The following is a 115,343-nucleotide window of genomic DNA, read 5'->3' as shown; positions in this document are numbered from 1 at the left end:
GATCGCTGGATATGACTAAAGTTTCAGTAGGGGTATTGGAAAATTTTGCACCTAAAATGAAAGTGTTGGGGCTGCCTTTTGTGTTCCGAGACCGCGAACATTCTTTCCAAGTCTTGGACGGGCCAATCGGGCAGGAACTACTGGATGAAGGGGAAAAGTATTGGTTAAAAGGTCTGGGGTATTACGATGCAGGCTCCAGGAGTTTTTATACCAAAGAAAGACCAGTGGAGCGCCCTGAAGACCTTAAGGGATTAAAAATCAGGGTCATGGAAAGTATTACTGCGATGGAAATGGTTCGAGGTCTTGGCGGGTCCCCTACTCCAATTTCATGGGGTGAACTGTATACTTCCCTGCAACAAGGTGTCGTTGATGGGGCAGAAAACAATCCTCCCAGCTTTTATCTTTCTAAACATTACGAAGTCTGCAAGTATTATTCCCTTGATGAACATACCGTATTACCGGATGTGATTTTGGTGGGTACGAACACATGGAACAAATTGAATGAACAGGAGCAAAAATGGTTGAAACATGCCGTGGACCTATCTGTCATTTATCAGCGTAAGTTATGGGCAATTTCTGAAAAAGAAGCTTTAGATGCCGTTACCGAGGCCGGGGTAGAAATCATAAGGCCGGATAAAAAGCTATTTGCTGAAAAATTGGCGGCAAACTTGGAGCAATACAAAAATGACCCGGAGTTTTATCGCTTAATCAAAGAAATACAAGAAACCAAGTAAGGATGAATTTTCGAACAAAAGTAGATAAGGGATTAAGCTACCTGCTTATTGCAATCATGGGGATTATGGTAATCAATGTGCTTTGGCAAGTTATCAGCAGATATGTCCTGGCAGTGCCAAGTTCTTTTACAGATGAACTAGCAAGGTATTTGATGATTTGGTTAGGCGTCTTTGGTGCCGCCTATGTGGCTGGCAAAAATGGGCATGTGGCCATAGATGTACTCCGTTCAAAGTTCAACAAAAAAGTAGAACGCAAACTAAAGCAATTGGTTAGCCTATTGGTATTACTTTTTAGTTTAGGCGCATTGGTGATAGGTGGCTCTAGACTCGTTTATATTACGTACGTGTTGGGGCAATCATCACCAGCATTGCAATTACCTTTAGCCTTGGTTTATTTGGCCCTACCGCTAAGTGGCGTATTGATCATTTACTATAAAATCCAAGATTTAAGGACGCTATAACTATGGATTATATACCGATTTTAACCCTAGTATTGAGTTTTATTGTGCTCTTATCCATAGGCACACCTGTTGCTTGGAGCATAGCAATCTCCTCCTTATTGACGCTCTTGGTCAGTATCCCTACCATGCCTGCCCTAACAACCGTAGCACAACGCATAGGTTCAGGGTTGGATAGTTTTGCTTTGCTTGCCATTCCCTTTTTTATTCTTTCGGGTGAGCTAATGAACAAAGGCGGGATAGCGCATCGACTTATCGCCTTTGCAAAAACATTGGTGGGTTCACTCCCAGGTGGCCTTGCCTTAATCAATATTATATCTGCAATGTTGATGGGTGCGATAGCCGGTTCAGCCTTGGCATCGGCATCGGCCATGGGTGGTATTTTAGGTCCAGAAATGGAAAAAGAAGGCTATTCCAGAGAATTTGGTGCTGCCGTGAATATCACTTCTGCTACCACTGGATTATTGATTCCCCCCAGTAATATTCTGATTGTATATTCCTTGGCAAGTGGTGGTGCATCCATTGCAGCTTTATTTCTCGCCGGTTACATTCCAGGAATTTTAACTGGTATCTTTTTAATGATAATCGCCTCGATTTGGGCTAAAAAGAAAGGTTATCAATTAGGTGAGCGCAGTTCTTTGAAATCTGTATTCAAAACATTCTTGATAGCAGTACCAAGTTTATTCATGCTTGTTGTTGTTATTGGTGGAATTGTAAGTGGAATTTTCACTGCAACAGAGGCATCGGCCATTGCCGTATTTTATAGTCTTATTCTTGGTTTTGTGTACAAGGAAATCTCTTTAAAAAAGCTTCCGCAGATACTTTTGGATTCGTCGGCAACAACAGCAGTGGTTATGTTGCTTATTGGTGCATCCATGTGCATGTCGTGGGCTTTGTCTTATGAGAGCATTCCACAGGACATTAGCACCGCACTTTTGGCTTTAAGCGACAATAAGATTGTGGTATTGATCATCATTAATCTATTGCTCTTGTTTGTGGGGATTTTTATGGATATTACTCCGTCCGTGCTGATTTTTACACCAATTTTCTTACCTGTTGTGACCAAAATGGGCATAGACCCTGTACATTTTGGCATCATGATGATTCTTAATCTTTGTATCGGCCTATGTACGCCGCCGGTGGGTTCAGTACTATTTGTTGGGGTCGGAGTCGCCAAAACCAGTATTGAGAAAGTAGTCAAACCATTGCTCCCTTTGTTCATTGCAATGATTATCGCCTTGTTCTTGATCACCTACTTTCCCAATATCAGTCTTTGGCTTCCCAAACTGTTTCAAGTACTATAGATTCAGTTTGCCTGTAGTTCTTCTAGAATTGCAAATAAAGGTTCACCGGTAAGTTCGTCCAATACATGCCCACCTTTGGGAATAACTTTTAAACGATTCCAAATGTTTTGATCATCGAGGACGTTTTTGGCACTTTCAGCCCTTCGTTTCCAATATGAATCCCGTTCCCCAACTATCATCATGATTTTCATTTTCGATAGCCGTTTTAACTTCTCTAAATCCTGCACATTAGGGTTTCCAGGCATTCCTATAACACCATCGATCCTATTATGGTAGTCTGATGCAATATTAAAAGCATCTATGCTGTTTGCTGAAAATCCCAATATATACACGTCGCCTATTTTATAGTTGTCCTGTAAATAATTCAGAACTACGCCAACAGCCTTCCTTGGTTTCATATGTACAAGACTTTCTACCAAAATCCAACCGTGCTCCTCCTTATTGTTGCCAAAAAATCGACTGCCGTTTTTTAGATTGTCACCATCCAAACCGGGACCTAAAAGAACGGGGAAGCTTTTCACACCATCATATGCTTTAGGTATTGTTACTCGCACCAACAGTTCATCATTGCCAATATCGAGTCTCTCAATTTTCTGCTGTGAATAAACTGAGGTGGTAAAAATCCCAGTCAATAAAGCCAATACTTGTAGTTTACTAAATTTCAGATACGCCATCACTTTTGCTTGACAGATTAAGATTTAGTCTCAGATTCAGCGACCAATTTTGTAATGGTGTTCGTTTCCAAATTCAACAAGTGGACCTCTGGCCCTTCCTCAAAACTTGTATTATAGATTATATTTTTCAAATCTTTATCCAATTTTGGAAACATAATTCCTTTATGTGGTACCGACCCTACTTCCCGCAAATCGTTCCCATCCAAATCTTCTAGTACGAAAACAGTTGAATCGCCAACGTCCTTGGTTTTCAAGGCATACTTATCGGTAAAAAAGTCCCCTTCCAGGTCATCCATTTTCTGAGTACTAATTTTGTCGTTTTTTACAGAGCCAATCACCTTATAGGTATCATAAATCCGCTTTTCTTCATCTACAATCTTGCTAAAGAACAAGGTACCATCTCCTCCCAAATGCGGTCTGCAACTAATTCCATCATTTGTAATTCGATTTACAGTCCCATTTTCATAATAATAGACATCTGGAGTGAAACCACCTTCAGGCCAATGAAAAAAGTAGAAGTTTTTACTGTCTGGCTCCCAATCCCCGAACATATGAAATCCCTTGTCCGAAACACTAACAGGATTCTGCCAATTGTTTCCATCTTTATCCATAACTAAAACTTTAGCTCCAGAATCTGGTGTAAAATTGGTAAATGCAATTTTAGTACCATCTGGTGACCAAACAGGTTCCGTATGAAAACCGGTAGGAATTTGTTTGGAAATCATTTTTTTTCCTGACCCATCAATATTCATACTGAAAATATAGCCTTTGTTCTCATCGACATATGAATAGAACACCACTTTTTTACCATCTGGAGATATGTTTGGCCCCATACCTGTTGTAGGATTTTGCACATCATCTTCTTGCTCTTGTTGTCCTTTAATTTCAATCGTGTCAGATTCTGTGTCATTTGTAGATTCAGTATTCTTTTCTTTGCACGAAAGGAATAGTACTATCATGATAATGCAAAGCATGGGGGTTGAAAAAATAAGTTTTCTCATCTTGATTTGTTTATGTGTTTGGTCACAAAACTATCTGCACATTTGGTCCTTTACTATTTAAATGGGATAGGAAGTTTGTTTAGTGATAAATAGTGGCAATAGGTTCTTGTGGCGCTATTTGAACACCATATATCCCTCAAATTCACTTCCATCACAAATCATTGGATATGCACATAAGCGCTACCTAGTTTTGATCAATTCAAAAATTCTATTGTATGATACAAAACACAGTAAAAGGGCTGTTACTACTATTGTTTTATTTGACGGTGAGTAACATTAACGCACAGGTGAAAAAGGAAAACATCCTAGTCGCCTGGGACAACATGACAAAAATGGTGGTGGAAACGGCAAAGGCCATGCCTGAAGAGAACTACAGCTTTAAACCTACTGAAGAGCTAAGGGATTTTGCCCAACAATTGGCACATACTAGTGGCGCAAACTATCTGTTTGCATCAGTGGTAAAATTGGAAACTCCAGACCCAAACCCAATCACAGAGACCAAGGCCAAAAACAAAGTAATAGCAGAGTTAGAAGGCTCATTTGCATTCATTCGTTCTGGCATTGCCGGACTAAATCAAGAAGATTTAAATGAAGAGATTGAATTCTTCGGAAGCAAGATGTCAAGATTGCAATCGATATTGATCATGACCGATCATTTGCAACGTGAACATGGAAAAAGTACGATTTACACAAGACTTAAAGGTATTGCCCCAGGTCCTTCAGGTGGTTGGTGATTAATTTTTGTTTAGTCTTTGAAGCCGGCTGAAGCTACTTCGCGTTGGATTGTATATTCTGAACCATCATAGCAAAGTTTGGAATGGCCAACGGGAACGGTTTCTCCCGGTTTCACTGTATATAAACGGTGAAACTCCTTAATCTCATTTCCTGGAAAACTAAAGGATATTTTAACCGCAGCTTCCACTACTGCAATGCTATCCGAATTAACCAAACCAATCGCATCGCCACAATCGGAATGGTCAATTTTGACCAAGTTGGCTTTTGAAGAGGCGTCTTGACCAAATACTTCTCCATGATAATCAACACCATATTCATCTTCATCATGCAATAAATAAAAAATTTCCTGATAGCTAAGCTCACTGATGTTTTTGACCTTCTGCTCGTTTTGCGTTTCTTCTTGTGAAACTTGCTTCTTTTCCTTCTTACAGGAAACCAAAACAGCAATGGGGAAAAATGCCAGAATTAAAACATAACGTATCATGATGGAAATAGTATGCTACAAGATTGATGAATTCATTTTTATACCTTAGAAAGGAAAATATTTCGCATGCCAAGACAACTCTTCCAAAGTTATAAAAATTTGCCTATCTCCTTTAACAGGTTGATTATCGCAGTCTTGCTTGTAAGTTGCTTTTTTATTGCAAAAGCATATACCAACCATATTTTGAATGGCTACAATTTTCCTTTTAGCTGGTTGTTTATCAGTATTCAGATTGTCATCAACTACGTATTATGGCTGGTATTTATGCCTTGGATTACAAAGGTCTCCAAGAGTCTAAATACAAGACAAAAAGCGATACATGGCATTGGGGAATTACTTCTACATGCGATCCTCATATCTCTCCTTCATCGCATATTGGCAACAAGACTTTATGATGTGGCTTTTTATCTTGACTCAGGTTATTTAAGGGAATTCCTTGGCAACAACGGTTTAGTGGCACTCGCTGTTGGCAGTTTTTCAAGTTTTATTGAGTTCTTGATCATATTCGCAGTTTTTGTTGGCGCCAATTACCAAAAACAATATTTGTTCAATCAAAAGGAACTCATCGCGGCGCAAATAAATTCGTTACAAATGCAGTTGCATCCGCATTTCCTTTTCAACACATTACATTCCATATCCTCCATGATCGACATTGATACCAGAAAAGCCCAAAAAATGTTGACGAAAATTGGGACAATGCTCAGAACGATGCTAGAGAGTGATATGGAGCAGATGACGACTTTGAAGAAGGAACTGGAATTCATACGGCATTATCTGGATTTGGAACAAATCAGATATATGGATAAAATGCGCATGAATTTCACTATTGATGATACCGTTATGGAGGCTCAAATTCCTAACATGATTTTACAACCCCTTATAGAAAATGCCATCAAATACGGGGTTGTCCCAGCTGTTGAGAAAGGAGCCATCAAGATTACTATTTCAAAAAAGAACAATGCAAACAAGAACCCTAAACTCTACATCCATATTTCCAATACTATTGAACCTAACTCAAGTTCTACATTGTCCCATGGCACAGGCTTAGGATTAAAAAATGTCCAACAACGATTGGAGGGAATCTATGATGACAATTTCCATTTTAGTTATGGTCAAGAACACCCCAATCTGTACAATGTCAAATTAGGTTTACCCTTAAAAATTGAAAAATGAAACTGAGGTGTGTTGTGATTGACGATGAATACTTGGCCCGACAACGATTGCTAAAGTTGTTGGCGTTTCACGATAATATTTCTGTTGTTGCTGAATGTAGAAATGGGAAAGAAGCTATTAATGCCATAAAACTAAAGGAACCAGATTTTGTATTTCTTGACATTCAAATGCCCGATTTGGATGGCTTTTCGGTCTTGAATAAACTTAATCGAATGCCATACGTCATATTTACAACAGCCTACGATTCGTTTGCGCTCAAGGCTTTTGAAATCAATGCCGTGGATTATTTGTTAAAGCCATTTGACCAGGACAGATTAAACGATTCACTCACAAGACTGATAGGGTTGAAAAAAGCCAACAAAGCCTATGAGCTGGGACAAAAACTCGGTAATCTATTTCAAGATTTGGGGCAAAATGAAGATAGTTTTTATAGGCATGAGTTCAATATCAAAAAAAATGGCCGCTTGGTTCGAATACGAACAGATGAGATTTCCCATATTCAATCCGATGGGAATTACCTCGAATTGCATACGGATAACGGTAAGTATCTTTTTAGAGCCACGATGAACGCAATTGAATTCGAATTGGACTCCAAAGTTTTTCTTCGGGTACATCGCTCATTAATTCTGAATAAACGTTATATCAAAAGCTGTTTTTATTTAGGAAACTCCCATTATAAAATCAGCCTTAAAACGGGCTTGGAATTTACTTCAGGCAGGTCTTACAAAACCAATGTTGTAGCATTTTTGGAAGAATTGGAGGCATAATGTGTAGAAAATGCAAACCATTGCTCCCAATTATCTGCGTAGGTCACAATTATCAATAGCTTCTTTAAGGCATTTTGTTCTTTTGTTTGAAAGCTAAAACATGAAAAACACTGTTATATCCCAACGCCTGCACGCATTTCAACTTTTTTTGATGCTATTCGCGATGGCATCTTGCACTGCACAATCAAAAAAACAAGAGCGAATCTATTTTGATTCAGAAGCCAAAAACAAACGCTATCCCACTTTTGAGATTTTCTCCATGAACCCAGATGGTTCCAATTGGAAGCAACATACATTTGATGCGGTACTTCGTAGGGCCAATACTTCCCCAAAGTTTTCACCTGATGGAAAAAAAGTGATTTTTGGAACCTATAAGTATGGTGGTTATAAAATCGCGATGGCCAATAGTGACTTTACAAATCAAGAAAAATTTTCAAAAGGACCTCATTATTCGTACGTGGGTTCTTGGTCTCCGGACGGAACCAAAGTGCTATACAATAAAGTAGACACTGAGAAAGGGCCTTATTTCCAAGGGGATTTTGAAATATTTATGATGGATCTGAATACGGGCAGTGATACCAACGTTTCCAGAACCAAAGGAGCTGATTCCGGTCCAACCTGGTCACCTGATGGTTCAAAGATTCTATTTGGATCAGACCGCAGTGGCAATTCCGATATCTACACCATGAATGAAAAAGGTCAAGCTGTTTTTAATCTTACCAATACCCCTAATCAGGATGAATTTGGTTTCTCATGGTCGCCAGATGGTAGCAAAATTGCTTTTTATGTGCTCGAAAGAAAATCCAATAAAAAGTATATTGATCTATACATCATGAATTCGGATGGTACTGAACGAAAAAATCTAACGAATAATCAATCTGCCAAACGTAACCTTTTCGTACCCTATTATGAAGGAGCTCCCCCTATATTCTATGGTACATCTTGGTCTCCAGATGGGGAGCGCATTGCATTTTCCTCAAAACGAAATTCAAAAAAATTTCAAATTTTCACTATTCACCAAAATGGTGGGAATCTCAAGCAGCTTACCAACAATGAAGCAAACAATGTTTTTCCAAATTGGCACTTAGAACAATAATACTGGAGTTTAAGCATAATCAAATCTTAGCTAACCTTGATACTTCTCAAGTATGCTAATAGGAAGGTCTCCATACTGTAAAATCTTCTTGTGAAACTCCATAAAGCTGAAACCTGGTTCCTGTTTTGCCTTCTCAAGCATTTCCAGGATGCGACTCGACCCATATTTATATGAGATTACCTGTGCTGGCCAACGTTTCATCCTATTGATTTCACGTATGCCTATTGCATCCTGATTGGAGATATGTTCTTTCCAAAAGTCAAGTGCCTTTTCATCGGTCCAGCCATAATAATTGAGCCCTATATCAATGCACACACGTACTGAGCGAATCAAATCCCATTCCCATTTTCCATATTCGTCATATATGGTTTCCAAAAAGCCTAATTCATCTCCCAAATACTCCACATAGGCACCCCATCCTTCAAAAAAACCAGGATACGAAAACCAATTTTGTACAGGTGATCGCTCAACTATTTCATTAACCATAAATTGATAATGGTGTCCAGGAATTGCCTCATGGGCATAAAACCAACCCAGTTGCCTATTGTTGAACGGCTCACTGAAAATATTATAGAAAAAGGTGCTGTTGTCATAAAAACCGGGAACCTGCGCCAGATTTTCATTTGTTCCTCTTGCAATGTTAACTTCTGGAATTTGATTGATATAGGGAAACAAGCTGTTGGCTGTGACCTTCATTTTTTCTCGAATTGCCTCAAAAGCATCTTGCACATCGGAGGGGTCTACAAAATAAAACCGCTCATCTTCAAGATATTTCTGAAATTCGTCTTCTTCCATTCCTGAGGTTTGTTGCAACCGCTGCATATTTGCCTTTACTGATGCTATTTCTGAAAGACCAAATTGAAACAACGCCTCAGGTTTGACTTGGGCATCCACCCATCGTTTCAGTAAGTAGGTGTACCATTCTGTTCCATTGGGAACATTATAGATACTCACGGATTCATCCAACGGAACCGCACGCCATTTTTTTTCCAATGAAACACGTTCTAAATTCAATTTGGACTCATATCGTAAAATCTCAAAACTGATTCGTTCAGCGTTTGAAAGCTCATTGATCGTTATGGCATCCAATTTATTGAGCAACCCAGAAAAAAACACTTCTTGCTCCCTGAGTTTTTCGCTAGTGGAAATATTGCTTAGTCTAGCTACATAATTAATTTGCAAATTGGGTACTTCTAAACCTTCAATTTGTTCTAAAAATTCGTTTTCAATCTGCGAAAATTCCGCGTGCTGGGAACAACTAATCCCAGAAAGCAGTAAAAAAATAGCACTTAGTATTGACTTAAGCTTCATTATCTTTTTTTAAGGTTGGACGGCACATCCTAGTGTACAGGATTCCATTGGGGCGTTGTGATTTCTCCTGCTGCATTTTTTGTTTCCACTGCTAAAAGCTCGCCTTTTTCATTGTAGCTATACTTGAAAGACGCCACGGCCCACGTATTATGATCGGCCAGCGAATTTGTTGTATCGAAGAATTGTCTTGCAATTAATCTATTTTGATTATCAAAAGTCAAACTATCCTTTGCATACCCTCTACTTGGATCTATGACAAGATTATCTTCTAGATCATAACTTGATGTGCAAACCGGATTGCCCTTTGCATCGAAAAATGTCTTGATCTTATGGATTCCATTCTGACCAATTCCAGCTGCTTCATTAGAAATATTAAAGTAGGTACGCTCTTTTCGGTACATACCGTCTTCCGTCCATGTACTTTTTGCCAAACCAAGATTGCCGCTTACATTTAGAGGTTGATTCAGGGTATCACGGAACCTTCGTGTTAATTCGTTACCAAAGACATCAAACTCATACATGACCCTGTGAGCTCCCCAGCGCGTATTTTGGGGGTCTCCGTTTTCATCAATAAAGACAGCATCCTCTTCCCCACTGTATTCTGAAGGTATATATCTGATTTCGGCGATAACACTCATTCCTTTGATGGGTTGGTCTTGACCATCTAAATTCAACCATTGTGTAAACCTGCCATGTTCATCATAACCAATTTTTGTACTGACAACACCAGCCTCATCTGGTGTTGGCTGGTTCCCACTTTCACCCAAGTTGACCATTTTAGAAAGTAAACCATTGGAACCATATTGGAATTCCGTGACCATATACCCAAATCCAGGTCGATTTCTTTTAATATTTCCATCACGGTCATAGCGATGTTCCAGAATGATGTTTTCAGCTGTTTTTTGCCATTTATAGGATGCAATTCCAAAGTCATTTTCAATAGGTTGCCCTTCAAGGCCATAGAACATTAAGTGCTCCCGCTTGCCATTTTCATCCAACTTAATCTTAGTTTGGTACACACTTCCGGATACTAAACATCTTGTACCATACTCATTATAAAAAGTTCTGATTTCTGAACTGTCGGTGTAAGCAATTTTAATATGTGGTGCTCGCACAAATCGATCGTAGTAAGCCTTTAATCTCCCATTTAATAGATATTTCAATTCAACAAGACGGCCCTGGTCATCGTAATCCAATTGAAAGTGATTGATATTCTTGGACTCCTCTTTGGTAATCTTCTTTGCGGGACGGATATCAGCGAATGGGGTTTCTCGAAACACCATGCTAGTGGCATATTCCGTTTTTGTTGCTTTGTCTTGGGTTTCTGTTTTTTCTTTTTCTCCGCAGGACAGGAATAAAACTCCCACCAATAGGATTAAGGTACAGTTTTTCATTTTGATTGTTTTTTGATTGAATTGTAAGTTAATGCTTTTAATTAATCCCTATAATGCTATAGTTCAACACATTATTTCCATTCCGAAACATTGAATCGTACGGCATAAATATCCAAATGTCCGTCAAATGCTTCAGGGTTTTCTGAATCTCTTGTTGAGGTAAAGAACAAGTATTTTCCATTTGACGTTACAAATGGACTCCCATCTACACCTGAACTATTTAAAGAGCGCATGTTCTTTGGTCTGGACCAAATACCATTTTCATTAAACGTGATGTAGAGGTCAGACACACCTAAATCACCTTCCGCATACATACGGACAAATATCATAAAGGATTCGTCCGGGGCAACATAGGCATCGGATTCCAGCAAATTAGTATTGATGTAATCTGGTAAACGTACTGCCTCTTTGTATGTACCATTCTCAAACTTGGATACATACAGGTCATAACTGGTATCCTGATGTTCTCTACTGAAGTAAAGATTGCCGCTGGATGTAATAACTGGATAATATTCGCTTAAGGTAGAATTTATAGCTGTCGGAAGCATTTCTGCTTTACCCCAGGATCCATTTTCCTTTATACTTTTCCAAATGTTTCCATCTTTCCGTTCCGGATCGCCTGCCACGTTCCCACGCATTTTGAAATATAAGGATTCACCGTCTGGACTTATTTGAACATCACTAGCATCCTTGAAGCTAGTGTTTCCAAAACTTACCTTAATGGGTGCTTGAAACATACCATTTTCAAAATTACTAACAGTTATCTGTCGTTCTGAAAAATCAATAGCTGCCTTGGTATAGTAGAGTGCTTGGTTTCTTAGGGATAGGCTCCCACCATATTCAATACTGTCAGTTGTGATCTTATCTAGTTCAAAGGGTTGGGGAGTATTCCCAATATTTGAAAGGTAATTGTCCAAAGTTGTAGAAGCTTCGCTGTAGATACTAGGATCAAAAGGAACGATATAATGGTTAAAAAAGGTGTTTTCATCAGTACTTCCTCTACTACTAGTGAAAATGAGATAGTTCCCATCCTCCGTTACAAATGGACTTCCATCATAGCCTTCAGAGTTGATATCTGCACCCAACCAGACTGGGGTAGACCACTGTCCATACGTGTTGTAGCTGATGAACAAATCAGACTTTCCTAGGTTTTGACCACGTTCAAATCCTGCAAAAATCAAATAGGACTCATCCGGTGCCACATAGGCGTCACCTTCTAACTTTTCCGAATTAATATGAAACGGTAGTGGTTTGGGTTCTATATAGCTTCCATTAGAAAATTCGGAAAAATAAAGATCACTATTACCTGATCCATGAGGAGTTATAGCAAAATACAAGTTTCCGCTATCCGTCAACCAAGGATAAAATTGATTCCCCGCAATATTGGTATCAAAAAACGGGACAGCCTCTTGCCATTTTCCATCTCTGCGTTGTGATTTCCAAATATTCCAGTCAGAAACGGTATCCAACGTATTCTCCTGCATGAGCGAGGAGAACAACATTAAATCACCATCTGAATTTATGAAGATGTCCGAATGTGGGTCTGTATCAGGGAATTCAATGGCCTCTAAATTTGAAAAAGTGTCATCAACCATCTCCATTTTATGGATTATCGATGCACTTTCACCCATTTTAGTAAGATAAAGCTCCTTGGTTTTTGAAACATATACGTTGTTCCATTGAACTCCATCAACTGATAGTGTACCTTCCCCAAGTTTTACTGGTTTGATTGCGGTTGCATACTGCTGAAATTCATCAGACTTATGTATGCAACCCACCATCAAAATAAAAAATCCCAGAAAGCTTATCCTTTTCAAGGGAAGCAATTTTTTATTGACAATCATGGACGTTATCAATTCTTAACGTAAAGGGTAAGATTGACATAATCGATTATAGCTTCATAATCTGTGAGTACATCTGCGCCGATGACACCATCTACCGGTTCAATACCAAGCCTCTCAAATGCCATATTGACATGATCCAAATTAATCATCATCAAATCCATGTCCTGCATGTTCAAATCGCCCAAACGCAATTCGTTGTCATTGGAAACCTGCATTTGTATGGTACTTCCTCCTGCACCCGCAGCCTGTCTGTCCGTTGTCCTAGATTCCATTTGGAATTTTTCCTTCCGTTTGGCATCTATCACAGTCCCACTTGCACCTGTATCCAATATGAAATTGGCATCATTACCGTTTAGGACACCTGCAATATGCAGGTGCCCGGATGGTAATTTTTGCATCTTTAATTCGATATATCCCTCATTGGATAAAAAACCATTCAAACCAATTTCTTTAGTAGTTAATTGCGCTTGCAGGCAATAAATCGTGCCTAAACCTAGCAACAGGAATACGATTAAAAATCGATTCTTTCGCAATGTCATGTCCATTGTCAATTTGTTGTACACCGATTATGAAGGGAACTGGTATGTTCCTGCATTGATTTCAGAAATGATTTCGTTGATTCGTGCCTTTCTAGGCTCAGGAGCCAAAGTCAATGCTTTGTTTGCGCTGCTAATAGCCTTCTTCTTATTCCCTAAGAAATAGTGACCTAGCGATTTGTTCAAATGTAAAAACCATGCATCTGGATAAGTCTTTAGGTTTTGCTCTGCCGATTTTAAGCCTTGTTCATGGAAACCATCACGTAGTAAGGTTTGCGTTAGGTAATTGGCTTGCCAATCGTAGTTTACCAAACCTTGTGCTGCTTCAATTGTAGATTGCAGATCTTCAGTCTTACCTAATTTGGCAATCAAGTTAATTTTGGTTACAAGATTGATCACATCGCTATGTGCTGAAAATCCATTGTATCCACCGTTGATTGAACGATTGACCCATTCGTAAGCTTCTTCCAAATTGGTATCATGATCCAAGCACCATCTAGCCGCATCGTTCCATGCTTGCCAGTGATACGTATTGATTCCACGTAGTTCACTTCGTAAGCTTTCCACTACGGTTTTGTTCAAATCTACTTCCACTTTGAAAGGAATTCTTTTTTCTCCCCATTCCAAACCGATTACAACTGAATTTGGGGTTCGATTCAAAAACTCATAATCCAATCGTTCTGACATTGAACAAGTTTCTGGATCAACTTTTACACGTAAAGTCACATCCTTATCAGTATCAAGATAATAGCTTCCCCATTGGTCAAAGTTGTGTGCAAATAGTAAGGTATAGGTGTCATTTTCAGGAATAATATGGAATCCATACTTCCCAGCTTTCAATGCTTGTCCTTCAATCATTACATCTGTGGAAAATTCAATGGTCGTGGCCATATTAGCACCTGCACGCCATGCAATGGGATCGCCACCTTGAGGTATCACGTTTGAATCATTCCAAGCATCTCTATTTCGTAAGGCAGGACTACCATAATCCAAAGTAATCTCTGTAACACCCACCTTTTGGGTTTCTTGTACTCTTGGACTTCCCTGAGGCATGTTCAACGTGTGGAACTGGGCAGCCATTTGCTGCGTAAATGCGGTTGCAATAAGTGCAATAAATAGTTTTTTCATTTTGTTTTATTTTTTGGTGTTTCTATTATTATGTTCGTTTTTAATGATTGATTGAAAGTGATGAATTGCGGATGGCTCAAATACCATTTTAGCTTCTTTTTGATTGTAATATCCCATAGATACCAAACCAACCAACTTGCCTTGCGCATCCAATACAGGACCTCCACTGCATCCGTTGTAGGTTCCTTTAGGCACGTCCAAACTCAGGTTACCATCTTCGGTAAAACCAGCGAATTTACCTTGTACCTGTATGGGCTTTTCATTGTTATAGGGATAGCCAAGAAACGACACTGCTTCACCTTCGGTTAATGGTGAGCTTCTTAATTCGTATCTAGCAATATTTTCCGGAATAGCACCACTTGTTTCAAATACCAGCCAATCTGCTTTTGGTGGCATAGTCAATGGTTCCTCAGGATTTTCATTGATTAATTTACCCGCTTTTACGGCAATTGATGGGTGGGTTTTGGACACAAACGACCAGGATTTCAAATCGCCCCCAAAACTGATGGTCTTCATGCTATCTGTTTTCGCAAAAAACAAAACGTGTTTAGCAGTACAGGCATAGGTTTTGCCTTCATATTCCATCAAAAAAGCGCTACCGGCATGTGGATTATCAAATTTTGAATCTTTGAATTTCACATCACAGACCAGTACAGAATCCAATTGAGCTTGTCCAAATGTTATTCCAACTATAAAAAGAAATAGATACTTGATCATTGGATTACGAATTGTTGTTGATTCCACATCAATTGTGTGGGTTTCATATTTCCATTGCCATCGGTTGATACGCTTAATTCAACACCTTCAATATCCGTCCTAAGTATATTTTCCGAATCGAAATAAACCTCTGTATGGATTTCAAAAAAGCTTTTCATCTTCCTTCCCATGGTCAAAAACAATCTTCCGTTTTTGTTCTCCAGATTAACTTTTCTTCCATTGATTTTATAGGCCCCACTCAAGCTGGCTATTTGGTTTTCGGTAAGGCTTTTTGGTGTTTCTTCCTTAGAGAACTGTAACGCCGCATACAACCATGGATCAACATTTGCCTGCTCATCCATATGGGTATAGGAAATATCCATTGCTGGTGTTAGTGTCGTAGCTGCATCTTGTTTCCAACTCGTGGGCCATAACGTATGAGTCAAGGAAATCGCCAATCCCGAGTTTGGCAGGGTGATGTATTTGGTATCGCCAACAGTGTTTGGACCTTCTGCTGAAGGTTGTCCCACCAAAATCGCTTTTGTGTTTAAGGCTAAAATGGAGGTCAATTCTGCCAAGGTTCCTCGGGTAGCGTTGCTTATCAACACAAATAAATTCCCTCTTTTGTTTATGCGTTCAGAATCGCGCAGTAAGTCTGTAAAGGATTTAAGTTTAAATCCGTTTCCACCACCTCCGTAGCGCAAATCAAGGACCAACTTATCGACCTTACCATCAGTTAATAAGCTTTCTATTCCAGAAACAAATTTCCCAAAAGAATCTCCTGTTTCATTATTTACCACCTTTTGTATCTGAACAAACAAGGTTTTAGTGTCCGGGAAAAATTCGGTCCAATAATTATCATCACTATGATCAATTGCCAAAGGTTCGAATACACCATCATTAGGTAATTCCCTATTCAACTTGGCATAGACTTCAAGGGGTACGCTTTCTATTCTTATGTTTTTACCTGAAGTGAATTCCAATACCATACCATTGGCATCATTCCCAAATCCAGCAGCTTTCAACAAATTGGGCATTAGACCGTATGCTTGAAACAAGTATTTTTTATAATGATCATTATCGGCATTCAAGTAGGGTTTAAGTCCTTCAAATACCTCATCGACACTAGTATCATTCATCTTTACAATTTGCGCTCCAATGAGTGAACTGTTGGCAGCATTTGCATCCACAATAAACAAACCGTCACTGAACCAATTTACTTTTAGCGGCAGTAGTTTTGTACCCAGGGCAGATTGAAAATAGGGAAGGTTACACCCTTCATCTTTTAGACTGTTGAGCAATCGCTGCAGTTCAAAGACAAGGGCATCACCATCTTTAGGATTTGTGGCACTCAGTGTTTCGTACACTCGTAAAAATTCATTCGTGGTTTCGTTTTCTTCGATCCATGGAACCGTACTTTCTACGCGTTTTTTCAAAAAGTCCAAATCCTCTTGCCATTCTACCTGTGTAAGCTCAAGATTAACTTCCTGGGAAGTTCCTTTGCAGGCCATGCATAAAAGAGAGGTTAGAACTAGATATTTGATTTTCATTTTACTAAGACTTTTGGATTTTACTCATCCACGAAATGGTCTTCTTCACTATTTCAGTGTTGTAGTTATCCCTTACATACGAGCTCATCATACCATTGCTGAGGGTTTCCACATTTTCTTGCATGGAGTTAAAATTTACGAATCCATGGTCTGCTTTATCAATGTGTAAGAAGGTTCCGGACCCGCCATTGGAGTTTACGATTTCGACAATCTTTTTGGCTCCGGTATCATTTATAGCCTGGATATCAAATTCGCCATGCATGGCCAAAACATTGGTTTTCACTTTTGTCCATGACCCTGGAACATCAACATCTACTAACCCCTGCCAAAAATCAAAACCTCTGCCGATGTATTGTTCCCGCCTTAACTCCTCAACATTAAAGAGATTCGCATAGCTTTCATTCTTTGCTAACTCAGCACCGGTCAACTTACGTACCAAGAAATCATCGTTGAATTTTAGATTGACTTTGTTATCCTCCTTTATCTGTTCTTCCGAAACTCCAAAATGCTTGGGTTGAACTGTGTACAGGTCAATCATATAGTCATACCAATTCTTGGCTCCAATGCCATAGGTAATTATCCCCTTGGGCATTTTGATATCTACCAATTGCGGTGCGATTATCCCGCCCATGGAATGGCCGAACATGAATATCTCATCCAGATTGACCCTATCGAGCTGCAAAAGACATTTATAGCCTTCACGAAATCCTCTTAACTCTTGTTCAAAACTTATACGTGAACAATCAATTTCGCTTTCACTATCGCCAACTCCTGGTTTCTCCACTCTAAATACAGCATATCCAGCATCTACCCAATCGTGTACCAATCGTCGGTACGGTTGTTCAGGAGAAAAGGGCAAGTCTATAGAGCCACAGGTATAACCCTGCATAAAATAGACGATAGGTGGATTGGAAATATTCTTTGGTGTATATAGAATTGACCTCAATTGATTGCCTTCATAACTTACTGCTCCGTAGGTGATATCGGCATTATCATAGGTCTCCCATGGTCGGGCAATACCTTTTACTTTTTTGTTGAATTCTTGACCGTTCTGCTGATACTCCAATTGTATTTCGTCACCTGCCCTAAAATCTGTTATCGTAGTAAATACGTCTATTGGTGCGTTAACTGGATTTCCATTGATTCGTTTTAGGATTGCACCTTCTTGCATTCCTATTGCATGGACGGTACTTCCAGGAGCTACCGTCATTATATAAAGACCTTCTGAAGAATCTAATTCGTATGCAGCAACCAAACTGTCGTTCAATGCTTGCATCATAATTCCTAAGGATGCTTTTCTATGTAATTGTTGTGCATTGCTTAGGTGTATCAACCCAAAGACTGCTAGCATAAAAAGTAAACCTCTAGTTGGAATTTGTTTCATCATACGTTTGTGCATTATATAAGATTAGAACAATTTTGATTTGAATTGTTCATTTTGAGGCAAACGTACTTTTTTGCATGATGCTGGTCGTCCGAATAGAGGTAAATGCAGAAATTAGGACTTACTTTTAAGAGAATTTAACAGTCCGTGTTCATTGTAAAATCAAGCCTGAACGACTCTTAACCGTAAAGTGTGGTAATATGATTTTTACGAAATGCGGAAGGTGTTACCCCCACCATTTTCTTAAATACTGCGTTAAAAACAGACTTGTTATTGAATCCGGATTCATAAAGAATCGTAAGAATGGTCATGTCACCTTCGGTATTTTTCAATAGGGATTTTGCTTCTTCAATGCGATAATAATTCACGAAGTCATAAAAATTACCTTCATAAAATTTATTAATTAAAGCTGACACATTTCTAGGTGACTGATCTATAGCACTGGAAAGGTTCCCTATTTTCAAATCGGCATTTTTATACAGTTTTTGACTTACTACCAATTCACATAATTTGTCGTAATTCTGCTTATTGACAATATCGGTATTTGGAACCTTCTTGAGTTTTACGGAGAGGTTATTGTAAAAAACTTCGGGGCTACCTAAAACCAGAAGCAAGGTCACATTGGACAAAACCAATAGCAAAACTATTCCCAAAGCAGATAAGCTATCAGCCATAAACTGGTTTTCATTGAACAAGGAGCTTACAAAAAACACAATCCATATGGCTATGAAAATCCATAGCACCTGTTTTAGCCATTTGACAATTTTATCAAAAATCAATCCCTTACTCTCTGATTTGTATAGCAACCACAGCGAAACACCCGTGTATCCCAAGACCTGGGCATAATACAGCGCCTCGATAGAATTCCTAAACACAAGTAAGTGGTTGAAAAAAGTGCCTTTGTACTCCAACACAGCCATGGTTATCAAGGCTATGTTCGTTAGCAAGAAAAACAAAAAAGGGAGCAAATGGATGCTAAATTTACGAATTGGCACCACAGATTTAAGAACGCTCAGCGTAAACCAATACAGAAAAGGAGCATAAAAAAATAGGAATGAATTCATTATCACCCCTGCCCGTAGCGCAACCCTTTCACCAGGAAAAATAACTTGCCCAAGCAACAAATTACTTAGCATGGTAAGTCCTTTTCCCAACAAGAAAAACGAAAAAATGAAAATTGCATGATCTAGTTTTTTACGATAATACCAGATTAGACCGGTAAACAGTAAAAAATTAAAAGCTGCAATTTGTTGCAATAAGTCAAGCATCCAATAATCTTGATTTGACCAATTAAGTTTAGCTCCAATTTATATTTTTCGTTTAAATAAAAAAAACGAGCCAGATTTTAATTCCATGCAAATCTAAACGTACAGTAACAAAAAACAATAGTATTTCAACCGATATCGGAATAAAACTACTATAGATCAAAGAACTGTTGGCAATGAGGTTTTCGATTTTATCGTAACATTCATACCAACACTTTATCTTTATGGCATGTCCGAACCAATTGATTTTGTATTAAAGCTCGGCGCAATTCAAGGCTTCTTCTTTTTCTTTGTATTGTTTTTCAACAAGAAGCATAATGTTGCAAGTAAGGTGCTTTCCATATTAGTGTTACTAATTGGTATCACCTGTTTCTTCTACTCGTTTAACTCTTTGGAATTTTATACAGATTACCCACATTTATTACGATTAAATTGGGGTATTCCCCTCCTATTTGGTCCGCTATTGTTTCTGTACACCAAGTATTTATTATTCCCAGCCAATAAATTCAATAAAACGGATTTAAAACTTGCTATACCATACATTCTTAACTTGCTGATTTTGGCTCCATTTTTTATTAAAGGGGGTGAAGATAAGCTAGCATCCTTGGATTATTTTACGGCGGCAGTTTCCATTGGTGTGGACAATTATGCCATATACTTTCATGTATTGCAATTAAGTATAATAGGTTTAGGTCTTCATTTTAGCCTAAAATCCTTGAACATGGTTAAAGCTTATCATATTGGACTTAAACAGGACTACGCATCTTTGGAAAGCGTTAAACTACAGTGGCTTCATGAATTGATTTGGGCTTTTATCGTATTGTTTATTTTACTCATAATCCTGATATTAAGAGGAGCATATGACAAATATTTGATTTACGACTATCAAGTCATTTTCTATATCGGATTTGCGGTCTTGGTATACATGGTCAGTTTTAAAACATTCCGATTGAAAGAACTAACTATGATACAAACAACCCATAGACCAATAAAAACCGTAAAAGATGAGGTAATCATAAATCTTGGTGAGGATGGGAAGCGTCTGAAAACGTATTTGAATGAACACAAACCCTATTTAGACAACAAACTGACCGCGGTACAACTAGCGACGCAGTTGGAATGGAGTCGTCATAAACTCTCTGAAATACTCAATACACAAATAGGTCAAAACTTCTACGATTTTATTAATGCGCATAGGATTGAGGAATTCGTTCAAAGAATGTCAGATGGGGAACATCAACAACTTACTTTTCTTGCCTTAGCCTATGATTGTGGTTTTAGTTCTAAATCTTCATTTAATTCTGCATTTAAAAAACATACAGGATTTACCCCCTCTCAATACCTTAAGAAAATGTCCGAGTTGACCTAATCGGTCGATGTACTTTTCTTTTATCCAGAATATTGCGCCTAAGTTTAATACATCACCAATGAATTTAGGAAAACAACTTATTATCGCAGTCGTATTTGTAATCAACGGTATTTGCAATGCTCAAAACACCCTAGAAATAACACCTTGGACTTTTAAAAATCGAGAAGGTCATAAAGTAGATTCGGAAAAGGGAAGCTTTGTAGTAAAGGAAAATAGAACTAATCAAAATTCTAGGGAGATAGAACTAAAATTCGTTCGTTTTAAATCAACAAATCCAAATCCCGGATATCCTATCATCTATCTCGCAGGAGGACCTGGTGGTAGTGGCATACGAACTGCACAAGGGGAGCGATTTGACTTATTTATGGCGTTGCGCGGAGTAGCCGATGTCATTGCCTTTGACCAACGGGGAACAGGTGAATCCAATAGCATTCCAAATTGTGAGGTATCTGTTTCATTCCCCTTGGAACAGGTGGGCGATGAACATTCTTATCTTAAAAAACTAAAGGCAAATGCCAATACTTGTCTAGACTATTGGGTTTCTCATAACGTTGATGTTTCTGCTTATAATACTATTGAAAATGCAAACGACTTGGAGCAACTTCGATTGGAATTGGGAGTGGAAAAGTTAAACCTTTGGGGAATAAGTTATGGATCACATTTGGCGCTCGCCTATATAAAACAATATCCCAACAACGTTGAACATGTTGTTTTAGCAAGTTTAGAAGGGTTGAACCAGACAATTAAAAGACCCAAATACAACCAGCAATTTTTAGCGTACTTGGCCAATAAAGTAAAAGCAGACCCTAGTGCTGCTAAGTACTATCCTAATGTTTTAGGTATGATGAATGAGGTTTTTGATGCATTGGAAAAAGAACCCGTAGTCGCAGAATTCAAAAATAGGCGAACAGCAAAAACGCATAAGGTGACCATAAGTAAGTTTGACTTACAATTGGTTACGTCCTTTTTCTACCTTAAAAATCCTGAGCAGTCCAAAAACCTGCCCTATATTTTTTATCAGATGAAACATGGGGATTACTCTGAAGTGGCTCCAAAGGTTACTCAATTAAAGCAATTCATGGGAAGAAGTCTAAGTCGATTAATGCCTTTGGCGATGGAAGTTGCTTCAGGCATATCTTCGAAAAGAGCCAAACGCATTCAAAAAGAAAAAAAGAATGCACTTCTTGGTGCGACCACCAACTTTCCCTTTCCTCAAATTGGCGAAGAATTGGCCATTGATGACTTAGGGAATGTCTTTAGAAAAAATCCTAAATCAGACGTTTCAGCCCTATTTTTCAGTGGTACATTAGATGGTAGAACCTATCTGCCTGCTGCGGCCGAAATTATCCATAAATTTAAAAATGGGAGACATGTAATCATAGATGGAGCCGGACATGATTTATTTTTATCCACTCCAAAAGTTAAAGCATTGATGTTGCGCTTTTTAAATGGTGATGAAATTGAATCCCAGACAATTAATATACCAATGCCAAAATGGAAACTACCAAATCAAGAAGTTTCAAATTGAACACCTACACATTGTCCTTAAGCGTGTTTGGGTTGATTGCCCTGGGTATCTATGCTTGGAATTCCCTTTGGGTATCAGAAATTAATCTCCAATTGGAACCCTACAATAAGTTGCGCGTTTCTGGTATTGCGAATGTTCATCTTGTGCGAGGTGACAGTGAAAGTGCGCGACTTGTAGCTGATGAAAACATTGTAGATAAAATTGAAATGCAGGTTATTGATAACACACTTTTTATCAATTCCGATGATTCCATTTCTGGTGAAAGGAAAAAGGATATTTATCTGACTTACACGCAACTGACTGAAATTCGAATTGAGAATGCAGCAACGGTGATGAGCAAAGAAATAGTTCAGTCTGATAATATCTTAATCCAGGCAACTGGTAGCTCAGAAGTGGTGCTCAGAATTGAGGCAGATAGTTTAAAGCTTCTAATGGAGCATGCCGCAAATGTAAAACTGGCCGGAAGTACTAAATTATTTGATTTGACGCTTGCTGATCATGCAGATATTATGGCCTACCATTTGAATGCAAATAAAGGTATTGTGAAAACCAAAAGCTCAGCTAACGGCAGTGGAATTGCACGAATAGCAGTAAAAAATTCACTATTTGTGCGACTTGAAGGGACAAGAGTGATATACTGCAAAGGGAATCCCGATATCGATAAAAAATCGGTTCATTCTAATAAAAATTTGGTGCTTCGATAAACTCAAAATTTGATTTCAAAGTAAAAGAAATGCCATTATCCCTGAACCATATAAGGTTAAAATAATTTTATATGTTTGTTAAAGGTGGTACTTCAACTATTCATGCACTAGCCGATAAAGCCACCTCATGGGAGGTATGGATCAAGAAAGAGTTTGGTCAGAGTTTAAAAATGGTAGCAAGCAAGCATTTGAGTCGGTATACAACTATTGTATTGACGACATGTATGCTTACGGTCTTAAATTAAATTCAAACAAAGAGCTCGTCAAAGACTGCATCCAACAGGTTTTTGTAGATATATATGAGCGCCGCCAAGTGCTTTCCAATCCCCAAAATATCAAATACTATGTCCTTAAGGCGCTTAAACATCAAATTTATAAGCGTCAGAAAAAAGAGAAAAAGAAATCCAATATTGATGAGTTCTCAGAATTAAAATTCAAAACCCCTTATAATTTTGAGGATAAAAAAATCATCTCTGAAATTGATGAGAAAAAGCAACGCCTCATCAAAAAAGCATTAGGTTCTTTGTCATCAAAACAACGGGAAATCATGTATTTGCGTTTCACTACCGGAATGGAGTACACCGAAATTGCCGAAATGGTAGGGATTGACCATAATTCAGTTCGAAAACAGGTCTACCGTTCTATCAAAAAATTGCGAAACAGTGAAATTTTTGATGATTACAAAAGCATCATCTTGTTTTATTCCGCCCTTTCCATTCCCTGAATCTACTCCAGAATTTCAAATTCAAACCAAATAAAACAAAGTTACAACTAGCTGTTTTGTAGTGTTTTAACTATTTTTTTGTGAAAAAAGTGAAAAAATGTGTCCACAAATGAGCACCTGTTGTCCTTTTATACTAAACGGTCAATATGCTAAAAGGATTTGCAAAATACTTGGATGATGCAAAATTCGTGGATTGGATAGCTAATCCTACCGAAGAAAAAACTAAGTACTGGGAAAAGTTCATTAAGCAAAATCCATCAGAAAAAGCCAAAATCCTTTTATTGAAAGAGTATCTGTCTTTGTTTAAAACCAAAGACAAAGTACTGACGGCGAACGAAAAGCAAGAAATTTTAGGATTGATATACTCCAAAATTCAACCTAATAAAGTCAGCAGAGGACCAATCTATCTCAACATATTTAAATATGCCGCCGTAGCCATTATAGTTTTTGGCATTGGTTTTTATCTGACCAAGGAAACAGTAAACGAACCCAATGCAGAAATAGAAAGCTTATTGCAAGTTTCTGTTGATTCAGCTTCCGATACAAAGTTGGTCCTATCAGACGATAAAGAAATCATTATAGAGGATAAAAAATCAGATGTAAACTATAATGAAGGGTCAACATTGGTAATCAACAGGAAGGATACAATTGCGATTTCCAAAGCAAGTAAGAATGATGATGTTGCAATGAACCAATTGATCGTTCCATTTGGCAAGCACAGCAAACTAACATTGAGTGACGGTTCCATCGTTCATTTAAATTCAGGTTCAAGATTGGTATTCCCATCAAAATTCACCAAATCAACTAGAGAAGTGTATTTAGGAGGTGAAGCTTTTTTTGAAGTGGAATCCAACAAGAACAGTCCGTTTATAGTCCGGTTGTTAAAGGATGAGGATTTATTGGTTCAGGCCGTGGGGACCAAATTCAATGTAAACTCGTATGACAGGCATAATTCCGTAACTACCGTGCTCACCGAAGGTGAAGTTCATTTAAGAGATCAAAGTAAAAAATCCCTTTTCAAAAAAGATGAACATACGGTGATGAAACCAGGTCAACTTGCTGAATGGAATGTTTCTTCAAAAACCGTAGTGGATCAAAGAAAAGTCAATACAGACTATTACACCGCGTGGATAGATGGATTATTGCTGTTCAACAGCGAGACACTCAATGAAATTACAAGCAGGATTTCGGCCTATTACAATGTTGAAATCCGATTAGCTGATAATGTAGATGGAACCTTTAAACTTACAGGAAAGCTGGATCTAAATGAATCTCTTGAAACAATAATGGAAAATTTAGCAATCACAGCTTCAATATCATATGAAAAAACTGAAAACAATGAACTATTGATTTTCAAATAAAAAACCAAGGCATGTTCGCAGCATGCCTTGGCGGTAAGCCTGTATAAATACAGGGATTGTTTAACAAACAACTAACTAAAATTATGGAAAAAAACCTATTTCCATATCATCACTTGCGTGATTTTATGGATAAAACCAAACAGGTGATGAAGTACCTTACGCTCTTTTTACTTCTCTTCACGCTTTATTCCTTTACGGATGCTTATGCTCAGAAGACCAAGCTAAGGTTGGACCTCAAAGATGCCACCTTACTGGAAATGATCGAAGGCATTGAAAATCAGAGTGAGTTTGTCTTTATGTATGGAGATGATCTCTTACCCACGCTAAACAATGGTAAGTCTGATTATAAAATTAAAAATCTGACCCTGGAGAATACGCTTGACCGTTATTTTAAAGGTAAACGCATAACCTACTACATTAAGGGTCGACAAGTAGTACTGAAAAAACAAAACCCTTCCATTGTTATAGATGACAAACCTGTAGCACAAAGTTCAGTTTCTGGAACCGTTTCAGATGACACAGGGCCCTTACCCGGAGCAAGTATAGTAGTGAAAGGCACAACAACAGGAACTACTACAGATTTTGATGGAAACTATACTATTGAAGTTTCAGATGCCAATGCAATATTGGTAGTTAGCTATATAGGATATACCACCATGGAAGTACCTGTAAACGGTCAATCCACAATTAATGTTGTTTTAAAGGAAGATGCTCAGGCTTTGGAAGAAGTAGTAGTAACGGCATTAGGTTTTGAAGTACGTACCGATAAACTTGGCACAGCTGTTTCAACGGTAAAACCCGAAGCATTGGTTCGATCAGGGGAGACTACGATTGCTAATGCCATCCAAGGAAAAATGGCAGGTGTGAACATAACGCGTTCCAACGGTGACCCAGGGGCTGGTTCCAATATCAGGATTCGTGGAGCTAATACCATATTTGGTAGTACACAACCGCTTATTATTGTAGATGGGATTCCAATTAGCAATAGTAGTACACAAGGTGGAGCAAGTAGTGCCACAGGAAATGGTACCTCGCAGCAGTCACGTCTAAACGACATCAATCCTAATGATATAGAATCGCTACAAGTACTTAAGGGTGCTTCTGCTGCTGCCCTCTGGGGATCTCGTGCATCCAATGGTGTTGTAATTATAACCACCAAATCCGGACGTAGAGGTTTTCGTGTAAGTCTTAAAACCACACTTTCTTTGGATGAAGTCAATGCCATTGCACCATTGCAGAATAATTACGGTCAAGGACTTGATGGAAGGTTCCGGTTTGGATACATTCATGGTTGGGGTGATGAAATATCGACTAGAAGCGGCGGTGAGGATGACTTTGATACCTCAGGTGGCTTTTTTATAGGTGATCAAACTGGGCGCACCTATTACCCGATTGCTGATGGGACCACAGATAACTTACATGGTGGTAAGAATTCTAGGGAAACCTTCTTGGATGAAAACTTTGATCAGGTTTTTAGAACTGGTGTTTTATTGGAGCAATCAGTAAGCGTTAGTGGAGGCGATGAGAAAAGTAACATTTTCTTCAGTTTAGGCAATACGGATCAAGAAGGTATCATACGAAATAACGATTACCGCAGACATACTGTAAATCTTAGTGCTTCTCATCGTTTCAATGAATACATCAATTTAAAATTGAAAGGAAAGTACTCAAGAATTAGTGCTAACAGAATCCAACAAAACTCAAATACCGCAGGTTTATTATTAGGGTTCTATCGCAACATTTCTGACTTTAATATAGAAGACTTTACGGGAACCTACGTAAGCGACACAGGAGCCGAGTTTAGTGGTAGGCATAGATCTTATAGAAATCCAATTGGTGCGTCTGAAAGACCATTTTACAACAACCCAAGATGGACTACGGATAAGCAAAAAGCACCAAACATTGTAAACCGCCACATCTATTCGGCAGAGCTTGATGTTTTCCCTGTTGACGGTTTGAATATTAAGTTACGTGGTGGTGTTGATACCTATAGTGACGACAGGACTTACTTATATCCTAGGGGTTCTGCAAGAACAGGTTTGATTCCCAGGCTTGAAGGTAACTTGACATTTGAAAGTTTAGGCGCTACTGAATTGAATTTTGATGCCATTGCAAAGTACGATACCAACTTAGCAGATGATATTACATCATCATTTATTCTAGGATGGAACATTAACGACAGAAAATTCAATAGGGAAACTATTGTTGGTAGCGATTTCATTGTTAATGAGGAAATCTATTCATTGACGAATTCCAGGATTATCCAAGGTGATAATTTTATAAGTCATAGAAGATCCAATAGAGGATTTGCCACGGCAAACTTTGGAATCTACGATCAATTGTATGTAGACTTGTCAGGAACAGTAGAGGCAGCATCCACTATCAAGGACCCATTTTTTTATCCTTCAGCAAGCGTAGCATGGCAGTTCTCAAATGCGGATTTCTTTCCGGAAGATAGCTTCATAAGTTTCGCCAAAGCCCGATTAAGCTGGGGTAAGGTGGGTATTCAACCTGATATCTACAGAAGCGCTACCAACTATGAGGGTGATTTTACCTATAGCAATGGAATTTTCGGAAACCTCTCTTCCATCAATCATGGTGGTGGATTTAGATTGGATAATAGACTAGGTAATAGCAACCTAAAACCAGAAATAAAGACTGAAATCGAAGGTGGATTGGAATTTAGGTTTTTCAACAATATGCTGAATACCAGCTTTACCTATTACACCAACGAAATAGAAGATATCTTACTGACTTTGGATAGAGCACCTTCAAGTGGTTTTTCAAGCATCTATACCAATGGTGCCAGCATGGAAAATCGCGGATTTGAATTTGAATTCAGTGCAAACCTTTTGGGCAGCAATGAACACTGGACGTTTACGCCCTATGGAAACTTTGCTACCAACAAAAATGAAGTTACAAGCTTGGCAGGCGCCGATGTACAACGATTGACCGGTTTTGGTACTGGAGATTCAGTAGCAGCGGTAGGTTATCAAATGGGAGCTATTTTCGGCGGTAAACTTCCAAGAAATGCAGATGGAAGTATTCAATTGGATGAAAATGGATTTCCGGTAGGTACACCAGAATACGATGTTATTGGTGACCCAAATCCTGATTGGACCGGAGGTCTTGGTTTTAACCTCGGCTTCAAGAATGTTTCACTAAATGTGCTTTTTGAACACTCGCAAGGTGGAGATTTTTATGATATGACCCGTCAAATCAACAGCCAAAGAGGTTTTAGTAGGGAATCCGGAAACAAAGTTACCATTCCTTCAGACGGAATTGTAGATGTTACCGGCGCAACTTACACCTCCGGCGATGTTGTTCGTGGAAATTTGTTTGATTTTGGAGCTGGTCCCGTACTCTTGGAACAAAACTGGTACCGTGGTAATGGGGCTGGGAACAGAGGCTTTAGCGAGCTTTGGCTTCAAGATGCTACATGGACCAGATTAAGGGAACTGACCTTAACCTATTCGTTGGGCCCTAAAATTCTTGACAAGCTAAAACTTTCTGATTTAAGCTTAAGCTTTACTGGTAGAAACCTTGTGCTTTGGACGGATGTTATCGGTAACGACCCAGATAAGAATTTCGCAGGTGTAGGAAACTCAAGAGGATTGGATTATTATACAAATCCATCCACGAAATCCTATTTGTTCAACTTGAGTTTAACATTTTAAAAAAGGAGTCATGAGAATATTAAAGATAAGTACAGTAACAATAGTTCTTTTCAGCTTTTTCGCATGTCAGGAAATAGTTGATGATATAAATGATAATGATCCAAATACCATCAGCAATGTTGACGGACAGACCCTTTTAACAGGTATTCAATTAGCTGACATTACAGCACAGTTGGGGTATTTAAACTGGGCCGCTGGTGTTTGGACAGGAAACTTCGTTGGCAGTGGTCGTTTTGCGCCCATACAGGAGTATCAATATGGAAATACCAATTCCAACACGCCCTGGTTCAATATATACGTGGGCGTAGTGCAACAAGCAAGGGAATTGAGAAGTGGCATCCCGGTGACAAACCAGGATTTTTTCTTCGGAGCTTCAAAAGTTTTGGAGGCACATGCCCTAGGAACTGCCGCAAGTATGTTTGGGGACGTACCCTTTACAGAAGCGGCAAACCCGGAAATTCCAACGCCTACCTATGATGGCCAATTAGCGGTGTACTCTGGGGTTCAATCCTTACTAGATGAGGCCATTTCCGATTTACAGTCTGCGGGTACTGAAGGTGGTATCTCAGAAGATCTGTTTTTTGGTGGAAATTCCAGCAATTGGATTAAGGCCGCTTACACCTTGAAGGCTAGACTTTACCTGGAAGCTGGTGATTATGCCAATGCAATTTCGGCTGCACAAAATGGTGTGAACCAAGCATCAGAATCCATGCAGTACACCCCACCTGCTGTGGTTCTTACAGGGGACACCAACTTATTGAATCAATTTTTCACCGGTAGTTTTCCAGATGATTTAACAACTGAGGGAGGTTATTTAATTGAACTGATGACGGGTGCTAGTAATAGGAACAATACCAAAACAGATGAAATTGATCGCTCAACATACTATTTTGATGGTACGCAAATCAACTTGGCGGGCATTGCGGCCGTAGACGAGCCTATGAATCTATTGTCGGTACAGGAAAATGTACTCAATTGGGCCGAAGCCGCAATACGATCTAATGACTTTGCAACTGCCCTATCCAAATTGAACGAACATCGCGCCAATTTGAGAAATGGTGAATTCTTTGCTATCACTACTGGAATATATGATGATTATGTTGAAGCGGATTTCCAAGCTGGCGGTATCGAAAATTTAGATGGTTCTTTGTCTCAGAATGATGCCCTTTTGAGGGAAATTATTCAAGAACGTTATGTTACATTTTTTGCTGAATTATCAAGTTTCAATGACTTGCGAAGAACAAAGAATGATCCGATAAGCATTCAAGTTGGTGTACCATTCAATACAGGCACACAACATCCTGAACGTTTCTTGTACCCTTTCTCTGAAGAGAATACCAACGGGGCCAATGTTCCTGATATTACGGATTTGTTCGCGAAAACGCCAGTTAACCAATAACCTTCCGAACCATGGGACGCAATTTAGTTTCGGTAGCTTTTTTATGTTGCTTTGCATTGGGCTTAAATGCCATGCAAGATGGCAAGAACCTGGTAGCTTCAGCAACACCTGAAGCTACCGAGGCAGGCGTCTTGATTTTTGAAAAAGGAGGAAACGCAATTGATGCTTCAATTGCCGTTGCGTTCACCTTGGGTGTTACGGAACCGGCCATGTCTGGATTGGGCGGCCGCACCATGATGCTGATATCCATTCCAAATGAAACCCCTATTGCAATAGGCGGACATTCACGCACACCATTCTTTGTAGAGCCTGATATTACAAGAGACAATCTAAAATTCCATAAACAAGTTTCCATTCCTTCCCAAGTAAAGGTCTTGTACACAGCCTGGAAAAAATATGGAAGCGGAAAACTTCGTTGGGATGAATTATTGGAGCCTGCAATTGGTTTTGCGGAAAACGGTTTTAGCGTTGGAAAACATAGACATCATGTTTACAAAAGGTGGGAAACGCGCATAAAAGAAAGTCCATATCACAATGGTGAAGTATTGATTAATGGCGATATACCTGCCATTGGTGATGTCATAAAGCAACCTACTTTGGCCAAAACCCTTAGACGATTGGTCAAACATGGAGGGGATGATTTTTACAAAGGCGATATTGCAAAACAAATTGCACAGGATTTTCAATCACATGGAGGTTGGATTACATATGAGGATCTAGCCAATTTTCCAGAACCAGAAATTTTTGAACCCTTGCATATCACTTATCGTGGTTATGATGTTTATTCCTTTGTTCCACCGAGCGGTGGTTGGCAAGTGTTGCAAGTTCTGAATCTTCTGGAGCAAAGTTCTCCCGATGCAGTAGATGAGAATGATCAACAAAGAAAGAACCTAGTAATAAATGCACTTAATTTAAGCCACAATAATCGGTTAGAACAAGCCATTACCGATTACACCAACTACGAAGCTCAGGTAAATGATAAGATATCGAAATCCTTTGCCAAAGCTTTATTGGAAGCCAACAACCAACCTAATAGTCCAATTCAGGAAAATGACAATCAAGAAGGCGAAACCACACATTTTTCTGTAGTCGATGAAAAGGGTATTGCGGTAAGTGTTACATCCAGCGTAGGCGCCTATTTTGGTTCCTTGACTTCAACGAAAAATCTAGGGTTCTTTTACAATAGTTATGTAAAATCTTTATTGGGTTTTGGTTTGGGAAAAAAACTAGAACCTAATACCATAATCCCTTCGTCAATGAGTCCAAGTTTGGTAAGAAAGGACGGAAAAAATGTTTTGGTGATAGGTACCCCAGGAAGTAAGCGCATTGTATCTACCATTGCCCAATTGATACAATTATGGGTAGATGGAAACAACAGTATAACAGAAATCATTAGCTATCCCAGAATCCATGCCATTCAAAACAAGGTGTATTTGGAAGATGAAAACCTGGATTCGGAATGGTTACAGCAGCTACGGAAACAAGGTTATCAGATCACCTTTCCTGATTATGATTTGACCATTGATGGCAAAAATGCCTATTTCGGCGGGGTTCATGCCATAGAGTTCAGAAATGGACAATGGTCTGCAGCTGCTGACCCAAGAAGAGATGGAAATACCAATTGATATTAAGAAATTGTTTGAGTTAGTTTATGTTCAAGTGAAAGGCTGTTCCTGCAAATAATAGAGCAGCCTTTTTTATTCTAAAACCAATAGCTCTATAAATCAAAAGCACCCAACGAATAAAATAATAAGATGTTTACCAAACACATAGCTATTTGCTGCTGTTTTTTACTTGCCATAGCCTGCTCGGATAAAAAAGTAGAGGAGGCAGTACAATTTGATACCAATTTCAAAGGTGCACGCTTGGATAGCATCAAGAAAATTGGTGACAACGAATATATGGCTTTGGTTTTGCCTGAAAATGAACCGATCAACCAAAGTCCATGGTTTGCATTCGCCGTTTCGTCCAAAACACCAAAAAACATAAGACTTACATTGGATTATGGAACTTATCAACATCGTTACGTGCCCAAGGTCAGTTATGATAAAATCAATTGGAAATCCTTAAATCCATCGAGCATTATTGTAGATACCATCACGCATACGGCCGTGTTATCCCTAGACATTTCAGCGCAAATCCAATACATAGCAGCTCAAGAAGTCATAAGCAGTGATGACACTTATGCATGGGTTGCACAGCAAATTGAAAAGAATCCAACTACGCTTCTTGAGGTAGCAGGAAAATCAAGTTTAGGTAATGACAATTTGGTTATGGTTCATGAATCCGAAGACATTAAAAACTCCATTGTTTTGATTGCAAGACAACATCCACCTGAAATTCCGGGAGGTACCATCGGATTTCAGACCTTTTATGAAACCCTCTTTTCCAATACCGAGTGGGCTATTGATTTTCGAGGGAATTTCAACATCTACACCTTCCCTTTGTTAAATCCTGATGGAGCCGATGCCGGAAATTGGAGACATAATGCCAATGGTGTTGATTTGAATCGGGATTGGGTTGAATTTTCACAACCTGAGACAAAAATGGTTCGTGACTTTCTTGATACCAAAATCGATGGAGGCAAAAAAATTCGATTTGCTTTGGATTTTCACACCTCCCACAGCGGTCCTTACCTATTGGTCTTGGATTCTATCAATGAGGTTCAAACCAAGAAAATCATCCCAGATTGGATATCTAAAATTGAAACCAATTCAAACTTTAAAGTAGAGGCAAGACGCAGAAGTCAAGACCTCCCCTATTGCTATAACTATTTCTTCAATCGATTTGGTTCAGAAGCAGTAACTTATGAGGATGGGGACGAAATGGACCGTGAATTGATTAAAAAGAGAGCGCAAGTTCACGCCAATGAACTCATGAAAACACTATTGGAAAAACTTAACAAACGAGATTTTGATGAATAAGAGTCCATTTATAGTAACCTGTGTCTTGTTTGCCCTGGTTTCCTGTCAAAAAAAGACAATTGATGCAGATATCCTTATTCAAAATGGTACGGTGTACAATGGGATAAATAAACAACCCTTCAAGCATACAATAGCGGTTAAAAACGATAAAATTGTATATATAGGAGATGCATTAGATGTCGACATCAATACAAGTAAAACGATTGATGCCTCAGGTTTGATCGTTTCACCAGGGTTTATTGATCCCCATACTCATGCTGACAGGGAATTCAATAAACCTGAAACGGCTCATAACCTACCTTTTCTTATGCAAGGAATAACAACTGTGGTGGCCGGAAATGACGGCGATAGTTTCTTTCCAGCACAAACGCATGTGGATATGTATGAAGAACATGGTATTGGGACCAATGCCATTCTTTTGATTGGTCATGAAACCATCAGAAAGGAAGTCATTGGGTTAAGTGATAGAGTCGCTACTTCTGAGGAAATAGTTCAGATGCAGGCACTTCTAGATAAGGAAATGGAGGCTGCTGGAAATTTTGGCATGTCCACTGGTTTGTTCTATGCTCCCGGTAGCTATGCTACAACTTCTGAAGTAATAGAATTGGCAAAGACTTGTGCTGAAAATGGGGGTATTTATGATTCGCATTTACGAGATGAAAGCTCCTACACTGTTGGTCTTGTTGCCGCCGTAGAAGAAGCCATACAAATTGGGCGGGAAGCCAAATTACCCATCCATATCTCACATATCAAGTGCTTGGGTGTTGATGTCTGGAAAAAAAGTGACACTATCATTTCAATGGTTGAAGCAGCACAAAAAGAAGGGATAGCAGTAAGCGCTAATCAATATCCTTATGAAGCATCCGCTACTGGCTTAAAAGCTGCCACCGCACCAAAATGGGCACAAAGCGGCGGTACAGATTCACTCCTGTATCGATATGATTCCCCGCAACACAGACAACGTATTTTAGCGGAAACCAAAAACAATATTAGACGTAGAGGAGGTCCAGAATCCTTGTTGATCGTAGTAATACAAAACCCCGAGTATCGGAACAAAACACTACTGCAAATTTCTAAGGATTTGGGCATCCCGCCGGAGGAAGCGGTGTATAAAATATTGCGTACAAAAGGAATTATACGCATTGCCTCCTTCAATATGGCAGATTACGACATACATAACTTTATGAAACAAAAATGGGTCACCACGGGTTCCGATGGTAATACGGGACATCCAAGAAAGTATGGATCTTTTCCTCGGAAGTATCGCAAATATGTGGTGGATGAAGGTGTTTTGGATTTACCTACTTTTATCAACCAAAGCTCGTCCAAAACTGCTGAGATCCTAGGTATATCGAACCGCGGAATACTAAAAGAAGGCTATTTTGCAGATATTATTCTTTTTGACCCTACCACGTTCCGGGATAAAGCAGATTTCAAGAACGCCTATGCTTATGCTGAAGGCTTGCAATATGCGATCATAAATGGCCAAATTGCTGTGGAGAAAGGAGAGCCATCAGACAAGCGACATGGAAGGGTATTGCGAAAAAACAACTAGAATCATTAATAGAAGATCAGTCAACAAGAAACAAAATACCATGAATCGAATACATATACTCGCATTGTGCTTATTGCTTCTGACGGCGTGCAAAAAAGCGCAAAAAGAAACATCCGAAGCTGCCATCACAACATCCAAAACGGATATTGTGCGGACCATAATCAACGATCAAGAGAGTTTTTATCATATTGATTTTGATAGTTACCCGTCTCAGGACAAATCCTTACCCATTGGTGTTTTTGATTCTGGAACTGGGGGACTTACAGTCCTGAAGGCGATCGTAAACTATGACAAAAATCAGAACGAGTCACATCAAAACGGCAGTGACGGACAGCTAGACTTCAACAAGGAAACCTTTATCTATTTAGGCGATCAGGCCAATATGCCTTATGGGAACTATTCCAGTGTCAATAAAGTCGATTTACTAAATGAGCATATTATCAAGGATGCTCAATTTCTACTAGGTACTAAATATTATTCCGATGCAGGTGATGCCAGTTTAAATAATGATAAGCAACCTGTAAAAGCGCTTGTAATTGCATGCAATACTGCTACTGCTTATGGCAAGGAGTATATTGAGGATTTCTTAGCGAAAGCAAACACCAACATCAAGGTAATTGGTGTTATTGATGCTGGTGTGCGTGGTACTCTTGAAAGTTTAGCAAAAGATGAAGATGCGATTGTTGGTGTACTCGCAACCGCAGGAACTGTCGCTTCCAAAGGTTATCGGAATACCTTGTTGAAAATGAAGGATGAATTAGGCTATACAGGAAAAATAGAGGTGTTCTCACAAGGTGGTGTTGGAATAGCTGAAGCTGTAGACGAAGACCCGGATTATTATGACAAAAACTTAAAAAAACCACGAGATTCTTATAAAGGTCCCAGCTTGGATGGTGGCATAAAAATAGATAGGACATTATTTGACATCTATAATTTTGACTTTGATGACTCCAAAATGTTATGTGATAGTGAGAAAACGGACGATTGTTCCATTCTTCAAATCAATGATGCAAAAAACTATGTGCGTTATCACTTAGTTACACTTATGGAGCAGATTCGCCAGTCTGGAACACAAAATCAACTTAAATCCATCATTTTAGGATGTACACATTATCCGTACATGACCCAGGAAATAAGGGACATTTTAGTAGAACTCTATGATTACAAAGGCAAGGATGGCGGCTATTTGTATCGCGATTACATGGTATCCGATATCCAACTTATAGATCCAGCCGTTGATACAGCAAAAGAATTACACGAGCACCTTAAACAAGAAGCACTGTTCAACCCGAACGGTAATATGGATGAAAGTGAATTTTACATAAGCGTTCCAAATAAGGATAATCAAAATACCATAATTGATGAACAAGGGCGGTTTCCATACGATTATAAGTACGGCAGAAATGCGCACGAAATCCAAGAATATGTCAAGGTGGTACCTTTTAGTAGAAACAATATTTCAGAAGACATCCTACTTCGATTTGAAAAGCAAATACCAAAGGTCTACGAGTTAATGGAAAAGTTCAATCAAAACAGTTCCAAAACGGGTCATTTAAGTTCCAAGGATAGAATCCAATAGTCATTCCTAAATTCAAAATAATGGTGAAATCAACACTCAAACAGTCTTTGGGTTGTGCCTGTATTATCTTATTTCTCGTTCAGTGCAACGCACCGAAAAAGGTAAAATTCGAAGACCCTGTTAATACCAAGGACAAAGCAATTACAAGGCAACAGAAGAAAACATACAGTTTTGATCAACCAAAGGTTTGGATCAGTAACGAGTTTAATGGAGCTCGCTTGAATAATGCTGTACAAATCAATGATTCAGTAATTGAGGTACAAATCAATCCTGAAAACACACCCATAAACAAAAGCCCATATTTTGCTTTTAAGGTTTGGTCTGATCATCCGTATTCCCTGTATATTAAATTCCGTTACCCTGAAGGATTCGCGCATCGTTATGTTCCTAAGATAAAATCACAAGGCAATTGGCAAAGGGTGGATAGCATCCAATTTCAATCGACCGAAGAGAGCGCTTTGCTTCAATTGAATATAGATAATGAACCTAAGATTATTGCTGCTCAGGAAATCAACTCCACTGCAGATGTAAAAGAATGGTACTCCCAAAATATTATCAACGGCAATGAAAATATTGTTCACGAATTCTCTGCCGGCACATCCGTTTTAGGCAAAAACCTACCTGTTTTGGACATTTATTCGGGTAATCCTGAGGATAAACCTTTGGTTATTCTAATGACCCGGCAACATCCGCCAGAAGTTACAGGTTACTTTGCCTATCAACATTTTTTGGAGACCATAGTTTCCGGTACGCCTTTGTCAAAGGAATTTCTTGAAAATCATAGGGTGTTGGCATTTCCCATCTTAAATCCAGATGGGGTTGATATGGGTCATTGGCGTCATAACGCCAACGGCATAGATTTAAATAGGGATTGGGCCAAATATCGACAAGCGGAAATTAAGCAGGTTGTTTCCTATATCACTAAAATCAGTAAACAGGATAACAACAAAATCGTTTTGGGTATGGATTTCCATTCTACCTACGAGGACGTGTTTTACACCAATCAATTGCGTAATACCACTACCCTACCGAATTTTGAAAATGATTGGTTTGCCCTTTTGGAAAAGGAAATATCAGGTTATAAAGTAAACGAAGCTGCGGGAAATAGTACCAAACCTGTTTCCAAAGGATGGTTTCTATATGGGCAAAATGCCACAGGTATCACCTATGAAATTGGAGATGTTACGCCGCGCAAACGGATAGCTGAAATTGGTGAAAAGTCAGCAAATGCAATGATGCGTATTCTTCTTGGTGGTAGTCATTAACCGTATCTGCTGTTTCCAAAAAAGTAGGTTTGACCTATCTGTTTTCTACATTGAAGTTTGCGATTCACTACGTTTCACCGCAAAATACATATCGTTTCACATAGTTTTAATGTTGTTTCAACAGTTCCGGTTCGGAATTGTTCGTTGTTTTGGGAAAAACATCAATCATGAAACGAACAGTCAAAACAAATCAAATCAGAACTTCAGAAAAAAACAAAACAGTATCTCTAAAATTCCTATTGTGTAACGTAGTACTTGTACTCTTGCTTTATGCTACAGGATGGTCCCAAGAAAGCCACTCAAAAGGTGGTACTTATCAAAAATCACTTGCCGATTTTGTTACCAAGAAAATGAAAAAGCACCATATTGTTGGGGCCAACGTCACTTATGTAAGGAACAATGAAGTCATACTGAATCAGGGTTTTGGTTATGCTGATTTGGAAAATCAGGTGCCAACAAACGTAAATACCACCTATCCTATTGGTTCCGTATCCAAAGTGGTAACATCTACTGCAGTCCTCAAATTATATTCTGATGGTGTAATCGATATTGACAGAAAGTACACGGATTATGTTCCAGATTTTGCAATGAAAAAGCACTTCGATGGTCCTATCGATTTTACGGTCAGACATTTGCTAGCACATTATGCAGGTCTGCCCCGAGTTCGTGGTAAAGGGTTTTTAAAGCATTCGGACCGGCCATTGGACAGTCTATTGGCTGACTCACGCGACGAATACCTTATCGCACCTGCTGGCAAAGTGTATCAATATTCAGATTGGGGAGTGGACTTGCTGTCGTTATTAGTTCAAAGAGTTTCCCAAAAACCATTTGAAACTTATGTGGAAGAGGAAATCTTCAAACCATTGCAAATGAAAAATTCCAGTTATCGGGCTTTAACTACAAAAGGTTATATGCGGGGTGTGGAAACAAAAACCTACGAATTCAGTTATCCAGGTTCGGATGGGGTATATTCTACTTCAGCGGATCTAGCGAAGTTATGTTCAGTTTATTATTCCCAAAACCAAAAAAGTGGCCCTGAATTTATTAAACCTGAAATCATAAAAGAAGCATTGACCCATCAATTTGTGGATGCACCAATGGCCTATGACACCCAAATTGGACTGATGTGGGAAATTAGACCATTAAATGGCTTTAGTCGCGTAAAAAAAGCAGGGATTCATGAACCCTTTTACACTTACATCTTCTTCGTGCCAGAGCAAAATTCTGCGGTAATTGTATGTAGTAATTCCAATGCTTCCAGTAGCTTTCACTGGGATGTTTGGTCCAAAGCATTTTCAAACATGTCTTCTACTTTGGGTTTAAAAGGCGGGCAAAGTCCAAGTAAAAAAGAGCGACTAACCGGAAAGACAACCCTTAGTCCATCCCAAATGAAAGAACTTGAAGGTAATTATAGTACAGATTTGGGTATATTGAACTTAAAGGCAAATGGGAAAAAATTTGATGCAACGCTTGGGTTGGATAAACAAAAAGGGGTTGCCACTCCCATGGCAGGAAACCTTTTGAAATTAGCTGTCAAGATGATGGGGATAAAAATTCATGCAATGGATATATTCTGGGACAAAATTGACAATGAAATTGTTGTAGGAGAGCAATATAAAAGCGGAAATCGTAATATAGGAGGTGCTAAAATCATGGCTGATAAAATTCCAGATTCTTGGTTGAAGGCAGCTGGCAATTATTCTGTAATCAATTATGAAACGAAGGATTACAAAACCATTGATAAGGCGGAGTTATTTGTCAATGATTTTGGAGTTTTGGAAATGCGTGTATCCTTGACCTATCCTAGCAAAACGACATTTCAATTAGGTCTGTCCCCCATTTCAGAGAATTTGGCCATTGTTCCCGGTTACAATTTTGAATTTTTTGGCGGTGAAACCATACAGTTGTTCAATACCAATGGAACCATGGAAATTAAACTGTCGGGGTATACACTGCGCAAATCAAATAAATCGTAAGAATGGCTTTTAATATGTTGTTCAATGGAAATAAAACGGATGCTTCGCAGCCTCAGGAATTGCTATTCAGGAATCCGTACATCTGGTTGATCACGATTTCCATTACAACCCTTAATTTTTTGATTACTTATAACTTAAGAAATGCTAATGTCAACTATATATACTTCTATCTAGTAGATATATTGACCACTTATCTTATTATAGATTTTTATGCTATTGGGATTGCAATACTGAACAGAAAAGCGCCTTTAAATGGAGATTTTACCAAAAGAATAACCTACCAATTTACGGTTCACACCTTGGCGGTGGTCTTGTTCAGTGTGCTGATCAACGAATTACTGGACAATATATTCTTTAGTGGTAAACGATTGTCTCTTTCTTTCGAATTCTATACGCAGGACACTGTTCTATCCTTAATTTTCGCATTGTTATTCCATTGCCTTTATATTGGATTGTATCTGCTGGCGGGAAACAAGGCTCCTAACCGTGAAGACAAGCGGAATATCAAGGTGTTTCACGGTATGGCCAATAAGATGGTTCCTTTAAACGAAATCGTATGCTTTTACACATCATTAGGGAATACCTACGTGATAACCAATGATAATGATAGATTCCATACGGATCTAACGTTAACTGATTTGGAGCAAATAGTCAGTCAAGAATTCTTTAGAGTAAATAGGCAATTCCTTATTCGTGAGAGAATCATTGATTCCTATCGAAGTATTGAAAACGGTAAAATAGAAGTGCAGTTAAAATCAAGAGGTAATGCAGAATTCGATAAGAGCATTATTGTAAGTCGAGGGAAAGCATCCACTTTTCGAGCTTGGGTTACAGCTAATTAAAAGCAAACTATCTTTGGTTGCTCAAAAATTTGGGTATTTAGGCAATAATCCATTTAAACTATGATGAATTCATCACTTTACGACGTCTCGATAAATGCGCTAACAGGTAATCCAATACAGCTGTCCAGCTTTGAAGGAAAGTACATTTTATTTGTCAATGTTGCCTCGGAATGTGGTTTTACACCCCAATATAAGGACTTACAGCACCTAAGCGATACGTATCCAAATTTGGTAGTTATTGGTGTTCCATGCAATCAATTTGGAAAACAAGAACCAGGTAATGCGAATGAAATTCAGCGTTTTTGCGAACGCAATTATGGGGTGGATTTCTTGATAACGGAGAAAATTGAAGTTAAGGGAAGTAATCAGCATCCATTGTATCAATGGTTGACCAAAAAATCCAAAAACGGAAAAAAGAGTTCCAGTGTTAAATGGAACTTCCAAAAATACCTTGTGGATACAGAAGGAAAGCTCATTGATTATTATTATTCGATAACAAAACCAATGAGCTCAAAAATCACAAAGCACTTAAAAGGTTAAAATTTAAAGGGCTTTTGCATTTATTCAGAAAGCAACTGCTTAACCAAGGTGTCTAATCGGTTATCCGTTTCTTCTCCATGGTATCCGATAAACATATCCCTAACAACACCCTTTTTGTCCACTACCAAAGTTGTTGGCCAATTCAATATACCAAACTCCTTCCCTATTCGTTCCGCATCAACGGTGGGGTAAGTAGCATTCAGCCGTTTCATAGTTTTGGCTGGATTCCTTTTTTCAAAATAATTCATGCCCAGAATTTGCAAACCAGAATCACCAAATTTCTGATCTAGTTTCACCAATCCAGGTATAGCTCTAATACAGGGGGGGCACCAAGTTGCCCAAAAATCCAAGACAACTACGTTTCCTTTGAATTGGTTGGAATCTACTTTACCACCAGAATGATATTCTGACGACCAATTAGGTACTAAATACCCTTTGGTTGGAATAACAACACGCTTATAATCGGCCAAATCAGGAGCATTAAAATCAATTCCTGCACTTGCTATCGTAGCGTTTATATTGGCCTTTATTTCCGCGTTTTTCCATCCCTCTCGCTTCCAAGACACGTTTATAACTGAAAAATTATCCCCATTTACAACGATTGTAAACGATTCGCCATTTGCAGCACATTTAAGATTTAGGTTGCCATTGATATGTTCAACAACCAAGTTGGACTTGTGCTCAAGTGTAAACCTCAGCGCATTATAGGTAAAGATGGGTGATTTGATAAATGCTGTTTCCAGGGCGTTGTGAATATTTGGACTGTACAAATATTGTCTTGTTTGATTATTGATGTCTAAGTATCCACCCTCATTTAAAAAAATATTGACCGGTCTATCCCTTTTTCCTAAGATGTCCTTGATTTTGTGTATTCCTACTATTCGAATGGTCTGGTACTGAAAATCTTCCCCTGGAGACCATTGGATTTTTACTGTGCCATCGAATTTACCTTCGTTTTTAGCGCTTCCTGTTCCAAAATAGGAAGTTTGAAAACCCGAGGCAGCATTGGTTTTATAAGTTGAAACAACTTTACCCAATACTTCCACATTATTGTTGCCGTATAGGCTGATACCCGAAATACATACAATTACGTATGTCAAGATTAATTTTAAATTTCTCATGTTTTTTGATTTGATGATCAATACTATTGAGAAATTTCCATTCAAAAGTCCAATTATACTTTCTTGGACGATATTATTTAATGGTATGATTTCGCCGAAAACGCGAAGGGGAAACACCTATGCTCTTTGTAAAGACCAAATTAAAGGTTGATTTTGCCTGGAATCCTGAGCTATACATAATTTCCTTAATGATTAAACTTGGTTCGTTGATAAGCAATTCTTTAGCTTTTTGGATTCTGTAGGTGTTTAAATAATCTTTAAAGTTTTTATTGTAATGTTCATTTATAGCCTGGGATAAATGCAATGGATCTGCGTCAAGTTTGGCAGCTGTTTCGTTCAATGTTAAGTTAGGCGATAGATAAGGCTGCTCATCAATCATCAAGTTTTGTAATTTTTGGATCAATTGAGTTTTCCTTCTATAATCTAAAGTTGAATATGCATATTTGGTTTTGCTATTAAAAATAAGAGGTTTCGAAAGTCCAAAATATACCATGCCGGATACATAGATCAATTGAAGAAGTAAGCCAGCATATCTAATAGTGAACATTAGTTCAAATTGATTAAGCAAAGCACAAACCAATTCCATAGCAAACGTAGCGAGTAAGAGTGCATATCCCCAACTTAAAAAACGCATCCAGCTTTTCAATTCTCGCATATAGTTTTTGGAGCGAGCATCCTGAATGGTTTTAATACTCAAAGCCAAATAGAACATGTTATGGGCAACCACTAGAATGGCCAAAAATTTCCATAACGGTATATTCGCGAAAATAGGGGTAGCAGAATTGACCAGCTCAATGCTCAGCACCAATACTGCCGGCAAGAAATGGAATGGTGCTAATCGTGTTTTACCATCAATCCTTCCACAAATTACCTGAACATACCAAAACAATAATGGACCATACAAATAGCTTATAAATTGACTGAAATTTGTTCTATCCGTAAGGATGTCAGACAACATCAATATTTCAAACACACTGGAACAAAACAACGCTCCTATAAACAACGTAAATACATTATTGTGAGGAAGTTTTTCCTTGCGGTTGATTAAAAAAATCAACAAAATAAGGATAAAGGAAGCAAAAATGGTTTGTATTTGAAGCTGCATCTTTTGTGAAATATCTATGAGAATTTACATCCAAAAAAATAATCGCTACATCAGTTCCTTTAAAACATGCCGACGTACTTATTCAAATTTTCCAGTAAACTCTTTATATCATAGATACGTGCACAAAACTTTTGTTACAGTATTAAAGTTAAAATCAAATAAAAGAGTAACCCATTAATTATTAAGATAGATCTGGGGTATTTCGGAGAATGAGCCATTATCACTAAATATGGTTGTATGGATCAACCAACCTTTTTCGGGGTCTTTTACCAATTGAATGGAGTTTATTCCGCGAATTTTCAATTCTTTTTCACCTGCTTTGATAACAAATTCATAGGTACTGAAACGATTTGCTATTCCTCCGTAAACATTGGTGGTGCTACTTAGTTCTTTTTCTACGAAGGAAGTAACCTTGTTTTTCTTGAACATTTCAGCATTTTGTGCCCTAAATTCTTTCTCGTTGAACATCTGAATCCCCCTTTTATCCACTATTCCTATGATTGCGTCCGAATAATGAATAGCGTCCAAAACCGTATCATTTACACTACCCCCGTCAATAAATGATATTGACTTATACATTTTGTCTATTAGATTATCTATTGCCTTTCGATCTTGCTCTTGGTTTTGAGCAAAAAGGTTAATACTTAACAATAGACATGACAAGAAGCATGCAGGATTCTTTGATATTTTCATCTTAAATTATGTTTTATATTTTAAAAAAGAACACCTCGACCAGTATTGGATAAGGCGCTCTTTGATTATGATTTAATAGCACTCAAACTTACTTTTCAGTTCTTATGGGCCGATCGTTATACATATCCATTATCAGCACATATTTCCCATTTTCTTTGCGCCAAACATTCATGTATTTGAAGGTTAATTCCATATCACTTCCCTGATATTTGAATTTAGAAACACCGTTACCTGTCTCATAAATCATATTATTGTTCTTTTCAATAGTTACAGGCGTCATTTCAAACCCAACTACATCTAAATAGTTTAAAGTTTTTTCCCAGTACATTCTAATCGCTTCCTTACCCACAAGGATTTGGTCAAAATTATCAGGCAGGTACCTAGCACCTTCACTATACATAGACATGATACCGTCTAAATCACCTTTCGGAATCATTTCCTCCATCCGATTTCCAAGTTCATGAACTAGTTTATTCAATTTTTCATCGGATGATTGTCCATAAAAGGTAATCCCCATAAGCATAAATAAAAGTAAAGACAGTTTTTTCATAATGTTAATTTTAATCGTTCTGTTTTTGAAAATATTCTTAGCAAATATTGGCCTTTGCAATTTTTCAAAAGCTAACAAAAGACTAAAACCTATTCGGATTTGATGAAACCGTACAACCCTTATTCATTCAGTAAAAAAAATTAACATCCGAATTTAACAGTTCAATACTAAGAATGGTCCGTAATGATAAACCATTGCTTTCCGTGCTTTTTCATTATAACGGAGAACCATCCATCAAAAGGCTCATTTCTGTCTTTGAGTTTTAACCGGAATCTTCCGGTAACAAAACACAAACGTTTACTTAATAGGTTAAAATCAAAATCATGAAAACTTAATTCACCCATTTTTCCTTTAGGAAAATGTTTTATATACCTGGCCAAAATGTCATCATAACCAGTAGTAACCCCATTACTGGTCACGGCTTTTAGATTGTCCCACTTTGAATATGCGTTCATGTAGCAATCCAGATCTTCTGCATTCCAACAGTTTTTTTGCCTTTCAAAATTTTCAAGAATCCTTTGCTGGTATTTAGGTTGTCCTTCATTGCTTTGAGAAGTACGTTGTGCAAAGGAGACTGTTGTGCTAACGGATAAGACAAAAACTAAGAATAACCGTCCTTTCATTTTTTTCATTGATGTATCATTTAATTAAAAGTTACAATTGGGATTAAAGTTTAACTGCAAAAAAACCCCAGCGTATTGAAATGGTAATTTCCACAAACATTCATTAACAATACGTGGAGCATCAATAGTACTGGGGATTCATCAAAATCTGAAAATCAAAAATTAAGGCATACTCTTCTTTAAAATACGCCGCAAATTTTAAGCAAAGAAGTATATATTTTTTATGGGTATGTACTGATTTCGAGAATCCGGAGATGATAATTGAAGAAAAAACAATAGTACAAAGCCCTTATGTCCAAAGTAAAGCTAAATTACTTGTCCAGATTCATTGAATCTGAATATTGTTTTTACTAGCAAAAAAAGATCATTTGTAAATTAGTAACTGCCTTTATCATTTTGAACAATGGAAGAGTATGTAATAGTTTTGATAGCCACCTTCTGTTTTATGGCCATAATCAATTGTATCTTTCTGATTAGGGTGATTATTCTAAAACAGCCGCTTAGTAGACTGGGTAATCTTTTTTTGATTCTCATTGTATCTGTTTTGACCTTAAAGGTGAGTAATACAGTCCCTTACTATTTTTCCGATCAAATAGCACCTTTAGCTTTTACATTTGGCATAGTAGGCAAGTTAGTTTTAGGACCATTATTGTTTTTTCTTATTCAAAGTAGTCAAACTTCAAAATTTCCATGGTTTAATAGTCTTCACTTTTTACCAGCGCTGATTGTTTTGTCCATTGGCTGGAATTTCGAATTTATTCCATTGCTTTTGGTTTCCAATGTTTCCACCCTCGTTGTAGGTGTCTATATAGTGCTTTCTTGGTATACTTATTATGCCAATTCTTCCAGTACTGCGCCCGACAAATTGCAGATAGAAAAACCAGTGTTAATCGGTACTTCCATTATTTGGATTTCGTTCGTAATTCATTTTTTATACTATGATCTAACAAATTACATTATTGGCACATTTGTGTCAGTTCTGGTTTTGTATTGGATAAATTATTGTATGATCATCATTACATTGAAAAAGAACAATACCAAGAAAACCAAAACGGTATCACCCAAAAAAACCAAGTTAATCCTATCCCTTATTGATCAAAGTTTTGTTGAAGAAAAGATTTATCGAGACCCGAAATTAACATTGAACAAGCTTGCGGAACACATCAACCAACCAGTTTATGTAATCTCCATGGTGATCAACAAAAGCTATAATAAAACATTTCCAGAATTTGTAAATCATTATAGAGTGGAAGCTTTGAAAAAGGAATTGATGAAATTCAGCACCACAGGGTATACAATTGAAGGGATGGCCTATAGCGTAGGCTTTAACACTCCTTCTGCTTTTTATGCTGCTTTTAAAAAAGAGATAGGGGTCACCCCTCAACAATACATTTCACAACATCTCAATAAAATTGAGAATTGTAATTAGTCATTATTACTGCATCATAATTACGCTAAGAAATTCGCAGCAAATAAAGACGACTCCAGATAATTAATCGTCTTAATAAACTCCTGGATATGTGCCGAAGTAAATCATTATCAACGCCATTGTATTTGATACACCATGGGCAACTATTGGTATCGTAAGTCTTTTATCAAAAAGCACAAAAACAATGCCTAATAACATTGCATTGATACCTTCCATAACCCAACCCGATAATCCTTGTTCTGTATGTCCCCAACCAAATAATACACTGGATAAGATAATTGCGACTACCCAAGCTATTTTGGTGTTACCGAAAATTGTAGCAATTCTATTCATTAAAAAACCCCTAAAACAAATTTCTTCTCCAAAAGCGCCTAAAAGCCAAGAAATCAATAGGAAAATCACAAGCATTGTGGCGTTCCCTTTGATATCCGATAGCTGACTCAAGTCAGGTGAAGTTTCAAAAAATTGATTTATTGCAGGCGATAACGTAAAGATGGCCAGGGATTCCATGAATATTCCAATAATCGCACCCAACGCTATCTGGTTCCATAAGGTGGATTTTTCTACGCGCAGCCCTATTGATGCAATGGACTCTTTTTTTAATCTTAAGATTAAAAATATAATTGGAACTAAATAGATGGTTTGTGAAATGGGAAGTATTTCCGTGGCATCCAAAATCACGATGAGAACAAAGAGAATTATTTCCGATACGAGAATAAGTTTATTATTTTTAATAGTTTCCATTGGAGTGTATATATTAAATATTTGATAGTAGTTCTCCGAGAGCTATCTACAAATTATTTTCGTACAACCTCAATAATGGTGTAATCCTCAATCCAAGTTTCCCCATTGTCCATGGAAATATCGGATTTCCATTTAAAGCTATCCATTGCAATGTCGAAGAATGAAATGCGAAGTTTTTGATTTTCATTCATTCCTGGAAACCTTCCAAAGAAAGTGATACGTCCATCATCTTGAAAAACAGGGTCACCTAGAGGATACCAAGCAGGATTTAGGGCGTCAAAATATCCCATTACCCATTTGTTCTCTTTTTGATTAAAAGCTCTTGTGGTCATTCCAAAAAATACGGGTTGACCTTGCGGTCCATGTATCTTGAATTCTTCAACTATAGCAGTACCATCCAAGGCATATTTCCCTGACCAAACACCTGTATATTCTGAATAGGTATCTGGGCTGCTGAGCGTCTTGCCTTTAAACACAAAATCTCCTATCAAAAAAGAAAATTTTTCGATTGGATTGGTTTGGGCAGTCAATGGAGTACTACATATTGTAAGTAGTAATGTGACTAAACAAATAGTCTTGAATTTTGATTGAATCATGTTTTTTGCTTTGTGATAATGAATCGTCAATCTTATAATATTTCCGATGCATCTAGGTTCTGATTCAATAAATCAAGAGAAATAATGAAGTCGAACCCATCAATCATTGCTTAATAACATAATCAATGGGTCCGAAAATCACCAAACACCTCAAATAAATTCGTTATAGATTTCGAAGTTCCTCCTCTGTTTTGGATTTTTCTTCATGTTTACCAAGCTTTTCCAGAAGTCTAATTTTGGTTCTTAGGTTCCATTTGTTTTTGTTGGCAGCGTAACCTTTTAATCCTCCATTTATGGAACGATTCACCCATACTAAAGCTTCTTCAAGGTTCGTATTGTTATTAAGACACCAACTTGCAGCATCGTTCCAAGCTTCCCAACGGTAAGTATTCAATCCTCTAAGTTCACTTCTAAAACTCTCTACGACGGTCTTGTTCAAATCTACCTCAACTTTAAATGGAATCCGTTTTTCGTCCCATTCCAAACCAATGACCAAACAATTTTTTGTTCGCTCAAGAAATTCGAAGTCCAGCTGTTCAGATTTGGTACAGCTTTCGGCTTTTACCTTTATTTTCAGGGAAACATCCTTTGCTTCATCCACGTAATAACTTCCCCATTGGTGATGATTATGGGCAAACATAACAGTGTAAACATCGTCGTCAGGTATAATGTGAATCCCATAAGTTCCGGCCTTAAGTTTATGGTTTTCAATTTTTACATCTGTACTGAAAGAGATGGTGGTATTCATATTCGCTCCAGCGCGCCATGGAAATGGGTTTCCCTTCTGCGGTACTATACTCGGGTCGTTCCAAACATCTCTGCCCTTAACCAGCGGGGCACTATAATCCACTTCAATTTCTGTTATTCCTAGCAGTTGTTTTTCAATAACCCTAGGACTGGCATGAGGTCTTTTTAAGGTATGGAATTGGGCAATCAAATAGTTGCCGATTAATAGGAATGCTACAATGATGGATAGTTTTGTTTTCATGTCTTTGCTTTGTTTTGACATCAAAAATCCATCTGTACATCTTAGCTCGCTTCCTGTTTGATTTAAACAGGAAGTGGTTTATAGCTATTTTAACATTTATGCAAGTTAATATATAACCCATGGCCCGAAATCGAAATGCTCAGTATTAGGGAACGAAGACATGGAACAATGAAACAAAAAACCTCAGCATTGCTGAGGTTTTTTAAGTTGTGATCTCGGAAGGATTCGAACCTTCGACCGTCTGCTTAGAAGGCAGAATTACTTATTTATTAAATCATTGATAATCTGTATTATAGATATATAAATTGAATATGAAGTCCGAAATAAGTCCGGAATTTATGTCGCTATCCCCCCAAAACAGAACTCAATCTAAACATTGGTAAGTACATGGAAACTAATATTACACCAACGAAAAATCCAATTACAACAATGATTATAGGTTCCATTACAGTTGAAAGCATCTTGGACTTTTGCTGAACTTCTTGTTGATATTGAAGGCTTAGTTTATCAAAGATATATTCCGTTTGGTTGGTTTCCTCTGCAACTTTAATCAGGGAAATCATCCGGTTGTCAAATAACTTTGTACCCTTTATACTCTCATGAAGGCTTGAACCGGAAACTATTTTTTGTTCCATGCTATTTAACGCCTTCTGAAGTGGTTCAAATGCAATCATACGTTTTACCATTTGGATACTATTCAGCATAGGCACTTTGGAAGCAGTCAATAATGCGACCGTTTGTGTAAACTGTGCCAGGTAAATGGTTCTTATAAACTCACCTATAAAAGGAAGTCTTAATAAATATGCATCCTTTTTACCTTTAATACCAGGTTTGTTGAAAATCGGTTTGCGGAGTACAATTAGTGTTATTAGTCCTAAAAGTAAGATCCATCCAAAGTCCTTGATAAAATTGGATGCAGAAATAATCCAAACCGTGATAGATGGCAATTCCACACCATTCTGTTTAAAAATGTCCTCAAACATTGGCACTACCATCCGTAACATAAAAACTACTACTAGGATGGCTGTTCCCAAGATAATCATCGGATAGGTCAAGGCGTTCATCAAGTTTCTTCTTTGCTCATTTTTTTGGGCAAAATAACGTCCCAGTTCTTCCGTGATCTTTATTAAATTCCCGCTCTCCTCTCCTATTTGGACCGAATACTGCTCATATTCCGTAAATTCATTTCGTTTGGATAGGATTTCAGCAAAACTGTATCCAGAATCCAACTGCTCCAACATGCTTGAATAAAATTGGCGAAGCTTGTCTTTCTTTTGGTTCTCCCTGATCAGGTCAAGCGCCTCACGTAAATGGATTCCAGCTTTTAACAATACTGCCAACTCACTGTAGAACGATTCCTTTTTTTTGGAACCATAGAAGTTTCCAAAAAGGGAGATTTCCTTTTTTAGAATGTTATCCAGCACATCCTGTTTTGGGCTTTCAGAAGAAGATGCTATGACGGATTGTTCCAGTTTAAATCCCATACCTATTGATTTAAGTAACTACTTGCCGCATTGGTTTTGTAAACCATGATACGTTGATTTCCATCATTTTCTGTAAAGGACAAATCCAAACCATCCAATTCCCCATATTCTTTTTGTAAACCATTGTAATAAAAATGTTTGGTTCCAGTTTTTAAATGAAATGTATCAGAGTCCTTAACAATGTAACTTTCAAACCACTGGTATCTACTGGTTTGAAGCTGATTTCCAAAGATCAATTCATCATTGTCGGCATCATACCATACGCCATCATAACTATTAAAATCTATCCACAGGCTTTGACGCAACAAATTGATTTCGGTTTGCGTTTCATAAACCCCGCTGATACCATGCATTTGGCGCTGTACCAATTGCAGAACGGAAAAACCCATGCCTATCACAATACTTGTGATCAAAAGGACCACCAATAGTTCGTTTAAAGTAAACGCCTGTATTTTCCTTATCCCGTTACTCATACTTACGCTCAATTTGAATACCCGATTCTTGTTCAGGGTGCACCGCTGAAAAGGTCACTTTATTCCCTTTGCTATAAACCTCAATCTCCCACGAATCCAATTCATCGTAATAGGGCAATTGTAGGGTTCCATGGTCCACTTTATACTGTAACAACATCAGTTCTTGTTTTACCAGTTTATCATTTTTGCCTTTTGTATTGGCAAACATGGAGTTCATCAACATACTGGACATTAAAAAGATCACCACAATCAAAATGGTAGCGACCAAGGTTTCCATTAATGTGGATCCTTTTATTTTCTTTAGTACAACCATTTCATGATTTGGTTTGGTTTTTCTCCTGAATAACTAAATCCTGCATATGCAAGTGGCAAAGCTGTACCATCCAGTCTACCATTAAAAAGATAGTTTTGATAGGCGTTTCCATTTTCCATGGCAACAAAGGCGTCCGTCGAAGCCGAACCATGTATTTTTCCTTTTACTTCCAAATTACCACTGCACATCACCTCCCCCAATACCACTGCATCTTCACCGATGTAAATATTTGCCTTGGTTCGAATAGGTTCCAGATTGGACTGATATATCACCGAACCACGTACCTCTGAACGTCTAGCTATAATTAGGTTAGGGTTCCTGCTTTCATTTGCAGCCACAGTTTCACTGATGACCAATACACTTGGATATTCCAAAAGACATCCTTTCCCAACACGAATTTCTTGCGAAGCAATGGCTTGAAAATTCCCTGTTACATTATCCTTTATTTCAATTTTAGGGGCCATCAAAACGACATCATGCAATTGACTTGTAGTCGAAACCACTATTTTATGACTAGCTCTGACTAAAATGTGTCCACTCAACTTTACGTCCTCAAGATTCACCTCACTACCGTTAATAATTTTTATCGGATCTTCAAAACTTTGCGCTAAAATCAGTCCCCGTTTTAATCGAATGGATTTACCCTGGGCTTCAAGCCGGTTTTGAGCATATAAATCAAGCTGTTTTTGAATGGCATTGTCAAGAAGCGGCAGGCTTTCCGTGCTTCGTGTCTGTTTCCCATACACCAGCTGTGACCCAGAATATCCTTGACCCCGAATATTGCCTCGTTTGATTCCCCTTTTTGGAAGTTGCACGTCGCCTCGGATTCTTGCATCACCAGCAATAACCATTGGACGCTGATTTTCTTTTAAGTACAAGACAGGTCGTTCCAAAATGGTTTTACCAACAAACCCCAGTTTATTGAATTCCAATGCTCCTTTTTTGGCCGCTGCATTCCGAATTTCAAGCAAACCCCAATAGGATTTGGTGACTGAAACAGTAATGTCGGTGGATTTTGAAATATTGTGTTCAACGGATTCCCCTTCAGTAAATTCAGCAGTAAATGAAGCATCCAATCCCTCTTGGGCAGCTTGTACAAGTTCAACGGTGACATCCGCTTTCTTCTTAAATAGAACTTGGGTATAGGAAATCAAAACAAAGGCCATTAGCAATACCGCGACAATCGCACCTACAAAGAGCACAAACTGAAGTGCGCCAGCCTTTATTTTTCGCATCGATTTCATTGCACCAATTGAACGGTTTCCGAGATACCATCATAACGTACACGGATGCTCGTGTTATTCCCAGAAAGTAGTTTAACACCATTTTCTTCTTGTCGCTTGGACATTACGAATTGTTGTCCATCAATAGTCACAAAAAACAGGGCACCTGAATTATCAGTTGCCGAAACACTTCCGGAATAAACAATGTTCTTTTTGACTTTTGGTGGTTGTTTGCTAACTGTTTTTTTCTTCTTTGTCTGGGATTTGGGAAATGTTCCTAAAAAGGGATCTCGATAATTAGCAATCAGTTGGAAGGTATCTTTTTTTATGTTTTGCTTAGGTAATTCTACCGTTGGTTGTTCAAGTTTTTCAGCTTCCATATCAGGAGATAGGGCACCTACAACCTTAACACCGATAAGGCCCCAGATAACTAGGACCACAGCTAAAAGCACATATGTTTTTGCTTGTTTGCTCAATTGCCAATGGTGAAGTTAAATGTTGTGCTTATTGGACTTTCGTTCCCAGCAGCATCGTAGGCTCTGACTTGCCAATAGAATGTCCCATCCGCTAGGTTTGCCGTATATGATTTATTGGCCCCTAGACCTTTGGTCTGTAGGGTCTGTAGTGATTCGTCTGAATAAATAAAAATGCTGTCGCGCTCTGCCGTTCCTGAAACATCCGTACGGGTCCATGAAAAATTGACCTCACTTTCTGCTTGGGTGGTTCCGTTGGCGGGTAATACAGGTTGTGGTGTGTTGGGCGCAATCACATCCAAATCTTCATCCCCATTGACCTGAAAACCATTCACGGTATAGGTGGTTTCAAAACCGCTATTCAACGCTTTTACACGCCATTCATAATTCCCATTCAACAGGTTTTGGTCAATCCGTGTTCGTACCTGATCCAATGAATCCACTTCTACCAAACTATCCAATACCAACTGGGTGGCATTTTCAAAATCCGGAGTCGCAATTTGAATTTCATAGGCTGTAGCGTCTTCCACTTCCTCCCAATTCAATCCAATTGCATTTACGGTCAGTACGCTGCCGTTAACGGGTGCCAATACCTGTACAGTTTGGTTGGATATATCCGGAACTTCCAAGATGTCCTCACAAGCCAGAATACCCAGCACTAAGCCTAAGACCGAAATTTTCAAGCCTATACTTTTCATAGTTTTAAATACGATTTAGTAGTATCCAATTTATCAGGGTTCTTTTCCGTTGCTCCAGGGCATTTTTTTCCTTCTAAAATAATTGCCGCAACTTCCAATTTCGATTGCCGGTTTTGTTTCCAACAGATTTGGGAGGTTTCAAAATCAAAGACTTCCAAGGAATCCATCGGAATCTCCAAATACTTTTGCCCTTTATGGGCTTCCAATAGCAAGGAACCATGTTCTTCTCGTAAGAAGAAATGTCTAGATGTACGCAATAGCAATGTGGTTTGTTCATCCGCCCGAAACGAAATCCCCGTCAATAATGCCAGCTCGGAATCATCTTGCAAGTATTCTTTGAGGGATGCATTGTGCACCGCATTTAATTGGGATTTAAGTCCAACCAAATCACTTATCCTTAATTGAAAATATTTGCCTGGAATTACTTTTATAGAATCATTTTGTGCTGATACCCCTTTCCCTTGGGTCTCTTGATACTTCGTATACTTGGCAAGCATTGCATTGGAGAAATCAAATTCGTTCAAGGCAACTTCCAATTCGTTTTTTAAATTGGGTTCACCAGCTTTAACAAAGTCTTTTCGGAGCAAGGTGGTAGCTGTTTTTCCCACCGATCCCAGACAAGGAATCCGTGTTTCCACCTTTTGTAAGTTTCGCATTGGGCTGCATGCTACCAGTAGGAGCATCCCTAGCAATAGGGTAATTGTAGGTTTCATGAGTAAGATTCTGTAGATAGTAAACGCTTTTTTCCTAAAAGTGTTGTACGAAAAAAGCTAAGTAAATGGAAATTTATCGCTTCAAACTGAAATGCCCCGTCAATACCTCACCTTCTCCGTATTCAAAACGGAACCAATAATCCGATGAAGGCATCATATTTCCAAGATAGGTACCATCCCATCCAATACCCCTTGGTGCTATTTCCCGGAGTAATTTACCCATTCGATCATAAATAAAAAGTCTGGAATTGGGAAACTCATCGGCTCCAATTACATTCCAGGTCTCGTGGATTCCATCTCCGTTGGGGGTAAAAAATCGCTCGTAACCCATGGCAACGACTTCTTGACTCAGAGTTCTACAGCCGAATGGATCACGTACATAAACCGTGTGTCTACCAGGAAACACGACAAATTCATTACTGGATTGATAATTTTGGCCATCCAAGGAATACTCAAAAGTACCTATGCCAATAGCATCGATAGCCAAACGTATATGATCAGAAATTCCTTGGGTCTCCACCGTAAAACTATCCGGGGCTCCTGAGGAAACTACCTCAAATTGATGGGCGTTGGTACAACTGACACCATTCTGCGTAGTTGAAACGGTTAAACTATAGGCTCCCAATGCTGAAAATGATTGCGACGGGTTGGTCCCTATAACAGTTCCTATGCTATCGCGCCATTCATAAGATTCAAAGAAGCCCGCATCAATGGTAAGGTCCGGACTATCTGGGCAAATCACATAGGTATCCTCCAAATCCATTTGAGGTAAGGCATTGATCAAAATGGAAAAGGATGTTGTAGCAAAGCAATCCGGAAATTGCGGATTGTGCACACGAGCGTAAATTTCGTCCTGAAATGAAACATTCCAATAGGCAGTTTTTGAAACTGGATTCGTATTGTTCAAAGCATTCTGTTCCGAATCAAAATAGAGCACCTCGTAGGTGTTTTGATCTTGACCATTTAAAACCGTAGCGTCTTGCTGCGACAAATCAAAGGAATAGCTACCTGTTTCATCCACATCACAACTGATAATATTCGCGGGTTGGGCTGCTGTTGGTGTATCAAAAACACGGAGTTCAAATTGTCCAACATCGTAACAATTGGGGTTGTTGCCACTTTGCAAACGGAAAAATACAATTTGCGGATTGGTTGTATTACTAAACGAATTACCCAAAGGGTTTTGTGCTAATTCTGCATCGGTTTGGGAGCTATGATACGTTACTGAAGCACCTACTAACCCAGATTGAATCTCGTTGGTCTTCTCACTCAAATCAAAGGTTTGTACCCCATCATTATCCATATCACATATCCACCAATCGGTAACCTGGGGTGCCACAGGGGTATCAAAAATATGAAGTTGGAAAGTGGTGGTATCGTAGCACAATGGATTTGAAGCATTGGCCAAACGTACAACTATGATTTGCTGGTAATTGTTGCTTTGGTAGTTAGTGGGTAGCGGATTTGTTCCAGTGTCAGCGTCTGCTTGGGAGGTATGATAGGACAAATCCAAACTTGCTGGGTTCTGCGTACCCAATACCTCAGCTGCCACTTGGGTCAAATCAAAAATGGCGCTCCCATCATTATCTGGATCACAAATTTCCAAATCAACAGGGGTGTGTGCCACTACCTGATCAATGACCTCAATAGTAAAACTTCCAGTTTCATAACAGTCAGTATTCGTTGTATTTTCCAAACGAAAGTAAATCGTTTCAACCGGTAAGGTGTTTGTATATGTTGTTCCCAACGGATTCGTCCGGGTGTCCGCATCTGCCTGCGATGCATGGTAACTAATCGAAAATGTGGCCGGGTTCTGCCCATTTAGCACTTCCGTAGCCTTGGTGGTCAAGTCAAAGGCATAGAAGCCATCGGCATCATCATCACAAACCGTCCAATCCGTTACAGGATTTAGTTGCGGTTGCAAACTCAAATTCACCATAAAATCCGTGGTGGCATAACAACTGCTGTGATTTCTATTGGAGATCCTGGCAAATAGCTGATGACTCGCCAGGCCAATGGTATGCATTGTGCTTACCGCATTTGTATTGTTATCTGCATCCAATTGGGATGTAAAATAGTCTACCTCAAAGGTTGCGGCCGATTGTGTTCCCAATACCTGGCTATCAAAGCTTGTTACATCCAAGGCATAGGCATTAGTGGGGATGCAGAGATCCAAATCCGTAACTGTATTGGCCACTGGGACTTCATAAATGGTAATTGTCTCCGTTTCCGTTCTTGTATCTGAAGCTGTATTTACGGTCACATTTACGGTATAGTCCCCAGGGGCGGCATAGGTATGCGATGGATCCTCCACTGTAGCCGTATTTCCATCACCAAAATCCCATAAAATGGAAACAATGGGTTCATTTACGGTAATATCAAATTGAGTAGCATCTCCCAAACAGAAATTTCTACTTTCAAAATTGACCAGAAAAAAACTTTGTATAAAGGGCGGTAGTCCAATATTACTAATCCTACCTCCAAGATTTATTGCACGATTCTGATAATCACACCCAACACCAACTACATTCGGATTGTTGATAACGCTTAAGGTCGTACCAGCCCATTCCGCAATATAAATTTTCCCATCTATTCCCAGTTGCATGCCAAATTCCCTAAAACGCGTTGGGTTGAGCAACAATTGACTGGCTCTAATATCCGGAGCGTTTAGATCGTATTGGAATATTGAACTCGCTTCCATGGATAGATATAATATTTGACTGGAAGGGGAAAATTCGATACCATAGGGTGATCCCCCATCAATTAGACGAGTTGGATTGCTAACTATTCCTGTTGCTGGATCAAAATCGAATAGTTCAGCACCAATTTCTTTGTGACAAGCAGCCAATTTGGTGCCATCAGGCGAAACTTTTATGTAACCAATCGCGCTGAACACATTGCCGCCAGACAAATCAAATCCAGCATTGCTGGTAACTGGTGTTGTGTTTACACCTGCCGGGGTAATCAAGTAGGCCAAGAACGCATCGGAGTGCCATGCGTGGGTTATGACCCAAATATCCCGTCCATTGGCATGTTCTACAGCTGTGAGTTTTTCAGTAGCTGGAGTTACAAGCGGTGTGTTTTTAACCGTGACATTCCCAAGTCCACCGTCTAAGGTCATGTCTACTTCTGAGTAATTGATCCCTTGTGCCCCTGCTTGAAAATCTGCGGTGAAAACATAGAAAATATCTGGGTCATTGGGTTTGGGCACTATAATACCGGATTGGGATGAAGTACTATTTCCAAAAAGTCCCGTACCATTGGGCATGGGTGTATGGTTTCTGTTCCAAACCGTTGAGCCGTCAGTATAAAACATCAGGTTTCCCGCAAAATCTGAAATGGTCGCACAACCTTCCTGTGTATTCAGGGCACCATCTAATAAAGGTACCGGGGTTCCACTTCTAAAATCGAGGCCCGCATTTTCTCCAAAATACCAGATGGAAGCTTCTAATTGTGCATGAATTTGGGCAAAACTAAGGCACAAAACAAGTGCGCAGAATATTCGTAGGTTCAAGTAGGTAAAGTTGACAAGTTATTTCAGAATTGAATGTACGAATTTAACGCTGATGTCAAAAACTTATTCTGTGTAATGCATTATTACTTGGTGAACGGATTTTTACTTTTTAAAAATGAAATACTCCCATCAGTTTTGTTTACATGTAAAGATTGATTGAGTTTAAAAGTAGGGTTGTCATTCCTAGAAAACCCATCCTATCCAATTAAAGGAAATCCATGTTAATAAAACTTTAATAAGTCTCATAATTCGTACACGGTATACGCACTTTAGATTGATAATTTTAACAATCAGCTTAAACCTAATCAACCGCACACCAAACTAAATGAGGCTATTAGCACCGATCATTACCCTTCTTAGCTCCATCTTAGGAATCATAAGTTTTGCCAATAGTACCTTCGGTGAGTTGGATGCTCCACAAAGAAACATCGTATTTTTTGTAGTACTTGTTCTGTTCATTACCGGGATGTATGGGGTGTTCCAAATTTGGCGGGATAAAAAGATACACCAAAAACATGTGCAGGCCACTTCGAGCATCAACCAAGCCATATCCCGGCTTATTTATGATTATTCGGAAAAAGAACTGGAAGACAATTTTGAGGAATTGCTCAATCATTTTTCAAAAATCTATTTCAATCTCAAGAAAGTAGAATGTGTGTTGACCATTAAAATGGTGGTTGAGAACGACTTGGTCACCATAGCGCACAGCAACAACAAACCCACCCTAAAACGCGAATGGTATTACAAAGGAAATTCACTTCCGTTGAATTTGGCCATTGGTACCTGTACGGATGTTGGCACCATTTTTGGGAATTTTGATACCAAACCGCCTCGAGAAGTCTATTATTACGCCAAAAACCTGTTGAAAGAAATAGGCTTCCATCATCCAGCCATAAACGATATTAAGTTTGGGTACAAGGAAAAGGTTGACGCCGAACCTTGGTATATGCCCAATTATTTTAAACGGGAACGCAATTGGCCCTTGAAGTACAAGAGCACCATTGTGGTTCCTGTAACCCCTATGGTCCCTAAAGACCAACAACGTGAGAGTAATGATAATGGGATCATTGGCCTATTATGCATTAATGCCAATGCCGTAGGCGTTTTTAATGAAGGATTTGACCTGCATATTATGCAGATGTTGGCGGAGGTGGTACGCACTTTCTTTATTGCCAACACCAAAGGGGAAGAACGACGTAAACGTTTAAAAGAATTGTTACAGGCAAACAAAGATTATGCAGTAGAATTAGGTAAGGCCCAACTGGAAATTACCGCCTTAAAGAAACACATAACCCAACTGGAAAAGCAGTTGAAAGAGAAGTTAAATGCAGAGCAGCAATGGAAGTATGAAGATTCTAAGGAAAAGCATACCCCAAAGGAGAAAAAGGAGTAACTAAATTGTTGTTAAACCAGGCTTGGGCCAATTTAGTTTTGGATATAATTGTATACTAATAAGAATATGGGAGAATTAAAGATTGAAATTGATTTGCCCGAGGATGTATCTGAATCCCGTATGTACGAGGTGGAAAGACGCATTAATGGCAAGCCGGACCGTATCAATATGTTTGTGTGGTCCAAAGATGACATGCGCCCGGACCAATTGACCAATATCAGGGATTTGGAAGTGGTTGCAGAGGAAGTAGTGGTGAAAAACAAAATCACTTTCCGTTCTTTTCTTGACTTTTTAGGATTGTCCTTTTATCCGTAAGGTTAATGGGTGAAAGGTATGGGTTTAAGGTGAAGGGTGAACGTTTGATGGGTGTAAGGTAAAAGAGTGCTAGGTAAAGGGTGGACGAGTAAAACGCCTTTACTTGGGTTCTTCTTCGTTAAATTGAAAGAGTGCCGACAAGGGAACTTCCAAAGCTGTAGCAATCCTGTTTAGGGTGACTAGACTAGTATTGTTTTCACCACGTTCAACACGACCTACTTGGGTTTTAGGAATATCCGCATCAATAGCCAACTCAAGTTGAGACATACCTTTTGCTTCCCTAATGGCTCTTATTTTCTTGCCTACTTTGCTAACTATGGCTAAATCTTCTGGTTTGTACTTTCTATACACGACCCCAAAATGACACCTTTTCGAGTTCTTTAAGGTCACATCGTTGTGCTTTTTAGGTAGAATGCTTATTTTTACCGCCATCCCGGCATAACCCCAGAAACTTAAAACCAATGGTTATGCCCCTTCCTATTTTACCTACCCTATGTGATTTTTTAAGACCCAATTGCACGGATGTGCTCCAACTTACATTTGCTTGCTTGGATGTTGAATTGGTGGACCGTCCTGAACCGCGATCCAAAGTGACCCGGCGCAATTGCCATTTGTACTTTTACGCTACCAAAAACCAGGATCGGGTAAAGTTGCGCATCGTGGACAATCTGGCCTTTCCATTTACCCTACAATTTGAAAAGCCTCAACACTATGGACACTACACTTCCACTACCCTCATATTGCCCAAACCGTTACAGGATGGAACTTTGGAGATAAATGCGGACTCGCTTGTATTGCATTTTACCATTACTGCCCCAAACAGTAAAAGTCTACGGGTACGGCATACCTATACTCAGCTTAAGTTTGCGAGATAAAAAAACAGCAACCCATAAAGGGTTGCTGTTGTTGGTTTTCTACACAACTGGTTGAAAACTAGCGGTAGCTCAATATTAATTATTAATTGACCCTCTTTAATTATCACTAATCAATCGCATAAATTCTCTATTTCCATTAATTGTTTATTTAAACCCTTCAGAACTTTATATTTACTAATGTTCGATTTGCAAAAAAAATACGTCCTTTCATCTTTAGGATATTCTTTTGTGGAAAAAACATATGCCTTGTCACTTTTCTTCAAAAAACTTGAATCAAGTTTCTTAAAATTACTCATGACTTCCAAAGTCTTTCGATTCGTTCTCTTTTCTGGATCCATCCATAAAAAAAGTACTCCTTTATTTATCCTATAATCATTGTACAATAAATCAGATTTTGAGCCAATTGTATCATACTGTGTCATAGGATAAGCATTGGTAATAGGACTAATAAAGATTTGATGATACGGCTCTTCATTTGAGCTTTCTTTTATTAAAATATTGACATTAAATACTTTATGCCTTTTTGTTACTTTATTTAGGTTAGAGAAATCCAAAATTGCATTATAGCGAGCATCTACAACCGAATTTCCAGTTTTTAAATGATCTTTATAGCTTGAACATGACATAAAAACTACCGTAATCAAGATAAACCATACGCTCATGTTCCTATTAATCATTTGTGAAATCCTTTCTACCATTTTTGTTTCTTATAATAAATTTAATCTTACCTAAAGGAGACTGATTAGTTAAGTTCTCCCCCGCTACCGCAAGATTATATCTTGTGGTAGCGGGGGGCAAGCTAATGGAAAAAACTTTCCTCTACACCATAATATCCACCACCAATCTTTTCACATTTATCCAAATAATTCAACAAAATATCTTCTTCCACAATACCTCTTGCTCCAAAGTAGCTAACTTTATAATCATCTTTATGAACTAAAATAATCACTGGTTCGCCTTCGTGGACCATATAACTAGTATTTAATTCATACCCCATATCAGGCCTTTCTTTATCCAAATTGTAGATAAAGTGAATACTAGATTTAATAACATTCTTAAAATCTGTTTTCCTTGTTGTTTTTATAATGATACCTTGAACTTCAGAGAAGTCCTCATCATTATAATCCTCATATTTCTTTTTTGTTTGCCCTTCACAACATAAAAAAATAAGGGATAACAGAACAAACCAGGTACTTCTCATAAGGTAATATTTAAAATTAGTCGCTTCCAAATGTATATCCCCCGCTAGTAACAAATTGAAGTTAGACGGGAATATCTTTTATTAGATTAATTACCACAGAATCACTTGTCACATTCCTAAGCTTTTCCTCAAACGAATTTTTAAATGATTCCGATGCAAGACCATCTATTATTAGTTTGTATTCAGTTACCAGTTCATCGATTTTCCACCATACTTCAGACTCAATTAATGGTTCAGAGGCATTTCTATTATCATGCACATAACCATCATAGAAACCTTTATATTTTCTATAAATATCAACTTTTCTCTTATCTATCATAAACTGTTTAATAATGGAATATTATATCCCTAACATTTTTGTTATTTATAAGGTCCGGGTATTCATATTCGCCCCATATATTCCTAATAGTTGATGTTTTACCTTGAAAAACTAACTTTACCAGAAGCTACCTAACCGCTACCTCAAGATTATATCTTGTGGTAGCTCTCAATTACTTAAAACTTAACCCAAAAAACAAATCGCTAGAGTATTTTCACAAAAGATTCATTGTTTCCATTACTCCACAAAAAAAACAGCAGCTCAAAAAGAACTGCTGTAGTTGGTTTTCAAGACCACTAGTTTAATTCTAGCCGCTACGAGAATGAATATTAATTACTTGCCTCAACCAATTTTTCATAAAGCTTATCAGCTTCAAGATATGCACCTAAATATGATTGAAAATTACTCCCACGCTTTTGCTCTAAAAAATTTGCAATAATACCTTTAGTAGGGTGTTCCAGAAAGTTAATTACATATTTATTGCTGTCAGAATAAATATAGGCATTACCAAGTGTACTAGCTCCATGTATTTTATTTCCTTTGGATAGTTCACTTGAATGGATTTTTTCTATGCTTAGTTTAAAGTTATAAATTCTTGATTCATCTAGTAAGGTAGACAACATTGCTGATTTTGCAGATAGTTCTACTTTTATGCTATCAACGACTATATCCTCAAATAGTAACTTGCTAGATTTGCTATTCTGTGATTTCACATTACATGATGCCAGAGTTATGCTCAATAAAAAAACAAATAAATTTCTCATTACAATAGATTACTAATTTCCCAATTATTTAACTAAGTCTCCCCCGCTAACGCAAGATTGTATCTTGTGGTAAATTCCTTCATAAAACTTCAAACTTAGTCCAAAAAACAAATCGCTAAAGTATTTTCTCAAAAGATTCATTATTTCCATTACTCCAAAAAAAAAACAGCAGCCCAAAAAGAACTGCTGTTGTTGGTTTTTAATACCACTAGTTGGAAACTGGCACTTGCGTGGGACTTTTTATTCCATCGCTAATTTAGGACCTTTATGGATTTCAGAACTAACGATCTTCTTTTTAAAAATTGCCACTCTTTCCCTGGTATCAAATTTATGTATCAAAACATCATTCCAGCGAATTCCCCTATTTATTGAGTCACCTTTTAATGATTTATAATTAACAATTTCATATTTTCCTAAAAAAAGGCTTTTTATTAAGACACTTGTCTCTTTTATTTTGAGGTCTTCGTGGAATACAATAAAATCAAATCCGTAAATGTTAAATTCAAACTTGTCAGAATCCAACCAAAGATTAAGAATTACATCTGTTTTAAGGCTAATAAAATGCTTTTGTTTGGATAACAGATAATCTAAAACTTCGACATCATCACTTAAGTTACTATATTCTTGCAATAAAAGGTTTAGAGCAATGACAAACTCCGTTGTCTCTAAGTTATTCTTGATTTGTATCGAGACTTCCTTAATTAATATTTCTTTTATTGAGCCCATCTATAAAAGTATTTCCATTTTCCAGGATTTAAATACAAGTGATAATTAAATCTTCCCACTTTCTGAATATTCATGTGTGTCGCGAAAATAGATTTTCCTACGCCTGTATTATAAATAGGAGAGCGTGCTCCCCTTTCAAGTCGAATAATAAAATTACTGGATTTATTTCTTATTCCAAGTTGAAATGTCAAATTCCCTCCTCTACTTCTACTAAATCCTTTAGCAAGGAATTGTAAATTACTAGAATAGCTTGCAGGACGCGTCAAAATCGAACCTAAGGCGAGTCTACTTATTGAAAGTGCTCCAATAAAAATTGGAGAACTGAAATTCATTTCCCCTGTAAAACCTGACCGAGCGAATGCTCTACGGCTATTATTTCCATGCTTCAAACCATTCCCATAGGATAACAAGAAATCGTAGAATCCATCTACTGTTGATCTGGTAGACATGAAGCTTAGATAAGTGTCATAATAGCCTTGTATTTCCATCATGCCATTGTCCCAACCACCTATATATCTGGAAAGGTTCTCGGCAACAGGTTTAATAATGCGAGCATATTCATTTGAGCCATACCAACCAGCTTTGGATCCAAAGACTCCTCCAGCATGGTAATACTCGGTAACGGTGTGTGAATCTTGCCCCATTTCAGATCTTAAAGGAACCTCGGTAATTCGCTTTTGTCCTTCCTTAGGAGGATCCTGATATCCTCCAAGTTCAGTTTGAATTTTTCTAAATAAATTTTGTGCCGCTTTACCCTTGTATTTTCCTGTTTTAACTGTTACTGCTGCTCCACTTGGATCCGCCCAATAAACAGGATTATTTTCGTAACCATTATAAGTGGATTTAGAATGATGGGTTATTGGGTCTATTGTTGTCCACCTAGCAATCATTGGATCATAATTACGCAATGGCATCTCATATAGATTAAGTCCTAAACTTTCTTCAAGTTCAATACCATTAAATTTCCACTTTTGTGCCACGTCATTACCCATAGCGATGTCCCCGCCATTAATACCTCCTTTTTGTTGTAACCCAAAGGGATAATAGTGACTTTCCTCTACAATCACCAAATCGGCAGGATCCGAGCTAAGTTGATTGCTATCCATATAACTCAACCGAACATTGCCCAAATGATCCTTATATTGGTAGATGTATTCAAAATCCCCAGCAGTATTTGGTCTACTATACCCTTCAGCATGGTTCTTAAACTGCAATTGGGTATTTTGGTAAACATAATTTCCTGCATATTCCGTAACTGTGGTTCCTATAGTTCCCGCACTTAAGGTTTTTTTCAATTTTGTACCTGTTGCATCATAAATATAGGAAATAGTACCCGTATGATCCGAGTTATTTACTTCAACCAATGTAGGAAGGTTTAAATAATTGTAGGTAATGTTGGTGACTCCCTTGTTGTCATCCTTGGTCATGTTCCCATTGTCGTCATAGTAATACTCCGTGGTCTGCTCCACACGGTCTACAAACCCTTGGGTACTGCTTGCCAAAGAGTCATCGTCTACAGCCTGGAGCTGGTTGGCACTATAGGAATAGGTAAGGTCGTCCATTAAACCAAATTGGTCAGCCAAAGCGTTAATATGTCCTTTACGTTTAAGTTTACCAATATTCCCATTTTTATCGTAGCCTACCCAATCTAAATTATAGTTGGTATCACTACTAATTGCGCTGGTAATACGATTTAGGGCATCATAGGTGTAATCATATCGTTTTAAGCCTTTGTCCGTATTATCCGTGCGCCACTGGGTACTGGAAATATTTCCGTTGTACAGAGGGTTAACACCACCATTGTAAACAATGTTATAATTAAACAGCTTATCCGGGGTGGTGTTGGTCACATCATTGATGTCCGTTAACCAGCCTCTTACATTGTAGCGGTAATCCACGGTTTGTAATCCTTGGGCACTATTAAAATCCGTTGCAGAGTCACCCCCTACTTTTTTGGATTCCAGTTGTCCCATTTCATCAAATTGGTTAAAAACAATCAGCTCTTGATTGCCTCCATCTACATTGGCATTTGGATCTATTTTAAAAACCCCTCCGGTCACCACAACAGCTTGATTGCTACTAGGCGAGGTGATCATTATTCTTTCTGTGGCCACAACACCTTGTGTTACCAAAGGATCATCCACAACCACAATGGCGTCTACCGGTGTTCCTCCACAACCATAACCAAGATTTTCATCGCCAATACATTGCGATTGCCTAAGCATACGTCCGGTATGGTCATAGGTAAAGTTGTCTATGGTGACAATAGTAGTGCTGTTTTTGGTATGCGAACTACGCACGCTAAGTGGTCTGCCTACAAAATCCAAATTACTTTCCACTACATCCTGAGTTTGCAAATACGTATTTTCGCTATACACATAAATAGGTCGTGCCTTGCTATCGTATTTGGTCATTGTGGTGATCCAATCACTGGTTTCCAAAACCTTTACCCTGCTACCCGTGGGCATACCAGTGGTTCGGTTGTCAATTGCGGTCCCAAATACGGCCGTTGGTACTGCTGGGAAATTCTGTGGTACCCAATCGTATTTGTCATAATAATTTACCGTAAGTACCTCCACAAGATCCACCAACCTACCTGGCAAACTATTATTTGGGTAAGCCTCATTACCGTAAAAAATGGAAACCGCCTCCGTAAAGTCGGCATTGGCATCTGTAGTTTGGTAATGCTCCCAAGCTTGTTGCAAATTATCCACTTCTGTTTGGATACTCTGACGGCTTTGTCCTTCTGCACTACTTGCCTTTCCGGTATAGACTACCCTACCATAAGCATCGTATTTGGTGAACAACCATTCATCTGAGGTTGCTTCTTTTGACCGTTGATTGGGATCCTGGGTAAGGATGGGCTGGTCTAACCTGTTGTAAACGATGTACTCCCAATCTTTGCCTGGTAATCTTTTTTCAATCAAACGGTTTCTATGGTCGTATATGTATTGATATCCCAACCCATTTAGATTGGTGTTGATGGCCGCCAAGGTAGCTGTAGTAGCATCCATTTTGGGCGGCAACACAAAGGTAAGGTTGCCATAATCATCATATACATAGTAGGTATCATATGCAATTTCCGTTTCACCGGCATCAATGGCTCCGTTGTTGTTCAAATCTGTATCGGAATAAGATCGTTTTAAAACAATCACACCGGTCTTATCGGAATACTCCTCTACACTATGATTTTTTCCGGTTGTGTGGTTTTCATCATAGGTAACGTTTTTGCGCAACTGATTAGGTGCATAAAACTCATTACTGCCATTCTCATCCAAAGTCAACTGGGTTCCATTGGTCAGATCCACTTCAAATCTTCGTACTTCATTGGCGCCATTGGCTTGGTAGCTGAATTCAATCTCATGACCAGCATCCATAGCCCAATCGCTACCGGGAGCTGCCTGTCGCTCCACACGATTTAGCGGTGAATTCTCAAACTCCTTTTCTGAAAAGGGGTTTTGCGTATTTTGGTATTTTGGTTTAAAGTAGTAATCCAAAACCCCTTGTTTTGGGTCTGATTTTTGTTGTCCAAACGTGCCTGTTGCGGCGGCATAAGGCAACCATTCATTTACTACTCTACCATAACCATCATATTCTGAGAAACTGACAAGGTCTTTTTTAACACCGCTCACTTCTGCTGCCTGTTCTAAGCCTATCTGTTGTGATGGGCGACCAAGATCATCAAAGTATGAAATATTTTGTATCAGGTCTGCATTGGAGGTAAACCTTGGTGTTTGCGTTGTGGCCGCCGTCTGGTAACTTCTGGTGTAGACGTAGTTAGGACCATTATCCTGCACCAAGCCGCATAAATTTTCCATATCCGTAAGACCAGGACAAAGATCATCTCTATTACGCACCCATAAACCTGCTGGTTTCTCACATTGCACCACATAATTGGTTGGATCTCCAAAACCATCGTTATCTGTATCTGCATACCATTTCCCTGATTTAAAAAGTGGATCGGTATCATCACAATCTATACCGGAGTGTGGTCCTGATTTGTATTTATCCTCATCAGCGGTTCCCAGTCCTGGGTTAACACATGAGTTCTGAACTGATCCTTCAAGGGCAAAATTATCATCATCGCCGTCAAAAAACCATGATTGAGCGGCAATTACATTGGCGTCATCATCATCACAGTCATCCAAAGGATAGGCAATGCTGGAATCTGGAAACAAAACCCAAGCTCCGCTTGTATCCGGAGGGTCACATGAATAGGCAAAACCACTCTGAGGGCCATGCATGTCCCCATCAGCATCTTTTATCCACAACGAACCTGGGTTCAAGTCGGAATTATTGTCATTGCAATCCCCTCCCGCAGTAACTTCATTTTGGGTAACATATACCGTTGGATTGGGATTTGTGCAAGCTTGCACCGTATGTTCCCAATATTCATCGCGGTCCTGATCGGCATAGAAAGTGAACAAAGAACTTACAGTAATTGGTAAATCAAAGTCCTTGGTTTGACACCCATTATCTGCTTGTGCCGTTAAAGTGGCAGTACCACTATAATTGGGATCCCAAACAACTAACCCAGTATTTGCATTGATACTCGTAACTGCGTTCGCTGGGTTTATAGACCACGTAAAAGTTGTTGTTGTAAATGAAGCTGAATTATCTAGAACAGCATCATAATCATCAGTACCCGTGCCCATGCACCTACTTGAAGGACCGCCTGTTACCGTAATGTTTCCTATTAATGGCAAAACATTCAGCGTAATCTGCTTTGTTGTTGCCACACCACATTCGTTTTGGCCATCCACAGTATAGGTAGTAGTTCCTACAGGTGGGGTAAACAGATTCGTTGCCGTACCTATATCCCCAGTGCTCCAAACTGGATTTGATAAACCGGTGATGGTTAAGGATAAATCTGTATTGGGACAAATGTCTTCTGTTCCTGCACTTGAGGTAATGGTTGCAGCCATAGGAACCTTCTCTACAACAGTGACGCTGTTTGTTGTTACAGGGTTACATATTCCGCCTTGGTATGATGCTACTACATGATATGTTGCTCCTGGTGTAATGTCTGAACTCCAAGTGATAATTCCACCATTGGAAGTTCTATCTTGCCCAACATCCGTACTTCCTCTTTTTAATTGATATCTTACATCGGGTTGAGAATTATTGAGCACAATTTGGCCAGATGCTCCTGAGCAGACTTCCTGAGTGCTAGGTGTAAGGGTATATGACTGAATTTCAGGCGTAACCGTTACCGTAACGGTTCTTTTAGCGCTTTCACAACTATCAATGGTTGCCGATACTTTATATGTTTTATCGGCCGTTAAGACACCGGTACCGTAATTTGCACCTTCAAACAAAAAGTTATCATTAGAGTCATACCATTTAATTGTAGCACCACTAACAACAGAAGCTGTTAAGAACGTAGATGTATTTTCACAAATAGTGACATCGCTTGCCGTGGGCATAGACGTATTGTCCTGTAGACTAACGTACACAGACGCTGATCCCGAGCTCCAAGCACCTGTAGTCGTATTACGTGCGCGAATATAATAATCACCACTTCCTTCATCGGCTACAAAAGTTGCACCAAATCCCTTGGTAGTGTCAAAACCATCGTTTTTACCTTGCCAATACCAGCGTACATTTGATGGTGGTGTTCCGCTCCTTGTCAAAACCGCCCTATTACAATCTTTTGAGGTAATTGTTGGGCTACCAGGATTCGGTGGTGGCGGATTATTAACACTCACTGAATAGTCTTGAACATTAAATGTTTGACCAAAGGAATTGGTTACGGTAGCGTCTACAAATGATAACACCGCAGTATTAAATGTTATGGAGGCACCAAACGTACCGGAAGAATTTATAGTACCGTTACTGGAAGTACTCCAGCTAATATTGGTAATTGTACCACTAGCACCATTGCTCTGGATGGTATAAAATCCAGAATTCCCAACCGTCAAAGATGACGGTCCAGATATGCTATATTGTGCATTGACCTTGACTGCGCAAAACAAAAGCACTATAGCAACAAGGCATTTTTTTATAAGATTTAGATTATTATTACTCATAATCATGGGGTTATATTATTGAGTTTTCTTAAGTTTTATGAATTAATGAAGCGCTTCGTCCTTAGTTTGACGCGGACAATCTGACATTAATGTTTCCGGAAATTTGATTGCCATTGGCATCATACAGGTATATCCTAATCGGTTTCAACCCGTATACTTCATCATTCGCGTAACTATAGGTGAAATTTGATGGAGACCCATTTCCAAATTGTATGTTACCATCACCATACATTATCTCCCACCGTGAAACAGTGAAAGCGCCACTAATACTATAACCAATAGTGAAGTTTTGGTTTCTTATAAGACTGTAATTGCTAGTTGAAAGGGTAACTTCACCATCGCAATTTTCCAAACAATCTGTGGTTTCGTAGGTTTGATTGTATTCGTAATCTTCATAAAGAAAATCGTTTTCATCCCTTACCTGTTTTAACCTTTCTCGATCATCATAAGCATAAGTAGTACTATAATTGCGCTGGTCGGTGGTTTCTACCACACCAATAGAAGGATCAAACAGATATGAGACTATCTGGGATTGTGCATAGTCTGAATGGTTTCGGATTTTATCAATTTCGGCTTTGATTGCGGCCTTTGAACTTTTTGTATCGTTTATAACTGCATAATCAACAATAGACTCAATAGATGCCGCTGTTTCCGAAACATTGGTTATTTGCGCTATAGGATACTTGCCTTCATAACCCCAAATCATATGGGTCCAAGGTCCATTATCCTTTCTAAACTTTATAGGATTCCCGATTTCATCATACTGATCAAACTCTATTCTATTTTCTATTTGATCAAGAGGGGCATCGTTTTTCTGAAAACCTATCAGCGAAGGTTGTAAAATTCCATTCTTATATTCAAAAGAGGTCAACTCATGACTTAAAAGATTCCCATCGTAGTAGTTTCTTGTATATACTGGTGTTGCAATTCTATTATCAGTCACCAGGTCAGCCATACCAAATCTACTGCCTACACCTAGATAGGTATCATAAGGATAGTAATATTCACTTCGTATTTCGTCACCCTTGGAATTGGTAGTGGTAGTAGAGGTTAATTGTGGCTTGGCATTATACAAGTTAAAAGTTCTAGTCTCTAACGAAGTGCCATTTTCTAAGTAATCCGTTGTGGTAGAGTTATCTAAAACCCAGTAAGATCTTTTAGTCCGGTAAGGAAATCTATCGTAAGGCGTGTTATATTGAAGTGGTATTCCAGATCCTCCAATAGATCCTAAAAGGTATGCCGTTTGGTCCGAATAATAAATCTTGAGCCCATTAGTGCCATCAATGTAAAATTGATCATACACATTTACAACTACGCGTTTTGGTGTTGAATTGAAAACATTATCATAAAATTCTTGGGTTTTTATTTTGCCGTTTCCTTCTTCATAAATATCGGGCGGCGCATCAAATGCAAGGCTTCCCCCATATGTTGAATTTAGCTGCTGATTGGGCTCATTTATAAACTCAGTTATTACCTTCCCATTATTTTTTGCTACATCATTAGCATCTATAGTAGTTTCTTCAACAAAACTGTATCCCACATGATTACCCATGGCAGAATTGTTTCCATATGTCATATTACTGTTGGATACTACTAGACTCGTGGATAGGTTATTTCCATTAGAATCAAAACTCTCGGTTGGATAGAAATATACCAGACCGGTCATCAATTTTCCTGAGGACATCGGTATACTTGAATTTCCGAATCCATGATATCTATACGATTTTTTGAGTTTTAACTCATTGTTCTTATCACGATTTTCTATAGATTTAACACGTAAGCCACCAACCTTATAGGTTTTGGTATTCGAGTTAGAGGTGGAAGCAATTGGATTGTTGTCAAGGTCATTGATATTCTGTTCCAAATTCATTACTGTTTGTGCATCAATGGATATTGAAGAAGAATTATCTGAAATCTTTACGGTGTTACTTTCATATAAGAAATTAGTCGACCCTCCAGTAGGATAAATAATCTTATTTAAGGTACCTACACGCCCATATTCGAAGTTACTTCCCAAATTCCCTCCCGGTTGCCAATAACTTGAAGGAAATACATTGGAAGTGTTACATAAGCCATATAAGTAATCCGAACTCAACAATTGGGAAGGATATCTAAATATCTTTTGATTAGGATCTTCAGTTTCATTACCGTTATAAAATCCCCAAAAATCTATCGCAGTGGTTGTTTTTGAAGGCAACGAGTTTGGACTTTCATACTGAAAAACATATGCTTGGTTATCTACACTAATTCTGTCTAACTTTAAGCGCAAGTGATTGTCGGGATATTCGTCGCTGGTTTTATGAGAATTAAAATAAGTCTGTGTGAGTTTTGCTTTTTTGAAGACCTTACCTGCAGCTGAATAAAATTCTATTGATTCCAATCTTCTAGGACTCCTGTAGTTATGAGAATTAGTGCTTCCATAAATCAGACCTAGTGAGCTACTATGTTTTAATGGATCATAACCTGCTATATCTTGCCTATCTGAAACTTTAAAAACAATTCTTTCCCCAGTATTACCATTTACAATTTCTTTTAAATATTTATTTTCATGGATACTTCTGGAATATGTGTATTCTGGAAATAGCGAAGTCGTAGTGCTACTACCTGTTGTTCCGTTACACGTAATTAAAGTCCTGTTTTCGTGAACCTGTGTTGGACTTAAGGATAAATAAAATATATCATTGCTTGAATCAGAATCGGACAAAGTTTCGTCCCCGTAATAGGTAAATTTAAGTTCATGCCCATTAGGACTAATTATGCTAGAAACAAACCAACTAGTCAGGATAAATTTATCCCTAGAATTCGAATACCTACTATATTCTTCCATGGAGAAGTAGTCATTCACATGTTGGCCAGAGTCATGAATAGTGGAGGAATATTCTTTTTTAGTAAAATGATATTGAAAACCTTGGTCATCCTTTATCAAAAAATTTCGATTACCCTTATCAAAGGAGACATCAGCTTTACTTTCATTCAAAACCAATGCATTTATTACACCAGAAGAATCTTGCTTCAAAAGTTGAAACTTTACCGTTTCTCCCATTAAAGTAGCTGTAAAAATATCGGGTTGAGTATCTGTCACAAAATCTGTTAAGGATTCTACTTGTTCTTCAGTAATATTCTCAGGAATCTCATTCTCATAGCAGTATCCGTTATAAGCGTTTGAATTTTTGTCATTGCCAATATCACTTCTTTGGTTAATTTTTCTGCTTATGACAAACTGATTAGATAGTGACCACCCAAGCCCAACCCAAGTGGCTTCTTGATTAACTCGAATACCACCTGCATGGTAATTTAGTTTTATTGGTAAACTTCGACCATCAAAATCTAAGGAATGAATAGGAACTTCGATATTTGGGATACCAGTATACTGATTTAACGGAACCAAACCATGTCTCATAATTTCAGAGGCTATAGGTGTATTTGGTGTATATTCCTGTGCTTTATCGTATCCTTGACTCCAAATAAAAGTGGAAGACAAAATACTTAAAAGTCCAAATAGGATTTTTTTCATACTTACTGTATTTAGTATCATAAATTATTTTTTTGGTTGTCTAACCGTTTCGTGTAAAATCTTATGAATTAGAATTTTCTGTCTTTTAATTTCAGATTCAAGACGTATTGTATGTAATGTCAATTCTTCAATCTTCTCCAAGAGTCGCTTGTTCAGTTCACCAACCGCAATGCCTTCACGCTCTACTTTTTGTGCAGATGGCATGTTGGGGAGATGACCGTGTAACTGTATAAATGCTTTGATTTCATCCAAAGTCATTAAGTCATAATCGTCTTGGAAAACATAATCGGGCCATGACCCTGAGAGTTCTACACGTACTTCTTCGGCAAGTAGTTTACCATCAATAGCCATTTTATAGGCTGTAGGAACTGTTGTAGTTCCAACGCCTACTTGCCCAGCATAGCTGGCAACACTGGCATTTTCGGACCAAACGGAAGAGGAATTGCTCCCACCTCCACCAGAACCTGAATTGGTGGAAATTGTTACTGGGTTACTTGTCACACTTTCATTTCCTGCAGCATCCAAAGCTGATACCGTAAAATTGTATGAAGTAGAAGCGGTAAGTCCGGTTACTTGATAGTTAGCGACATTACCCAAAGTGGCTTCTAATCCAGCATCTTTAAAGACTTTGTAACCCGTAACACCAACGTTGTCGGCGGCACCGCTCCAAGAAAGGTCTATTGTAGTTTCACCTTGTCCTGTACTTACTAAACTAGGTGCGGTTGGCGCTTCAGTATCTGAACCAACAGGATTCAGTAATTCTGAAATTGTGGGTTCTGTACCATCGACCACATAAACGGTTGGGTCATACAAGAATAGTATTTCATTGGAATTTACACCTTCCCAATAGTGGGCTCTATGCCTGCTAGTAACGCTTGCGGCACTAAACTTATAGTCAGTAGCATCCATTACCTTGTTTCCAGTATTAGGATCGTATACTCCGCCTTGATGAGTTGTTCCGGTATAACCACTATGATGCATAAAACCAACATAGAGGTACCATTGTCCAAGATTGGGTACATTCCCGGCCTCAAAAATCGGATTTGATGATACCAATCCATTCAATCGCTGCGCTGTATCATTTCCACTGGATCCAAAGGCTTCAGCAGCAAAAATCTCAGAGCCTGATGCTCCTCCGATTTTTTTCATCCAGACAGTGAATCGATAGGTTTTGGTGTGGTCAATACTAAATGTATTCGTTTCCCAACCTCCACTTGATGTAGGTGTATCAGGTATTGCTTTCCAGATAATGGACTGGTTTCCAAATGGATCAGTGTCCAGCTCACGAACACTTTCATTAGCAGAGCCGTAGGCAGGAAAGCCTGCAACAGAGCCATTTCCTAGAGTCCAGGACGAGCTGTCAATTAGATTTTGACCGTAGGAGCCCATGACCCCAAAAAGGGTCACAAGCATTATTAAATATTTCATTGATTAGTTTTTGGAGAGCGAATTATTTCTTTAGTAATTCAAATTGGGATTTCAATGCTTCCAATTCTTTTGCAAATGAATTCTTCAGTGTAGTATTTTCAGCTTTGAGTTGAATTACATGAAGTGTCAATTCTTCAATTTTCTCCAGCAATAATTTGTTCATTTCCCCAACTTCCAAGCCATTTGTCGCTACTTCAACAGCTGAAGGAATGTTTGGCAAATGCCCATGAACTTCAATGTATGCTTTGATTTCTTCAAGGGTCAATAATTTGTAACCGGCTTGGAATACATAATCTGGCCATGAACCCGAGAGTTCCACCCTTACTTCTTCAGTGATAAGTTTACCATCAATGGCCATTTTGTATCCTGTGGGTACAGAAGAGACACCTACTCCAACTTGACCAGTATAACTAGCCGTGGCACTACTTTCCGTCCAAACAGAACTACCTCCACTTGCGGCGTCCGTAATCACTGTAAGTACGCTACTTGCAGGGCTTTCATTTCCATCACCATCCAAAGCCGTTACCGTGAAATCATAACTGGTTCCCGCAGAAAGCGATGTTACCTGATAGGTAGAAACATTTCCTAAAGTGGCATCTAAAACGCCGTCCTTAAAAACTTTATAACCAGTTACGGCTACATTATCTGTTGCTCCAGACCATGAAAGGTCTACCGTAGTTTGTGATTTAGCTGACGAAGTCACCGTCGGTGCCGTAGGAATAAGGGAGCTATCTATAAAAGTGATTGTAAAAGTATCAGTGGCTGTTACCGTACTGCTATTCAAGTACTCTATTGTAACATCTAAATCCCCAACAACTGGGTGCCAACCAAAATAATTCATTTCACCAGGTACATTACCATAATCTCCATTAACATCACCGTAGGCAGCAAAAGGAGCGGTCCATTCGGTTCGAGTGTGGCCGTTACTTAAGATAAATCTAACTCGTGTTACAGTTATGGAAGGTTCAGACTTGATGTTAAGTCCTCCGGCAGTATTTAAATCCCAGGTCACATTCCCGGTAATGGTTAGAATTTCTGCATCTGTGTCGGCATTGATGAGTTTAGCAACACCATTTTGAAGTTGACCATAGGAGGAACCTATGGCAAGTAAAAACAATACAATGTAGGCATGAATTTGTTTCATGGTTAAAGATTTGGGTTTATAAAAGTTAAGATTAATTGTAGGAAGTTTAGGCACTTCAGCCTCGATTACAAGCTGTTTATACATGCTAAGTAGGTTTTTTGATTTGGGTGAAATTTCATTTGGGATAAAATTTCGGTTGCAAGTATATCTCTTATTTCTGTATTTTATTGTAATATTTTTCTTTTTTCGATGTACTACACTATCTATTTTATTTTCTTACTTTTTATGTAGTCATATATAATAATCGTTTTCTTTTTCAGTTAATGGTAGAGCCGAATCAAGACAATCTACTTTATGTTAAAAAGGAAACTGACCCAAAAAGTTCCTGCGCTTAACTTACAGGAAACACTTATAGTACTTGCCATTATTGGTATTCTACTATTGTTGGCCCTACCTAACTTAATGCCACTGATTTCCAAGGCTAAAAGTATTGAGGCGCAAACACAGTTAAAGGCACTTTATAATTCACAGACCACCTATAGATACTTACATAGTAAGTACACTCTAGATATTAATGAACTGGATTTTGTAGCACCAAAAACAGTGGAAGAAAACGGCACTGCCAACTACCATTATGAAATTTTGGAAGCCTCAAATGCTACATTCAAAGCAAGAGCTGAAGCTATTACCGATTTTGATGGTGATGGTATTATGAATGTCTGGGAAATTGATGAAAACGGGAATCCAAAACAAACCATCAAGGACTAATGATTTTTCTACAACTTTTGGCCATGGCTAGCTTTGGTGTGATGGCTTTCCAAGATTTTAAGGAGAGAGCAGTAATGTGGATTCTGTTTCCGTTGGTAGCTGGATTGTTGGCTACGATTCATATTTGGCATATTGGGATGGAGTTTTTCTGGTTCTTTGCTTTAGCCAATATATTATTGGTAACCGCCGTCCTTTTAATTTTGTGGCTGTTCACCAAATATGTCTTCAAGAAAAAATTCTTGGATGTGAGTTTTGGACTCGGGGATATGTTGTTTTTCTATGCCTTGGCCCTGGGCTTCCCAACGTTGACCTTTATCATTCTTTTTGTTAGTGCATTGCTTTTTGCCCTTTTCTGCTTTAGTCTGCTACGCATTTTCAATAAAACGGATACGGTACCCTTGGCAGGATTGATGTCCATTTACCTTATTGGTGCCATGTGTATCAGCATTTTCACCAATTCCCCATCCCTCTATTTGATTTAAATGCGCAACAAAAGATTTCATATTCCTTCCGCAATTCAGCAAGCGATATCCGCAGAACAGGCTTTTCATTATCGGATAGTCCCAGTAGCGAAACATGGCAATGAATTGGTTTTAAAGACTGATAGTAGTTCTTTAAGCGAACTACTTGCAGAACTCAATATTGTCTTGGATTCCGAAGTGCAATTGGAGACTTGCAATAGTGAAGAACTACAACAATACCTGTCCACCAATTATAGGCAAAACAAATCCAAGGAAAGTGCTCGGCTGGATTATTCGGTCGATTTTTTGGAGAAGATACTGATTGAAGCCAAGTCCATAGGAAGTAGTGATATTCATTTTGAACCTTATGAGTCACGCTGCAGGGTACGATTTAGATTGGACGGTAAGCTTTTGGAATACTATTCCATTCCTAGTCAAGATTATCCCACCATGGTGAACAAGGTCAAAATAAAAGCCCATCTGGATATTGCCGAAAAAAGATTGCCGCAGGATGGTCGAATCACGATTAAATCTAACCATGGTGAATTTGATATCCGGGTATCTTCCTTACCGACTTTGCATGGAGAAAAATTAGTGCTCAGAATCTTGAGCAAGGACAGTGGAGCTGCTGAGCTTGAGGAGTTGGGTATGCTTCCCATCGAATTTAACCGATATCAGGAAGGAATCAAAAAACCCAATGGCATTGTATTGATCTCTGGTCCTACAGGTTCAGGTAAGACCACCACCTTATATGCAACATTAAAACAGCTTAATACCAGTCATAACAATATTCTCACCATCGAAGACCCTATTGAATATACCTTGGTAGGTATCAATCAGGTGCAGCTCAAAGAGAATATCGGACTTGATTTTTCTAGTTCCTTGCGCACGTTTTTAAGACAAGACCCAGATATCATCATGGTTGGGGAAATCCGGGATGTGAAAACTGCGAATATGGCAATTAGAGCGGCTTTGACCGGACATTTGGTGCTATCCACAATTCATACCAATTCTGCTTGGGCAACCGTGTCCAGATTAATAGATATGGGCGTACCTCCGTTTTTAATAGCCAGTACTTTGAACATGAGTGTAGCGCAGCGTTTGGTTAGAAAACTATGCAATCACTGCAAGCAGGAACAGGAATTGGATCGCACCGCTTTCCCAATGGATTTCGATATTCCAAAGGATTTAAAAACACATCATGTGGCAGCGGGTTGTAATCACTGTCATCATACTGGATATGAAGGAAGAAAAGCTATTTATGAGATTCTACCTATATCTAAAGATTTAACGCAATCCATTAAAGAGAACCAATTGGATTTAGAACATTATATGAATGATAATAACATTTCCACGCTAAAGGAAAATGCCATTGACTTGATTCGGCTAGGCATTACCTCGGTGGAAGAAGTTTATTCGCTGTTAAGCAATTGATCTATGAAGAAAAGTATTGTTCTAATTCTATTATTGTTTGTTTGCCTGGGGTTTGGTCAGCAATATGACCGCTTTCAAAACCTACAGAACCAACTGGAATTATTGGCGTTGGAGAATCCAGCTTACAACGAAACATTGAAGTTGGAAGTCAACGTCAATAACGTGGATTTACCTAATTTTTTGATAGCGGTGTCCAAAATGCATAAGCTTAACCTTAGCGTGGCCAATGACATTTCCAATATCAAAATTGTAAACAATTTTTCCAATGTTACTGTGTCAGAATTACTCTTGTTTTTATGCAAGGAATACGGGTTAACCATTGATTTTACCGGAAGTATTTTGGCCATCAAACGTTATGCGGCCCCTCCTCCAGAAAAAATTCAAAAGGCCTTCACTGTCCAAATGCATCCTACCACACAATTACTGTCCTTGGATATCAACGATATCCCTTTGGAGCAAGTTTTTCGAAAAATAATGGATGTAACCGGGAAAAACCTCCTCTATTCCAACAGTCTGAAAAGTCGTGCATTGAATATTTATCTGAACAATGTGCCAGTGGACATTGCAATGGAAAAAATTGCAGATTTGAATGCACTGACCCATTCCAAATCCAGAGATGGGTTTTATCTATTTGGTGAAATTGAAGGCGGAACAAGAGGTACCAATCTTACGCGGAGAAGCAGAAATGGAGCCAATTATGAGGTGTTGGATACCATCAATAAAATCTTGAATGTTGATTTCACCAATACTTCCATTGCACAGATAGTTGACAATCTAAGCCATGATCTTAAGTTGGATGTATACACTGCAACGCCATTGGAGCAGGCTGGGAGCGTCACCTTCAATGCTAAAAACATCTTTTTTGATGACTTGTTAGCCTATATTTTTGAGAGTAAGGTCAAGGGACAACCGATACCAGTACCACAAAACAATGCGAATAATGGCCGAAGAAATCCAACTAACACTAATCCTGTGGTCAGTAGGGATGGTGCTGTCAATTTCACCTTTAAAAAAGAAAACAACATTTATTTCTTTGGTACGGTAGATCAATTAAGTCTGCGAAAGGTTGAAATTATTCAAATGATGCACCGTTCTGTCGAATTAATGAGTGACCCTTCCAATTATTCAGGAGGCTACCGAACTGCAGGAAGAACCAATACAGGAAACGTAAATTACTATTCAAACGGACAAAATGGATTGGGCCAAGGTAATCAACGAGGCGGGTCTAATGGTCAGCGCAGTATCAATACGCGTGGTAGCGGGTTTGAGAATTACCAAAATGATACAGAAGCACTAGTGAACATTCTGCCCGAGGAGATCAAGGCGGATTTGGATATTAAAGTAGATTTTGAGCTCAATAGTTTCCTTGTAAGTGGTCCTTCAGCAAACATTGAACGATTTAAAAGTTTCATCCACGAGATAGACAAACCAATTCCCGTAGTTCTAATTGAGGTAATGATCATAGAGGTGCGTAAATCTTCCTTGGTGGAAACGGGAATTAGTTGGGGAATAGGCGATGAATCCGTAAAAACCAAAGGTGGAATATTTCCAACGACGGATCTAACATTAGGAGCAAAAACAGTAAATAAAGTGATTGGTGGATTCGATGGGTTCGGATCTTTCAATATTGGAAAAGTAGTTCCGGAATTTTTCGCGACAATAAAGGCAATGGAGGAAAATGGTAATATCAAAATCAGGTCTACGCCTAAGTTGTCCACTTTAAATGGGCATCGCGCCAATCTATCAATTGGTGAAACTACATATTATGTGATCACCAACCAGAATTTTTTCGGTTCCCAAGTACCAACTACTTCAGAAGTGCGAAATTATGCCCCAATCGATGCCGAACTTGGTGTTAGTATAAAACCATTGGTCTCTGGTGATGGTCAGGTTACGTTGGACATCAACGTCATCCAATCCGATTTCAGTGGTGAGCGAATAGAAGATGATGCACCTCCAGGGTTGACCTCCCGTGAATTTAGCTCCATCATCCGCATGCAAAATCAGGATTTGGCCATTCTAGGAGGTCTTGAGGAAAAAATCAAAAATGATTCAGGTAGTGGTGTCCCTTTTCTTTCAAGAGTACCCGTTGTTAAGTGGTTGTTTAGCAAGCGTAAGCGGGAAGACACCAAACAGAAATTGACCATTCTTATTAAACCTACAGTAATTTATTGATGCTGAAAGCCTGGTGGAAACATATTACAGTAGGTTCAGAATATCAAGGACTTGAAATATTTGAAGTAAACAACATGCTCCAATATTCATTCTTGACCGTAAAACAGAAAAAAAATGAACTGTTTGTCACTTCGAAAAAAACGCTTGCGACAACAGAAGAACTTGGCAAACTGATTGAGAAAAACAAAGTTCTTTTTCTAATCTTGAATACCTCCCAAGTGCTGGGTAAATCCATCCCCAACATCAATGAAATCAAACCTGAACAGGCTTTAATTGAAGCATACCCAAACTTGGAAATCGACAATTTTTATTATCAAGTAATACAGTTGGGAGATACTAAACGGGTTTCGATTTGTAAGAAGATATACTTTGATGAATTTGTTGCAGAATTGAATGCCAATGGAATCTTTCCTTCTGAAGTAGCACTTGGAATTTCCGCAGTGCAGAACATTACAGGGTACTTCACGGAAGAAGAAATTGAAGGTTCTAATTTCGTGCTCTCTGATTCCAGTTCGATTAAACCAAAAGAAGGCTACACGGAATCCTCGTTAAAATTTGGTGATATTGAATTGTCATCAAATTTCCTGTTGTCATTCGCGCAAATAGTAGGATATCTTGCCAATAGTAAAATAACCGGCAACCTTTCTACGCGCAATAACAAATGGCACAACGAATTTAAAAATCAAAGAGTTTTTCAACTAGGGTTACGGTTTTCACTGATTGTATTTCTTTCGGTACTTCTAATTAATTTTCTATTCTATAGTAGCTATCAAAGTAAACTCCAAGAGTCCGATATGGGTATTGGGGCTGAGCAAGAACTCCAACTTTTAACGACCATTGAAAATCGGGTCTCGCTAAAGGAAGAGAAGGTCAAACAGGCTTCCTTGAACGGAAATTCAAGAGCTTCCTTTTACTTGGATAAGATTGCTTTTGAAATTCCAAGTTCCATACAACTGGATGAATTGATTTATCAACCTACATTAAAACCTATTCGGGAAGGAAAACCTATTGAGTTAAATGAACAAGTGATTTCCATATCAGGGGAAACAAAGAACAAATCAGAATTCACTACATGGACCTCCAATCTGGGACAAAAAGATTGGATAGACAATGTCACTTATGAATCTTACGAATTCGTGAGTTCGAGCAAAGACCGATTCACTTTACTAATTTCCTTCCATGCAGTTGAATAGAAAGAACAAATACTTGATTTTTGGTGTATTGGCTATGTCGGTTGTTTGCTACCTATTCGCCATCAAAAATACGCTATTGCTTAGACAACAATTGGCCTTGAGTCAGGAGAAGGCAGAACGTCACGGGAATATCCAAAATCGATTGTCAGCCTTGACTCATAAAGAACAGCAATTGGATTTAGCTCTTACGGATTTGTATTTGGACAATGCATCTGTGCAAAACAATCTCCTGGATTATATCAATACCCAAAGTCTTGAGCTAAAGGTTAACGTTTTGGAATTGAATGCTCCACATATCAGCCAAGGCAATAACTCAACAACAACGACCCAGAGATTGAGAATAGAGGGGAGTTACGCAGCTATTTTAAAACTAATTAATTCCTTAGAATTCAAAGGCGTATTTGGCCGCATATCCCACGTGGATTTTGAAAAAACCAAAAACTTCCGCACTAGGAAAACAAGTTTGCAAGCTTCCATTTATTTGGAAACTATCCAGTAACAAGATTTTAAAAATGAAAAATTGTAAACTGAACATGCCAATATAACTATTGAAAATGAGAACCTTATCAACATCTTTTAGATAATACAGATAAGAGATAATGGCACTTAATAGAGAAAATGAACAATATATTTTTATAAAAATTAAAGAGCTAGAACTTTACATACTCCATCAAGATATAAAAATTGAAAACTCATTACTACTATTGAATAATTGATTCTGATATATAAAATTAATGTGTCCTAAAGGAGTTCAAGCATTTTTACCCCCCCCTCTTTTAAAAATTACTCTGAGTAAAATCTTGACTAAGTGGCGATGTTATAGTGTTTGCTTCATAGATGTTTGTACCCCCCTTCCCCAAGATTTTAACAAAAAATATTATATAACCAATGAATGAGCTCTACTTTTAATTTTTATTTTTTCTATTCTTATTATTCATTAATTGAGGTGATTTCTGCATTCTAGTTTGCAGGTTTCAGCAATACCAATGTAGATATCTACATTCTAAAAATAAGATTCCTTGTCGTTATGAAGTAATTGATTGTAAAAACCAAATACTGGAAATTTATCTTGCTGACTATCATAGCTAGAAAAGTTGTTCAAGATATGAGTTGTTTGATCTTTATCTTCCAAAAGATAGTCAACGAAAAGAGTAAAAGTTACATAAATCGTATCTAAACTGTACCTTTTCATTAGCCGACTTAGATTGTAAATAGTGCTTCCCGTGAAATCTAATTCAATGTTTAGTATCCGAACCTTGTTAAGATTAAGTTCATTAAATACCTCGCGTCTTTCATTGTATATAAAACTTAATTCGCGAATTAACTCTAATGTGTGTTCCTTCTCCTCAGTAGTCGTTAGTTTTTCGCTCTTAAAACTCAGGGTTCTAATATTTTGAATGTACGCAAATCGATATTCTTCTTTAACAAAATCTGAAACAATATTTTCAATAAAATCATATGACACTTGATAATGTGTGATATTCAGACTTCCTTTTTGCTCAATTTGTAAACCATAATCAAGGAACTTACCTTTTATTGTCTCAAGTCTAGTTCTCTTGATCCCTAACTCTTCGATAATTCGTTTGTTTTGGTAAAAGAAATAATTTCCTTCTCCAAAACACTTTTGTTTTACTATCAACCATTCGAAAAAGATTACTTCCTCTAAATTGACAAATGAGAAATCGTAGACTTTAAATTTTGAGAAATTAACCGCTAAGGGGTGTGTGTATTCAAATCGCCTCATATCACTTATTTTATTGTAAATTAAGTGTTTATGCTATGGTATTGAATTGCCATGCATAATTTTTTCAACATGATTTTAAACACTTATAATCCTCAAATGTGCGTCATCTTGTAATTTAAACGGGAAATCGTTTGTATATATACTTGTTGTTGTCCTTCGCTTATGTCCCACTATTTGAGCTGTTATTCGCTCATCAATCAAAAGCTGCTGAGCCCGGTCAATAAAGGTATATCTCGCAGATTTGGGTCTTAATTCAACACTTAATTGAAGTTTTCTACTTAAATCCCTCATCCTTCTTGAGAAATTACCTGAAAAGGTTTTATAATTATTTGCTTTGTATATGGGAACAAAAAAGGGAAAGCTGGAATCTTTGTAAATCTCTAAAACCTCTAAAGCTTCCTCAGGCAAGATATTATTGCATAACGTTTTTGATCTGCCTTTATCTCTATTAAATATAATCCTATTTGCGACTAAATGTCTATCATATCTTAATTTAGCAAGTACTTCAGGATCAATACCACCTAAATAGAACATTAATAACCAATAATTACGATAATGACAAAACCCACTGAAACCATCACTGTTCGGTAAATCAACTTGAGTAAGTTTAACTAAATCCTCCTCCGTAGCAACTGTTTTTATGGTTTCAGGTATTTCAGTTACAATACCCTTGAATGGATTAGGTTTATCAGACAACTTATTCCAAAGAGCTTTCAGGGATCTAATGTAACTATCCACACCAGAAGGTTTATTTCCTTGTTTTAACAAAGCATTTCTGAAATCGACAACTATTTTATTAGAAACATTATTGAATGTTGAATAGGGATAAAACTTATTGAATCTCCGCATAGCACTCCAATCGGTTCCTCGATAACCCTTATCAAAAATGGCCATGGCGGAATCATAAAATGAATCCTTGTTTACATTGAAAATCCATTCTTTAATCTCAGGAAACGGCATTTGTCGTTCGTTATATATCAAAAGGACTTCTCCAATTCGTTTATTAAGAGTAAGCAAGAAATCAAGTAACTGATAATATTGTGGGTGTTTCGAATTAGGCCTTGCCAGTTTATTATTCCATTGTTTTATTTTGGAGTAATAGCCTGTTCTCCATAATCTATCCTTGTAATTGTGCGAGATATAAACAACTATTGGAAAACCATCATTGGTTTCATAGGACTTTTTGGTACTAAGTTTTATAGATATTTTCATGTGCTAAAAAGTCCGGAATAAGTCCGGAATTAATTCGCTTAAAGCCATTATTAAGCGAAATAAGTACACATAAAAAATAATAATAATTAGGTCATAAAACAACAAAACCCCAGAATTACTGGGGTTTAAGGGTAGTGATCGCGGAAGGATTCGAACCTTCGACCGTCTGCTTAGAAGGCAGATGCTCTATCCAGCTGAGCTACGCGACCTATTTAGCGGGTGCAAATATACAATTAACCTGAAATAATTTCCAACAAAAATAGGGCAATTGCAAAAGAACTTTACAAATTGCCCCATTGGGTGTTACAAAACAATAAAATCCGCGAACCACTCGGGCTAATTATACTACACACTGCGGTAGGAGCAATTCATGGAAATCACGAAGTAACACCTGTTTACCGATGCTACCAATTCCCTAACTATCCTTGTGCAGTCGGTGTTATTCGCAATCGCCGCATCACCTCTGATGCCGTAGGCGGGTCATAGTTGGACATAATAATCACCAACAAATCTTTTTCCATATCATAGTTCACCGTCGAATTTATGCCATAACTCCCGCCGCGTACGGAATAAAATTTTGGTCGGATTGTTCCATCCCTAAAATGATTCAAAACCCTTGCGGTAGATTCTTTTGATAGCAATCGATTTGATGTTAAGGACTCAACAAAGTTCCGCATATCGTCCAAGGTTGAATACCCGCCACCTGCCGCTGTACCATGGAGCGGCATACGGTCTGTAATGCTGAATTTAAAAGGTTTGTTCTGTCCCGAATCAGGCCCACCTATGGATTCGCCATTCTTGTATTTTGAATAACCGATGGCCCTATTTTCTACTTTTGCATACTTTGTAAAGGCATCCGTATTAGACATATTTGCCTTTTGGTAAATGTGTTCTCTGACGTAGTCAAAATAGTTTTGACCCGATACGCGTTGCACAACTATTCCCAACAATTCATAACCGCTATTACTATATGCACGTATTGTACCTGGTTTTGAGTTAAGCGGATATTCATTGATGATGGGCAAATAATCCTCCATGGAATTCAACTCGTTTCTTTTTGCCCAAAACAGTTCCGAATCCCAATAAGAACCCAACCCGGATTTCATTTCCAAAAGCTGCATGATTGTAATTTCGTCCGCCATATCCGCATTAAGTTCAGGTATGTATGTTACCACCTTATCACTTAGCTTCAGTTTACCGGCATCTACCAATTGCATCACGGAAACTGCAGTAAATGCTTTGTTAATGGACCCTAGATTGATTTTGGTATTCGTGTTGTTTTTAATGGATTTTTCAACATTGGCCATCCCATAGGCTTCACGCATTAGTTCCTTGCCTTTATGAACCACCAATACCGTTCCTGAGAACAATTTGACAGCTTCTTGTTGTTTTAAAAAAGAATGGGCTGCTTCTATACTTTCAAAAGGTATTGCCGGTTTTTGTGGTCTCGTTTGTGCACATGATAATTGTACCAATAGCCCCACAAACAGCGTAAATATTACTTTTTGTATCATTATCTACTGGTATTTGTTGCCTGTTTTTTCTTTGGATAGTAATCCCAGATGATGTTGATGATCTTCCATTCATCATTAAGTCTTGCCAAGTGGATGTATTCAATCCATTCCATTTTCCCAGGGTATCCCGTAGCTACCCTTACACTTGCTGAATTATGGAAAATATCTAAAATCTCAACTTGATTAACTTGATTTTCCTTTTCCAGCACTCGCTTTTTCTGAAGCATAGCAGTCAACTGTTCATTACTCATATCTTCAAAGAAAACTCCAGGAGTTCCGCGTTTTCTGGACAAGCCTCGTTTCGCAAGTGAAGGATGTAAGTATTTGAACATTTCTTCTGTTTTATTTTCAAAAAAGTTCTCCAAATAGCCCAGTACAGTACGCTTGATTGCGCCAAGATCACCGCGCTTTGGTGTAACTTCTGGTTTGCCTACTTTTTTAATCAGGGATTTGTATTCTCCGATTTTGTTTGGATTTTCTTTACCCAACTTCTCATAAAGTGAGATTTGTGCTTGGTGCAAAGCATTGCTCGCAGGAGTAATTAAATTGGGCTGTACCCCTACTCCCTGAAACTGCTTTCCGTTGGGGGTTATGGAGTTTCTAATTGAAACCGATACATCAAACAAATCTCCTACTGGAAAGAAATTGTTGGAACGGCCACCCCCAGCACTTGGCATACCAACTACAGTGATACGATTATGCTGTTGTAGGTAAAACGCAAACCCTTCTGCAGCAGAGCCGGTGCGATCACTGACTAAAACATATACTTCCTTATCGTTATTGTACGTACCATAAGGCGTCTTAAAAGAATGCAGCTCTTGCTTGCCTTCCCTGCTATGGTATGTTGTTAAATGAATCGGCTCATCAACAAATCCGCCTGCTAAATAGGCTAGGGATTCACCGGAACCTCCCGGACATTGCCGCACATCTATGATCAATGCATCTGCAGTTTTGCTGAGTTCCAAATATTCATCAATTGAATTTTTCACGTATTCCAGAGGACCGAACATAGGAATATTCAGGTAAGCAATATTGCCTTCTAACATTTTGTAGGTCAATAAGTTTTTAAAAATAGCTGGATCGGGATTCACCCGCATCATTTGCCTAGATGGGGTTGCATTTACTTTAGAATCATTGCTTTTTGCCACCAAATACAGATGGTAATCGTTACTTAATTCCCTCAGATCATTACTGACTTTTTCGGCAAATTCTTCTGGAGTCGGAATAGCAACATAATCCCCCGATTTATGTCTCTCCATTAACCCAGCAATAACCTTGCTTCTTACCTCGGGTACAATGTAATTCTCTTCAATGTGTTTTATAATCTCTTCTATTGAATCATCGATTACTTTTTTTGTGAATTCCTGGCCTGCAAGTGTGGTACATCCAACAAAGAGTAACCAACTCAGAACAAGACAAGTTCTAAACTGTTTCATTTTTTGATTTTTTGATTTGGAACAAATGAACTGGATCATATAATCGAACTCAAAACAATTATGCATAACTAGCATGTTCAAGGCTGAAATCCGCAATTTTTGATTTCAAGCAGTTTAAAGAAGATTTTGAAGGTTTTGAATAAGAAAACCAAGGGTTGGTCAATCTTAATTTCCTAGCCATCGCTATTTCCTAACTTTACCTCCTGGAATATGCAGCATGAAAAAATACATTGAACCCTTAATACATGTGTTGTTTTGGCTCTTGGTGTTTTACATCACCTATGTCAATTTTGGGGTTAGAATAAGAATGGTTAAGGCTGGTGAGACCTTTGAGTACACCAAAACCTATAAACCTTTTTTCTTGGCCACGGTATCAATCGCCATTTTTTTTAAAGCTCTTCTATTTTACGGGAATGCCCATATTCTGTTTCCTAAATTGATTGAATCGCAAAATAGGCGGAACCATATCATTCGTGTCGCACTGTTTTTTGCATTGACCTTGATTTCCTCCCTGCTAATAAATTACCTGATTGCCTATAATTTTATGGAGCACGAAATTGGGAAAGGCTCGGCTTTGGTCAGCTATAGTATTTTCCTCCATTTTCTTTTCCTATTCCTCTCGGTGGGTTATAGGCTTGCAAAGGATTGGTTCAAGAATGAATTGATCAAAAATCAAATTGTTCAAGAAAAACTTGTAACCGAACTCAATTTCCTAAAAGCACAGATAAATCCACACTTTTTATTCAATACACTAAACAATTTATATGCTGAAGCGCATAAACTAGAAAATAAAAATGTGGCGAATGGTATTGCCAAACTTTCCCATATTATGCGTTACATGATATATGATAGCAATGCCTCTTTTGTATCGTTAGATAAAGAAATCAAGTATTTGGAAAGCTATATTGCCCTGCAAAAACTACGCCTATCGGAGCAAGACCCATTGGATTTAAAGGTAGATATTGCCACTGCGGATACTTCAGTAAAAGTTGCTCCAATACTCTTTATTCCATTTGTTGAAAATGCCTTTAAATACGGATTCGATATTGAGAACAACTCATTTATCCATATCACTTTAAAGACTGCGGGAAACGATATTTTATTTACCATTTCCAACAGTAAGCATCAAACGAACAGAATTGAAGAGCACTCTGGTGTGGGGTTAAAAAATGTAATACGACGCTTATCTTTGCTTTATCCGGATAAGCATGAACTCATAATTGAGGACGATACAGTTAAATATACGGTGCGATTAAGACTTCAAACACAGAAATGAAACCATTGAATTGTATAATCATTGATGATGAACCACGGGCGATTGAAATAATGGAATCGTATGTAAGTCAGCTAGATAGCCTTTATTTGATGCAAACTTTTAGAAACCCACTCAAAGCTTTTGATTTTCTTAAACAGAACAAAGTGGAGCTCATTTTTTTGGACATCAATATGCCTAATGTGTCGGGTATTCAATTCTTAAAGTCGATGCCTTCACCGCCACTGACAATTCTCACAACTGCGTATTCAGAATATGCCGTGGAAAGTTATCAATTGAATGTTGTTGACTATCTCCTCAAGCCCATTGAGTTTGATAGGTTCCTCCAAAGTATGAACAAGGTTTTGGATCTATTAAACCCTTCACGTTCTGATAGTATTCATAAAACGACAAGTACAACTCCTGCCAAGAATCACATATTTGTGAAGAGCGGCGCCAAAATAGAACGGGTGGATTTCAATGATATCCTATACATTGAAGGTTCGGGTAATTACATTTCTTATCAACTGAAAAATAGGAAAATACTTTCCTTGGGTAAAATGAGTGAAGTATTGGGCATACTTCCAATTGAACGTTTTATTCGAATCCATAAATCCTACATCGTTCAAATTGATAAAATCAATTCCATTGAAAACAATCAAGTTGAGATTGATGGTTCTAGACTAAGTATCAGTCAGACTTATAAGAGTGATTTTTATCACCGAATCAAAACGATTGAGGAGTAAAAAGCTGTGGTTTTCATCAATAAAAATTCTGATTTCCAAGATATTTAAGGTTCTAAATAAGCATTAAGAACCATTTTTGATAGAATATTCATTTGATTGCGTTTCAATAAAAAATGCAACAATGAAAACTAAATCCCTTACCATTTTTGAAGTAATTCGCTGGATTCCCTTTTTATGCTTAAGCATCATTTTTATAGGATGTAGCAAAGATGAAAACCCACAATCAGCTGCTGAAAACCCACAACCTTCATCAGAAACCCCTTTATATCAATACACAATCCCTGAGCAAAAACAAGATGGTTGGACCGTAGCAAGTATTGAAAATGTCAGCATTGATAAGGCCGAATTGGAAACAGCGGTATCTAAAATCATAGAGCGAAAATTTGTAAATATTTCTTCTCTATTGATAACTCGTGATGGCAAGCTAGTTTTAGATGAACTTTTTCGTAGAAATTTAGATGCAAATGATGCAGCTGTTACAAATACCGATCTCAATGTGCACACGCTGCAATCAGCCACAAAAAGTTTTACTTCAGCATTAGTTGGGATTGCAATTGAGAAAGGTTATATAAATTCTGTTGATGTCGGTTTTTACAGTCTATTCCCAGAGTACGAAAGTTTTGAAAATTGGAGTGAACGAAAAAATGATATTACGCTAGAAAATGTACTGACCATGCAACATGGTTGGCGCTACAACGAATGGGATTACCCCATAGAAAGTGATCAAAACACCCTATATTACATCTACCGCAATTACACTGACTTTGTAAAGGGAATGCTAGATCAGCCAATGGACACTAACCCAGGTACGACCTTTACATACGCAACAATGGCTTCGCATGCCTTAGGTGCGGCCGTAGGCAATCAAGCTGGCCAAAGTTTTACGGCCTTTGCTAGGGAACACCTTTTTGAACCATTAGAGTTTGATAAGGTTTATTGGCTCTATAGTCCCAAAAATAGAGCTATGGCAGGTTGTTGTCTATTTATATCAGGAAGGGATATGACCAAACTCGGTCAACTTTTTTTGGATGATGGCCAATGGAATGGCACGCAAATACTATCATCAGACTGGATTGAAAAATCAGTGACCCGGACTGTCGGGATAAATTTAGGATTTTCAGATGGCTATGGTTATCAATGGTGGACTAAGGAATTTAGCTTAAATAGACAAACCCTAGACTCCTATTTCGCCGCAGGAAATGGAGGGCAATTCATTTACGTTTTTCCAAGTTTAAACGCTGTGATTTCCTTTACAGGAGAGAATTACGGTTCACAAACCATGTATCAGGTGACATCCTTATTGGAGGACTATCTTTTAAAGGCTTTTAAGTAAACTTAGCATAGCCGAATAACGCCTTAGGAACCATATGATTTGTACTTGAGCAGCAGCTAATTTGACAGCTATTGTCACGGATTCCTGCGTCCCAAATTCCAAGTTTTACAAATCCAACAATAAAACCATTCAAACCCCTTGATTTCACTAGGTTTTAATTGCAAAATCGCGTTGCGAAACGTATATTTATTTAAACCTAGCATTATGATAAAAATCGGGATAATCGGCGTGGGTAGAATGGGAAAAATCCACCTTGAAAACCTCCTTGATAAAATTGTAGGTGTTGAACTCATCGCAGCGGTAAATCCAAGTGTAAATGGACAGCAATTTGCACTTCATCGAGGTGTTCCAAATGTCAGTGATAATTTCGACATTATTCTACAAAATCCTGAAATTGATGCCGTACTCATTAGTTCCGCCAGCGATACCCATTCGGAATATGCGGTAAGGGCGGCGCAAGCTGGAAAAGCCATTTTTTGCGAAAAACCAATTGACAAATCGTTGGCGAAATCAAATGAAACCATAAAAACGATTTCAAAAATTGGGATTCCCTTAATGATTGGTTTCAATCAACGTTTCGATTATAATTTTTCGAAAGTCAAAACCAACATTTCGGAAGGAAAAATTGGAAAACTACGCGGGTTGCATATTATCAGTCGTGATCCCGCACCACCTCCTATCTCCTATATCAAAAAATCCGGTGGTCTCTTTAAAGATATGACCATCCATGATTTTGACATGGCCCGATTCATTATGGGTTGTGAGGTAGAAGAGGTTTTTGCCTACGGTACTTGCCTTGTTGACCCAGCCATCGGTGAAGCTGGGGATATTGACAGTGCCAAGGTTATGCTCAAATTCGAAAACGGAGCCATTGGAACAATTGAGAACAGTAGACACGCTAGTTATGGGTATGACCAACGAATAGAAGTCTTTGGCAGCAAAGGAGCAATCAAGGTTGAAAATCCATTGAAAAGCAATGTAAGTATTGCATCAGAATCTGGTACCGAAACCGATCGACATTTAAACTTCTTTATGGATCGTTATGAGACGTCCTATCTAGAGGAAATTCGGTCTTTTGTTGAAGCTTTGAATGCCAACGCACCCATGCCAGTGACAGGTGATGACGGGTTAAAAGCAATGATCATCGCCGAAGCCGCAAACAAATCACTAGAAGAAAATCGACCGATAAAAACCAATAGCATTAAACTAGATTGATACATGAAAACCCAGATTTGTATTTTATTGATAAGCCTTTTTGTTGTCTCCTGCGCCGAACAAAAAAAACATAAGCTTGAACCAAAAATGTATCAAACCGTTGGGGAAATCGAGCGTTTAGACCCGGCCCTTGATTCTGTTATTTCAGAAAACGCAGTGATAGAAGTTTTATCTACAGGACATGCATGGTCCGAAGGTCCCATCTGGCTGGCGGAAGAAAAAAAATTAATATATACTGATGTTGGTCATCAGAAACTATATCAATGGACCGAAAAGGATAGCGTTACACTGTATCTGGATATGAAAGATGAGGACCCTGAAAGGCCTGGACCCAGTGCATTGCTAGTAGATCAAAATGATTCCTTAGTCATTTTAAGATATGGTCATGGCGAAGCTGTAAAAATGAAAAGTCCAATTACACAGCCCAAATCAGATTTTAATGTATTCGTTGACAATTTCAATGGTACCAGATTCAACAATACCAACGATGCAACCTTCCATTCCAATGGTACGATGCTAATGTCGGACCCACCACCTGTTGTTGAAGGGGGATTGAGTGCAGCAGTTTACCGAATTTCACCCCAAAAGGAAATACAAATAGTGACTGATACCCTTTCCAGTCCCAACGGAATTGCATTTTCTCCGGATGAAAAAACGGTTTACATAGCCAATGCGGATTGGCAAAATGCCATTTGGATAGCTGCCGATGTGGATGAAAACGGAAGTATATCAAATGGTAGAAAATTCTTCGATGCTACAGGCAATGCACCTAAGGAGAAAGGTCACCCCGATGGGTTAAAGGTGAACAAGGACGGAATCATTTTCGCTACTGGGCCAGGCGGTGTTTATGTTTTAAGCCCAGAAGGCAAACATTTAGGTACCATATTGAATGACGAATTCAATACAAATTGTGTGTTGGATGACACAGAGGAAACAATTTACATCACTTCTGGTCCAAAATTGATGCGGGTAGTTCTTAAACCCTAATCTATCGATTCTGAAACGATGATCAATTCCTGATTGTCCTGTCTTAATTGGGCCAGACTAAGACTATCAATATTGGTTTCTGAGATATACAATCTTTTAAGATTAGGAAGCTTTGCAGGCAATTCCAACAAGCCACTGGAAACATTTGTTCGGTAAAGGTTAAGGGATTCTAGATTTTGTAATTGTTCTAGATATTTTAAACCCTGATCGGTAATTGCCGTATTACTCAAATTCAATTTCATCAATTTCTGGAATGCAACAAGCTCTTTTAAATGCATATCATTGATCCCGGAGTTACTTAAATTCAACCAAATTAACTGTTCTTGGAGGGCTAAAAGTGCTTGTAACGCTTTGTCACTCAATTCCACTTCGCTTAAACTAAAGTTGGCCTCGAGGTAATTGTTCTCCAACATCAGGGGATTAAGATTAAATCCAAATCCGGTCAATGAATCCATTAGCGTTTTGGATGGAGCGGCGACTTTTTGATTTAATAAATCATTTTTATCCAACCCCAGATATTTTTCAACCAATGTTTTAATCGGTTCTTCAGGTTCCAAAGCCACGAAACTTCCCCCTGAAGGTGCACTTTTCTCAATCCACCAACCAATAATCGCAACTTCTTCTTCGGATAAAGGTGGTTTTCCTTCCGTGGGCATAAAATCCTCATGGGTCTCAGGCAAAGTAATTCTTCTATAGATATCGCTAGAATTTGGTTCGCCCAAAACCACAGCAGGTCCACTTTCTCCACCTTTCATAAATTCTACATGGGAAGTCAAAATTAAATCCCCTTTCTTTTTGTCCACATTGTGGCAACTCACACATCTGCGGTCCATTAATGGAGCAATCAAATCCAAATACACATCCGCAGAATCCAAAACCGTAATCTTTTCTCTGGGAATCTCCTTATCTGGAAGACCTGCAAAATTCCGAATTGAATTTGGCGCATATTCCAGTAAATATGTAGATCCATGCGTAAGATTTCCGCCTAAGTGACCTGTGTAGAAAATGGTGAAAAACAAAAGAACTACCAAGCTAGGACTGGCAAACTTCGGAAGTTTGATTTCCTTTTTGGAAATAATAAAACAACCGATGGAAATTATTAGCACAACAATGCCCATCCATTTATGCCAAAACAATGTTTCTTCATTGTAATCCCCTGAAAGTGAAAGAAAATAACCAAATAGCACTGCGAAGAATGCACTGATACTTCCCAATCCCCATAGGTAGTGCATATAACTCGTAAGTGGTTGAAACTTTGGTTTGCGCAGCACAAGTTCAATCAATCCGCCTAACAACAAAAAACCAATGGGCAAGTGTACCACCAAAGGATGAATTCGTCCGAGAAACAGTACAAAATCCGATGGGCCTTCGGTTCCAGTTAGCATTAGGGCAGTGAACACCTCCATAGTTACTTAAGTGGCTTTCCTTTTAGGGATTTGCCATTGGTTGTTAAGATTTGAAAGTGATGGGCACGATAGTTTTCGTATGTCCAAACGATACTTTTATCCCGGTTAACTTCAAACATTTTAATTCCATCTTGCGCACCATAACTTGCAATAACGGTATTTCCATTTGGTAGCCGCTGTGCACCACAGGGGTCAACCAACGGGTTGTTCGTAAAATCCGAATTATCCAGTTGCCAAACAATAGCGCCTTCCTCGTCCAATTCCACTACACGATTCCCATGTGTAAGGGTTACCAGAGTGTTTCCATTCTCAAGTCGGATTGCGGTAAAGGGCCAAGTTTCTGCACTTCTACCGCCAAAAATCTCAAAATCGGTTTTAAACACATTGACAATTTCACCATCTGGTTGATATTCCTTAACAGCAAACGCCAATAAATGGGGTACAAGATAATTCCCATTGGGAAGTTTTCGTGCCATGCGTGTTTGCATATGTACATTGTCTGTTTCTGGTTGAAGCAAAACACTTTTAACCACTTTCCCAGTTTTGTCCAACTCAACAATTCTTGGGTTATCGCCAGATTCCGTAATCAGGGTATTTCCGTCTTCCAAACGAACAGCCGTTCCTAATTCCATATGATCTTGGGCCCGCTTGTAGGTTAAAATCACCTCTTTTGCTTTGTTATATTCCCGAACCTCATCCGCCCAGCAAATCAATAAATGGCCATTATCCAGTACATATCCGTCCCGGGCCGCCGGTTTTCCAGAATCCCAGACCACTTCATCAACTTCATTGATAATTCCAGTGAAATCTGGTCCGGCAATAAAAAAGGAATGGTGTGTGCCAGAATTGGAATTTTGTGCAGTCATCATTAGGGGCATGGCCAAAATAGCCATACACCAAGATCTTATTATTTTGATTGTTTTCATGATAGTTATTCTATGCTAATATATCTTTGATCACATGTCCATGCACATCAGTTAATCGAATATCACGACCTCCAAATCTGAAGGTGAGTCGTTCGTGGTCAATCCCCAACAAATGCATCATTGTTGCATGCAGATCATGTACGGTCACTTCATTTTGTATGACGCGGTATCCATATTCATCGGTTTTACCGAAAATGGTTCCACCTTTGACTCCTGCGCCAGCCATCCACATGCTAAATGCAGATGGATTATGATCCCGTCCATCCTTTCCTTGTGCAAAAGGCGTTCTTCCAAATTCACCGGTCCAGACCACCAAGGTCTCCTCCAATAATCCTCTTGACTTAAGATCCTTTATTAACCCAGCTATCGGTTGATCAACAGCATGTGCGTTGCGCTCATGGCCATCCTTTAGATTTCCGTGTTGGTCCCAACGATCTGCATTTACTTTTGGACAAGTCAGTTCTATAAATCGAACACCCCTTTCTACCAGACGTCGTGCCAATAAGCATTGTGCTGCATAGCCCCGGGTATGGGGATCGTCTGAGTCAAAACCATATAATCTTTTTGTTGCTTCTGTTTCTTCCTTGAATTCGGTCAATTCTGGAATGGAGGATTGCATTTTATACGCCAATTCATAATTGGAAATAGCCGATTCAATTGCATCTGCTTCTCCCATAGCGGCCAGTTGATCATTGTCCAAATTTTTGATGAAATCCAACTTTTGTTCCTGAAGGTTAGGGATTTTTTCCTTTGGGATGATATTGGCTACAGGCTGGGGTCCGGCACGTAGTATAGAAGCCTGATAAGATGCCGGTAAAAACCCGTTTTTGAAATTGTCAAGTCCTCCTGGAGGTATTAACCCGCCGTCCAATACCACATACCCCGGAATATTTTGATTTTCACTTCCTAAACCATACGTCATCCACGAGCCCATACTTGGTCTACCTTGCAATCCACTACCGGTATGCAAGAAGTAATTGGCATTTGTGTGCTCTGGGAACTGAGAAGTCATGGACCTAATCAATGCAATATCGTCCACACAGGTAGCGATGTGCGGAAATAATTCACTTACGGGCATTCCACATTCTCCGTATTGCTTAAATTCCCAAGGACTTTTTAAAATCTTACCTACGTTGTCAAATTGTGTAGCATCTACCTTGAATTTGCTTCTAGGGTCCTGACCATTTTCCTTTGCCAATCTGGGTTTGGGGTCGAAGGAATCCACTTGGGAAACACCACCATCCATATATAAAAAAATGACATTTTTAGCCTTTGGCAAGTAGTGCGGTCCTAGTTGTAGATCATTCGCTGATTCAATTATACCTGATTTGGAACGATTACATGACAAAGCCCCTACCCCAAACAAACTCATAAAGGCCAATGAACCAAAGCCACCTTTGCAAATGGTCAACATTTCGCGTCGCGATAGCGGTCTTCGCATAAAATTATGGTACTTACTCATCAGATCAGGTAAATAAATTCTTTAAGATTGAAAACACTATGGCAATACTCCTTCCATAGGTCTAATTCGTTATCGGTTTCCATTTCGTTGCTGGCTTTCATTTGTTTCACCGTATCCATGAATTTCGCCGCATTTGAAATTTCGTTTTCTGTAGGTTTCCTGGAGAACATTCGCATGTAAACCCATTGTATTCGTTGGTCAAATGTTAGATTGGGTTCCTCCAATAACTTTTGTGCCATTAACTCCGATTGTTGGATTACAAAAGGGTCATTCATCAATATTAATGATTGTGCAGGAACATTGGTAACATCGCGTCTTCCGAAGGTTGTAAAAGGTATTGGGCGATCAAAAGTGGTCATCATCGGTTCCAAAAAGTTTCGTCTCACTTCTTGATAGATACTTCTCCTGCCAGCGCCGTCCAACGGACCTGAAACTTCGGGTTTACCCCGTCCTCCCATAAATTCCGTAAGATAAGTTGGTACTGGAGGGCCACAAAGCGTGTTATCCAAGCTTTCGGTTACCGCAAGAATTCCGTCTCGAATGGCTTCAGATTCCAATCTTCGCACAGGAAAGGATGCCAAATAAGTATTAAGCGGGTCAATTTTCGAGGCTTCACTATCAAGTGAGGTACTACGCTTAAAAGCATTTGACATTACGATATATTTAACCATGTTTTTAATGGACCATTCGTCTTCTTGAAATTTTAATGCCAGATGATCCAGCAATTCAGGATGAGAAGGTAATTTTCCTTGAAGACCATAGTTGTCTACCGTTTCCACGATCCCTTTTCCAAATAAATGGTGCCAAATACGGTTGACCATAACACGCGAAGTCAGCGGATTATCTTTATGAAGCATAGCTTCAGCCAGTTCCAACCTGCCACTGCCTTCTGATACAAATGGTTTATCACCTTCTGGGAGTACGGAAAGAAAACGTCTGGGCACTTTTTCTTCCGATGGCTCTTGATATCTTCCCCGAATAAAAACAGGACTATCAATAGCTGAACCATCGCTTACGCCATAAATGAATGCATTGCTTTTTAATGGTTTGGATAATTGTGTACTACTATCAACAGCTGCAAGCAATTCTGGGAATTCCAACTTGATTTCACCATGTCGGATAGCGCTATTTACATCCTTTACCTCCGAGGCGCCTAAAAATTCTGTACCATCTTCTTTTGATGAATTCGGAATTTTTCCAGGCCATTCGGTATTGTAAGCTATGGCGTATTCCGCTTCAACAAATGCAGTTGGCGATAGCTCGAAATTATGTGTATTGTAGGTACCAGGAAGTATTTCAATGTACGCCTTATGACCTTTCCATGGTTCTACATTGAATTTATAATTCTGCCATTTTTTGCTATCCACCGCTAGTGTCAATTCACCATAAATAGGCCATTGTATCAATTGGAAATTATCGATAATGATTCGAATGGTGCTATGCTCGCCTTTTGCTCGAACTCCAATAAAATCGTTCTCCAATATAAAATCTGGGGATCTAAGTGTACCCAGCACACCGGGGCCAAAGGTTTTACTTGATGCTCTTCCTGCATCCAGGAACATCAATTTTCCGGTGCCTTGGGCCAAAATAGGATTTCCAAGGGTTGTGCTGTTTCCAAAAGCCAAACCGGTGGTTTTCCATCCATCGAAGTCCGTTTCCCGAAAATCTCCTAGCTTCTTAAAACTTGAACCCGTATTAGGGGTGATTTGTTGATCAATTTGTGCTTTTTCTGTTTCTTTCGTTTTTAGGTTTTGAACTACGGTTGATTTAATGTATTCCTGAAGCTCGAGTGCTTCTTTTGCACTAACTTCATTGTCATAGGTGAGATCAGCCTCCAATGGTGTAAATCGCGTGCTTTCCATAACACCATACATAGCGTAATAATCGGCCGCAGTGATCGGGTCAAATTTGTGATCATGACATTTGGCACAGGAAACGGTCAATCCTTGGAAGGTCTTTGTAGTTACATCAATCATATTGTCTATACGATTGGCCTCATCCTGCTTTACATCCACAGGACTATGGGTTCCTTCGCCCATGGCATAAAACGCTGTGGCTATTTGTGACTCCTGAATTCCTGTTTCCGAATCGTATCGTTTGTGTGTGACTAAATCGCCAGCTAGGTGCTCGGTTAAGAGTTGATCATAAGGAAGGTCATTATTAAACGCTCTTATTAAGTAATCACGATATTTCCATGCACCAGTAATTGGGTAATCAAACTCATGGCCTTTGGTTTCCGCATAACGGACCAAATCCATCCAATGCCGGGCCCAACGTTCACCATAAGCCGCGGAGGCCAAATAGGTGTCTACCATGTCCTCATAAGCCTTCTCAGAGGTGTTTGAGACAAAATCATTCACCGCTTCCGGGGTTGGGGGTAATCCGGTCAACAAATAGGCTACTCTTCGTATCAGTGTGTTCTTGTCTGCGGGACTGGCTTTGGTCAATTTCTTTTGAGATAGCTCCCTATCTATGAATTCATCTATATCTGCCTTTTGATCTTCAGTCGACAAGTTAGGTTTTATAAATGCCCAATGCGGCTTCCATTCCGCACCTTGTTTTATCCATTTTTCCAAGAGTGCTTTTTCCCTTAGGGTAAGCTTACTATTGGTTTCTGGTGGGGGCATTATTTTGTCTTCATGTTCATGGTTAATCCGAAGCATCAATTCACTCTGCCCCGGTTTTCCAGGTACAACGGCATATCCACCCTCTTTTAAAGCAGCAGTGGCACCTTCGAAAGTATCCAATCTAAGATCTGCTTTTCTACTGCTTGGATCTGGACCATGGCACAGATAACAGTTTTGCACAAGAATAGGTCGAATGTGAAAATTGAAATCGACGGTTTTGGGTAAGGGTTCATAGGTTGGATTCTGATTACCACAAGAATACAGAAATACGATGATACAGGTCATCCAACAAAACCTTGTAACCGGAATCACCTTTCCAAATTCACCAAGCATCTTAATCACTCTTACTTTCATAGCTGCTTTTTACCTACACTGTTCCGCGGTAAATTATTTTTGGTTCAATTATTTTCTTATCAAATAGAATAGTGCTTTGTTTTATCTGCTGGAGCAGCAATTCAAATGAATTACCCACCATACAAGGTATGGATTGCTGTACGGTGGTCAATTCAGGTTCACATGCTATCCCCATTGGGTCATTATCGAAACCAATAACTGCGATATCTTCAGGAATGCTGTACGCTGAAGTTTTCAAATACTTGATCACCCCGATCGCAATTTCATCCCTTACAGCCAAAATACCATCCGGACAATGTTCAAGTTGCATCAATTGTTTCGCATGTTCCATACCATCTTTCATGAAAAATCCACCTTCTATGATCCAATCCGGGCTTATTTCGATTTTATGATCGCGCAGTGCTTGCTTGTATCCCGCTAGTCGGTCTCTAAATATTTGATGTCGATAATGTGTGGAGATATAGGCGATACGCTTCTTTCCTGACGCAATCATAGCGGTTACCGCATCATAAGCCCCTTTAAAATTATCCACCAACACTTGGGAAGCTTGGGTTTCTTCCGGAGCCCTATCAAAAAACACATAAGGGATACCCTCTTCCTTCAACAGATCAAAGTGACTTTCTTGCACCGTGTCCTTGGTCACGGATGCCACAACTCCCGCCACACGATACCCTATTAAAGAATCGATAATATCTTTTTCCATTCCAGGTTTTTCCCCAGATTGAAATATCATAACAGAATAACCGGCCTCTTTTGCGGTCTCCATAAAATCGGAAACAAACTTGGAGAAAAAATAGGGTCTTAAATCCGGTACAACAACCGCCAATACATTGCTACGCTTATTTCGAAAGTCACGCGCCAATCGATTTGGTTTATACCCCAACTCTAAGGCCTTCTTTTTAATTAACACCCGCGTCTCCTCTTTTACAGCACCGGTATTTCGTAGTGCACGTGAAACCGTAACATGGTGTATTCCTAGTTCTCGAGCAACATCTTTTATGGTAATTGTATCTCCCATTACTGTTTTTGGCCGTATAAATATAAAATGCTCACGTGAGCATTCCAAATAATTAACAGTCATCATTAGTTAAATTTTGCCAGAAAAATAGTGTAGAAACGAAAAAAGCACCGTCATTACATGAATGACAGTGCTTTATTATCACTGAATAGTGACTCGTCGGGGTGGCAGGATTCGAACCTGCGACCTCCGCGTCCCAAACGCGGCGCGATAACCGGGCTACGCTACACCCCGATGGTTATCTTTGATTAAAAGAAATTGCGGAGAGAATGGGACTCGAACCCATGCGACACTTACGCGTCGACAGATTAGCAATCTGCTCCGTTACCACTCCGGCACCTCTCCTTTAATTCTGTTTTTATAAGAACTTGCGCAAAAACGCGGATGCAAAAATACTTTTTCATTATTAAGAACGCAACTATTTTTTTGTTTTTTTAAAGTCTAATTTTTGCTTTGTGAGCTACTACTCTGGGTACTCAACTCTTAGGTGGTAAATATTGGTAAGTTTTTGCTTTAAAACTTTCTTCACTTTCTCGATTTCCTTAAGCGTTATGTTCGCATTTAGAAACTGATTGGCTTGCATTTGACCCTTTACAATCTTTTCTACAAACTCATCGATCATAATGAATGTAGGATTCTTCAAACTCTTGGAGGCTGCCTCCACAGCATCTGACATCATTAAAATTGCTGTCTCCTTTGAAAATGGGATTGGTCCTGGGTACCTGAACGCCTTCTCATCCACATTTTCCTCCAATTCCTGCTGTTTTTTGTAAAAATAGAACACTACTGTTGTTCCATGATGTGTTCGAAGGAAATCGATGACCCTGTCAGGTAAATTGTTTTTTCGTGCGATTTCAATTCCCTTGATTACATGATCAATAATGATTTTAGCACTTTCCTTAGGAGGTAAGTCATCATGTGGGTTTACATTGGTAATTTGGTTCTCCGTAAAAAACGTGGGGTTTTCCATCTTCCCAATATCATGATACAATGCACCTACTCTTACCAGCATCGCATTGGCGCCAATCTCATTAGCTGCTGCTTCGGCAAGGTTGGCCACTTGCAGGGAATGATGAAATGTTCCAGGGGCTTTGTCTGAAAGCTCTTTTAAAAGCTTGGAATTCGTATCTGAAAGCTCTAACAGTGATACATCGGAAATTAAACCAAATATCTTTTCATAGATATAGATCAAGGGTTGGGCAAAGAGCGTTAAGAGACCATTTAGGATAAAAATCCCAAACAATATCCATTCAATATTATCCAAATTACCTTCATGAATGGTATGAAAGGCAAAATATCCAATAATGTAAATCAGCGTTATCTGCCCCACTGAAATGAACAAATTTGCCCTTTTGTACAACTCGGATGCTGTTAGTATGGTAACGATACCTGCAATCGTCTGGAGGAAGATGTATTCAAAACTGTTGGGTACCACAAAGCCCAAAATCAATACGGTAAGTACATGGACAAACAATCCCAATCGCGCGTCAAAGAAATTTTTGAGCACCAACGGCAAAATACATAAAGGAACTACATAGACATAGCTTTCGTTGTTTTTTACCATTAAGGTGGTGGCCAAGACCATCAACAGAATGTTCACAAAGATGAACGTTACCTTGTTATTGTTCTCAAAGATTTCATAACGATACCGCTTAAGAAACAAGAACAACATAATCAAAACCAAAGCCACTAAAATGGTGTAGCCCAATAAGATGAAATAGTAGTTATTGCCCCTCCATAGTTCAGATTCATATTCTTCTTTGAGGGAATCCAATATTTTAAATTCATCCGCCTCCACTACTTCCCCCCTAGCGATTATCAATCTCCCTTCGGAAATCTCTCCTCTTGTGAAGGAGATTCTCGAAAGTTCCTCGTCCAAAGAGCGTTGCGTTAGCGTTTCATTGTAAAAAATATTAGGAGCTAAAGACTGATTTATCAATTCATCTAAATTGGCTCCTCCAGTCAAACTGATTTCATTGGCAAGTTTTGACACCAGACTTTTTGCTCCTTCCAAATTCAATTGGGAAGATCCAATTACGGAACGCGATTCATTATTTCTTACTACACTAACAGCTCCTTCCGTAGGCAATTCTTGAAATATGCCAAGGGTGTAAATCGAATCCGTAATACGCAAGGCCCAATTTTGCAAAGCAAACCTTTGTCTATCGGTTAAGGTAGATGTATTAAATCCATCATTAAGAGTTTTGGTAACAACTTGGCTGACATTGTTCGCTACGGACTCGTCATAGGTATAGTAATATGTTTTATGGTCACGTAAAGCCTGTTGTTCTTGGGCAATTTCCTCAGCCGTCTTTTTTATGGAAAAATCTATTGGAGCATAGAGATTCTCGTATTGCCATGGCTTGCCCTTTTGGAATTCATATTTGAATTTGCCTCCCTTTGGGAAAAAGAAAACAATCAAGGCTACAGAAACCACATAAAGAAAATACTTGTAGGCTAGTGATTGATGCTTATAAACATTATCTAAAGTTTTTCCCATTATACGCGGTATTGCTTCAAAAATAGAAAATATAAATAAGAAGTGATGCTATCGATAAAGCTTAGTCTTTGCATTTAATTTTAGTATTTTCGCAGGAGTTAAAAAGCATATATGAATAAAGTTGTTATTGTTTCAGCAGCACGCACCCCAATAGGTAGTTTTATGGGGTCCTTATCCTCTATTCCAGCACCAAAGTTGGGTTCAATTGCCATTAAAGGGGCATTGGATAAAATCAATTTGAAACCCGAACAGGTAGAAGAAGTACTAATGGGTAATGTGGTTCAGGCTGGAACAGGACAAGCACCGGCTAGGCAGGCGGCAATTTATGCAGGTATCCCTGACGCTGTGCCTTGCACAACGGTGAATAAAGTTTGCGCATCAGGCATGAAATCCATCATGCAAGGCGCACAATCCATTGCCTTGGGGGAAAACTCCATTGTTGTTGCCGGAGGAATGGAAAACATGAGTATGATCCCACATTACGTACACCTGCGTAATGGTGTCAAATTTGGTCCAACAAGTCTAGTGGATGGTATGCAACGTGATGGATTGGTTGATGCTTACGATCAAAATGCCATGGGTGTTTGTGCGGATGCGTGTGCGGTAAAGCATGAATTCAGTAGAGAAGATCAGGATGCTTTCGCAATTCAATCTTATGAGCGATCTGCAGCTGCCTGGAAAGATGGCAAATTTGCGGATGAAGTTGTACCCGTGGCAGTGCCGCAACGTAGGGGCGAACCCATCGTTGTAAGTGAGGACGAAGAGTTTAAAAATGTGAAAATGGAGAAAATTCCAGCGCTCCGACCAGCATTTACCAAAGAAGGTACCGTTACCGCGGCCAATGCTTCTACCATTAACGATGGTGCTGCTGCAGTTGTATTGATGAGTGCAGAGAAAGCCGCAGAATTGAACCTAACCCCTTTGGCAACCATCAAATCATATGCAGATGCTGCCCAAGAACCGGAATGGTTCACCACGGCACCAGCTAAAGCGGTTCCTAAAGCACTTGCAAGAGCAGGTGTTTCCATTGATGATATTGATTATTTCGAAGTAAATGAAGCCTTTTCTGTTGTTGGACTGGCCAATATGAAGTTATTAGGCCTGGATGACTCCAAAGTGAATGTAAATGGAGGGGCTGTTTCTTTAGGTCATCCTTTGGGTTGCTCTGGAGCTAGAATCACCATAACCTTATTGAACGTATTGCGACAAAACAATGCCAAATTAGGGGCCGCAGGTATTTGTAACGGCGGCGGTGGAGCTTCAGCCATTGTTTTGGAACGTGAATAATATTTTCTAGACTACCGTACATGCAATTTGGAATCTGCCATCTCAGTATTGTCCCAGTAAGGGCAAATCCTGAAGACAGTGCCGAAATGACTTCGCAATTATTATATGGCGAACATTTCAAGGTATTGGAATGCAGGAAAAAATGGAGCAGGATTCGATTTGCTTATGACAGCTACGAAGGTTGGGTTTCCAATGGCCAATTCCAATTTATTGAGGAAGAGGAATACAAATTACTCGATTCAAACACACCACACATTGCGTCAGATGTGATTGCACATTTGTGCACAGCCGATGGCTCCTTATCAACAGTTGTAATGGGGTCCATTGTCTCTAATACTCATTTATTAGGCGATGATTATGAAGGACAATCCATTCAAGGAAAAAAGTCAAAATCAGAGCTCGTGGATTGTGCTTTACTTTATTTGAACGCACCTTACCAATGGGGTGGTAAAACCCCTTTCGGGATTGATTGTTCGGGATTCACACAAATGGTTTATAAAATCAATGGGTATGCGTTAAAAAGAGATGCTGAACAGCAATCACAACAAGGTGAAGCCTTAAGTTTTATTGAGGAAAGCGAACCTGGTGATTTAGCATTTTTTGATAATAATGAAGGCGTAATTGATCACGTGGGTATTATTTTAAAAGATAACTATATCATACATGCCCATGGCCATGTGCGCATTGACCGAATAGATCATACAGGTATATTCAACACTGATGAAAAGTTATACACGCATAAATTAAGAGTGATTAAAAAAATCATATAAAAAAAGCCCCGTTCAACGGGGCTTTTTTATTGTATTTACTGAATTAACTTATTCGCCAAGCAACTTCTTTACGCGCATAAAGTTATCTGTATCTCCTAATGCACCATAGATGTTTTTCAATTGTGTTAAAACACTTTGGTTGTCAGGGTTTGAGTTTAAAGCATCTTCCAAGATTTTTGCACCTTCCAAGAAAAGGTCATCCTTTTGTTGCTTCAATTCATCGTAACGGGCAATATCAGTTCTGGAACTTCCTAAAGAGTTCATCTCATCAATCAATCCGTTTCCTTCATTCACGTATGTTGTTGATAGGTTCAAAATTGCATTGATATAGCCTGGATCCACGGCCAAGGTTTTTTTGTACGCTGCTCTAGCATCTTCCAAGTTACCTTGCTCCATATTGATCACACCAATATTGTATAGAAGATCGGCATTGTCAGGAGCCATATCAGAGGCTTGTCCCATCAATTCCTTGAACTTGTCTTTCTGCCCCATGGCATAGTACAAGTTAGCTTCACCTAATACCAAATTAACATCGTTAGCATCCACTGCTCTTGCGTCTGCATAAGCTGCCAATGCTTTTTCATTATCACCAAGTTGCTGATAAATCAGTGCAATGTTCTTAACAATTTCAGCTTTTTTGGATGGAGTCTTGTCATCTTTTGGATCCTTGTGGGTTCCAGCTTTGACATAAAGGTCCCTTGTTGTTTTGTCCATGGTCTCAACTTCACCGGTCTGTGCATTCACGGCAGTATAGGTTACCCCGCTTCCGTCATAGCCCAAATCCTTCAATTCATTGTAAAAGCTAAGGGCTTTATCATAGTGCTGTCCATTTACTGCACTACTAGCGGCATAGTATAGATAAAGTGTATCTGTTGGGCTCAACTGGTATCCCATATACAATTTATCTGCTGCGGCTTCAAAGTCCTTATTTCCATTATCGGCTACAGCAGCATTTACAATATCTGCTGTAATCTGTGCAAGGCCCTGTGCAGCTACGGTAGTATACTTCTCTTTTCCACTTGCCTCCTCTACAGAAATCACTTTATTATAAGCATCGATTGCTGGTTGGAATGCATCATTATTCCCTTTTTTAGCCAAATCGGAGTATACATTTCCTTTTATGGCATAATATTGCGCTTGCATTCTTGGGTCGGCGTTATCAATCAAGGATGCGGCACTTTCCAATGAAGCTTTAGCACTTTCAGCATCACCTGCCTTGAATGCTTTTTCAGCTGCCTTGATCTCGTTCTTCTGCGAAAAACCAAATGTGGAAACTCCAAGGGCAATTATTAGTAAAACTTTAGCTTTCATCTTTAAATTAATTATTAGTGTTTATTGATTACTCTTTTTTATCATCGGTTGTATTATCAATAGCTGTGCCATTTTCTCCATTGACCTCAATATCAAGGATATCAGCCTCGTCCATTGCGTCTTCATCTTTCATTACTTTGGCAACTGCAGCAATGGAATCATTTCCTTTGAGATTGATCAATCTAACACCTTGAGTAGCCCTACCCATAACGCGTAAATCCTCAACACTCATTCTAATGGCTATACCTGATTTATTGATAATCATCAAATCATCGGTATCCGAAACGTTCTTAATGGCAACCAATCCACCGGTTTTATCCGTTATAGAAATGGTTTTAACACCTTTTCCACCTCTGTTTGTAACCCGGTAGTCTTCAATGGTCGAACGTTTTCCGTAGCCATTTTCAGAAACCACTAAGATATCGTCCTCAAAATTATGCACTGAAACCATTCCAATAACCTCATCTGCATCATCAGCTAAGGTAATTCCACGGACACCTGCAGCATTTCTTCCCATTGGCCGCGTCTTACCTTCTTCAAATCGAATGGCCTTCCCCGATTTCAATCCTAAAAATATCTGACTGGTACCGGTAGTCAATTTAGCTTCTAGCAATTCGTCTTCTTCACGAATTGTAATTGCGTTGATTCCGTTTTGTCGTGGTCTAGAATATTGTTCCAATGAAGTTTTCTTGACCGTTCCTTTTTTGGTGGCCATGATTACATAATGACTATTTACATAATCTTCATCCTTTAAATCTTGTGTACAGATAAATGCCTTGACCTTATCCTCTTTTTCAATATTGATTAGGTTTTGGATTGCTCTTCCTTTGGAAGTACGGCTTCCTTCAGGAATTTCATAAACGCGCATCCAGAAGCATTTTCCTTTCTGTGTAAAGAAAAGCATGTACTGGTGATTGGTACCAACAAAAAGGTGTTCCAAGAAATCCTCATTTCGAGTAGACGAGGCTTTTTGGCCTACACCGCCTCTATTTTGTGTCTTGTATTCCGTAAGTGGCGTTCTTTTGATGTATCCAGCATGTGAAATGGTAATAACCACCTGCTCGTCTGGAATCATATCCTCAATGCTTAAATCACCTCCAGCAAAATTGATTTCCGAACGTCTTTCATCACCGTACTTCTCTTTTACTTCAAGAAGTTCTTCCTTGATGATATCCATTCGGCGTTCTTTCTTGTCCAAGATGTCCTTTAAATCCTCAATGGTCTTTAAAAGTTCATCATATTCTTCACGCAACTTGTCTTGTTCCAGACCTGTTAGTTGACGCAGTCGCATTTCCACGATTGCCTTGGCTTGGATTTCAGTCAGCTTAAAGCGTTCCATTAAACTGTTGCGAGCCTCATCAACATTAGAAGAGCCACGGATGATGGCAATAACCTCATCAATATTATCAGAAGCGATAATCAATCCTTCAAGGATGTGTGCACGATCTTCCGCCTTTTTTAATTCAAATTTGGTTCTGCGGACAACCACTTCATGCCTGTGGTCCACAAAATGACCAATAATCTCCTTCAGGTTCAACAATTTTGGTCTACCTTTTACTAAGGCAATATTGTTAACACTAAAAGAAGATTGAAGTGCTGTGTATTTGTACAACATGTTCAGTACGATGTTCGGAATGGCATCGCGCTTAAGGATGTATACAATTCGCATTCCCTTTCTATCCGATTCGTCACGGATAGCTGAAATACCCTCAATCTTTTTATCATTAATCAGGTCGGCCGTCTTTTTGATCATATCGGCCTTATTGACTTGATAAGGAATTTCTGTTACAATGATGCATTCTCTACCTTGAACTTCCTCAAAGCTTGCTTTCGCACGCATTACAACACGCCCTCTTCCTGTATGGAAAGCTTCCTTTACGCCATCATAACCGTAGATAATACCTCCTGTTGGAAAATCAGGAGCTTTGATGTGGGTAATCAGCTCGTCGATTTCAATATCCTTGTTATCGATGTAAGCTACAGTACCATCTACAACTTCCGATAAATTATGTGGTGGCATATTGGTCGCCATACCAACTGCTATACCGGATGCCCCATTAACCAATAGATTTGGAATACGGGCAGGCAATACCGTGGGCTCTTTTAGCGAATCGTCAAAGTTTAGCTGATGATCAACGGTATCCTTGTCAATATCTGCCAACATATCATCCGCAATCTTGCGCATACGTGCTTCCGTATAACGCATTGCTGCCGGACTGTCACCATCCACTGAACCAAAGTTACCCTGTCCGTCAATCAACATATATCGAAGGCTCCATTCCTGGGCCATACGTACCATGGTATCATAAACAGAGGTATCACCATGCGGGTGGTACTTACCGAGTACTTCCCCCACAATACGCGCAGATTTCTTATGGGCACTAGTTGATCTAACCCCTAATTCGTGCATTCCAAAAAGCACTCTTCTGTGCACAGGTTTAAGACCGTCCCTTACATCTGGCAGTGCACGTGACACAATGACCGACATTGAATAATCAATGTAGGCAGATTTCATCTCATCATCTATGTTGATAGGAATTAACTTTTCTCCTTCCGCCATGCTAAAATCTTCTTGTTTTTTGTGGTTAAAATATCACGCCAATATACGCAAAATCGCCCCTTTCAAAACACTTGCCGGCTACTTTATTAAAAAAATTATCAACAGTATAATTTATTATTCGATGTATATGATAAACCTATGTTAATGCGTTAATAAAATGAACTTTATTTCGACAATTACTACATCTTTATCGAATATGGGTATGGTATTTGACTACTGTAATGATAGTTTTATTAATTTTAATTGCTGAAAAGGAAGCCTATGGATGATAATTTTTCCCCAAGAGTAAAGGACGTAATAGCATACAGCAAGGAAGAGGCCCTAAGATTGGGCCATGATTTTATTGGAACGGAACATCTGATGCTAGGTCTTTTACGTGATGGCAATGGCAAAGCCATTAACATTTTGGACGCCTTGGACGTGGATTTGGACCATTTGAGAAGAAAGGTCGAAATTCTTAGCCCAGCAAACCCCAATACCGGAACTACCCAAAAAGACAAAAAGAATCTTCATTTGACCAGACAAGCAGAACGTGCCCTCAAGACTACTTTTCTTGAGGCAAAGCTGTTTCAAAGCTCCTCAATTAACACAGCGCATTTGTTACTGTGTATTTTGAGAAATGAAAATGATCCAACAACAAAGCTGTTGCATAAATTGAAGGTGGATTATGACAATGTCAAGGAGCAGTTTAAATCCATGATTACCAGCGATGATGACTATTTGGATGCACCCCAAGCGGAATCTTTCCCTAGTGATCCAGAAGAAACTGGTGATTCCAAGGAAAGTAGTTTTGGTTCAAGCTCTTCCCAAAAAGGTAGCAAGAAGTCCAAAACTCCTGTTTTGGACAATTTTGGAAGGGACCTAACAAGATTGGCTGAGGATAACAAATTAGATCCTGTGGTTGGGCGTGAAAAAGAAATTGAACGTGTATCACAGATTCTTAGTCGTAGAAAGAAAAATAACCCATTATTGATTGGAGAACCAGGTGTTGGTAAAAGTGCCATTGCCGAAGGTCTTGCTTTGCGTATCATAAATAAGAAGGTATCGCGAATTCTCTATAACAAAAGGGTTGTAACGCTTGACTTAGCTTCTTTGGTGGCTGGCACAAAATATAGAGGACAGTTTGAGGAGCGCATGAAAGCTGTGATGAACGAATTGGAGAAAAATGATGATATCATCCTCTTCATTGATGAAATCCACACCATAGTTGGTGCTGGCGGCGCTACAGGAAGTTTGGACGCATCTAATATGTTCAAACCAGCCTTGGCAAGAGGTGAAATCCAATGTATAGGCGCAACCACCTTGGACGAATACAGACAGTATATCGAAAAGGATGGGGCATTGGAACGTCGTTTCCAAAAGGTGATGGTAGAACCGACTACTGTGGAAGAAACCATCGAAATCCTTATGAATATCAAAGGGAAATACGAAGATCACCATAACGTCAATTACACGGACGATGCCATCGTTGCATGTGTTAAGTTGACGAACCGGTACATGACAGACCGTTTTCTTCCGGACAAGGCTATTGACGCCTTAGACGAAGCTGGTTCCAGGGTACACATTATTAATATGGATGTGCCAAAGCAGATATTGGAGTTGGAGAATCAGTTGGAAGACGTTCGCGAGTTAAAGAATAGCGTAGTTAAGAAACAGAAATATGAAGAAGCTGCAAAACTGCGGGATGATGAAAAGCGTTTAGAAAAAGAATTGGCTTCTGCCCAGGAACGTTGGGAAGAAGAAAGCAAACTCCACAGAGAAACCGTTTCTGAGGATAATGTTGCCGATGTTGTTTCCATGATGAGTGGAATTCCAGTAAATAGAATTGCGCAAACTGAAAGCAATAAGCTTGCCGAATTACCTGAACTCATCAAAGGGTTTGTAATTGGTCAGGATGAAGCGGTTGCAAAGGTTGCCAAGGCCATTCAACGTAATAGAGCTGGATTAAAAGACCCTAATAAACCTATTGGATCATTTATCTTCTTAGGACAAACAGGTGTGGGTAAAACCCAACTGGCCAAAATATTAGCCAAGGAATTATTCGATTCTGAAGATGCACTTATCCGTATAGACATGAGCGAGTACATGGAAAAATTCGCGATTTCCAGATTGGTTGGTGCTCCTCCCGGATATGTTGGTTACGAAGAAGGAGGCCAATTGACGGAAAAAGTACGACGCAAACCTTATTCGGTTATACTCTTGGATGAGGTTGAAAAAGCGCACCCTGATGTTTTCAATATGTTGCTTCAGGTACTTGACGATGGTTATTTAACGGATAGTCTTGGTCGAAAAATCGATTTTAGGAACACCATTATCATTATGACGTCCAATATTGGTGCACGACAATTGAAGGATTTTGGTCAAGGTGTTGGTTTCGGCACAGCGGCGAAAAAAGCACAGGCAGATAGCCATCAGAAAAGTGTCATTGAAAATGCACTTAAAAAGGCCTTTGCCCCTGAATTCTTGAATAGAATTGACGATGTAATTGTGTTCAATCCATTGGAGCGTGAGGATATTCACAAAATCATTGATATTGAATTGGACAAATTGTTCAAACGCATCAAAGATATTGGCTATGATCTAAAGTTATCCAAAAAAGCCAAGGACTATATTGCCGAAAAAGGATTTGACAAGCAATATGGTGCAAGACCTTTGAAAAGAGCAATCCAGAAGTATATTGAAGATGCTCTAGCGGAGGAAATCGTAAACTCCAAACTCGAAGAAGGTGACAGTATCTATATGGACCTTGACGAGAAAAAAGAGGAGCTTACAATCAAAATCAAAAAGCAAGAAAAATCGCCTGAGGCGGAACAGTAATTTTCTTCAACAAATAGATGTAGAGCCGGCCAACGCCGGCTCTTTTTATTTGCGATTTTACCATACAAACGATATTTACGCTTTTAATCTAAATTTTTTCAACCCAGAACAGCTTCAATATACCTTCGCAGAAGAGACACTATAATTTTGGGGAATGAGAATTGCTTCTAATAAGAAGGCTATTATTGTACGTGAATACCAGTTAGACATTGGTACCGTGCAAGTGTTTGAGGATTACATGGTGGCAACTTTTGAAGAAGGCGCCACGATGACACTGGAAAGAGCCTATCAAATCATCGGTATATCAGAAATACATTTTAGGGAAAAGAACTTCGGCTATATCAGTCTAAGAAAAAATTCCTATGCCGTTGACCCCACTATTTACAATTACCTTCGAGGTATGGAAAACCTGAAGGCATTCGCCATCGTTTCCAAGAAGGAAATCGATATGCATAATTTCAAGATTGAGAAATTGTTCTATAAAAAGAACATGGAATTCTTTATTGAGTTCGATAATGCCCTTGCCTGGGTGAAGAAAAAACTCAGAAAAGGAAAGAAAAAAGATAAGGTTTAGGCAGTATTGCCACCTTCCACTTCAGGTCTTTTAAACAATTCCAAATACGCTTTACCAATATTAGAAATGATTCCCGTGGCTTTCACGGCATCGTAACTTTCAATGCTTGCGGTGACATCGCCTGCCAAACCATGAAGGTATACACCAAAGATTGCTGCTTGTAGTGAATCATATCCTTGAGCAATTAATCCGGTCAGTATCCCTGTCAACACATCACCACTTCCTGCAGTTGCCATTCCTGGGTTTCCTGTACTATTTATATAGCCCAATCCATTGTATAATGTAATTGTGTGTACACCCTTTAATACTAACACAATTCCATACTTTGTGGCCAATGCCTTAGCCTTTTCCAGCTTATCAAAATCATCTTTCCAATCGCCAATCATCCTTTGTAATTCCTTCGGATGTGGTGTTAATATTGATGCTTTTGGCACATATTTGAACAGCTCAGGTTTTTTGGAAAGTATATTGAGGCCATCAGCATCAATAACCAAAGGCTGATCCGTTTTTTTCAGAAAACTTTCAAATGCCTTTACGACCTTTTCACCGGTACCCATTCCTATTCCTATTCCTATGGCACTAGGATCAAAAGGTATATCAATTGAAGTCAAAAAATTATCCTCTTCATCTGTGAGTACCATCGCCTCCGGAAGAGCGGTCTGTATGGATTCGTAGCCACATTCGGGAATATAGGCAGTAACTAAACCACTTCCTGCGCGAAGACATGCGTCTGCAGCCATCTGTACTGCGCCAATTTTTCCATAACTCCCTCCTACGATAACGGAATGACCATAGGTTCCTTTATGTGAAAACTTTAATCTGGGGCGATACATGCTTTGCACTTCTGGCAGGGTCACAAAGTGAAATGCTACTTGTTCAGGTCCCAAAAAACCAGTATTCAATCCAATATCCAGCAATTCCCATTGATTAAGGTAAACTCCCGTTTCTGGCAAGAAAAACACGAGTTTAGGTAACTGAATACTCAAAACATAGCTAGCTCTAATCACATGATCCGTAGTACTAGGGACCTGTGACGCTGGTAATCCGGAAGGAATATCAACTGATAGAACGAATGCCTGCGATTGGTTAATATGTTGAATCAATTTCCCCACCCAATCACTTGGCTCTCGATTTAAACCTATCCCAAAAATCGCATCCACAATAATATCATTGGGTGATATTTCGGGAAGTGAACTGTCGTCATTGATAAAATCGGGCCATATTTTGCGATCCTTTAGGCGCTCGAGATTCAATAAAAAATCCTTGGATCGGGTTTCACTGTAATTGACCACATGTACTTGAATAGTGTACCCTGCTTCCTTTAGCAATCGGGCCAATGCAATACCATCACCCCCGTTGTTTCCTATTCCACAAAACAATTGTATTATGACTTCAGCTCCTTGTAACCTGGAATGCATCCATTCAAAAAGTTGGATTGCAGCCCTTTCCATAAGTTGATCGCTTGATATTTGCTGATGCTCAATTGTGAATTTATCAGCTTGATAGATTTGCTGTGCGGTAAAAATTTTCATTCAATAAGAAAAAATAACAATTGCTATGGATTTCGTAAAAATCTTCGAATCATTTGAGGAAGCTCTCAAAAATACTACTTTTGAACCTGATTAATGTATAATGCAAGTTAAACCAACGGATATCACAATTGTAAAGATGAACACTACTTCATCCATCTTCACATTGACTACTATCACCCCTTTGGGGTAGTTTATATATTATTTCCGTCCGTCCCATACATTCATTTCAACATTTTACATTCTAACAATCATGAAAGTCCTAAAATTTGGAGGCACTTCAGTTGCTAATCCAGAAAATATAAATAAAGTCAAATCCATAGTCCAAGGAAAAGACGATGGAAAAAAGGTAGTCGTAGTCTCAGCTTTTGGTGGCGTAACAGATGTGCTCCTAGATACATTGCGACTTGCCTCAGAACAAAATCTCGATTACCATAAAGGTTTAAAAGAGCTAGAGCAAAGGCACATCAATGCCATTAAGGAACTTTTACCTGTGCAAAAACAAAGTGCCGTCTTGAGCAAAGTTAAAAGTGACCTCAATGTTTTGGAAACACTTTTGGAGGGTTCATATCTAATTGGAGAAGTTACCCCTAAACTATCAGATAAAATCGTTAGTTATGGAGAATTACTTTCTTCTTTCATAATCAGTGAGTTCTTTATTGCTGAAGGTATGAATGCAACCTTTACGGACAGTAGACAATTAATTGTTACGAATGAAAATTATGGCAAGGCCACAGTTGATTTCGATAAAACCAATAGTAATTGTCAAAGTCATTTTAAAATGGCGCAAGAGCAAGTTTTTGTCCTTCCAGGGTTTGTTGCCTCTAGTAACAGCAGTAATTCAACTACATTGGGGCGAGGTGGCTCAGATTTTACAGCCGCCATAATCGCTGCTGCCATAGATGCTACTATTCTGGAAATCTGGACAGATGTAAGTGGGATGTATACAGCCAACCCAAAATTGGTAAAACAAGCAAAGTGCGTATCCCACATTAGTTATGAAGAAGCCATGGAATTATCGCATTTTGGAGCAAAAGTCCTCTACCCTCCTACCATTCAACCCGTTTTGGGAAAAGAGATTCCAATTGTTATAAAAAATACGTTCAGTCCAAATGATGAAGGCACTCGAATTACCAAAAATACCAATGGCGAAGGCAAGACAGTAAGAGGTATCAGCCATGTTGGTAATATTAGCCTTCTTTCCTTGGAAGGACCAGGAATGATTGGAATACCGGGCATATCCAAACGTTTTTTTGAAACACTTTCCATGGAGAGTATCAGCGTTGTGTTAATTACCCAAGCTTCCTCTGAACACTCCATTTGTGTTGCAATAGCTGACGAGGATGTAGACCGTGCCGTGGATGCTG

General features: G+C 38.8%; 93 protein-coding genes and 4 tRNA genes (2 of these 97 running past the window's edge). 42 read left to right on the top strand and 55 right to left on the bottom strand.

Translation table 11 applies throughout. The features are described from left to right. The 3 genes in view from M3P19_RS15875 to M3P19_RS15865 are tightly spaced (at most 2 nt apart) and all read left to right on the top strand, a layout consistent with a single transcriptional unit that may run on beyond the window. A protein-coding gene (locus M3P19_RS15875) for a TRAP transporter substrate-binding protein (RefSeq protein WP_249658676.1) crosses the window boundary here: on the top strand, positions 1-734 show its 3' portion. 268 nt of this gene lie to the left of the window's left edge; 734 of the gene's 1,002 nt are visible here — the last part of the coding sequence; the start codon falls outside the window, past its left edge; it ends in the stop codon at positions 732-734. A gap of 2 nt (positions 735-736) precedes the next feature. Next, positions 737-1,195, top strand: a complete 459-nt coding sequence (locus M3P19_RS15870; protein WP_249658675.1) for a TRAP transporter small permease — start codon at positions 737-739, stop codon at positions 1,193-1,195. 2 nt (positions 1,196-1,197) lie between these two features. After that, on the top strand, positions 1,198-2,496 hold the full coding sequence (locus M3P19_RS15865; protein WP_249658674.1) for a TRAP transporter large permease: 1,299 nt from the start codon (positions 1,198-1,200) through the stop codon (positions 2,494-2,496). A 2-nt stretch (positions 2,497-2,498) separates the two neighbouring features. Here the strand turns inward: M3P19_RS15865 and M3P19_RS15860 are convergent, their stop codons facing one another. After that, positions 2,499-3,170 (bottom strand): alpha/beta hydrolase family protein, encoded by a 672-nt coding sequence (locus M3P19_RS15860; RefSeq protein WP_249658673.1) that lies wholly within the window; start codon positions 3,168-3,170, stop codon positions 2,499-2,501. 17 nt (positions 3,171-3,187) lie between these two features. Beyond that, positions 3,188-4,171 (bottom strand): TolB family protein, encoded by a 984-nt coding sequence (locus tag M3P19_RS15855; protein WP_249658672.1) that lies wholly within the window; start codon positions 4,169-4,171, stop codon positions 3,188-3,190. Between the two features lie 215 nt (positions 4,172-4,386). Between M3P19_RS15855 and M3P19_RS15850 the strand changes: the two genes are divergently transcribed. Further along, positions 4,387-4,905 carry a DinB family protein gene (locus M3P19_RS15850; RefSeq protein ID WP_249658671.1) on the top strand — a complete coding sequence of 173 codons (519 nt, stop codon included), beginning with the start codon at positions 4,387-4,389 and terminating at the stop codon, positions 4,903-4,905. Between the two features lie 11 nt (positions 4,906-4,916). On the opposite strand, the gene M3P19_RS15845 is transcribed toward M3P19_RS15850, so the two are convergent. Then, positions 4,917-5,390 carry a hypothetical protein gene (locus M3P19_RS15845; RefSeq protein ID WP_249658670.1) on the bottom strand — a complete coding sequence of 158 codons (474 nt, stop codon included), beginning with the start codon at positions 5,388-5,390 and terminating at the stop codon, positions 4,917-4,919. 66 nt (positions 5,391-5,456) lie between these two features. Here M3P19_RS15845 and M3P19_RS15840 point away from each other — a divergent pair, with 66 nt between their 5' ends. The 3 genes from M3P19_RS15840 to M3P19_RS15830 all read left to right on the top strand — a co-directional run bounded on the left by M3P19_RS15840 (position 5,457) and on the right by M3P19_RS15830 (position 8,426). Then, on the top strand, positions 5,457-6,563 hold the full coding sequence (locus tag M3P19_RS15840) for a sensor histidine kinase (protein WP_249658669.1): 1,107 nt from the start codon (positions 5,457-5,459) through the stop codon (positions 6,561-6,563). Then, a complete protein-coding gene (locus tag M3P19_RS15835) occupies positions 6,560-7,330 on the top strand; it encodes a LytR/AlgR family response regulator transcription factor (RefSeq protein ID WP_249658668.1) in 771 nt (256 codons plus the stop codon). Before M3P19_RS15840 ends, M3P19_RS15835 begins: the two co-directional genes overlap by 4 nt. 100 nt (positions 7,331-7,430) lie before the next feature. Continuing rightward, the gene (locus M3P19_RS15830) at positions 7,431-8,426 is read left to right on the top strand and encodes a TolB family protein (RefSeq protein ID WP_249658667.1); all 996 of its coding nucleotides are present in this window, start codon (positions 7,431-7,433) and stop codon (positions 8,424-8,426) included. Between the two features lie 30 nt (positions 8,427-8,456). On the opposite strand, the gene M3P19_RS15825 is transcribed toward M3P19_RS15830, so the two are convergent. The 9 genes from M3P19_RS15825 to M3P19_RS15785 all read right to left on the bottom strand — a co-directional run bounded on the left by M3P19_RS15825 (position 8,457) and on the right by M3P19_RS15785 (position 19,537). Continuing rightward, positions 8,457-9,737 carry a DUF885 domain-containing protein gene (locus tag M3P19_RS15825; RefSeq protein ID WP_249658666.1) on the bottom strand — a complete coding sequence of 427 codons (1,281 nt, stop codon included), beginning with the start codon at positions 9,735-9,737 and terminating at the stop codon, positions 8,457-8,459. A 29-nt stretch (positions 9,738-9,766) separates the two neighbouring features. Further along, the gene (locus M3P19_RS15820; RefSeq protein WP_249658665.1) at positions 9,767-11,131 is read right to left on the bottom strand and encodes a hypothetical protein; all 1,365 of its coding nucleotides are present in this window, start codon (positions 11,129-11,131) and stop codon (positions 9,767-9,769) included. Between the two features lie 71 nt (positions 11,132-11,202). After that, positions 11,203-12,948 (bottom strand): TolB-like translocation protein, encoded by a 1,746-nt coding sequence (locus M3P19_RS15815; protein WP_249658664.1) that lies wholly within the window; start codon positions 12,946-12,948, stop codon positions 11,203-11,205. 35 nt (positions 12,949-12,983) lie between these two features. After that, complete coding sequence (locus M3P19_RS15810; protein WP_249658663.1) at positions 12,984-13,514, bottom strand: retropepsin-like aspartic protease; 531 nt, start codon at positions 13,512-13,514, stop codon at positions 12,984-12,986. A gap of 27 nt (positions 13,515-13,541) precedes the next feature. Beyond that, positions 13,542-14,639 (bottom strand): DUF2911 domain-containing protein, encoded by a 1,098-nt coding sequence (locus M3P19_RS15805; RefSeq protein ID WP_249658662.1) that lies wholly within the window; start codon positions 14,637-14,639, stop codon positions 13,542-13,544. A 6-nt stretch (positions 14,640-14,645) separates the two neighbouring features. Further along, positions 14,646-15,356, bottom strand: a complete 711-nt coding sequence (locus tag M3P19_RS15800; RefSeq protein WP_249658661.1) for a S1 family peptidase — start codon at positions 15,354-15,356, stop codon at positions 14,646-14,648. Then, positions 15,353-16,846, bottom strand: coding sequence for a S41 family peptidase (locus tag M3P19_RS15795; RefSeq protein ID WP_249658660.1), 1,494 nt, complete (start codon positions 16,844-16,846; stop codon positions 15,353-15,355). Before M3P19_RS15795 ends, M3P19_RS15800 begins: the two co-directional genes overlap by 4 nt. Before the next feature lie 43 nt (positions 16,847-16,889). Beyond that, positions 16,890-18,284, bottom strand: coding sequence for an alpha/beta fold hydrolase (locus M3P19_RS15790; RefSeq protein ID WP_249658659.1), 1,395 nt, complete (start codon positions 18,282-18,284; stop codon positions 16,890-16,892). 164 nt (positions 18,285-18,448) lie between these two features. Further along, a complete protein-coding gene (locus tag M3P19_RS15785; RefSeq protein WP_249658658.1) occupies positions 18,449-19,537 on the bottom strand; it encodes a helix-turn-helix domain-containing protein in 1,089 nt (362 codons plus the stop codon). Between the two features lie 226 nt (positions 19,538-19,763). Between M3P19_RS15785 and M3P19_RS15780 the strand changes: the two genes are divergently transcribed. The 15 genes from M3P19_RS15780 (at position 19,764) to M3P19_RS15710 (ending at position 40,977) form a co-directional block, all read left to right on the top strand. Then, on the top strand, positions 19,764-20,903 hold the full coding sequence (locus M3P19_RS15780) for a helix-turn-helix domain-containing protein (RefSeq protein ID WP_249658657.1): 1,140 nt from the start codon (positions 19,764-19,766) through the stop codon (positions 20,901-20,903). 58 nt (positions 20,904-20,961) lie between these two features. Next, entirely contained in the window at positions 20,962-22,431 is a 1,470-nt protein-coding gene (locus M3P19_RS15775) for an alpha/beta hydrolase (RefSeq protein WP_249658656.1), read from the top strand. After that, on the top strand, positions 22,398-23,135 hold the full coding sequence (locus M3P19_RS15770; RefSeq protein ID WP_249658655.1) for a head GIN domain-containing protein: 738 nt from the start codon (positions 22,398-22,400) through the stop codon (positions 23,133-23,135). The genes M3P19_RS15775 and M3P19_RS15770 overlap by 34 nt, the downstream gene beginning before the upstream one ends. A gap of 136 nt (positions 23,136-23,271) precedes the next feature. Continuing rightward, positions 23,272-23,859: an RNA polymerase sigma factor gene (locus M3P19_RS15765; RefSeq protein WP_249658654.1), complete on the top strand. Its 588-nt coding sequence runs from the start codon at positions 23,272-23,274 to the stop codon at positions 23,857-23,859. A gap of 146 nt (positions 23,860-24,005) precedes the next feature. Then, positions 24,006-25,220, top strand: coding sequence for a FecR family protein (locus tag M3P19_RS15760; protein WP_249658653.1), 1,215 nt, complete (start codon positions 24,006-24,008; stop codon positions 25,218-25,220). Between the two features lie 83 nt (positions 25,221-25,303). Continuing rightward, a complete protein-coding gene (locus M3P19_RS15755; protein ID WP_249658652.1) occupies positions 25,304-28,897 on the top strand; it encodes a SusC/RagA family TonB-linked outer membrane protein in 3,594 nt (1,197 codons plus the stop codon). Positions 28,898-28,907: 10 nt separating this feature from the next. Beyond that, positions 28,908-30,296, top strand: coding sequence for a SusD/RagB family nutrient-binding outer membrane lipoprotein (locus tag M3P19_RS15750; RefSeq protein WP_249658651.1), 1,389 nt, complete (start codon positions 28,908-28,910; stop codon positions 30,294-30,296). A gap of 11 nt (positions 30,297-30,307) precedes the next feature. Further along, positions 30,308-31,921 carry a gamma-glutamyltransferase family protein gene (locus M3P19_RS15745; RefSeq protein WP_249658650.1) on the top strand — a complete coding sequence of 538 codons (1,614 nt, stop codon included), beginning with the start codon at positions 30,308-30,310 and terminating at the stop codon, positions 31,919-31,921. Between the two features lie 129 nt (positions 31,922-32,050). Next, on the top strand, positions 32,051-33,220 hold the full coding sequence (locus M3P19_RS15740) for a M14 family metallopeptidase (RefSeq protein ID WP_249658649.1): 1,170 nt from the start codon (positions 32,051-32,053) through the stop codon (positions 33,218-33,220). After that, positions 33,213-34,775, top strand: coding sequence for an N-acyl-D-amino-acid deacylase family protein (locus M3P19_RS15735; RefSeq protein WP_249658648.1), 1,563 nt, complete (start codon positions 33,213-33,215; stop codon positions 34,773-34,775). The genes M3P19_RS15740 and M3P19_RS15735 overlap by 8 nt, the downstream gene beginning before the upstream one ends. A gap of 40 nt (positions 34,776-34,815) precedes the next feature. Then, positions 34,816-36,354 carry a glutamate racemase gene (locus M3P19_RS15730; protein ID WP_249658750.1) on the top strand — a complete coding sequence of 513 codons (1,539 nt, stop codon included), beginning with the start codon at positions 34,816-34,818 and terminating at the stop codon, positions 36,352-36,354. Between the two features lie 20 nt (positions 36,355-36,374). Next, complete coding sequence (locus tag M3P19_RS15725) at positions 36,375-37,619, top strand: M14 family metallopeptidase (protein WP_249658647.1); 1,245 nt, start codon at positions 36,375-36,377, stop codon at positions 37,617-37,619. Positions 37,620-37,786: 167 nt separating this feature from the next. Then, entirely contained in the window at positions 37,787-39,595 is a 1,809-nt protein-coding gene (locus tag M3P19_RS15720; protein WP_249658646.1) for a serine hydrolase domain-containing protein, read from the top strand. A 2-nt stretch (positions 39,596-39,597) separates the two neighbouring features. Beyond that, entirely contained in the window at positions 39,598-40,437 is an 840-nt protein-coding gene (locus tag M3P19_RS15715) for a LytTR family DNA-binding domain-containing protein (protein ID WP_249658645.1), read from the top strand. A gap of 60 nt (positions 40,438-40,497) precedes the next feature. Beyond that, positions 40,498-40,977 carry a glutathione peroxidase gene (locus M3P19_RS15710; RefSeq protein ID WP_249658644.1) on the top strand — a complete coding sequence of 160 codons (480 nt, stop codon included), beginning with the start codon at positions 40,498-40,500 and terminating at the stop codon, positions 40,975-40,977. A 20-nt stretch (positions 40,978-40,997) separates the two neighbouring features. On the opposite strand, the gene M3P19_RS15705 is transcribed toward M3P19_RS15710, so the two are convergent. The 5 genes from M3P19_RS15705 to M3P19_RS15685 form a co-directional block, all read right to left on the bottom strand. Continuing rightward, positions 40,998-42,098 carry a TlpA family protein disulfide reductase gene (locus tag M3P19_RS15705; protein ID WP_249658643.1) on the bottom strand — a complete coding sequence of 367 codons (1,101 nt, stop codon included), beginning with the start codon at positions 42,096-42,098 and terminating at the stop codon, positions 40,998-41,000. Positions 42,099-42,171: 73 nt separating this feature from the next. After that, entirely contained in the window at positions 42,172-43,203 is a 1,032-nt protein-coding gene (locus tag M3P19_RS15700) for an AraC family transcriptional regulator (protein WP_249658642.1), read from the bottom strand. Between the two features lie 174 nt (positions 43,204-43,377). Next, positions 43,378-43,896 carry a hypothetical protein gene (locus M3P19_RS15695; protein ID WP_249658641.1) on the bottom strand — a complete coding sequence of 173 codons (519 nt, stop codon included), beginning with the start codon at positions 43,894-43,896 and terminating at the stop codon, positions 43,378-43,380. Between the two features lie 88 nt (positions 43,897-43,984). Further along, a complete protein-coding gene (locus M3P19_RS15690; protein ID WP_249658640.1) occupies positions 43,985-44,446 on the bottom strand; it encodes a YybH family protein in 462 nt (153 codons plus the stop codon). A gap of 167 nt (positions 44,447-44,613) precedes the next feature. Continuing rightward, entirely contained in the window at positions 44,614-45,078 is a 465-nt protein-coding gene (locus M3P19_RS15685) for a nuclear transport factor 2 family protein (protein WP_249658639.1), read from the bottom strand. A gap of 394 nt (positions 45,079-45,472) precedes the next feature. Between M3P19_RS15685 and M3P19_RS15680 the strand changes: the two genes are divergently transcribed. After that, positions 45,473-46,498 carry a helix-turn-helix domain-containing protein gene (locus tag M3P19_RS15680; protein WP_249658638.1) on the top strand — a complete coding sequence of 342 codons (1,026 nt, stop codon included), beginning with the start codon at positions 45,473-45,475 and terminating at the stop codon, positions 46,496-46,498. A gap of 72 nt (positions 46,499-46,570) precedes the next feature. Here the strand turns inward: M3P19_RS15680 and M3P19_RS15675 are convergent, their stop codons facing one another. The 12 genes from M3P19_RS15675 to M3P19_RS15620 all read right to left on the bottom strand — a co-directional run bounded on the left by M3P19_RS15675 (position 46,571) and on the right by M3P19_RS15620 (position 57,717). After that, positions 46,571-47,242, bottom strand: coding sequence for a CPBP family intramembrane glutamic endopeptidase (locus M3P19_RS15675; protein WP_249658637.1), 672 nt, complete (start codon positions 47,240-47,242; stop codon positions 46,571-46,573). Between the two features lie 53 nt (positions 47,243-47,295). Then, positions 47,296-47,838, bottom strand: coding sequence for a hypothetical protein (locus M3P19_RS15670; protein ID WP_249658636.1), 543 nt, complete (start codon positions 47,836-47,838; stop codon positions 47,296-47,298). Between the two features lie 163 nt (positions 47,839-48,001). Continuing rightward, positions 48,002-48,826 carry a DUF2911 domain-containing protein gene (locus tag M3P19_RS15665; protein ID WP_249658635.1) on the bottom strand — a complete coding sequence of 275 codons (825 nt, stop codon included), beginning with the start codon at positions 48,824-48,826 and terminating at the stop codon, positions 48,002-48,004. Positions 48,827-49,036: 210 nt separating this feature from the next. Continuing rightward, positions 49,037-49,102: transfer RNA gene (locus tag M3P19_RS15660), tRNA-Ser, on the bottom strand. A gap of 68 nt (positions 49,103-49,170) precedes the next feature. Then, positions 49,171-50,310, bottom strand: a complete 1,140-nt coding sequence (locus M3P19_RS15655; RefSeq protein WP_249658634.1) for a type II secretion system F family protein — start codon at positions 50,308-50,310, stop codon at positions 49,171-49,173. A gap of 2 nt (positions 50,311-50,312) precedes the next feature. After that, positions 50,313-50,783, bottom strand: coding sequence for a PulJ/GspJ family protein (locus M3P19_RS15650; RefSeq protein ID WP_249658633.1), 471 nt, complete (start codon positions 50,781-50,783; stop codon positions 50,313-50,315). After that, positions 50,776-51,096, bottom strand: a complete 321-nt coding sequence (locus tag M3P19_RS15645; protein ID WP_249658632.1) for a hypothetical protein — start codon at positions 51,094-51,096, stop codon at positions 50,776-50,778. The genes M3P19_RS15650 and M3P19_RS15645 overlap by 8 nt, the downstream gene beginning before the upstream one ends. Continuing rightward, entirely contained in the window at positions 51,084-52,331 is a 1,248-nt protein-coding gene (locus tag M3P19_RS15640; protein WP_249658631.1) for a bactofilin family protein, read from the bottom strand. The genes M3P19_RS15645 and M3P19_RS15640 overlap by 13 nt, the downstream gene beginning before the upstream one ends. A gap of 5 nt (positions 52,332-52,336) precedes the next feature. Further along, positions 52,337-52,795, bottom strand: a complete 459-nt coding sequence (locus tag M3P19_RS15635; RefSeq protein WP_249658630.1) for a hypothetical protein — start codon at positions 52,793-52,795, stop codon at positions 52,337-52,339. Next, on the bottom strand, positions 52,792-53,490 hold the full coding sequence (locus M3P19_RS15630; RefSeq protein WP_249658629.1) for a fibronectin type III domain-containing protein: 699 nt from the start codon (positions 53,488-53,490) through the stop codon (positions 52,792-52,794). The genes M3P19_RS15635 and M3P19_RS15630 overlap by 4 nt, the downstream gene beginning before the upstream one ends. After that, positions 53,487-54,203: a hypothetical protein gene (locus tag M3P19_RS15625; protein ID WP_249658628.1), complete on the bottom strand. Its 717-nt coding sequence runs from the start codon at positions 54,201-54,203 to the stop codon at positions 53,487-53,489. Before M3P19_RS15625 ends, M3P19_RS15630 begins: the two co-directional genes overlap by 4 nt. Before the next feature lie 73 nt (positions 54,204-54,276). Beyond that, entirely contained in the window at positions 54,277-57,717 is a 3,441-nt protein-coding gene (locus tag M3P19_RS15620; protein WP_249658627.1) for a T9SS type B sorting domain-containing protein, read from the bottom strand. Between the two features lie 325 nt (positions 57,718-58,042). Here M3P19_RS15620 and M3P19_RS15615 point away from each other — a divergent pair, with 325 nt between their 5' ends. After that, the gene (locus M3P19_RS15615) at positions 58,043-59,110 is read left to right on the top strand and encodes a hypothetical protein (protein WP_249658626.1); all 1,068 of its coding nucleotides are present in this window, start codon (positions 58,043-58,045) and stop codon (positions 59,108-59,110) included. A 66-nt stretch (positions 59,111-59,176) separates the two neighbouring features. Then, positions 59,177-59,425 (top strand): hypothetical protein, encoded by a 249-nt coding sequence (locus M3P19_RS15610; protein WP_249658625.1) that lies wholly within the window; start codon positions 59,177-59,179, stop codon positions 59,423-59,425. A 99-nt stretch (positions 59,426-59,524) separates the two neighbouring features. Here the strand turns inward: M3P19_RS15610 and M3P19_RS15605 are convergent, their stop codons facing one another. Continuing rightward, the gene (locus M3P19_RS15605; RefSeq protein ID WP_249658624.1) at positions 59,525-59,776 is read right to left on the bottom strand and encodes a helix-turn-helix domain-containing protein; all 252 of its coding nucleotides are present in this window, start codon (positions 59,774-59,776) and stop codon (positions 59,525-59,527) included. Between the two features lie 116 nt (positions 59,777-59,892). Between M3P19_RS15605 and M3P19_RS15600 the strand changes: the two genes are divergently transcribed. Beyond that, positions 59,893-60,300 carry a hypothetical protein gene (locus tag M3P19_RS15600; protein WP_249658623.1) on the top strand — a complete coding sequence of 136 codons (408 nt, stop codon included), beginning with the start codon at positions 59,893-59,895 and terminating at the stop codon, positions 60,298-60,300. A 110-nt stretch (positions 60,301-60,410) separates the two neighbouring features. On the opposite strand, the gene M3P19_RS15595 is transcribed toward M3P19_RS15600, so the two are convergent. The 9 genes from M3P19_RS15595 to M3P19_RS15555 all read right to left on the bottom strand — a co-directional run bounded on the left by M3P19_RS15595 (position 60,411) and on the right by M3P19_RS15555 (position 75,425). Next, positions 60,411-60,962 carry a hypothetical protein gene (locus M3P19_RS15595; protein WP_249658622.1) on the bottom strand — a complete coding sequence of 184 codons (552 nt, stop codon included), beginning with the start codon at positions 60,960-60,962 and terminating at the stop codon, positions 60,411-60,413. A 137-nt stretch (positions 60,963-61,099) separates the two neighbouring features. Then, entirely contained in the window at positions 61,100-61,501 is a 402-nt protein-coding gene (locus tag M3P19_RS15590) for a hypothetical protein (protein WP_249658621.1), read from the bottom strand. Between the two features lie 61 nt (positions 61,502-61,562). Beyond that, positions 61,563-61,820 carry a hypothetical protein gene (locus tag M3P19_RS15585; RefSeq protein WP_249658620.1) on the bottom strand — a complete coding sequence of 86 codons (258 nt, stop codon included), beginning with the start codon at positions 61,818-61,820 and terminating at the stop codon, positions 61,563-61,565. A gap of 329 nt (positions 61,821-62,149) precedes the next feature. Continuing rightward, entirely contained in the window at positions 62,150-62,584 is a 435-nt protein-coding gene (locus M3P19_RS15580) for a hypothetical protein (protein ID WP_249658619.1), read from the bottom strand. A 240-nt stretch (positions 62,585-62,824) separates the two neighbouring features. Next, complete coding sequence (locus M3P19_RS15575; RefSeq protein WP_249658618.1) at positions 62,825-63,310, bottom strand: hypothetical protein; 486 nt, start codon at positions 63,308-63,310, stop codon at positions 62,825-62,827. After that, positions 63,298-69,339 (bottom strand): DUF6443 domain-containing protein, encoded by a 6,042-nt coding sequence (locus tag M3P19_RS15570; RefSeq protein ID WP_249658617.1) that lies wholly within the window; start codon positions 69,337-69,339, stop codon positions 63,298-63,300. The genes M3P19_RS15575 and M3P19_RS15570 overlap by 13 nt, the downstream gene beginning before the upstream one ends. A 61-nt stretch (positions 69,340-69,400) precedes the next feature. Next, positions 69,401-72,853: a hypothetical protein gene (locus M3P19_RS15565; RefSeq protein WP_249658616.1), complete on the bottom strand. Its 3,453-nt coding sequence runs from the start codon at positions 72,851-72,853 to the stop codon at positions 69,401-69,403. 24 nt (positions 72,854-72,877) lie between these two features. Then, entirely contained in the window at positions 72,878-74,281 is a 1,404-nt protein-coding gene (locus M3P19_RS15560) for a fibronectin type III domain-containing protein (protein ID WP_249658615.1), read from the bottom strand. 22 nt (positions 74,282-74,303) lie between these two features. Continuing rightward, a complete protein-coding gene (locus tag M3P19_RS15555; RefSeq protein WP_249658614.1) occupies positions 74,304-75,425 on the bottom strand; it encodes a fibronectin type III domain-containing protein in 1,122 nt (373 codons plus the stop codon). A 294-nt stretch (positions 75,426-75,719) separates the two neighbouring features. On the opposite strand from M3P19_RS15555, the gene M3P19_RS15550 reads away from it, so the two are divergent. Genes M3P19_RS15550 through M3P19_RS15525 form a run of 6 tightly spaced genes read left to right on the top strand, consistent with a single transcriptional unit; the run spans position 75,720 to position 81,895 of the window. Continuing rightward, positions 75,720-76,133, top strand: coding sequence for a general secretion pathway protein GspG (locus M3P19_RS15550; protein ID WP_249658613.1), 414 nt, complete (start codon positions 75,720-75,722; stop codon positions 76,131-76,133). Then, positions 76,133-76,615, top strand: a complete 483-nt coding sequence (locus M3P19_RS15545) for a hypothetical protein (RefSeq protein ID WP_249658612.1) — start codon at positions 76,133-76,135, stop codon at positions 76,613-76,615. The genes M3P19_RS15550 and M3P19_RS15545 overlap by 1 nt, the downstream gene beginning before the upstream one ends. Further along, entirely contained in the window at positions 76,616-78,028 is a 1,413-nt protein-coding gene (locus M3P19_RS15540) for a GspE/PulE family protein (protein WP_249658611.1), read from the top strand. It begins immediately after the preceding gene. A 3-nt stretch (positions 78,029-78,031) separates the two neighbouring features. Then, positions 78,032-80,203 carry a type II secretion system protein GspD gene (locus tag M3P19_RS15535; protein WP_249658610.1) on the top strand — a complete coding sequence of 724 codons (2,172 nt, stop codon included), beginning with the start codon at positions 78,032-78,034 and terminating at the stop codon, positions 80,201-80,203. Further along, positions 80,203-81,396: a hypothetical protein gene (locus M3P19_RS15530; protein ID WP_249658609.1), complete on the top strand. Its 1,194-nt coding sequence runs from the start codon at positions 80,203-80,205 to the stop codon at positions 81,394-81,396. The genes M3P19_RS15535 and M3P19_RS15530 overlap by 1 nt, the downstream gene beginning before the upstream one ends. Beyond that, entirely contained in the window at positions 81,383-81,895 is a 513-nt protein-coding gene (locus M3P19_RS15525; RefSeq protein WP_249658608.1) for a hypothetical protein, read from the top strand. The genes M3P19_RS15530 and M3P19_RS15525 overlap by 14 nt, the downstream gene beginning before the upstream one ends. 504 nt (positions 81,896-82,399) lie before the next feature. Here the strand turns inward: M3P19_RS15525 and M3P19_RS15520 are convergent. From M3P19_RS15520 to M3P19_RS15500, 5 genes are all read right to left on the bottom strand, one after another. Beyond that, positions 82,400-83,140, bottom strand: a complete 741-nt coding sequence (locus tag M3P19_RS15520; RefSeq protein WP_249658607.1) for a hypothetical protein — start codon at positions 83,138-83,140, stop codon at positions 82,400-82,402. Between the two features lie 75 nt (positions 83,141-83,215). Further along, positions 83,216-84,352, bottom strand: coding sequence for a tyrosine-type recombinase/integrase (locus M3P19_RS15515; protein WP_249658606.1), 1,137 nt, complete (start codon positions 84,350-84,352; stop codon positions 83,216-83,218). Positions 84,353-84,487: 135 nt separating this feature from the next. After that, a tRNA-Arg gene (locus tag M3P19_RS15510) sits at positions 84,488-84,561 on the bottom strand. Positions 84,562-84,771: 210 nt separating this feature from the next. Continuing rightward, positions 84,772-85,866 (bottom strand): serine hydrolase domain-containing protein, encoded by a 1,095-nt coding sequence (locus tag M3P19_RS15505; RefSeq protein ID WP_249658605.1) that lies wholly within the window; start codon positions 85,864-85,866, stop codon positions 84,772-84,774. Continuing rightward, a complete protein-coding gene (locus M3P19_RS15500) occupies positions 85,866-87,302 on the bottom strand; it encodes a S41 family peptidase (RefSeq protein WP_249658604.1) in 1,437 nt (478 codons plus the stop codon). Before M3P19_RS15500 ends, M3P19_RS15505 begins: the two co-directional genes overlap by 1 nt. A 217-nt stretch (positions 87,303-87,519) precedes the next feature. Between M3P19_RS15500 and M3P19_RS15495 the strand changes: the two genes are divergently transcribed. From M3P19_RS15495 to M3P19_RS15475, 5 genes are all read left to right on the top strand, one after another. Continuing rightward, complete coding sequence (locus M3P19_RS15495; protein ID WP_249658603.1) at positions 87,520-88,578, top strand: sensor histidine kinase; 1,059 nt, start codon at positions 87,520-87,522, stop codon at positions 88,576-88,578. Further along, positions 88,575-89,300, top strand: coding sequence for a LytR/AlgR family response regulator transcription factor (locus M3P19_RS15490; protein WP_249658602.1), 726 nt, complete (start codon positions 88,575-88,577; stop codon positions 89,298-89,300). Before M3P19_RS15495 ends, M3P19_RS15490 begins: the two co-directional genes overlap by 4 nt. A 121-nt stretch (positions 89,301-89,421) precedes the next feature. After that, positions 89,422-90,633 carry a serine hydrolase domain-containing protein gene (locus M3P19_RS15485; protein ID WP_249658601.1) on the top strand — a complete coding sequence of 404 codons (1,212 nt, stop codon included), beginning with the start codon at positions 89,422-89,424 and terminating at the stop codon, positions 90,631-90,633. A 204-nt stretch (positions 90,634-90,837) separates the two neighbouring features. Beyond that, the gene (gene iolG / locus M3P19_RS15480) at positions 90,838-91,848 is read left to right on the top strand and encodes an inositol 2-dehydrogenase (protein ID WP_249658600.1); all 1,011 of its coding nucleotides are present in this window, start codon (positions 90,838-90,840) and stop codon (positions 91,846-91,848) included. Between the two features lie 3 nt (positions 91,849-91,851). Beyond that, a complete protein-coding gene (locus tag M3P19_RS15475; RefSeq protein ID WP_249658599.1) occupies positions 91,852-92,835 on the top strand; it encodes an SMP-30/gluconolactonase/LRE family protein in 984 nt (327 codons plus the stop codon). Here the strand turns inward: M3P19_RS15475 and M3P19_RS15470 are convergent. The 8 genes from M3P19_RS15470 to M3P19_RS15435 form a co-directional block, all read right to left on the bottom strand. Next, positions 92,832-94,241 (bottom strand): c-type cytochrome domain-containing protein, encoded by a 1,410-nt coding sequence (locus M3P19_RS15470; RefSeq protein ID WP_249658598.1) that lies wholly within the window; start codon positions 94,239-94,241, stop codon positions 92,832-92,834. The genes M3P19_RS15475 and M3P19_RS15470 overlap by 4 nt on opposite strands. Positions 94,242-94,243: 2 nt before the next feature. After that, positions 94,244-95,167, bottom strand: coding sequence for an NHL repeat-containing protein (locus M3P19_RS15465; protein ID WP_249658597.1), 924 nt, complete (start codon positions 95,165-95,167; stop codon positions 94,244-94,246). 10 nt (positions 95,168-95,177) lie between these two features. Beyond that, positions 95,178-96,629 carry a DUF1501 domain-containing protein gene (locus M3P19_RS15460; RefSeq protein ID WP_249658596.1) on the bottom strand — a complete coding sequence of 484 codons (1,452 nt, stop codon included), beginning with the start codon at positions 96,627-96,629 and terminating at the stop codon, positions 95,178-95,180. Further along, complete coding sequence (locus M3P19_RS15455) at positions 96,629-99,610, bottom strand: PSD1 and planctomycete cytochrome C domain-containing protein (protein ID WP_249658595.1); 2,982 nt, start codon at positions 99,608-99,610, stop codon at positions 96,629-96,631. The genes M3P19_RS15460 and M3P19_RS15455 overlap by 1 nt, the downstream gene beginning before the upstream one ends. A 13-nt stretch (positions 99,611-99,623) precedes the next feature. Then, positions 99,624-100,694 carry a LacI family DNA-binding transcriptional regulator gene (locus M3P19_RS15450; RefSeq protein ID WP_249658594.1) on the bottom strand — a complete coding sequence of 357 codons (1,071 nt, stop codon included), beginning with the start codon at positions 100,692-100,694 and terminating at the stop codon, positions 99,624-99,626. Positions 100,695-100,787: 93 nt separating this feature from the next. Next, positions 100,788-100,862, bottom strand: a tRNA-Pro gene (locus M3P19_RS15445). Positions 100,863-100,889: 27 nt separating this feature from the next. Further along, positions 100,890-100,973 (bottom strand) — tRNA-Ser (locus M3P19_RS15440). Between the two features lie 118 nt (positions 100,974-101,091). Continuing rightward, positions 101,092-103,128 carry an HD family phosphohydrolase gene (locus M3P19_RS15435; RefSeq protein WP_249658593.1) on the bottom strand — a complete coding sequence of 679 codons (2,037 nt, stop codon included), beginning with the start codon at positions 103,126-103,128 and terminating at the stop codon, positions 101,092-101,094. A gap of 111 nt (positions 103,129-103,239) precedes the next feature. On the opposite strand from M3P19_RS15435, the gene M3P19_RS15430 reads away from it, so the two are divergent. Beyond that, on the top strand, positions 103,240-104,415 hold the full coding sequence (locus M3P19_RS15430) for an acetyl-CoA C-acyltransferase (protein WP_249658592.1): 1,176 nt from the start codon (positions 103,240-103,242) through the stop codon (positions 104,413-104,415). Positions 104,416-104,435: 20 nt separating this feature from the next. Beyond that, positions 104,436-105,185 carry a C40 family peptidase gene (locus M3P19_RS15425; protein ID WP_249658591.1) on the top strand — a complete coding sequence of 250 codons (750 nt, stop codon included), beginning with the start codon at positions 104,436-104,438 and terminating at the stop codon, positions 105,183-105,185. A 48-nt stretch (positions 105,186-105,233) separates the two neighbouring features. Here the strand turns inward: M3P19_RS15425 and M3P19_RS15420 are convergent, their stop codons facing one another. Together M3P19_RS15420 and gyrA are read right to left on the bottom strand one after the other, a co-directional pair. Beyond that, positions 105,234-106,496 carry a tetratricopeptide repeat protein gene (locus M3P19_RS15420; protein ID WP_249658590.1) on the bottom strand — a complete coding sequence of 421 codons (1,263 nt, stop codon included), beginning with the start codon at positions 106,494-106,496 and terminating at the stop codon, positions 105,234-105,236. 28 nt (positions 106,497-106,524) lie between these two features. Next, positions 106,525-109,056 (bottom strand): DNA gyrase subunit A, encoded by a 2,532-nt coding sequence (gene gyrA, locus M3P19_RS15415; RefSeq protein ID WP_249658589.1) that lies wholly within the window; start codon positions 109,054-109,056, stop codon positions 106,525-106,527. 261 nt (positions 109,057-109,317) lie between these two features. On the opposite strand from gyrA, the gene M3P19_RS15410 reads away from it, so the two are divergent. Together M3P19_RS15410 and M3P19_RS15405 are read left to right on the top strand one after the other, a co-directional pair. Then, on the top strand, positions 109,318-111,873 hold the full coding sequence (locus tag M3P19_RS15410) for an ATP-dependent Clp protease ATP-binding subunit (protein WP_249658588.1): 2,556 nt from the start codon (positions 109,318-109,320) through the stop codon (positions 111,871-111,873). 154 nt (positions 111,874-112,027) lie between these two features. After that, positions 112,028-112,447: an STAS/SEC14 domain-containing protein gene (locus tag M3P19_RS15405; protein ID WP_249658587.1), complete on the top strand. Its 420-nt coding sequence runs from the start codon at positions 112,028-112,030 to the stop codon at positions 112,445-112,447. On the opposite strand, the gene M3P19_RS15400 is transcribed toward M3P19_RS15405, so the two are convergent. Next, positions 112,444-113,979: an NAD(P)H-hydrate dehydratase gene (locus M3P19_RS15400; protein WP_249658586.1), complete on the bottom strand. Its 1,536-nt coding sequence runs from the start codon at positions 113,977-113,979 to the stop codon at positions 112,444-112,446. The two genes, M3P19_RS15405 and M3P19_RS15400, sit on opposite strands and share 4 nt — an antisense overlap. 250 nt (positions 113,980-114,229) lie before the next feature. Here M3P19_RS15400 and thrA point away from each other — a divergent pair, with 250 nt between their 5' ends. Next, on the top strand, positions 114,230-115,343 hold the 5' end (the start) of the coding sequence (thrA, locus tag M3P19_RS15395; RefSeq protein WP_249658585.1) for a bifunctional aspartate kinase/homoserine dehydrogenase I. It continues 1,331 nt past the right edge of the window; only the first 1,114 of its 2,445 coding nucleotides appear in the window; its start codon is at positions 114,230-114,232; its stop codon lies beyond the right edge, outside the window.

This window comes from Flagellimonas spongiicola (assembly GCF_023502425.1).
In the GTDB taxonomy this organism is placed as follows: Bacteria; Bacteroidota; Bacteroidia; order Flavobacteriales; family Flavobacteriaceae; genus Flagellimonas; species Flagellimonas spongiicola.
This window is presented reverse-complemented; position numbering and strand designations above follow the sequence as displayed.

Bases quoted from the DNA above. Each gene is read 5' to 3' on its own strand.
- M3P19_RS15870 (WP_249658675.1), top strand. From the start codon at position 737: ATGAATTTTCGAACAAAAGTAGATAAGGGATTAAGCTACCTGCTTATT.
- M3P19_RS15865 (WP_249658674.1), top strand. From the start codon at position 1,198: ATGGATTATATACCGATTTTAACCCTAGTATTGAGTTTTATTGTGCTC.
- M3P19_RS15860 (WP_249658673.1), bottom strand. From the start codon at position 3,170: ATGGCGTATCTGAAATTTAGTAAACTACAAGTATTGGCTTTATTGACT.
- M3P19_RS15855 (WP_249658672.1), bottom strand. From the start codon at position 4,171: ATGAGAAAACTTATTTTTTCAACCCCCATGCTTTGCATTATCATGATA.
- M3P19_RS15850 (WP_249658671.1), top strand. From the start codon at position 4,387: ATGATACAAAACACAGTAAAAGGGCTGTTACTACTATTGTTTTATTTG.
- M3P19_RS15845 (WP_249658670.1), bottom strand. From the start codon at position 5,390: ATGATACGTTATGTTTTAATTCTGGCATTTTTCCCCATTGCTGTTTTG.
- M3P19_RS15840 (WP_249658669.1), top strand. From the start codon at position 5,457: ATGCCAAGACAACTCTTCCAAAGTTATAAAAATTTGCCTATCTCCTTT.
- M3P19_RS15835 (WP_249658668.1), top strand. From the start codon at position 6,560: ATGAAACTGAGGTGTGTTGTGATTGACGATGAATACTTGGCCCGACAA.
- M3P19_RS15830 (WP_249658667.1), top strand. From the start codon at position 7,431: ATGAAAAACACTGTTATATCCCAACGCCTGCACGCATTTCAACTTTTT.
- M3P19_RS15825 (WP_249658666.1), bottom strand. From the start codon at position 9,737: ATGAAGCTTAAGTCAATACTAAGTGCTATTTTTTTACTGCTTTCTGGG.
- M3P19_RS15820 (WP_249658665.1), bottom strand. From the start codon at position 11,131: ATGAAAAACTGTACCTTAATCCTATTGGTGGGAGTTTTATTCCTGTCC.
- M3P19_RS15810 (WP_249658663.1), bottom strand. From the start codon at position 13,514: ATGACATTGCGAAAGAATCGATTTTTAATCGTATTCCTGTTGCTAGGT.
- M3P19_RS15805 (WP_249658662.1), bottom strand. From the start codon at position 14,639: ATGAAAAAACTATTTATTGCACTTATTGCAACCGCATTTACGCAGCAA.
- M3P19_RS15800 (WP_249658661.1), bottom strand. From the start codon at position 15,356: ATGATCAAGTATCTATTTCTTTTTATAGTTGGAATAACATTTGGACAA.
- M3P19_RS15795 (WP_249658660.1), bottom strand. From the start codon at position 16,846: ATGGCCTGCAAAGGAACTTCCCAGGAAGTTAATCTTGAGCTTACACAG.
- M3P19_RS15790 (WP_249658659.1), bottom strand. From the start codon at position 18,284: ATGCACAAACGTATGATGAAACAAATTCCAACTAGAGGTTTACTTTTT.
- M3P19_RS15785 (WP_249658658.1), bottom strand. From the start codon at position 19,537: ATGCTTGACTTATTGCAACAAATTGCAGCTTTTAATTTTTTACTGTTT.
- M3P19_RS15780 (WP_249658657.1), top strand. From the start codon at position 19,764: ATGTCCGAACCAATTGATTTTGTATTAAAGCTCGGCGCAATTCAAGGC.
- M3P19_RS15775 (WP_249658656.1), top strand. From the start codon at position 20,962: ATGAATTTAGGAAAACAACTTATTATCGCAGTCGTATTTGTAATCAAC.
- M3P19_RS15770 (WP_249658655.1), top strand. From the start codon at position 22,398: ATGGAAACTACCAAATCAAGAAGTTTCAAATTGAACACCTACACATTG.
- M3P19_RS15765 (WP_249658654.1), top strand. From the start codon at position 23,272: ATGGATCAAGAAAGAGTTTGGTCAGAGTTTAAAAATGGTAGCAAGCAA.
- M3P19_RS15760 (WP_249658653.1), top strand. From the start codon at position 24,006: ATGCTAAAAGGATTTGCAAAATACTTGGATGATGCAAAATTCGTGGAT.
- M3P19_RS15755 (WP_249658652.1), top strand. From the start codon at position 25,304: ATGGAAAAAAACCTATTTCCATATCATCACTTGCGTGATTTTATGGAT.
- M3P19_RS15750 (WP_249658651.1), top strand. From the start codon at position 28,908: ATGAGAATATTAAAGATAAGTACAGTAACAATAGTTCTTTTCAGCTTT.
- M3P19_RS15745 (WP_249658650.1), top strand. From the start codon at position 30,308: ATGGGACGCAATTTAGTTTCGGTAGCTTTTTTATGTTGCTTTGCATTG.
- M3P19_RS15740 (WP_249658649.1), top strand. From the start codon at position 32,051: ATGTTTACCAAACACATAGCTATTTGCTGCTGTTTTTTACTTGCCATA.
- M3P19_RS15735 (WP_249658648.1), top strand. From the start codon at position 33,213: ATGAATAAGAGTCCATTTATAGTAACCTGTGTCTTGTTTGCCCTGGTT.
- M3P19_RS15730 (WP_249658750.1), top strand. From the start codon at position 34,816: ATGAATCGAATACATATACTCGCATTGTGCTTATTGCTTCTGACGGCG.
- M3P19_RS15725 (WP_249658647.1), top strand. From the start codon at position 36,375: ATGGTGAAATCAACACTCAAACAGTCTTTGGGTTGTGCCTGTATTATC.
- M3P19_RS15720 (WP_249658646.1), top strand. From the start codon at position 37,787: ATGAAACGAACAGTCAAAACAAATCAAATCAGAACTTCAGAAAAAAAC.
- M3P19_RS15715 (WP_249658645.1), top strand. From the start codon at position 39,598: ATGGCTTTTAATATGTTGTTCAATGGAAATAAAACGGATGCTTCGCAG.
- M3P19_RS15710 (WP_249658644.1), top strand. From the start codon at position 40,498: ATGATGAATTCATCACTTTACGACGTCTCGATAAATGCGCTAACAGGT.
- M3P19_RS15705 (WP_249658643.1), bottom strand. From the start codon at position 42,098: ATGAGAAATTTAAAATTAATCTTGACATACGTAATTGTATGTATTTCG.
- M3P19_RS15700 (WP_249658642.1), bottom strand. From the start codon at position 43,203: ATGCAGCTTCAAATACAAACCATTTTTGCTTCCTTTATCCTTATTTTG.
- M3P19_RS15695 (WP_249658641.1), bottom strand. From the start codon at position 43,896: ATGAAAATATCAAAGAATCCTGCATGCTTCTTGTCATGTCTATTGTTA.
- M3P19_RS15690 (WP_249658640.1), bottom strand. From the start codon at position 44,446: ATGAAAAAACTGTCTTTACTTTTATTTATGCTTATGGGGATTACCTTT.
- M3P19_RS15685 (WP_249658639.1), bottom strand. From the start codon at position 45,078: ATGAAAAAAATGAAAGGACGGTTATTCTTAGTTTTTGTCTTATCCGTT.
- M3P19_RS15680 (WP_249658638.1), top strand. From the start codon at position 45,473: ATGGAAGAGTATGTAATAGTTTTGATAGCCACCTTCTGTTTTATGGCC.
- M3P19_RS15675 (WP_249658637.1), bottom strand. From the start codon at position 47,242: ATGGAAACTATTAAAAATAATAAACTTATTCTCGTATCGGAAATAATT.
- M3P19_RS15670 (WP_249658636.1), bottom strand. From the start codon at position 47,838: ATGATTCAATCAAAATTCAAGACTATTTGTTTAGTCACATTACTACTT.
- M3P19_RS15665 (WP_249658635.1), bottom strand. From the start codon at position 48,826: ATGAAAACAAAACTATCCATCATTGTAGCATTCCTATTAATCGGCAAC.
- M3P19_RS15655 (WP_249658634.1), bottom strand. From the start codon at position 50,310: ATGGGATTTAAACTGGAACAATCCGTCATAGCATCTTCTTCTGAAAGC.
- M3P19_RS15650 (WP_249658633.1), bottom strand. From the start codon at position 50,783: ATGAGTAACGGGATAAGGAAAATACAGGCGTTTACTTTAAACGAACTA.
- M3P19_RS15645 (WP_249658632.1), bottom strand. From the start codon at position 51,096: ATGGTTGTACTAAAGAAAATAAAAGGATCCACATTAATGGAAACCTTG.
- M3P19_RS15640 (WP_249658631.1), bottom strand. From the start codon at position 52,331: ATGCGAAAAATAAAGGCTGGCGCACTTCAGTTTGTGCTCTTTGTAGGT.
- M3P19_RS15630 (WP_249658629.1), bottom strand. From the start codon at position 53,490: ATGAAAAGTATAGGCTTGAAAATTTCGGTCTTAGGCTTAGTGCTGGGT.
- M3P19_RS15625 (WP_249658628.1), bottom strand. From the start codon at position 54,203: ATGAAACCTACAATTACCCTATTGCTAGGGATGCTCCTACTGGTAGCA.
- M3P19_RS15615 (WP_249658626.1), top strand. From the start codon at position 58,043: ATGAGGCTATTAGCACCGATCATTACCCTTCTTAGCTCCATCTTAGGA.
- M3P19_RS15610 (WP_249658625.1), top strand. From the start codon at position 59,177: ATGGGAGAATTAAAGATTGAAATTGATTTGCCCGAGGATGTATCTGAA.
- M3P19_RS15600 (WP_249658623.1), top strand. From the start codon at position 59,893: ATGCCCCTTCCTATTTTACCTACCCTATGTGATTTTTTAAGACCCAAT.
- M3P19_RS15595 (WP_249658622.1), bottom strand. From the start codon at position 60,962: ATGAGCGTATGGTTTATCTTGATTACGGTAGTTTTTATGTCATGTTCA.
- M3P19_RS15590 (WP_249658621.1), bottom strand. From the start codon at position 61,501: ATGAGAAGTACCTGGTTTGTTCTGTTATCCCTTATTTTTTTATGTTGT.
- M3P19_RS15585 (WP_249658620.1), bottom strand. From the start codon at position 61,820: ATGATAGATAAGAGAAAAGTTGATATTTATAGAAAATATAAAGGTTTC.
- M3P19_RS15580 (WP_249658619.1), bottom strand. From the start codon at position 62,584: ATGAGAAATTTATTTGTTTTTTTATTGAGCATAACTCTGGCATCATGT.
- M3P19_RS15575 (WP_249658618.1), bottom strand. From the start codon at position 63,310: ATGGGCTCAATAAAAGAAATATTAATTAAGGAAGTCTCGATACAAATC.
- M3P19_RS15570 (WP_249658617.1), bottom strand. From the start codon at position 69,339: ATGAGTAATAATAATCTAAATCTTATAAAAAAATGCCTTGTTGCTATA.
- M3P19_RS15565 (WP_249658616.1), bottom strand. From the start codon at position 72,853: ATGAAAAAAATCCTATTTGGACTTTTAAGTATTTTGTCTTCCACTTTT.
- M3P19_RS15560 (WP_249658615.1), bottom strand. From the start codon at position 74,281: ATGAAATATTTAATAATGCTTGTGACCCTTTTTGGGGTCATGGGCTCC.
- M3P19_RS15555 (WP_249658614.1), bottom strand. From the start codon at position 75,425: ATGAAACAAATTCATGCCTACATTGTATTGTTTTTACTTGCCATAGGT.
- M3P19_RS15550 (WP_249658613.1), top strand. From the start codon at position 75,720: ATGTTAAAAAGGAAACTGACCCAAAAAGTTCCTGCGCTTAACTTACAG.
- M3P19_RS15545 (WP_249658612.1), top strand. From the start codon at position 76,133: ATGATTTTTCTACAACTTTTGGCCATGGCTAGCTTTGGTGTGATGGCT.
- M3P19_RS15540 (WP_249658611.1), top strand. From the start codon at position 76,616: ATGCGCAACAAAAGATTTCATATTCCTTCCGCAATTCAGCAAGCGATA.
- M3P19_RS15535 (WP_249658610.1), top strand. From the start codon at position 78,032: ATGAAGAAAAGTATTGTTCTAATTCTATTATTGTTTGTTTGCCTGGGG.
- M3P19_RS15530 (WP_249658609.1), top strand. From the start codon at position 80,203: ATGCTGAAAGCCTGGTGGAAACATATTACAGTAGGTTCAGAATATCAA.
- M3P19_RS15525 (WP_249658608.1), top strand. From the start codon at position 81,383: ATGCAGTTGAATAGAAAGAACAAATACTTGATTTTTGGTGTATTGGCT.
- M3P19_RS15520 (WP_249658607.1), bottom strand. From the start codon at position 83,140: ATGAGGCGATTTGAATACACACACCCCTTAGCGGTTAATTTCTCAAAA.
- M3P19_RS15515 (WP_249658606.1), bottom strand. From the start codon at position 84,352: ATGAAAATATCTATAAAACTTAGTACCAAAAAGTCCTATGAAACCAAT.
- M3P19_RS15505 (WP_249658605.1), bottom strand. From the start codon at position 85,866: ATGATACAAAAAGTAATATTTACGCTGTTTGTGGGGCTATTGGTACAA.
- M3P19_RS15500 (WP_249658604.1), bottom strand. From the start codon at position 87,302: ATGAAACAGTTTAGAACTTGTCTTGTTCTGAGTTGGTTACTCTTTGTT.
- M3P19_RS15495 (WP_249658603.1), top strand. From the start codon at position 87,520: ATGAAAAAATACATTGAACCCTTAATACATGTGTTGTTTTGGCTCTTG.
- M3P19_RS15490 (WP_249658602.1), top strand. From the start codon at position 88,575: ATGAAACCATTGAATTGTATAATCATTGATGATGAACCACGGGCGATT.
- M3P19_RS15485 (WP_249658601.1), top strand. From the start codon at position 89,422: ATGAAAACTAAATCCCTTACCATTTTTGAAGTAATTCGCTGGATTCCC.
- iolG (WP_249658600.1), top strand. From the start codon at position 90,838: ATGATAAAAATCGGGATAATCGGCGTGGGTAGAATGGGAAAAATCCAC.
- M3P19_RS15475 (WP_249658599.1), top strand. From the start codon at position 91,852: ATGAAAACCCAGATTTGTATTTTATTGATAAGCCTTTTTGTTGTCTCC.
- M3P19_RS15470 (WP_249658598.1), bottom strand. From the start codon at position 94,241: ATGGAGGTGTTCACTGCCCTAATGCTAACTGGAACCGAAGGCCCATCG.
- M3P19_RS15465 (WP_249658597.1), bottom strand. From the start codon at position 95,167: ATGAAAACAATCAAAATAATAAGATCTTGGTGTATGGCTATTTTGGCC.
- M3P19_RS15460 (WP_249658596.1), bottom strand. From the start codon at position 96,629: ATGAGTAAGTACCATAATTTTATGCGAAGACCGCTATCGCGACGCGAA.
- M3P19_RS15455 (WP_249658595.1), bottom strand. From the start codon at position 99,610: ATGAAAGTAAGAGTGATTAAGATGCTTGGTGAATTTGGAAAGGTGATT.
- M3P19_RS15450 (WP_249658594.1), bottom strand. From the start codon at position 100,694: ATGATGACTGTTAATTATTTGGAATGCTCACGTGAGCATTTTATATTT.
- M3P19_RS15435 (WP_249658593.1), bottom strand. From the start codon at position 103,128: ATGGGAAAAACTTTAGATAATGTTTATAAGCATCAATCACTAGCCTAC.
- M3P19_RS15430 (WP_249658592.1), top strand. From the start codon at position 103,240: ATGAATAAAGTTGTTATTGTTTCAGCAGCACGCACCCCAATAGGTAGT.
- M3P19_RS15425 (WP_249658591.1), top strand. From the start codon at position 104,436: ATGCAATTTGGAATCTGCCATCTCAGTATTGTCCCAGTAAGGGCAAAT.
- M3P19_RS15420 (WP_249658590.1), bottom strand. From the start codon at position 106,496: ATGAAAGCTAAAGTTTTACTAATAATTGCCCTTGGAGTTTCCACATTT.
- gyrA (WP_249658589.1), bottom strand. From the start codon at position 109,056: ATGGCGGAAGGAGAAAAGTTAATTCCTATCAACATAGATGATGAGATG.
- M3P19_RS15410 (WP_249658588.1), top strand. From the start codon at position 109,318: ATGGATGATAATTTTTCCCCAAGAGTAAAGGACGTAATAGCATACAGC.
- M3P19_RS15405 (WP_249658587.1), top strand. From the start codon at position 112,028: ATGAGAATTGCTTCTAATAAGAAGGCTATTATTGTACGTGAATACCAG.
- M3P19_RS15400 (WP_249658586.1), bottom strand. From the start codon at position 113,979: ATGAAAATTTTTACCGCACAGCAAATCTATCAAGCTGATAAATTCACA.